Genomic DNA, 102,032 nt, shown 5'->3' on the forward strand with positions numbered 1-102,032 from the left:
TAAATCGTCTGTATTTGTATCTTCAAGTAAAAAGCTAAATGTTGGCACATCAAGAGCTTTAGCAAGCACTTTTAATGTTTGGATAGAAGGGTTAGCGGACCCGCGCTCAATTTGACTTAACATTGATGGTGTAATATCGGCCATCTTTGCTAGTTCTTTACTAGTTAAACCTTTTTCTTTTCTTTGTTTTTCAATTTTTTTACCAATATCTATATTTTCCATAATGAAAATCTCCTTAATGATTATTAAATTATATTTAAATAAATTAAATTTAAATTAACTTAATTGGATTATTTGTGTTAAACTATATTAAAATTAATTATAATTTATTGTATGGTGAGCTACAAGGATATAAGGAGGAAACAAAATGAAAGAAATAGGGGCATTACAAGCAGAATACCCGTTAGTGAATAAACTTATTGCAACAGAAGAAGTATTTTGGATAAATCCAAACATAGAAAAGTATGAAACAGCAATAAAAGATACACGATTGAATGAAGAGAATGTAAAAGATGCAGAAGAGAGATTAAAGCGTTTTGCACCATATATTGCGAAAGTTTTTCCTGAAACGAAAGGGACGAACGGCATAATCGAATCACCTTTAGTGAAAATACCTTCTATGAAAGAAGCTTTAGAGAGAAAATATGAGCAACCTATTTTAGGAGAATTATTATTAAAATGTGATAGTCATCTTCCAATCTCAGGATCAATTAAAGCTAGGGGCGGCATTTATGAAGTGTTGAAACATGCTGAGCAACTAGCATTGCAGCATGGAATGGTAACAGAAGAAGATAATTATTCCGTTTTAGATAGTGATACATGTAGAGAGTTTTTCTCAAAATATTCAATTGCAGTAGGTTCTACAGGGAATTTAGGACTTAGCATAGGGATTATGAGTGCGAATCTAGGTTTTAATGTAACTGTTCATATGTCAGCAGACGCAAAAGAATGGAAGAAAGGTTTATTAAGAAGTAAAGGTGTAAACGTTATTGAATATGAAGATGATTATAGTAAAGCAGTAGAAGAAGGAAGAAGACAAGCGGATGCGGATCCTAGCTGTTATTTTGTAGATGATGAAAACTCGCATGATTTATTTTTAGGATACGCAGTAGCAGCATCAAGATTACAAAAGCAATTAGAAGAGTTAGAGGTTGTAGTAGATGAAAATCATCCTTTATTTGTTTATCTTCCGTGCGGAGTAGGAGGAGGACCTGGCGGAGTAGCATTCGGTTTAAAGTTATTGTATAAAGACAATGTTCATTGTTTCTTTGCAGAGCCAACACATTCTCCTTGTATGTTACTCGGCTTAATGACAGGCCTTCATGACAAAATTTCCGTTCAAGATATCGGAATTGATAATGTAACAGATGCGGATGGACTTGCGGTAGGAAGGCCATCTGGATTTGTCGGTAAAACGATGGAACCATTTTTGAGTGGGAATTACACAGTAAGCGATGAAGAGTTATATAGATTGTTAAAAGAACTAGCTGATACGGAGAATATTTATTTAGAGCCTTCTGCACTAGCAGGTATGATAGGGCCAGTGAAAGTATGTAAAGAAGATGAGTATTTACAAAAGCAACAGTTAACAGAGAAGGTGAAAAAAGGTACTCATATTGTGTGGGGAACGGGTGGAAGTATGGTTCCAAAAGATATAATGAATGAATACTATAGGAAAGGTTTGGAATTAACGGTATAAGAAAAATGAGGCTAGTTGTAGCCTCATTTTTTCGTGTACATAAAAATCTTTGTTATTTTCACAATAGTTCTTTATAGTATATATAAAGGATGACTAATATTGAATAAATACAACAAAAAAGCTTTATTTTACATAATAAGAGGATGTGTATACGATGTCATTACAGACTAAATATATAGCGGGTATTTCGCTTGGGGTTATGGGTGTCGGCTTTGCGGCTTCTATCCCTTTTCAAGGAACGGTAGCAGGAGAGATTATACAAGGGGGATTTGAAGCTGGATTGGTTGGTGGACTTGCGGATTGGTTTGCGGTTACTGCTTTATTCCGTCATCCGATGGGAATACCAATTCCGCATACAGCTTTGTTACCTAAAAACCGTAAACGGGTAACGAAAGGGCTCATTCATACGTTAGAAAATGAATGGCTGACGAAAGAAAGTATTACGAATAAAGTAAAAGAGATGCAGTTAGCACAAATGATACTGCAAATTGCTGAGAGAGAAATGCAGTCTGATGCTGTGAAAAAGGGGATTGTAACGATTGCAGAGAAAGCAATTGTTACAATAGATACAGAAAAGTTAGCTGTTATTATTGAAAAAGAATTAAAAACATATTTGCATACAATTAATACAAGTAACATTTTACAAGTGCTTGTTGATCAATTAGTTGTGCAAGAATATGATGAAAAGACACTTGATTACATATTAGTGAAGGTAAAAGATTGGACAGCGCAAGATGAAGCTCGTTACCAGCTCGGTAGCTTAGGTATGAAGGCGATGGAAAATATAAAAGTAGATGGATTCTTGCAGTTTACTTTGAAATCATTTATGAATATTGTAGATGAAGATAAGATTGGCGGCATTTTGCAGAAGTTTATCATTAGTAATATTAACAGCTTACAAGAGGCTGATAATAGCACAAGACAACTTATATTAGCGAAGATTCGTCAAGAAATTATCAATGTAAAAGAAAATGAAGCCTTATTACAGGAATTGGAAAATTGGAAAGAAAAGTGGATTGCGAATTGGAATGCTACTGACAAAATAAAAGAGATGCTAGAGCAAGTACAACAAAGAGCAGTTGCTTTTGTAAATAATGAAGAATTTGCTGATAAATATGTTATTCCGTTTTTACAAAAACAAATGAACAAAATAAAAGAAGATGAACAAACTGTTCAAAAAATAGAGGAGTGGTTACAAAAGCAAGTTGTCACACTTGTGGAAAAGAACCATTCGAAAATCGGTAAGCTTGTACAAGAAAATCTTGATAAGTTAGATGATAAAACGTTAATCGAAATGATTGAAAATAATGTCGGTAAAGATTTACAGTGGATCCGAGTGAACGGGGCGGTTTGCGGATTTATGATTGGATTAGTGTTAGAAGGAATTAAAGCGATTATATGAGAAAAACCTTCCGCAATTGCGGAAGGTTTTTCTTATTTTTCAATAACGCTCATATTTAAATTATAAGCTTTCTCAATATTTAACTTGTACGTGCCATTTCCAGTTTTAATCGAATTTTTATACCAATGTTCTTGGTTGTTTAATTCTGGATGCCCTTCTGAAGAAGTATTTTCTTTTTTCGTTAAATCTTCTACTTGTTCCCAAGGTGTGCTTGCGTGTGTTTCTTTTTGATTCGTTACTGCTGTTAAAGATACATCACTCTCTTTTGCAAGATGGACAGACACTCTTGAGCTTTCTTGTACAAACCAATTATTTTGTAATTGACCTGGATAAAGAGATAGTTCGTTATTTGAAGCACGGATTTCCACATTTTTATTTTGCGGAAGAACAAGCGTTGGTTTCACCTGTGGTGCTGAATTAAATAACGTATGCTGAACAGGTAATGATTTTAAAGTGATGTACATCGTTTCTCCAGCCGTTTGAACTGAAAGGAAATCATCTCGTTTTAAATTGAGTTTTTCAGTTGCTTTCGTCGTCATTTCATAAGTTCCCAAAAGATGAATTTGATTTGTATTATTTCCCTCTATCGTTAGAGGCTGATGTCCTGCATCTACTACGATTTTTTTGATAGATTCAGGTATATCAAATTGTCCGTCTGGAATATTACTCGTTTGCCTCGTTGTGTTAATAGAGTGACGAACTTCTTCTAGTAATCCAGTTGATAATAAACAGTAAAAAGCAATTCCGACGCTTCCTAAAACGCCGATAAAGAAAATACTAAAAATATCATATTTAATAAATGATTGTTCCTTCTTAGAAAATAGAAGGTATAGTAAAACTTCGGCTCCAAGTATGATAAGTAAAACTGGCCACCATGCAGTTAGTGTATCTAATACTTGAATTCCTTTTACGACTGAAAATAGTAAAAAGCATCCTAACGATATAATAGAAAGCCCCATTGAGAATGTTCCAACACGCCAAGTCCTCATTCGTTTGTCCCACCTTTGTTTTCTTTATTTCCAAGTAACAATTTAAAGCCGCCGCCAATTAAAAGGAGCGCAACGATAGATGTTTGGAAATAGCGATAATATAGTTCACTAAGATGAATATTAAATATAGTTACAAAATAATCATTCAAAATAGGAAGGACTGTTTGATTTAATAAATAATAACCACCGAGTGTAATTAATCCGATACCGATCCATCTTTGATGATTTATAAAATAATCGATAATGGGTTCGTCTTGAACTCGTTCTTTTCCGTATTTTGCTGTTTGCTGTAACGCATCAAAAAAGCTATAGAACCAAATGATTGGTACTAAAAATAAAAATGCAGAAAGTCGTAATAAATCGAGTAAATAAATAGATAGTAAAAAGGCTGCCATAAGCTGAAGACCACGGCGTTGTAAGCCTAAATACATATGACCTGCTCCAGGGAACATTGCTAAAATAGAAGCAAATGTTTTACTTTTCTTTCCTTGCTCTCGATGTTCTTCAAAATCTTCGAAAATAGTACGGTCAATTAATTGCTCGTCGCGTTCTTTTTTCTGTAGTTGCTGAACAACGTCAAAGAAATTATAAATCCATAAAACAGGTAACGTAATAAGAAAGATAAGGAAACTTCCTTGAGATGTTAATAATGTTACAAATATAATCATGCTGCCTAAGCCAGCGCAAGCGACTAAAAACGTAAGACCGCGTTGCATAAGTCCTAATTGGAAATGGCCAAGTCCAGGGATGATGGATAGGAGAATGATATAAAATCGTTCGCTCTCTTTAGAGGAATTTATCAATTCTCCAGCTTCTTGTTTTTTCGTTTGTTTTATAATGGTGATAACTAAATCTAGTAAGTTAATTACCCATAGAACAGCTAGTAAAAATAGAGAAAGAAAAGCAATATCACGTCCTCTTACTACTATGGTACAAAATACTGCAAAGGAGAATAGAAATAAAGATCCTCCGCTATATAGAATAAACCGTCCTAGCTTTTTTAAGTATAAATGTCCAAGCCCAGGAATTAGCCCTAATACAAGTGCTAAAAAGGGGTTTTTATTCATGCTTTAAACCTCCGTCCTTTTTTGATGTATCTACCGATTTGTTTACAATTTGTTGTGAGATAGAAGACTCGTTATGTTTTGAAGATTTCTCGAAATTTGATGTCGCTGTAAAAATATATTGGAATAAACCACTTACCATAAAAATAATTGTAGCTGCAGTCGCAATTATGTAGTGAATAATTGTGCGTTTTAGTGAGTTTGTTTTTATATTTTCATTAGGTTGTAGCGTTTCAAAATTAATTTGCGTCATAACTTCGTTCGTAAATGAATCATCATTTATCATTGGAAGGTTTTCATGTTGTTCATCAATACTTTCCATATAAACTGCTAAACAATGATCACATTCATAAAGGTGTTCTTCCATAGATTCACGTTCATTGTTTTCTATAAAATCTAATGTATAATTGCGCCAATCTTCTTTTGAATAATGCATCATAGAAACTCTTCCTCCTTCCAATGTTTTTTTATCCATTTTCTTGCCCGATACAGTTTCATTTCTACTGTTTTCACTTCGATGTTTTCTTGGAAAGCAATTTCTTGATAGCTTTTTTCCTCTAAGTAATGCGCGAGAACAACGTCACGGTAATTTTCCGGAAGTTCTCTCAGTTTTTGAGCAATAAGTAATTTTTGCTCTTTCGTCAATAGTAAAGCTTCAATGTTATGAGAGGATTTTATATTTTCCTCTGTTTCTTTACATAAGGAGAGTTCTTCGTGTTCTCTAGCTTTCTTTCTCTTATAATCAATAGCGTGATTGGTGGCAATACGTGCCATCCACGTTTTTAATCCGCGAAATTGATAATTTGGGAGAGAGGTATGAATTTTTACGAATACTTCTTGTGTAACATCTTTAGCATCTTCTTCATGTCTTAAAATAGAAAAGATAACTTGAAAAATATAATGACGATATGTTTGTACAAGGATACGAAAAGCATGCTCGCTTCCTTGCTGTGCTTTTTCAATTAATTGTTTTTCCTCAATCGGTCTCTCCCTCCTTTTTGACGCATTCTATTATATAGACGTAAAGAATGATAAGTCACCCTACACATTTTATAAAAAAAGAATAATATATTTTTTTCAGGAGAGCTAGATGAAAAAAGGTGTGAAAAAATGGTAAAGAGAAGTATATAATGAGCAAGTAGGAAATGTTACGGGAAGAAAGGATGTGAATGTTAGTAGGGGATGGTCCATACTAACAAACATGAAAATTAAAATATTAATAGCAGATGATAACTCTTTTATTAGAGAAGGCATGAAAATTATTTTAAATACATATGAAGAGTTTGAAGTTGTAGATACAGTAAATGATGGAAAAGAAGCAGTGGAGTATTGCAAAAAGAACGATGTTGATATCGCTCTATTAGATGTTCGCATGCCAAATATGAACGGGGTAGAGGCGACGAAATTCATTTGTGAAGAGACGAAAACAAAACCGCTTATTTTAACGACGTTTGATGATGATGAATATATTTTGGATGCAGTAAAAAACGGAGCGAAAGGTTATTTATTAAAAAATAACGATCCGGAGCGGATTCGTGATGCGATAAAAGGAGTATATAACGGTCAAACTGTTATGCAAGATGTTGTCCTCGATAAAATTAAGTCTAATTTAATGGAAAGTAAAGAGGAAGAATGTAAAATTGATAAGAGCCTTTTCACAGAAAGGGAGCTTAGTATTATCGCATTAATTGCAAAAGGTTTCTCAAATAAAGAAATTTCGAAGCAGCTTTTTATATCTGAAGGAACAATCGCAAATTATATTACATCAGTTTTAGGGAAAACTGGACTTGAACATCGCACACAAATTGCGATTTATTACTTAACAGGGAAAGTAGATTAATGATATGGAATTTTGGTTAACTGTAAGTAAATTAATTGTCTTTTTATATATTGTGTTTAGTTATATTTACGCAAATGTAGCAAATTTATCGTGGGTTATATTTACTTTACTTATTTACCTCTCTGTAAACGTAATGATTTCTATATTTAAAAAAGATACGTATAAAAAAATATTAATCTGTATGTCAATTGGTGTAGTTATGTTATTTACATGGAGGGTTCATCCATTTTTTATTTTGTTTTTACCTTTGAATTTATACGAAATTACATTCTATTACATAGAAAAGAATTGGCTACGCTTTGTCATTATGATGCTCCCAATTACGATTGCAGATGAAAGTATTCGAATGACTTATGGATTAATTGTTGCATTTACTTTTCTCGTTTTAACTATGGCAGATCGATATATATCACGTGTAGTAAAGCTTGAATCGCAAAATGATAAGATGCGAAAAGATATGCAACGACTTACGAAAAGCTTACATGAAAATAAAGAGTACATAAGACAATCAGAATACACGTTTAAGTTAGAAGAAAGAAATCGGTTATCACAAGAAATTCATGATAAAATTGGCCACTCGATGACGGGTGCATTAATTCAAATGGAAGCAGCAAAAAGGTTAATGGAAATAGATAAAGAAAAATCTGCGGAGTTATTACAAAATGCAATTCACATTTCAAAAGATGGAATTGAAAGTATTCGCATTACATTAAAAAATATGAAGCCACCAACTGAGCAAATTGGCATTCATCGTATGAAATTATTCATAGAGGAATTTGCCGGTAAGAATGATGTGAATATTCCTTTCGTGTACAAAGGGAATTTAGATATGATTTCTCCCATTCAGTGGAAAATTATCGGTGAGAATGTTACAGAAGCACTAACAAATGCAATGAAATATGCTGATGCGACAGTCATTTCTATAGATATTCATGTACTTAACAAGATGGTAAAGGTACAAGTGAAGGATAACGGAAAAGGGGTAGCTCTTGTTAAAAAAGGTCTCGGTATTATGGGGATGGAGGAGCGAACGGCGTCTGTAAACGGAAAAATTATTGTAGATGGGACAAGTGGTTTTTCAGTAACGATGTTATTGCCAATATAAAGAGAATGGTACGAGGATGAACCATCTCATATGAAAAAAGTGAATATTCTCATGTGAAAAGAATGAACTTCTGCACTGAGCAGGTTCATTCTTTTTGTTTATACTAAAAGCAGAGAAACCGAAATAGGGGTGAAAATGATGAATACATTAGAAATTAAAAATTTAACGAAAAAATTTGGTGATTTCATCGCAGTTGATAATATGTCTTTATCTATTAAAGAAGGAGAAATATTTGGCTTTTTAGGATCAAATGGTGCTGGTAAGAGTACAACGATAAATATGATTGCTGGTTTGTTAAGAAGTAATGAAGGTGAAATTAGCATACTAGGAAAAAATATAAAGAAACATAATCGATTTGCGAAAATGAACATCGGCATTGTTCCGCAAGATATTGCGATTTATGAAGAGTTAACTGCCTATGAAAATGTGAAATTCTTTGCTGGATTGTACGGATTACGAGGAGCCGAATTAAAAGCTAGGGTAGAGGAAGCTCTTCAATTTGTAGGACTTAGTGATAAACAGAAAAGCTATCCGAAGTACTTTTCTGGTGGGATGAAGCGAAGACTGAATATCGCTTGTGCAATTGCTCATAGACCGAAGTTAATTATTATGGATGAGCCGACAGTTGGAATTGATCCGCAGTCAAGAAACTACATTTTGCAGTCAGTACGTAAATTGAATGAAATGGGAAGTACAATTATTTATACGAGTCACTACATGGAAGAGGTAGAAGAGATTTGTACGAAAATAGCAATAGTAGATCACGGTAAAGTAATTGCAGAAGGAACGAAAGAACAGTTAAAAGCGATTATTACTGATACGAAAGATATTTGGATTGAAGTGAAGTCAGTAGAAAATTTAGATGTAGAAAAGTTAAAAGAGATCAACGGTGTGAAAGCAGTTCAAATTGAAGAAAACGTAATTAAAGTGAATTCTGATGCGGGATTAAATAATTTAAATAAAATCATTCAACACTGTATCAATCATGATATTGAAATTCGTTCATTAGAGGAGCAGGCTCCCAACTTAGAAACAGTATTCCTTACATTGACGGGAAGAAACTTACGAGATAAATAAAAAGTAAATGAAGAAAAGGTAAAGGGAGGTTCATTAATTGAACATCTTCAATATTGCAATTATGCATATTAAAAGAGATTTCAGAGACGTAAGAACTTTAGTTTTTATGTTAGCATTTCCGATTGTGCTTATGCTTGTGTTAGGAACAGCGTTAACCAACGCATTTAATAGTGATAGTCATTCGATTAAAGATATACAAGTGCTATATAAAGATGAAGCGAGTAGCACGTTTTCTCAATCATTTGAAGCATTTACGAAAGAAGTGGATAAATCAGGTATTCATTTTAAAAAAGCTTCCGGCAGTATAGATGGGAAAGAAGAAGTGAAGCAAAATAAATATGCCGCTTATGTAGAGTTAAATAAAGATGGTGCAAAATTTTATGGAAGTGACAAAAGTAGTATTGAGGGAAGTATTGTGGAAGGAATGCTTACAACATTTGTTGATAAGTACAATGTAGCGGTCGAAGTTGCAAAAGTAGATCCTACTAAGGTTAGTACGGTTATTTCAAACGGAAATCATAATGATTATATAAAAGAAACATCTTTACAAGCTGCGAAAAAACCAGGTTCTATGGATTACTATGCGGTTGTAATGACAACGATGATTGCACTATATGCTGCGATGGGAGCGAGTTCTTTAATTCGAGGAGAACGAATACGTAAAACAGGAGATCGTCTCATTGCTGCACCTATAAGTAAAGCTGAAATATTCATTGGAAAAGTACTTGGTAGCATAGTAGCGAATGCCCTGTGCATATTACTCGTCATGTTATTTAGTAAATTTGTTTTTCAAGCGAATTGGGGCGACCATCTTGGAATCATATTTCTTATTTTATTAACACAAGTCTTTCTAGCAATTAGCTTCGGTTTAGGAATCGGATATATTACGAAAACAGCTGAAGCGTCTAGGGCAATTATTATGGTTGTTGTGCAATTAGCTTCTATTTTTGGAGGTGCATATTTCGTAGTAGAAGAAAATTTCGTTACGAACTTATCGCCATTAACTTGGGCAAATACAGCTGTTATGAAAATTATTTATGCAAATGATGTAGGGGCAGCACTACCAGTCATTTCTTTAAATATTGGAATTTCAGCACTCTTTTTATTAATTGCAATTATTGCATTACGTAGACGGGAGGGGCTATAGTATGAAGGATATTTTATGGCTCATACAAAAAACGTTATCTGTGCTTTTGAAAAATAAAAAAAGTTTACTCATTATAATTAGCTTGCCGATAATAGGGACGCTCATTTCCTTCTCGATATACGGAAATGCAGGGCAAGGAACGTTAAATATCGGGATTGTAAATAAAGAAAATGAGCCGATAGCAAATGATACGATAAAGTTTTTAGAAGGATTAAATCATGTGAATGTGAGTAAGGTTGAGGAGTCTGAAGTAGAAGATAAACTCACTTCCAAAAAACTTGATGGAGTTATTACGTTAGATTCTGGTTTTTCAAAAAGTGTTCGAGAAGGGAAACCAGAGCATATTGAAATTTCATCGATTAAAGGTGATCAAGTAACAGGATTTATAAAATCATATTTATATAATTATATTGATAATATAGCAGCTATTAGTAAAGTAGCAGGAACAGATCAAAGTACATTCGACAATATGTACGCAGGGTATCAAAAAAGTTCATTTAAAATGAAAACTGAGACGCTAGAAGATACTTCGAAAAATAAAGATATGACAAATCAAACGATGGGTTACCTTATTATGTTTATGCTGTTTTCAGCAGCGAACTTATCAGGTCATATTTTAAAAGAAAAAGAGAATAGAACGTACTTTAGACTATTATCAACGCCGATAGATGGGAAGAAGTTCATATTATCTAATGTCGGGGTAAATATGATAATACTAACAGTACAAATTTTGATTACAATCCTATTCCTAACGAATGTTTTTCATACGAATATCAATATGCCTTTTATAGTGATGATGGGCGTACTAATGCTATTTGCATTAATCGCAATTGGAATATCATTAGTCCTTGTAGCTTTTTCGAAAAACTCAGCATCGGCAAATGCGATGCAAAACATGGTCATTGTACCAACATGCTTACTAGCGGGTTGTTATTTCCCATATGACATTATGCCAAGTGCAGTACAAAAAGTAGCTAATTTTCTTCCGCAGCGCTGGTTGTTAGACACAGTATCGAAACTACAACAAGGAATACCATTCTCGGAGTTATATTTAAACATTTTAATTTTATTCGCTTTCGCAATTGCATTCTTCTTAATTGCTATTTATAAGTTTGGAAGAAATAATGATGCGAGAAATTTTGTTTAATGTGAAAAGGTGTGGCTTAATGCCATACCTTTTTTTGGAATTTAGAGTATCTTTTGTAGTATAGGAATGCTTTTGTAGAGCACTTCGTTATGTGAAGCATGCACAACATATTTATTTCCCTCTAGAAGAAAAACGCTATGTAGAACAGCGTTACCGTCACCATGTTTTGTAAGTAAATCACCGACGACTTTGCCGTCTGTCCATTTCAGTTTGGAATGTGAAGGGACGACTTGTAAATATTGAATTGTTTCCTCTCCATCTCCGGCAATGAGTGTCGTTTCAATATTTCTTTTTTGTATAATAAATCTATTCTCATTTAATGTATCGAGGAAAGGGTTTTTCGTTTTCATCTTACTATAAGGAAGAAATGTAATAGAAGAGCCAGATCTTATAAATAAATAATTTCCGTAATCTTTACAAGGAATAACATCTTGTAATCCTGGAAAGTAAATGTGTATCGCCTCAACTTTATTCATTTTATGTAAGATGCTTAAGTAACAAATATATTGTTCCATATAAAAATGAACGATATTTATTTTAGAAGAGGCATGGATAGGGAGACTACCTCCAGTCCAATAACTATAATTTGGTGGAGATCCAGCGTTTGGTGTGCAGAGTATTATAAGTTGATTCACATCATTTTTATATGTTGCACTTTGAACGTAAGAACGTCCAAGAAGACCGCCCATACTATGACAAATTAGATTTAGTTTATCGCAACCTGTAATCTTTTTAGCATAAGCAATCGTTTGTAATAAATATTTTTGTGTAGAAAAAACAATACGTTGCCGCCAGTCATAAAAACAGATGAACAAGTCTTTATTTCGTTCGTACCCCATACTTTCTAGCATCATGATGAATGGTTCGTAAACAAATGCAGATAGTCCAAAACTCCAATTACCAGTGCCGGGAATAATAATAGTGCTCATTGAACCGAAAAGACCTGGGATAAAAACAATAGGAGTTTTTCCTCTTCTCATATTTCTCTCTCCTTTAATCGTTTAGCATCAACAAAAATGAGAAATACATGTCGTATGAAAACATAATTAAATGAAACACTACGGAGTAGAAAGTAATTTGATCGGAAGGAAATCAAAATGATTAAAAAAATATTGCGAGTTACTTCTATTGTTGTTGCTATTTTCGTTTTTATTTTAATTTGGATGCATATTGACGTTACACTCGGAAGAAAAATGGAAGCTGGGAAAAACATGCCGACAGAGTATGCGCCTCATTATAGTGACTTTCAATTATATGTAGAAGGAAAATCATTATATGAGCAGCTATTTGAAGATGTTAAAAAAGCGAAAAGCTCCATCTACACTTATTTTTTCATTTTGTCGGATGATAAAAGTAGCCATACTTTTTTAAACTTATTAAAAGAGAAGGCAAAAGAAGGGGTAAACGTCTATTTATCAGTTGATCGCATTAATGATTTATCATTTGAAAGAAAGGTGATAAATGAATTGCGGGAAAGTGGTGTACATTTTACATATAGTAGAAAACCTACATTACCATTCGGATTTTATTCACTTCACCATCGTAATCATCGCCGTATTACGACGATTGATGGAGAAATTGGCTATACAGGCGGATTTAATATAGGAGATGAGTACTTAGGGAAAGATAAGCGATTTGGATATTGGCGTGATTATCATGTGCGGCTTAAAGGAGAAGGAGCAAAAGATTTAGAACAGCAATTCGCTTTAGATTGGAAACGAGATACGAAAGAAGAGATAAAGAGGAGTACGAATAAAGCTAGTAAAGGGAATACATTACATACTATGACTAGTTACAATGGGCATTACGTCGCTGAAACATATATACAGTTAATAAAGCAAGCGAAGCATTCAATCGTCATTACAACACCTTATTTTATAGCGAAAAATAAAAAATTAATGAATGCTTTAATTGAAGCGCAAAAACGTGGTGTTACAGTAAAAATACTTTGGTCATATAAACCAGATCTACCTCTTATAAAAGAAGCGGCGTATCCGTATATACGTCAAGCTGTTAATAATGGGATTACTGTATATGGGTATAAAAAAGGAATGTTCCATGGCAAATTAATGCTGATTGATAATGAGTTAACTGTTATAGGTACAACAAACTTTACTGCCCGTAGCTTCTATATAAATGATGAAATGAATTTTTATATTTATGGTGGTCCTATTGTAGGACAAGTTAATAAGGTGTTAACAGAGGATTTTCATGATTCGAAAGAAATGAAGAAAGAGTTTTTTGAGAAGTTATCTTTTTGGGAGCGTTGTAAGGAGAAAGTGGCGGGATTGGTTGACTTTTATTTGTGATGATGAATTAGGAAAGGGTGCCTACAAAAGGCACCCTTTTTGGTGGGAAATTATTATTTTTCATGCACCAGCATCGTAACATCATCATTGATCAACGTCCCCACATGTTCGCCTAAACATATTTTCTTCATGACACCAGGCTCATCAAAGTTAAAGACGTGTGCTGGTAAATTGTAGTCCCGGGCAAGCAGTAATGCCGCTTGATCCATGACTTGTATATTTTGTCTAACGACATCATTATAGTTTAGTTTGCTGTACATTTTTGCTGATTTATTATGCTTTGGATCACTTGTAAAGACGCCATCGACCCCTTGTTTTGCGACTAATATGGCATCACTATTCATCTCGATGGCTCTTTGTACACTTGGATAATCTGTTGTCACGAACGGTTGGCCGTTTCCGCCTCCAAAGATAACGATATAACCGTTATCTAAATGGTGGACTGCACGCAAGCGAATGTATGGTTCAGCTACTGCATTAAATGGAATGGAAGTCATAACGCGTACTTCTCTATTTGTTTTACTTGTTAAAACACCGCGAAGCATTAAGCTGTTAATGATTGTACCTAGTGTACCGATATTATCAGCTTCTACGCGATCGATTCCCCATTCTTCAGCTAGATGCCCCCTAAAAATGTTACCGCCACCGATGACGATGGATACTTCGATACCTAAATCAACAATGGATAAAATTTCGTTTGCGATATGTTCTAATCGTTTGGAGTTAAAGCTATTTCCAGTTTGATCGGCAAGTGCACCGCCGCTTAATTTAATTAAGACGCGTTTATATGGTCTCATAACAATTCCCCCTATATAGATCGCAATAAAAAAGGAACAAAGGCGAATGCCTTTGTTCCTTTTTAAGAAAATGAAAAAGAAAAGAAGAAGATAGAACGAATTGCTTTGTATAGTTTTTCATAACATCCACTCCTTTTCATTTTGATTTGTTTTAAGTGTATATCTTTTTGATTATACTAAACAATCTGATTACTTATCAAGTTTATTTTATCGTTTTTTAACAAAATGGTGTCAATGAAAAAAAGAAGAAAAATATTTGAATTTTTTGTGACGAACTTGTAGGTTTTTGTATGATTTTGTAGGTTCGCTTATAAGATGTGTGAGTAGCTTTTATAAATTCAAATTGAAAGCGTTCGCATGAAGGGGATGAACATAAATGAAAAAATTCGGATTGGCAACACAAATTTTTGTCGCGCTTGTTTTAGGGATTGTAGTAGGGGCAGTCTTTTATGGCAATAAAACGGCGATTTCTTATATCACACCAATTGGGGATATATTTATTCACTTAATTAAGATGATTGTAGTACCAATTGTTATTTCAGCATTAATTGTTGCAGTAGCTGGTGTAGGAGATATGAAAAAGCTTGGGAAACTGGGCGGTAAGACAATTCTTTATTTCGAAATTATTACGACGATTGCTATTTTAATGGGATTACTTGCAGCGAATATATTCCAACCAGGTACTGGTGTTGATATGAGTAATTTACAGCAAAGTGATATTTCTTCTTATAAACAAACTGCAGATGCAACAGAGAAGAAAGGTTTTGCTGAGACAATTGTTCACATTGTACCGAAAAACGTATTTGAATCGATTGCACAAGGTGACCTATTACCGATTATATTCTTCTCAGTATTATTCGGCTTAGGAGTTGCGGCAATTGGAGAAAAAGGAAAGCCTGTTTTTAACTTTTTTGAAGGCGTACTCGAAGCCATGTTTTGGGTTACAAATCAAGTTATGAAATTTGCACCATTTGGTGTATTCGCATTAATTGCCGTTACGGTTGCAAAATTTGGTGTAGCGACATTACTTCCGCTAGGAAAACTAGTGCTAGCTGTATACGTAACTGTTATACTATTCGTTGTGATTGTATTAGGTATTAATGCACGAATGGTTGGAGTAAACATTTTTACATTAATGAAAATTTTAAAAGAAGAATTGATTCTTTCGTTTACGACAGCAAGTTCAGAAGCTGTTTTACCTAATATAATGAGAAAAATGGAAGAGTTCGGTTGTCCAAAGGCAGTTGCCTCTTTCGTAATTCCGACAGGTTATACATTTAACTTGACTGGATCGGCTATTTATCAAGCGTTAGCGGCATTGTTTGTTGCACAAATGTACGGTGTGCACATGTCACTAACGGAGCAAATAACGTTATTATTCGTTCTCATGTTAACATCCAAAGGTATGGCGGGAGTTCCAGGTGCATCGTTCGTTGTTGTATTAGCAACGTTAGGTTCGATGGGGCTACCACTAGAAGGTATCGCGTTAATTGCGGGAATTGACCGCATTTTAGATATGATTCGCTCATCTGTCAATGTATTAGGAAATGCATTAGCGGCCATTGTTATGTCGAAGTGGGAAGGCGAATTCGATAATGAGAAAGCAAAACAATATGTAGAAACAGTCAAAGAAACAAAAGCAGCATAAGAAATCGTTAAGGAGTGAATAATCATGGCAACATTAACTGAAGTTAAAAATGGTGTTCGAATTGAAAAAGATTTTTTAGGTGAAAAAGAAGTACCAAACTATGCATACTACGGCGTACAAACAATGCGTGCAGTTGAAAACTTCCCAATTACAGGATACAAAATCCATGAAGGCTTAATTAGAGCGTTCGCAATTGTAAAAAAAGCAGCAGCGCTTGCTAATACAGATGTAGGAAGATTGGAATTGAACAAGGGTGGCGCGATCGCAGAAGCTGCTCAAGAAATTCTTGATGGAAAATGGCACGATCATTTCATCGTAGATCCAATTCAGGGCGGAGCAGGTACTTCAATGAACATGAATGCAAATGAAGTGATTGCCAATCGTGCTCTTGAATTATTAGGAATGGAAAAGGGAGACTATCACTATATTAGTCCAAATAGTCATGTAAATATGGCGCAATCAACAAATGATGCATTCCCAACGGCGATTCATATCGCAACGTTAAATGCATTAGAAGGCTTATTACAAACGATGGGTTATATGCATGATGTATTTGAATTAAAAGCAGAACAGTTTGACCATGTTATTAAAATGGGTCGTACACATTTACAAGATGCGGTGCCAATCCGTCTTGGACAAGAGTTTAAAGCATACTCTCGCGTACTTGAACGTGATATGAAACGAATTCAACAATCGCGTCAACATTTATATGAAGTAAATATGGGGGCAACTGCAGTTGGTACAGGCTTAAATGCAGATCCAGAATACATTGAAGCAGTTGTAAAACATTTAGCTGCAATCAGTGAATTACCGCTTGTTGGTGCAGAAGATTTAGTAGATGCGACGCAAAATACGGATGCTTATACTGAAGTATCTGCAGCACTTAAAGTATGTATGATGAATATGTCTAAAATTGCGAATGACCTTCGCTTAATGGCATCAGGTCCACGTGTTGGTTTAGCGGAAATTATGTTACCAGCTCGTCAACCAGGTTCTTCTATTATGCCAGGGAAAGTAAACCCTGTTATGCCAGAAGTTATTAATCAAATTGCGTTCCAAGTAATTGGTAATGACCATACAATTTGCCTTGCTTCAGAAGCAGGACAATTAGAATTAAACGTTATGGAACCAGTACTTGTTTTCAACTTACTGCAATCAATTAGCATTATGAATAACGGTTTCCGTGCCTTTACAGATAATTGCTTAAAAGGAATTGAAGCGAATGAAGATCGCTTAAAAGAGTATGTTGAGAAAAGTGTAGGAATTATTACAGCCGTGAACCCTCATATCGGTTATGAAGCTGCAGCTCGCGTTGCGAAAGAAGCAATCGCGACAGGGCAATCCGTTCGAGAACTTTGTGTGAAAAATGGTGTACTGTCACAAGAAGACTTAGAGTTAATTCTAGATCCATTCGAAATGACACATCCAGGGATTGCAGGAGCAACTCTTTTAAAGAAAAATTAAAAGAAGAGGGGGGACAAGCCCCTCTTTTTTGTTTACAATATAGAAATGCTATATATGAATAGAGGTAGGGATGTTATGAGCAAGTTTACAGTAGCTTCTAATGGTGCATTAGAAACAACATTAAGAGGAGCAGAAGTATTATCAACACCACTTTTAAATAAAGGGGTAGCTTTCACACAAAACGAAAGAGAAGAGTTAGGTTTAAAAGGGTTATTACCGCCAGCGGTTTTAACGTTAGAAGAACAGGCACGCCGAGCATACGAACAATTTAGTTCTCAGCCGGATGATTTATTAAAGAATGTATACTTAACTGCGTTACATGATCGAAATGAAGTATTATTTTATCGTATATTAACAGATCATTTACGTGAAATGTTACCGATTGTATATACACCAACTGTCGGTGTAGCAATTCAAAGATATAGTCATGAATATCGTAAACCACGTGGTGTTTATTTATCGATTAACGATCCATCAGGTATTGAAGAAGCATTCACCAATATTGGTGCAACAGCTGAGAACATTGATTTAGTCGTTGTAACAGATGGAGAAGGCATATTAGGAATTGGTGACTGGGGCGTTGGTGGTATTAACATTGCAATCGGAAAATTAGCTGTTTATACGGCCGCAGTTGGAATCGATCCTAGCCGCGTATTACCGGTAATTTTAGATGTAGGTACAAACCGTGAGGAACTATTAAACAATCCATTTTATATTGGAAATCGTCACCCTCGTATAACAGGTGAAGCTTACGATGAATTTATTGATACGTTTGTACAAGCGGTAAATAAACAATTCCCGAAAGCACTTTTACATTGGGAAGACTTTAGCTCTCGTAACGCACGAAAAATTTTAGATAAATACCGTCATGACGTTTGTACGTTTAATGATGATATTCAAGGTACAGGTGCAGTTTCACTTGCGGCAGTATTATCGGCAGTGAAAGCTTCTGGTGTACCATTAAGTGAACACCGCGTTGTTGTATTTGGTGCTGGTACGGCTGGAATCGGTATCGCAGATCAAGTTAGAGATGCGATGGTCCGCGTAGGTGTATCTGAAGAAGAATCATATAAGCGTTTCTGGTGTATTGATCGTAACGGGTTAGTTACAGATAATATGGGAGATCTTCTTGATTTCCAAATTCCGTACGCAAGAAAAGAAGCAGAAGTAAGTGAGTGGAAGCAAAATGATGTGATCGGACTTGCAGAAGTTGTGAAACATGTAAAACCGACAATTTTAATTGGTACATCTACTGTTGCAGGTGCATTTAAAGAAGAGATTATTAAAGAAATGGCTTCTCACGTAGAAAGACCAATCATTTTACCAATGTCGAATCCAACACCGCTTGCTGAAGCAAAACCAGCAGATTTAATCGAGTGGACAGAAGGAAGAGCGTTAGTTGCAACAGGAAGTCCATTTGAACCAGTTACATATAACGGTGTAACGTATGTGATTGGACAATCAAATAATGCACTTATTTTCCCAGGGCTTGGTCTTGGAACAATTGTAGTACGAGCAAGCGTCATGACGGATGGAATGTTCGCAGCGGCTGCTGAAGCAGTTGCAAGTATGGTAGATACAAGTCAGCCAGGAGCACCTATTTTACCAGAGGTCGAAGAATTACGTAATATCTCAGAAATGGTTGCAATTGAAGTAGCGAAAGTTGCAGTTGCAGAAGGTGTTGCAAGAGTGAACTTAAGTGATAACGATATCAAGATGGCAGTGCAAGAAGCAATGTGGAAGCCAGAGTATCGCCAAATAAAAGCGGTAGAAAAGGTTAGAATATAGAAAAAAAGCCCGTTTATAACAATAAGCGGGCTTTCACTTTTACTACTGAAAAAAGTATAGGAAGTGTCACCTTTGAATTGGAATCAATTATGGAAGAAAGATATGTCCCTTTTAATTATATTAATGGTCGTTGTTCCGATTGCTGGGGAGCTGAACTTTCATCCCTTTAATGATACGTTTCGAGTTAGCTTCGGTACACCGCTATTCTTCTTTTTATTATTATTTTTAAGAAGAGTACCAGCAGGAGTTGCAGGTATTCTTGTTGGTATATCTGTAGTCTTATTCCGAGTATGTCTTGACTGGATCATGCAAGGTTCATTTCATATGACAGAATCATTTTATTTGCGTTATCCTGTGTTCTTCTATTATTTTATTTATGGCAGTTTTTTTTCTCTTTGTAGGGTAAATAAGTTCCATCAGAAACCAATCATTATTGGATGCCTTGGAATTTCAATTGAAATTGTTGCAAGTATGTCAGAACTTGCGTTTTATCACATGTTAGTACTAGGTACAACAATAACGATTTCTGAAGTAAATAAACTCATCATTATTGCTATTTTTCGTAGTTTCTTTGCACTTGGTTTTTTAAATATGATGAATTTATATGAAACGAAATTAAAAGAATCGCAAGTTCGAAAAGAAAATGAAAATATGTTAATGCATCTTTCTAATTTATATGTGGAATCTGTTCATTTGAAAAAGACGTTACAAAATGCGGAGTTAATTACACAAGAAGCATATCAACTATATCGAAATTTACAAGTAAGCGCTGATTCAAGTAGTAAAACAGCATTGAAAATAGCGGGGGAAGTGCATGAAATAAAAAAGGATAATCAAAGGATATTTGCAGGATTATCTAAACTGTTATTAGATAAAAATGTGGCTGAATATGTAGAAGGACATGAGTTAGCAGAAATGATTGTTAGAATAAACGAGAAGTATGCTGAAATGCTAGAAAAGGATATACGTTTTTCTAAACATATAGAAGGTGAGCATGCTGCATACCACGTGTATACAGTTCTATCAATTTTTAATAACCTCGCTGCAAATGCAGTTGAAGCAATTGAAGATAAAGGTGTCGTTATTATTAAGCTATATAAAAGAGATCAACATATATTTTTTGAAGTAATTGACGATGGACCTGGTATTGCACAAAAGTATAAGAAATTAGTATTTAAGCCAGGATTTACTTCCAAGTATGATCAAACGGGAACACCGTCAACTGGTATTGGGCTTTCTTACATAAATGAAATGGTAACAGAGCTAGGCGGAGAAGTGAGATTAGAAGGCCGAGAAAATAAAAGAGGATGTAAGTTTATCGTTTGTTTACCAGAGGGTAGTTTAAAGCGGGAAGGGGAATAGATTTGTTTTATTATATCGTAGACGATGATGAAGTTTTCCGTTCGATGCTTTCGCAAATTATTGAAGATGGAGATCTTGGAGAAGTAATTGGTGAGGCGGATGACGGAGCTTTTATTGAAGCGGATCAACTAAATTTTAAAAAAGTAGATATTTTATTTATTGATTTGTTGATGCCGATGAGGGACGGAATTGAAACAGTTCGTCACATTGCGTCAACTTTCACGGGGAAAATCATTATGATTTCTCAAGTGGAATCGAAGCAGCTTATAGGTGAGGCATATACACTTGGTGTAGAATATTATATTACAAAACCATTAAATAAAATCGAAGTTGTATCTGTTGTACGCAAAGTGATGGAGCGTATTAGATTAGAGCGTTCTATACATGATATTCAAAAATCATTGAATAACGTGTTTCAGTGGGAAAAACCGCAATTGCGTACTGAACCAGTGCAAGAAGGAAAAAAGATAGGGGATTTAGGACGCTTTTTACTATCAGAACTCGGTATTGCGGGAGAGAATGGAAGTAAAGATTTACTTAGTATGCTGGAATATTTATATGGTCAAGAAAAGGCACAGACATTTGAGTTTGGCTTTCCTGCGTTAAAAGAAATTTTTCATCATATTACGATAAGGAAATTAGGGGATCTAGCTTTAGGTGCGGATATTGATAAAGAGAAAAAAGCGTCTGAACAAAGAGTACGTCGAGCTATTTATCAGTCGTTAAATCATTTGGCTTCTTTAGGACTAACAGACTTTTCAAATCCAAAATTTGAAAGCTATGCTCCAAAATTTTTCGATTTCACCGTAGTCAGAAAACGGATGACAGAAATGACGAAAGATGAACTCGCATCTTCTGGTCATACGCGAATTAATACGAAGAAGTTTATTCAAGTGTTGTATTTTGAGGCGAAGAGGTTGATGGAGATAGAGTGAAGAAGATGCTTATAAATAAGCATCTTTTTTTGTTAAATCAACATTTTATATTTTCTCGTGGAGCATGTAAAATGTTAAGTAAGAGAAAATGGTTTTATATTAAGGAAGTGTCAAAGCGATGAGTTTCACATTGAATAAATCGATTATTAAAGAAGTGTGCGGAGAGACCTCATATAAAAGAGGTGAAGCCTATTATAAATCAAATAAAGTGATAATAAATCATTATGATGAAAATAAAGAAATTTGCGAGGCGACAGTAAAAGGGAACGAGGATTTCCATGTTACAGTAGAAAAAGCTAAAAAGGGTGATGTTGTTGCAAAATGTAGTTGTCCTTCATTAGTGTCTTTTCAAACGTACTGTCAACATGTTGCAGCAGTATTAATACAAATAAACTATAATCAACAAACAGGTGGAATGAGCTCCACTAGTAACAGAAATGATCAAGTGACAAGTGGTATGTTTCAGCTGTTTGCAGACAAACCACTGAGGCCAAAAAGTAAACAACACCGTTTTGATACACGTGAAATATTAGATGTTGAGTTTATATGTACACCAGTAGCTACGAGAAGTGGTGGTGCTCTTCTTGGAATTCAATTGAAACTTGCCAAGATGTATTTCATAAATCATATTAGAGAATTTCTTTCTAAGGTGGAGAAAAGAGAGTCTTTTCATTGTTCAAATGAATTTACATATACACCAGATGTACATAGTTTTAAACAAGAAACGGATGCAATTATTCAGCAGCTCATTAAAATGTATCATAACGAAAAAATGTATGAGGATGCGCTAGAAGTACATGCGAAACAAGATGAAAGTATGATATTTATACCACCAGCTTCATGGAAAGATATGTTCTCTTCACTTTCTAAAGTTGAATATGTACAGCTGAAACAAAATAAACAACTGTTTCAGGGATTACAAGTTTCAAAAGGTTTGTTGCCGTTACACTTTGAATTTACGAAGGGAAATAATGGCGGATTTACACTTCATATAGATGGTCTAAATCGTGTACAAGTTATGGATATGTATAACAATGCACTTTATGACGGGAAATTATATCACTTACACATTGAAGATTGTATGCGACTTATTGAATTACAAAAGATGATGAGTCGCTCAAATAGTAATCAGTTTTATATTCCAGAAAGTAAGATGGAACATTTCGTCGCGAAAGTTGTACCAGGATTAATGAAGCTCGGAACGGTACACATTGATGAAGTAATATCGGATCGTGTTGAAACACCTTCGCTAAAAGCGAAATTGTATTTAGACCGCGTGAAAAATCGCTTATTAGCAGGTCTTGAATTTCACTATGGGAACGTCATGATTAATCCGCTAGAAGAGGATGGACAGCCGTCTGTTTTTAATCGTGATGAGAAAAAAGAAAAAGAGATTTTAGACATTATGAGTGAAAGTGCCTTTGCAAAAACAGAAGGCGGTTACTTTATGCATAATGAAGAAGCTGAGTATAACTTTTTATATCACGTCGTGCCAACATTAAAAGGTTTAGTTGATATTTATGCGACGACAGCAATCAAATTGCGAATTAGTAAAGGGGATGCAGTTCCTCTTATTAGAGTGAGAAGAAAAGAAAGAATTGATTGGTTGTCATTTCGTTTTGATATAAAAGGAATACCAGAAGCAGAAATTAAAGGTGTATTAGCGGCCCTTGAAGAAAAACGTAAATATTATCGATTGGCGAACGGTTCGTTTTTGTCGCTAGAGAGTAAAGAGTTTAATGAAATTAATCAGTTTATAAAAGAATCAGGTATTCGGAAAGAATTTTTACATGGAGAAGAGGTAAATGTTCCGCTTATTCGGAGTGTAAAATGGATGAACGGACTTCATGAAGGCAATGTTTTAAGTTTGGATGATTCAGTTCAAGAGTTAGTAGAAAACATTCAAAACCCGAAAAAATTAAAGTTTGCTGTGCCAAATACTTTAAATGCAGAAATGAGAAAGTATCAAGTATATGGGTTCGAATGGATGAAAACACTTGCTCATTACCGTTTTGGCGGTATTTTAGCAGATGATATGGGACTTGGAAAAACGTTGCAAAGCATTGCTTTTATAGATTCTGTTTTGACTGAGATTCGAGAAAAGAAACTGCCAATATTAGTCGTTTCACCATCATCTCTTGTTTATAATTGGTTTAGTGAATTGAAAAAATTCGCCCCGCATATTAGAGCAGTTATTGCAGATGGAAACCAAGCAGAGCGCCGGAAAATTTTGAAAGATATAACGGAATTTGATGTCGTAATTACATCATATCCATTACTGAGAAGAGATATAAGATTGTATGCAAGACCATTTCATACACTATTCCTTGATGAAGCGCAGGCGTTTAAAAACCCTACAACGCAAACGGCAAGAGCTGTGAAAACAATTCAAGCTGAATACCGTTTCGGACTAACGGGTACACCTGTAGAAAATTCATTAGAAGAGCTATGGTCTATCTTCCATGTCGTCTTCCCCGAATTATTACCAGGAAGAAAAGAGTTCGGTGATTTAAGGCGTGAAGATATAGCGAAGCGAGTGAAACCATTCGTATTAAGACGATTAAAAGGGGACGTATTAAATGAGTTGCCAGAGAAAATAGAGCACTTACAATCATCGGAGTTATTACCCGATCAAAAGAGTCTCTATGCTGCTTATTTAGCGAAGTTAAGGGAAGAAACGTTAAAGCATTTAGACAAAGACACGTTACGTAAAAATAAAATTAGAATTTTAGCTGGTTTAACGAGATTGCGACAAATTTGTTGTCATCCCGCTTTATTTGTTGATGATTACAAAGGAAGTTCAGCTAAATTTGAACAACTGTTAGAGATTTTAGAGGAATGTAGAAGTACAGGAAAGAGAATATTAATTTTTTCTCAATTTACGAAGATGCTTTCCATTATTGGTCGTGAGTTAAATCGACAAGCAATTCCATACTTTTATTTAGACGGGAGTACACCAGCGCAGGAACGTGTAGAGCTGTGCGAGCGGTTTAACGAAGGAGAAGGAGATCTATTTCTCATTTCTTTAAAAGCTGGTGGTACCGGACTTAATTTAACTGGTGCAGATACAGTAATATTATACGATTTATGGTGGAATCCAGCTGTTGAACAACAAGCGGCCGATAGAGCGTATCGAATGGGACAAAAAAATACAGTGCAAGTTATAAAGCTAGTAGCCCAGGGAACAATTGAGGAGAAAATGCATGAACTGCAAGAAAGTAAGAAAAATTTAATCGCTGAAGTGATTGAGCCGGGAGAAGAGAAATTGTCCTCAATCACAGAGGAAGAAATTCGAGATATTTTAATGATTTAATATAAAAAAGCTATGCCTTCGAATTTATGAGGGCATAGCTTTTTTGATGTAATAATTATATTTTGTTTTGTACAAAGTAAAGAAATCAAATGTTATTTAAATTACTTCTTTGTACCTTTACTTTTGTATGGTTTGGCAGCTGCCTTTTTCTTTGCACTTGATTGCCAGCGGTTCCATCCTTTACTTCCTGTACCTTGTCCTACACCTTTTTTCGGTTTTGCTTTCGTTTTACTCATATGATCACTCCGTTATATAAAAATCTTATTTGATAATAGTCAATGATTTAGAAAATACTCTTTATAAATGACTATGATTGCTTTAAGTAAAAATAAACTGCTTGAATGCTATAGTATAACATGAATTTGCAAGTAAACTGAAAGGAATTATAAAGAAAATGAAAATAATAAGAAATACTGCGGATTCTATATTCCGAACGATCACATTAATTGTTGTGTATACGTTAGTTTCGGTCAGTGAAACATTTTTTGGATTGACGAGGCAGAAAAAGTAAAGATGTTAAATTAACAACAATCAATAAAGCCGTAAAATAAAGAATTGAAAAACATTTTAAAACTTTTTGTTGACTTTCCTTATTTTTTGTATAGAATAATCATTAATAAAATGTTTCAGAGATGTGACAACAAAACGACTATGAAAGGACGAGTAGTAGTAGGACGTAGTTTAAGCGAGTCAGGGGTGGTGTGAGCCTGATACGAAGCCTATTATGAAGAACCTCCTGGAGTTGCTAACCGAAATCCTTTATAGGAAAGTAGACTTAGCCGGGAACTTCGCCGTTACAAGAAGAACAGTATCGAGATATTTCATCTCCGTATTGTATAAGTGAGCAACCTCTGTTGCTAATTTGGGTGGTACCGCGGAACCAAAGCCTTTCGTCCCAGTTTTTTGGGAAAGAAGGGCTTTTTTTGTTGGCTTCTTTTCACAACATCCAAACATTTTAGGAGGAAACCACCATGTATCAATCATTAATGACAGTAAGAGAGACTCAAATCGCAATTAAGGAAGTTAAAACATTTTTCGAGGACCAATTAGCAAAACGCCTTGAACTATTCCGCGTATCTGCACCATTATTCGTAACGAAAAAATCAGGATTAAACGATCACCTAAACGGTGTAGAACGCCCAATTGAATTTGATATGTTACATTCAGGAGAAGAATTAGAAATTGTTCATTCACTAGCGAAATGGAAACGGTTTGCATTACATGAATACGGATACGAAGCTGGTGAAGGTTTATATACAAACATGAACGCGATCCGTCGTGATGAAGAACTTGATGCAACGCATTCCATTTACGTTGACCAATGGGATTGGGAAAAAATCGTTCAAAAAGAATGGCGTACTGTCGATTACTTACAAAAAACAGTACAAACAATTTATGGAATATTCAAAGATTTAGAAGATCATTTATTTGAAAAATATCCGTTCCTTGGAAAGTATTTACCAGAAGAGATTGTTTTCATTACTTCCCAAGAACTAGAAGATAAATATCCAGAATTAACACCGAAAGATCGTGAACATGCAATTGCGAAAGAACACGGTGCAGTCTTTATTATTGGAATTGGTGATGCACTTCGTTCAGGTGAAAAGCATGACGGACGCGCAGCTGATTATGACGATTGGAAATTAAACGGGGACATTTTATTTTGGCACCCAGTACTACAATCTTCATTTGAATTATCATCAATGGGAATTCGTGTTGATAGTAAATCGCTTGATGAGCAGTTAACGAAAACTGGTGAAGACTTCAAACGTGAGTATAATTTCCATAAAGGTATATTAGAAGACGTACTACCATTAACAATCGGCGGTGGCATTGGACAATCAAGAATGTGCATGTACTTCTTACGTAAAGCACATATCGGTGAAGTTCAATCTTCTGTATGGCCTGACGATTTACGTGAAGCTTGCAAGAAAGAAAACATTCATCTGTTTTAAATAGAAGTGAGAGAATAGCTCAAATATAGAGCTATTCTCTCTTTTTTTATTGTGTAAATGAATAGTTTACAGTGAGTTTTACTAATGGTTTCTTTCATTTATATCTCCTTTTATGTAATAATTTGTTAAAGGAGGGGACGTTATGAGCATAGGAGAACAGCTAAAAAAACTACGAGAATCAAAGGGGTTTTCGCAAGAGGATGTTGCTAAAAAGATTGGTGTGACGAGGCAAGCAGTGTATAAGTGGGAAAATGATAAAAGCTTTCCGGATATTGAAAATTTGATTTTATTGAGCGAAATGTATAATGTTACGTTGGATGAATTAATAAAAGGTAATCAAAATTTAAAAGAAAAAATACATATTGATGAAGAAGATGAGGATTTTGAGAAAGAGAATGAGTTTGGTTTTTATATTGGATTTGGTTTGTTAATTATGAGTGCGTTCATTGATTATGAAAAAATACAGGTGGTTTTATTAGGGGTTGCGCTATTCATGATGGTTTTTTACTCTGATGTTAAGAAAGTTATTTTGAATGAATATAGATCGTTTTTTCAAGGGAAAGAGCGAAAAGATATATGTGATAAAAAGTGAGAAGAGTTAGTTATATTTCCTAGGAAAGGGTATAATGAATTTTTTAATTGTTTTATAATGATTTATGGATATTAGTAATGTGTTAAAAAGTTGTTTATATAGAATCTTGAAATCTATGTGTAAAATGATAATAAATGTATTTAACTTTAATAGCTAATACAAGCATAACCCCGTTCTAAAGTTAGGACGGGGTTAAAAATATAATAATAAAGTAGCTTAAGAGTCTACGTTTTATTCAATGATAGTGCCTTTTTATAAAACGTCACTTGCTTATTTATTACCGAGTTCTTCCGCTAAACCGATTAAAATTCCTTCCACTCCACGAATGTAGCAGAGACGATACGAGTTCTCGTACTGACCTACTTCGCCAACGAGCTCTGCACCATGCTTAGTGAGTCTCGATACCATTTCGTCAATATCTTCAACGGTGAACATGACGCGTAGATAACCGAGGGCGTTTACAGGAGCTTTTCGGTGATCTGCTATAGTAGGAGGGGTGAGAAATCGCGAAAGTTCAATTCGGCTGTGGCCATCTGGAGTGACCATCATAGCAATCTCTACGCACTGAGAACCGAGTCCAGTTACGCGACCAGCCCATTCACCTTCGACATTGGCTCGACCTTCGAGATTTAAGCCAATCTCCTCAAAGAAAGAGATTGCGTCATCAAGGGATTCTACAACGATGCTGACATTGTCCATTCGTAGTAATTTGTTTTTTGCCATAGTCTTATCTCCTTATGTATAAAAATTTATTATTTAATCATCCTCATAATTATACTACTAAGTAGTTACAAATTCCTTTCAGTCAAAAACACCTTGTCATAGTATAGGAAAATGTGACAAGGTGTTTTTTTATATGTCATATAGCATCTTGTTAACGAATAGCTTTTTATTTAATAGGAAGGAAGTAGATTAATATGATTTTTTTATAAGCGTTACTAAACATATCAAATTAGCTCATTTGCACGAAAGGCTCAATTTTCGCCATAAATGATTGATGCAGCGCCTCAACCCCTGTTACTAAATGAAGGCGGTCAATAACGACAGACACTTTAATTTCTGATGTACTTACCATTTTAATATGAATATCTTCTTCTTTTAAAGTAGTAAACATATTTGCAGCGACACCAGGGTTAGATACCATGCCAGATCCTACGATGGATACTTTTGCTAAGTAATTTTCATGTTCTACAGATTCGTAGTGAAGAGTTTCTTGATTTTGTTCCAAAACTTTTAAAGTTTCTCTTAAATCATTCGAGTGAATGGAGAAGGAGAGATGTACAGTTCCTTCATTTGTAATACTTTGAATGATGATATCTACATTAATGTGTGCTGCTGCTAATGTAGAGAAAACTGTTGAAAGCGAGCCTTGTTCTAGTCCTTTAATTGTGACACGTGTAATGTTATCCTCAAATGCAATACCTTTAACGATTGATTGTTGTTCCATGTTACATTCTCCTTTTACAATTGTTCCGTTTTCTTGTTCCATACTTGAGCGAACTTCTAAAACTACGTTATGATTTTTAGCAAACTCAACAGCGCGCGGGTGTAATACGCCAGCACCGAGATTAGCAAGCTCTAACATTTCGTCATAAGAAATTTTGTCTAATTTGTAAGCGTCTTTTACAACTCGTGGGTCCGTTGTATATACGCCTGTCACATCCGTATAAATATCACATTTTTTTGCTTTAAGTGCAGCGGCTAGTGCGACAGCAGTCGTATCAGAACCACCACGGCCAAGCGTTGTAATTTCATTTTCTACACTTATACCTTGGAAACCAGCTACGATAACAATCGTGCCTTCAGCAAGATAAGATTGAATACGATCTGTATGAATGTCAGTAATCCGTGCACTACTATGTACAGATTCTGTCGTAATACCAGCTTGCCATCCTGTTAATGAAATTGCATGATAGCCTTTTGCTTGCAGTGCCATTGTTAATAATGAAATAGTTACTTGTTCTCCTGTAGATAGAAGCATATCCATTTCACGTTTACTTGGATTTTCTGTAATAGCGTTAGCGAGTGCGACAAGTTCATCCGTGCTTTTTCCCATTGCTGAAACGACAGAGACAACGCTATGACCTCGTTCATATTCTTCAATAATTAAATTTGCTACATGTTGAATGCGCTCGACGCTTCCGACAGAAGTGCCACCAAATTTTTGAACAATTGTTTCCATTACAAATTCCTTCTTTCGTCTATTTTTAAGAATAGATTAGGAAATATATAAATCCCAATACTCCTGTAGTTACCAGAAAGACAAACAAAAAACACCATCTCAAATAAGTGAGGATGGTGCTGTTACAGGAAAAGGGAAACAGAAAACGGAGCTAATAAAAAAACCGCCAAAAAAGGGATATCATAAAAAATGATATCTCTTTTTTGTAGATAGCTCTTCATACGTACACGTCTGTACATATGACAGTTCTGTTTCTATTCGAAAACAGCCCCAATTGATAAATGCAGAGAAACTTATCAATTTCGGCAATACTTCCTTTCATCTAAGTTCATAGACATCTCTGTGTCTCCATTAGAATACTCATAAGTATCGCAACCTCTATCTCACGTTTTAGGCGAGAGTGTTTGATTTATGAAGTTGTTGGTAACATTTGTTTTATAATAATTTAAATTTTTCGGGGAATCAAGTGTTTTATATATATTTTAAAAATTCTTTCTTTTTTCAAAAGAACGTTTGTGAAAAATGTAGCAAAATAAATTCATTGCATGTACATTAAACTTATAGTGCATAGGAGGTGGGGAGAATGAAAAGGAAACAGCCTATTTATGTTGCGACAAAAATGAACACGACGATGGAAAAATTATGGGAATATACGCAAGAACCAGATATACATACAGAGTGGGATGCTCGCTTTACTGAAATTTCGTATTTAGAGAAAAAAGAAGGGGAACCACAGAAGTTTTTGTATAAAACAAAGATTGGATTTGGGCTTGAAATAGCTGGAGAAGGGGAATCAATAGGTGAAATAAGAAAAGAAACTGGTGAAAGAATTTCTTCTTTAAAATTTTGGACGGATAATACATTATCTCTTATTCAAATAGGACGTGGTTATTGGAAGTATACGCCCAATAAAGAATACATCCATTTTGAGACACAATATGATTATGATACAAGATTTGGTCGTATAGGAAATGTGATAGATTCCTATATTTTTCGTCCGTTATTAGGTTGGGCGACTGCTTGGAGTTTTGATGCCTTAAAATTATGGTTAGAAAAGGGGCTTCATCCTAGGTTACTAATTAGAAGAACAATGACGTATTGGCTCGTATGTTCTTTATTTGCTTTTGTATGGATATATCAAGGGATAGTGCCAAAACTATTGTTTACTCATTCAGAAGAAGTAAAGATGCTTTCTTTATTAATCGGTTCAAATGAAAGTAGTGTATATATACTTAAAATAATTGGGGTGTTAGAAATAATTTTCGGTGTCGTATGGCTGTTGCCAATAACAAAACGAAAATTATTTATACTGCATATTATTGTATTACTAGTTTTAACATTAGCGGCAGGATTTACGAATATTACAAGCTTTACAGGGCCGTTTAATCCGATTACATTAAATGTTCTTCTAATGGGGTTATCAATTGTCGGTTATATAAATAGTTTCGATTTACCAAGAGCGAAAAATTGCAATAGGGCGAGAAAGGGATAAGTGTATGGCTAATATATATGAACGATTATTAGGGGATACCTATAAAAATCTTCATCCTGAATTGCAGAAGCGTTATGCGATTACAGAAGAGAATAGTTTTACAGGTGAAGGAAAGATGGATGAAATTTACGGTGGCTCTTTTTTCGTAAAATTCATATTAAAAATTGCATCGAAGTTTCGAATGTTTTTCTCGGAACGAGGAGAGGAAATTCCATTTACGATACAAAACATAGCTGAGCGAGATGAATATGGACAAGAATTAGTAAGGTGGAACCGTACTTTTTATTTTCATAATAAGAAAAGATATTTTAACGCAGTTATGCAATTGGATGAAAACGAAAATGAAATTGTAGATTATTTTGGCGAACCATATTTACTCGTTTCTACACTGCATTTTCATATCGATGAGTTAGGGGCAATGCATATTTCTTCAAAGAAACAATGGTTTTATATGTTTGGAAGAAGAATGCCGTTACCAAAATTTTTGTATGGTGAGGCAAAAATTGTTGAAAGTTATGATGAAACACTTCAGTGTTTTCGAATTCATGTACAAGTACGAAACCAGTTAATTGGTTCACTTTTTTCATACAAGGGAACATTTGTGGAAAGGGAATAAACGATATGAAAAATATAATATTTGGGCTTGCTTGTTATGTTGTTTTTCTATTATGTGAGCGGTCGAATACAAATCCTGTTGAAGCAATTATATTATTATCTGTTTTATTATTTATACCAATGTCGTTTTGTATTATTGATAAAAGAAAAAGAGATGGATCGTATTTATTATTTTATAAATTCGTATCGTTTTTATATCCAATCGCAGCAATTTGTGCAATGCTAGCTTTCGTCACAAATCACTATGTATTTGCGCTAGTTTAGTTTGTATATACAGGAATCGTTGCGTTATTTGGTGTAAGTAGATTGCTAGAAAGAGGATGGAAGCCGTTAGAAGAGACCACCATAGATAGTGCGTTTATTTATTTGTTTTTAGGTGGTTTTTGGTTTTTTGCTTCAGTAGCAAAACTGTCAATTATGCATTTTAGCTCTGACATTGTTTTACTCACAGCTGCACATTTTCATTATTCGGCGTTTCTATTGCCATTATCAGCTGGTTTAATAGGGAGAAAAAGAGAAAAGAGAAGTAAAGTATATGATGCTATTATGTTTATCATCATGATTTCACCTATGACAGTTGCAATAGGAATTACATACTCGAGAATATTTGAATTTTTTGCAGTGTTTCTATATTTATGTGCGATTTATGGATATGGATTTTACGTTTGGAGAGCAAAATTTAATACTATCAGTGCAAAGATTCTTTTAATCATTTCGTCTAGTACGCTCATGGTTACAATTATGTTCTCACTCATATACTCATACGGGAATTTGAAGCATGTAATGACGATTACAATTACCCAAATGGTTTGGATTCACGGTGTTGTCAATGGAATTGGAGTAGCGTTACCAGCATTTGTTGGCTGGATGATCGAAAAGAGTGTTCCGAATTATAAATACTACGGAAAACCAATGAGTAAGTTAAGAGGAAATGTGGCAATTGGTGAAGCGTTTTTATATAGCAGCAATTTAGTAGACAGTAAGGAATACAACGGTTTAGTTGATAAAGTAAATGACTTTCATAGTGAGGCATTTGATGTGACGAAGGTTCCTTTAAGTATTATTCATTTTTATGAAAATACAGCAGAGTATGAATTGCAATCGAATATTAAATGGGCTCGTTGGTTCCGCCCGTTTGCATTTTGTTATGAGAAAATGAGCAAGCGTGTAGGACAAATACATTTAGGAATGGGCGGCAAGTGGGAAACGATGCATGGCTCTATCATTGGTGTAATGGGTGAGGAAGATGGAAGAGAGAATGTAAGGGCTTGGCTAAGGAAAAATGAAGCAGGTGAATCTATTTTTGTAGCTCTTTATTCAAAGCATACAAATAAGGATGAGACATATATGAATATCGCCTTGCCTTTACCTTATTCGAATATGACTGGTATTTTAAGGCTATGTAATGATAATCATGATTTAATCATTACTAGTAAGTTAAGAGAAAATGGCCAGGGAGATGAGGGGATTTATTTACATACTCGGTTCTTGACAATCCGTTTACCGTTAGCAGAGACTTTCATCATTACAGAGGATAAGGATAAAATGTTAACAGCTCATCATAGCATGTGGCTATTTGGACTTGAATTTTTACATATTCATTATAAGATTGAAAAAATTGCACAGAGGTAAGAAAGGCTTGGATAGGTTTCCAAGCTTTTCTTATTTATATTCATCACGTAATATTCCATAGTATGTAAGATTCATAGATTCACCAGATTTTACAACATGTTGTTTAAATGTTCCTTCATGTTTCATCCCGATTTTCTCCATAATTCGCCATGAACCAGGGTTATTTGTAAATGCTGCTGCGAATATTTTATTTAAATGTAGCTCGTTGAATCCATAGTGTAGCAGTGCTTTTGCCGCTTCAGTACCAAATCCATTTCCCCAATAAGGTTTTCCGATCCAATAGGCAAGTTCTCCGCGCTTATGGATATAATTTATATTAAAATTAATAACGCCTATTAATTCTTTATTATTTTTGTTTAATATAGAAAAAATCACAACCTTTTTATCAGTTTCCGCTTTTAACATATGTGTAATAAAATCTTTTGCAGAGCCGTTGGGATAGGGGTGTGGGATAGATAAGGTTGTTTTAGCAACATCATAATCGCCAGCTAATTTTTCGATTGCTGGGGCGTCCTCTAACTGTAATGAGCGTAGTATGAGTCTTTCTGTTTCAATCCTTTTCATAGATAGTCCCCTTTATGTTTTTTTTTTTTTTTTGATAATATTACCATAATTTTAATGATTTCATATATAATTAAATGGAAAATTATTAAAATTAAAATATTTTTTTAAAATGATTTAGTCATTCGAAAAGAGGGGAGAGACATGCAAGGAGAAATACAAAAGGAGAAAAGTTTAGGTTATGTTGGTAAATTATTATTACCGGTTAAAGTATCACCACACTTTAAATTTTTATGGATTGGACAATTACTCTCGGTCTTAGGTAGTTCGATAACTATGGTCATACTCCCAGTTGTTGTGTATTCATTAACTGGTTCAACAGTTGTAATGGGGATGACGATGGCAATGTACATGCTACCTAATATTCTTGCCTTACCGTTTGCGGGTTTAGTTGTAGACCGAATTGATCGGGTTAAATTAATGTTATTTACGGATATAATCCGCTGTATATTAATGCTATTACTTGCATCGCTTATATTTATGGATTTATTAACAATTACAATTTTATATATTCTCGTTGCCTTATACGGACTTATGGAAGGGATATTCCAACCAGCATATGCTGCTGTAAGAGCGAAAGTATTTGTTCCTGAAATTCGTAATGCAGCTAACGCACTCACTCAAATGAGTAATCAAGGTATACGATTAATTGGACCAGCACTTGGTGGGTTAATCGTATCGGTTGCGTCTGCAGGGATAGGCTTCGGACTAGATGCAGTAACGTACTTATTATCATTTTTATGTTTATTATTTTTAAAAGAAATTAAGTTTAAAAAAGTAAAGTCTATTGAAAAGAGTAACATTGATTACAAACAAGAGTTTATGGCAGGTGTTTTCGTTTTAAAAAGTCATCCTTGGCTATGGATTACAATTTTAGTCTTTTCTTTTATAAATATTTGTTATGCCGGCATTATCGTCGTATTAATACCATGGTTATTTAATGTTCATCATCATTTTGAAGCTTACGTGTATGGACTTGGCATGGCCTTTTCTGGTGGTGGAGCTGTAATTGCTGCATTGATATTTGGTGGGAAAGAGCGGTGGCAGAAGAGAGGACTACTGGCTTATGGAGGTGTTTTAATTAGTGGGGTTGCTTTATTAATTATGCCATTCATTTCTTGGGCACCTGCTTTAATATTCTTAATGGCAATTGAAGGATTCGGCATGATGATATTTGGACTCATTTGGGAAACGAGTTTACAGGAGCTTGTACCAGAAGAAGCGTTCGGAAGAGTGGCAAGCCTTGATATGTTGGGTTCTTTTGCTTTATTGCCATTAGGGTACGTAGTTGTAGGCTGGTTAGCTACTGTCATAGGTGGCGAGATAACTATTATAACACTAGCTAGTTTAGTAATTTTAACAATTGGAATCGCATTGTCTGTACCGAGTATTCGTCGATTTAATTGATTATATGGGAAAAGAGGGCGATATGCATGACTATAGAAAACTTGAAAGATATAGTAACAAGGCAATTAGAGAGTAAATACATTTTGGAAGAAAAGGTCTTTGAAGCAAAAAATTTTACAGTCTATATCGCTACCCAAATAGAAAATAACTTAGCATATAAGCAATTAGTATTAATAAAACATCTTTGTAATGAAAAACCGTCCGTACATATTTGGCACAAAAAAATTAGTATGGAAGCAACAAAATTAGAAATCACAAAAGAAGTGACGGAAGCGATACAAGCAGGTTTCAAAAAAGAAGAATAAGCCCTAAAGAAATTAGGACTTATTCTTCATTAAATACAAATGTTTGTTTCATTTTTTTACCTTCATTTACCGGATGGCCGTTATAAGAGAAATTCTTTTCTTCCCAAGTGATCACAACTTTAAAATTATGACTATTAAAGTCTAATGGGAATACCATGTAGTCAAAGCTTGTATGACTTTTAGAAATATTTTCATTAGGTGTAGTAGGTTTAAAGGTAGCCTTAGAGGTAGGATTGTTATCAAGTATTTCCACAGATACGTTTGATACATCATGACCGATGTTTTTTACGAGTAAACTATACGTATCAAATACACCTTGTTTTGGCTGGATTGCTTGCTTGTTTGAGTTATGAGATTTATCAATTTCGACATACCATTGTTTAGACTTTGACGCAATCGGCAGTGACTGAAATGTGTAAGCATTAGCTTGCATTGGTAGTGCTAAACATATAAGCGTAAAGAGAGTTAATATTTTTCGTTTCATTTTTTAGAGCTCCCATTCTTTAATGGATTTACTTGTTATTATCTTCTTTTTACGAGTGAATATACCATATAATGTAAGGGAGGTGTTGTGAGTGGTGAATCAATATCTTATTCACTACTCTTATAGCTAGCATCATTACGTATGTAGTAAGAAAGAATAAATTTGTTTTTTCTATACTTAGATTGCTGCCCTTTTTAAAAGGGCTATTTTTACGTTTTAATAAAAAAAATACTAAGAGTTCCGTATAAATTATTTATTTTAATGTAGTTAAATGTGCTTGTATATGTGAAATTAGAGAAGGAAGCTGTGTAGAGATGTTTCTACACAGCTATTTAGGATATGAAAAAATTACCAAAAATATGTTAAAATAACATTGTCATACAACAAGGGGGATTTGTTTTATGGAAAATGGACATCTTGCTAAAGTAGATTTAACGAAAAAAATTGAATCAAAATCTAAGTACAACAAGAAACTCGAAAAATATCAAAGGCGCTTATTAGCATTACAGCAAATTTTGAAAGAAGAAAAAATCGCGGTTATGCTTGTTATGGAAGGATGGGATGCGGCTGGTAAAGGTGGGGCAATTAAGCGGGTGACGGAACATCTTGACCCGCGTGGGTTCCAAGTAGATCCAATTGGAGCGCCTGCACCTCATGAAAAACGTTACCATTATTTGCAACGTTTCTGGCGCAAAATTCCACAGTACGGGCAAATTACCATTTTTGATCGCTCATGGTACGGTCGTGTGTTAGTTGAGCGTGTTGAAGGTTTTGCTACAAAAGAAGAGTGGATGAGAGCATATGATGAGATTAATGATTTTGAAAAACTACTAACAGATGACCATTACATAATAGGGAAGTTCTTCTACCATATAAGTAAAGAGGAACAGTTAAAGCGATTTAAAGATAGAGAGAAAAATCCTTTGAAAAGATGGAAAATTACAGATGAAGATTGGCGTAATCGTGAAAAATGGGATGAGTATGTTGAAGCGATGGAAGACATGTTTGAAAGAACAAGTAAGCCAAATGCGAAGTGGCATATTATTGAAAGTAACGATAAATTGTATGCCCGTGTGAAAACGTTAAAAATCATTATTTCATTCATAGAGGATTATTTCTTAGAACATGGTATAGAATTGCCTTCTTATTATTATGAAATGAAAGAGGATATTGAAGTTTTGCAAGATATAGGTGTTAAAGAGTAAATAAGAAAATGGCCCTGTGAATTGGTGAAACCAAATTATGGGGCTTTTTTATTTAGAAACATTTTACAATTAACAGAATAAGGTATATAATCAATAATCATATTAACATTGTTAATATGATTATTGATTATATAATATGTGGGGGTTTTACTTTGAAGGGAAGAGATGTTGTTTTAGGTTTATTAATGGAAAAGGAATTGTCTGGTTACGATATTAAAATTGTGTTTGAAGACGTATTTACTCATTTTTTTGATGGAAGTTTTGGAATGATTTATCCAACGTTACGACAATTGGAGAATGAGGGGAAAATAAAAAAAGAGGTTGTCATGCAAGAGGGAAAACCGAATAAGAAAATGTACTTTATTACAGATAAGGGGCGTGAAGAATTTTATCAATACATGCAGACGCCTGTAGAGAAGGATGTTTTACGTTCGGATTTTTTAATGAGAATGTATTTTGGCAACTATAGTGATGATGTGACAATAAAAAAATGGATTAAAGATGAAATTGAAAGAAAAGAAGCGTACATTGCAGATCTTCGATTGAAATATGAAAAGTGGAGAGTAGGTATTACTTTCGTCGAAGAAATTTCACTAGATGTAGGTATTGCATCGTATAGTGCACAAGTGGAGACTTTGAAGAGAAAATTAGAAGAGTTAGAGGCGAAAGAAAACAATAAAACAGAAGAATGAAAAACGCATTCACAATAAATAAAGGGGTATATAAAGATGGAGCAATCAAAGGGTATTAAGATTGTCTTTTTAATGTGTCTAGGTATCTTTCTTTGTATGATTGATACGACAATTATGAATATAGCTTTACCAGCAATACAATCGAGTGTAAATACTTCATTAGAAAAGATGTCCTGGGTATTAAATGTTTATACAATGACGATTGCAGTACTTGCCATTCCGTTAGGGCGGATAGCTGATATCTTTGGAAAAGCAAAGATGTATATTTTTGGTCTGGTGATTTTTGGTGGTGGATCGGTACTTTGCGCTTTTGCTAATACAGGTGATTTTCTTATTTTTTCTCGTTTTATACAAAGTATTGGGGCAGCAATTTTATTTCCAACAAGTATGGTAATTGGTGTATCAGCTATGCCGTTAGCTAAAAGGCATGTTGCGCTTGCAATTTTAGGAGTAACACAAGGATTGTCAGCTGCTATGGGGCCAGTAATAGGTGGAATTATTACGCAAAATTTAGGATGGAGATGGGTGTTCTTCGTTAATGTTCCGGTTTGTATAATAGGAATCGTGTTATGTTGCATCATGCTACAAATAAAAAATGAAGAACGTATTATCTCAAAAATAGATTGGATAGGACTACTATTAAGTAGCACAGCAATTTTTTCATTTACTCTCATATTAGTAAAAGGTAATACATGGGGATGGCAAAGTAATATTGCTTTGTCTTGTTATGCAATTAGCACTATTTCTCTTATTCTATTTATTTTAGTAGAACGAAAGATTCATAACCCAATGGTGAATTTAAAGTTATTTCAAGATCGAATGTTTGTCGGAGCGTCGATCGTTGTTATATTAAGTAATTTATTTTTAATTGGAGTTACTGTATTGCTTCCAACGTTCTTGACGAAACTACAAGGTCGAACGGAAATTGAAGCGGCTTTTTTAGTGACACCTATTTCAGCAATGATATTTTTTGTCTCACCAGTTGCAGCAACTTTAATTAAAAAACTCGGAAAAGTAACTATTATTTTGTCAGGATTTCTTGTTATGGGGCTTTCTTACTATTGGTTGCAAATGATTGATGTTCATTCAACAAATATAGAAATTATTATTCCATGTATGATATTAGGTGTCGGATATGGTTTAGTAGTGGGGCCAATTACAGTTTTAAGTGCGTCTTCGTTTGAAGGAGAATTGTTAACTGCTTCTCAAAGTGTTGTATCAATGTTACGACAAGTCGGAATTGTATTGGCGGTCGCAATATTTGTCTCTAACTTAACTCATAATTTAACTGTAAATAAAGAAAAAGTATATCGTTATGCAGAAGAAAAGGTGCGGAATATTCATGTGAATAGTACTGAGCAAACTGAAATTTTACAAATGACTAAAGAAAAAATAGAGAATCAAAGTTTAGAGTCAAATATAAATAAGAAACAAAATGCAATGACAATAGGATTAAGTGAAGAGAAGAAGGAAGAATTGATTCGCGACAAGACGGATGAAATATTAAGAAAAGTTCCAGTAGAATATAGGGATGTAAAAAGAGAAGAAGTTATGAAGCAAGTGACAAAAGAAGTTGAAAAACAAGAGGAAAGTATAAAGAAAGAGGTACTCACATTTTCGAATGATGTGAATCATTATGCCAAGAATCAGATGGCTATGAGTTTTACAGATTTATATAAGGCAAGTGTGCCAATTATTTTAATTTGTGCTTTCGTAAGTTTGTTGTTTTGGGAAGGGAAAGCTTTGAATAAAAAGAGAAGGGGAAGATTAGTAGAAGAAGCGTAAAGAAAAACAGGCTATAGCAGCCTGTTTTTTTCATTGTTTCCTCCTTGCCTATTGTGAATAGTAGTATTTTTAATATAGCATGGGATAAGTCGAGTATGATTAGAAAGTTTTTTAGAATGAAAGGGATGAATGGAAAATGCCATTGAATATGTAACGTTATACATAGTACATTAACAAGAGGGCTTAATTTTAAAAGGAGGATGGGGAATTGCTAGATAAGGCAGGGGCTTTAATAGATAATCATGTGTACACAGAAGAAGAGCAACAAAAACTATACAAACGAACGTTAATAATCGTCAGCATTTCACAAATGTTTGGCGGTGCAGGACTAGCTGCTGGTATTACAGTGGGAGCACTTCTTGCGCAGCAAATGCTTGGAACAGATGCATTTGCAGGATTACCAACTGCTATGTTTACATTAGGATCGGCATTAGCAGCTTTCATAGTAGGGAAGCTTTCGCAACGATATGGACGCCGGATAGGTCTTGCAACAGGGTTTATAGTAGGTGGATTTGGAGCAATTGGTGTTGTAATGGCAGCTTTAACAAATAGTATTATTCTTTTACTTATTTCTTTACTTATATATGGTGCCGGTACAGCCACGAATCTACAAGCTCGTTATGCAGGTACAGATTTAGCAGATAAGAAGCAGAGAGCAACGGCTGTTAGTATTACGATGGTAATGACGACTTTCGGTGCAGTTGCAGGACCAAATTTAGTAGGGGTAATGGGAAGTTTTGCTCATTCAATTGGAGTTCCTAAACTTGCAGGTCCGTTCATACTATCGGCAGCAGCATTTATACTGGCGGGTCTAGTTCTTTTTGTTATGCTTCGTCCAGATCCTTTGATTATTGCTAACATAATAGAAAGATATAAACAGGAACATACATATAAAGGACAACCAATAACAGAAGAAGCGAAAGAAAATAAACGAGGTATTACAGTTGGAGCAATCGTAATGATACTTACGCAAATAGTGATGGTTGCGATTATGACGATGACGCCAGTTCATATGGGACACCACGGTCACGGTTTAAGTGCAGTAGGACTTGTGATAGGTTTTCATGTAGGTGCAATGTATCTTCCATCTCTCGTTACAGGAATGTTAATTGATAAAATTGGCCGAACTACAATGAGCATAGCTGGTGGAGTGATTTTACTTGCAGCGGGTGTCATAGCTGCGATAGCGCCAAGTGATTCTTTATTATTATTAATCGTTGCTCTATCTTTACTTGGGCTAGGATGGAACCTCGGATTGATAAGTGGTACAGCACAAATCGTTGATTCCACAACACCGTCTACACGTGCTAAAACACAAGGGAAAATAGATGTTTTTATTGCGCTAGCTGGAGCTTCTGGTGGAGCGATGTCAGGTATGGTAGTAGCGAATTCAAGTTATGCGGCATTGTCATTGGCTGGAGGCGTGTTAGCGTTATTACTTATTCCTGTTGTGATATGGTCTCGAAAAGCGGCAAGAAATTAAATGAAAAAGAGGTTCTAGTTACTGACTAGAGCCTCTTTTTATACACTTAAATTAAATTCCACTCTACAATAAGCCCTAAATGCGTAAGTCCGCCACCAAATCCGTATAGTAAAAGTGTGTCTCCGTTATTTAACCTTCCTTCTTTTATAGCTAAATTTAAAGCGAGTGGAATGGTGACTGAAGAGGTATTCCCCATATATTCCACGCTCGTTAATGTTTTTTGTATTGGAATTTGAGATTTTTCGCAAATAGATTCGATCATTCGTAAGTTAGCGCTGTGGGGTATGAACTAGTCTATATCATCTACTTGCATATTTGCGTTATGTAATAAATTTTTTATGCCTTTTGGCACTGTTCGTGTTGCCCATTTATATACTTCTCTTCCATTTTGAACGATTTTTTCATTTGTTTGCAGTGGTGTTCCATTCATAGTAGTAGATAAGTTTGTTCTATATAGATGAATGCCGCCATCACCATTTGTTCCCATGTGAGCAGCGATAAAGCTTTGGGTGTCTTCATCTCTTTCTAATAAATAGCTCCAGCACCATCACCGAATAAAATACAGGTCGTTCTATCGGTATAATCAGTAACTTTAGATAATGTCTCTGTCGCTACGACAAGTACTTTTTCATGTGATCCAGAAGTGATTAAGCTATTACCGACGTGTAGTCCATATGTAAAACCAGTACAAGTTGCATTTAAATCAAAAGCTAGTGTATGAGGTATGTTGAAGTATTGTTGTATTTGGCAAGCAACACTAGGGAAAACGTAATCAGCAGTAGTAGTAGCGACAATGATACAGTCGACATCTTCTAAGTTTTTCTTATATGTTGTACATAAATTTTCAATTGCTTTAATGGCTAAGTTTGAGGAGTATTCTTCGTCGCTAGCGATTCTTCTTTCCTTCATTCCTGTTCTTTGTACAATCCATTCATCATTCGTATGGACCATCTTTTCTAAATCGTTATTAGATAATATTTGAACTGGAACATAAGTACCAATTGCAGTAATACGAGATTTAGAATGCATAGGAACATCTCCTAACTTTTATTTTTTATAACCTGATACTAATATTAGGATATAAAAATGTCAATAAAGATTTTTGTTGTGAGAAAAACTCGCAAAAAATGACGATTAAAGTAAAAATATAAAGATTTTCTTTAGTGTGATATAGGTTGTTAAACCTTGTGAAAGCGAATTATTTATGCTACACTTTATGTAACTTAAAATGAACGGAGGGGCTTCCTTTGATCTTAATCAGATTACGTCTCAATACTTTGTGCCAATAATTGAATAGCGCTCAAAGGCTCTGTCTGTGTACAGAGTGAACGGGATTGGTCTGCCTATTTTAAAGGAACCCTTTATTAAGCTTATATGTGAAAAAGAGGGAGGGACGAATACGCCCTCTTTTTGTTTTGCCTTTATAAATAGAATGGGATTGTATAAGTGAACACTTACTGTGGATACGTATACAATCTTGGGACTTTTTGACTATAAAATAGGATGAAAGCATAGCTTTCTTCTATTTCTTTGGTGAACCCTTATCCGTTTACGAAAACACAGGCAGCGACCTGTGTTTTTTATTTTACGTAATCGAAATGGAGGAATAAATATATGGAAGAAGTATTACAAAGAGCAGTTTTAGTTGGAGTAAATGTAGGTAATGAAGATGATTTTGCATATTCGATGGAAGAGTTAACAAATCTTGCGGAAGCTTGTAATGTAGAGGTAATTGGGCAAGTAACGCAAAATTTACAACGAGTAAATCCATCGCATTATATCGGAAAAGGAAAGATTGAAGAAGTTGCAGCGTATGTACAAGAAATAGATGCGAATATGGTTATCTTTAATGATGAATTATCTCCTTCACAAATTCGAAATTTAGAAGAGGATTTAGATTGTAAGGTAATTGATCGTACCATTTTAATTTTAGATATTTTTGCGCAGCGTGCGAAAACGAAAGAAGCACAGCTACAAGTAGAAGTAGCCCATCTTCAGTATATGATGCCTCGTTTAATCGGTCTTCGTGAATCGTTAGGAAGACAGAGCGGCGGCGTTGGTACGAAAAATAAAGGTGTCGGTGAAAAGAAGTTAGAGTTAGACCGTCGTAAAATTGAAGAACAAATTTCAGTTTTAAATAAAGATTTAGAAGCGCTCGTTGCCCAGCGTCAAACGCAGCGAAAGCAGCGTAAGAAAAATGAAATACCTGTTGTAGCATTAGTAGGTTATACGAATGCAGGAAAGTCAACGACGATGAATGCAATGCTTGAAATTTATAATGGTACAGAAGAAAAACAAGTATTTGAAAAAGATATGTTATTCGCGACGTTAGAAACATCTGTACGAAATATTGATTTGCCAGATAATAAATCATTTTTATTAACAGATACAGTTGGATTTGTAAGTAAATTACCACATCATCTTGTGAAGGCGTTCCGTTCAACGTTAGAAGAAGTAGCGGAAGCAGACCTACTTATTCACGTCGTAGATTACGCAAATCCAAATTATGAACAATTAATTGATATTACAAATGAAACGTTAAAGAAAATTGGAGTAGAAAATATTCCAACAATCTATGCTTATAATAAATCAGATATGGTAGATGTTGAAATTCCGAAAGTGCAAGAAGATCGCGTTTATTTATCAGCGAAGAAACATGTTGGAATTGAAGAACTTGTAGAAATGATTCGCTCACACATCTATAAAGAGTATACGAAGTGTGAAATGTTAATTCCATATGATCAAGGACAGGTAGTTTCGTATTTCAATAATCATGCACACGTTTTATCTACGAGTTACGAAAACGAAGGTACCAAATTAGAAATAGAATGTAAGACGAGTGATTACGAGAAGTATAAGCATTTTGCAATTTAATGTAAGAGGCAACCCAGTATGTGATTGGGTTGTCTTTTTTTGTACTGTTTTACCGCTGAAAGTTACAAGGATGCAAGCCAATGACGGGAGTTAAGTTATATTTCTGGAAAAAGAAATGAAAGCAGTATAGAATAGAAATGTTTCAAAAGTCAGAATTTATTACACCTACTGTAATAAATATATATTTTGTACAGAAAGGGGAGATTCACATATGCAGGCAGTTTCACACAAAAAAACTGTAGAAACACCGACAATATATCGAATTTTATTTGCGATTAGCTTTGGGCATTTTTTAAATGATTCGATGCAAGCAGTTGTGCCGGCGTTGTTTCCTATTTTGGAAAAAACGATGAATTTATCCTATATGCAAGTAGGGTGGATTGCGTTTGCATTAAATATGACGTCATCGATTATGCAACCGGTGTTTGGTATGTATTCAGATAAGAAGCCGTCACCATTTTTATTACCACTCGGCATGTTTTCAAGTATGCTTGGAATGATTGGACTCGCGTTTGCACCAAACTTTATTATTGTTATTATTTCTGTTTTATTTATTGGTTTAGGTTCCGCGGTCTTTCATCCAGAAGGCGCTCGTGTTGCGTATATGGCGGCAGGTGCAAAACGAGGGTTAGCGCAAGCAATTTATCAAGTTGGGGGAAACACGGGGAATTCTTTAGCTCCTATTTTTACAGCGCTAATTTTCGTTCCACTCGGTCAAATTGGTTCATTAGGTTTTACAGCATTTGCAGCAGTAGGAATTGTATTATTAATTTTCGTATCGAATTGGTACAAAAATGAATTAGCAACCGGTGCTGTAAGAAGGAAGAAGAGGGCTGCACTTGAGGCGGAAAATGCAATTGTAAGTACACACATTAAATTCGTTATTATACTTCTTGTTTTTCTTACTTTTGTACGCTCTTGGTACGGTGCTGGTATCGGGAATTTCTATCAATTTTACTTAATAGAGCATTACGGTTTATCTATAAAAAATGCCCAGTATTTCGTATTCGCATTTATGATTGCTGGTGTGTTAGGAACTTTCTTCGGAGGACCGTTAGCAGATCGATTTGGTAAGAAAAATATCATCGTATTTTCAATGTTAGGTTCAGCGCCACTTGCACTGTTATTACCACATGTCTCACTTGTGTGGGTCGTACCGTTATTTTTATGTATCGGTTTTATTAGTTCAAGTAGTTTTAGTGTAATTGTTGTATATGCACAAGAGCTTGTACCTGGAAAAGTGGGAATGGTGTCAGGATTAATTGTAGGTCTTGCGTTTGGACTTGGAGCATTAGGTGCTGTAGTTCTTGGGAAATTAGCAGATATATATAGCCTGCAATTTATTATGCTATTATGTAGTTGTCTACCATTAATTGGACTCACTTCATGGTTACTGCCAAATGATAAGAAAACGATAGAATAGGGGATGCGCTATGAAATTGTGTGAAAACGTTACGGAATTAATAGGAGATACACCTGTCGTCCGATTATCTAAATTTATTCCGGAAGACGCAGCGGACGTGTATGTGAAACTAGAAATGTTTAATCCATCGCGCAGTGTGAAAGACCGTGCTGCTTATAATTTACTGCACGTTGCAGAAGAAAATGGTCTCATCAAACCAGGAGATACAATTATTGAACCGACAAGCGGGAATACAGGGATTGGTTTAGCGATGAATGCAGCAGCTAAAGGGTATAAAGCGATTTTAATTATGCCAGATAATATGTCAAAAGAGCGTATTAATTTATTGAAAGCATACGGAGCAGAAGTAGTTTTAACACCAGCAGAACAAAGAATGCCAGGAGCAATTGCGAAGGCGTTAGAATTGCAAAAGCAAATACCGAATAGTTTTATTCCGCAACAATTTGAAAACCCAGCTAATCCGAATATTCACCGTTATACGACTGCGCTTGAAATTTACGAACAAATGGATGGAGAGCTGGACGCTTTTGTTGCAACGGCAGGAACAGGCGGAACGATTACAGGGACTGGTGAAACGTTAAAAGAGAAATTACCAAACTTATATATTGCAGTAGTGGAACCGAAAGGATCTCCCGTTTTATCAGGTGGTGTGCCAGGTCCTCATAAACTAGTAGGAACAAGCCCAGGGTTTATCCCGAAAAACTTAAATACAGAAGTGTATAACGAAATTATTCAAATTGCAGACGAAGAGGCTTTAACGACAATGAGAAACTTAGCTAGACAAGAGGGATTATTAGTTGGACCGTCTTCTGGAGCATCTGTTTACGCTGCAATCATGATAGCGAAACGTCTAGGCGTTGGTAAAAAAGTTTTATGTATTGCGCCTGATACAGGTGAACGTTATTTGAGCATGGGGTTATTTGAATAAAAAGGATAGAAACACCTTAATAGTGAATAGCTGCTATTAAGGTGTTTGTTTTATGGAATGAAGAGGGGGAGAAGAACAATGAAACTATTAAAACCAATCCATGAATATAGTGAGCATATTACAGCGTATAGACACGCGTTTTTACACTCAGGGGAACAACCACATGGAAGTAGTTCTTTACAAAACTTTGATTCTCTTGATGAATGGTTTGAAAAAGTGAGTAAACAAGAACTAGGAGAAAATTTACTAGCTAATCGAGTGCCATCTAGTCAGTTTTTAAGTTTTGAAAAAGGGGAACTTATAGGTTTTGTGAATATTAGACATAGATTAAATCCAGAATTATTACGGGAAAGCGGTCATATTGGATATAGTGTCCATCCAAATAAACGTCGCCACGGTTACGCTACGAAACAACTACAACTTGCATTAGCTGAAGCGCAAAAATTAGGATTGCAGAAAGTATTAATAACTTGCGATAAATCCAATATCGGTTCTGCTAAAACGATTCAAAAGGTTGGCGGTGTGTTAGAAAATGAAGTAGTTTCTTCTCGTACTGGTGAAGTTATTCAGCGCTATTGGATAGAAATATGATTAAGTAGGAATTTGAAAAGGTAATGCAAGCTGTAATATCGAAATAGATAAATGAAATATAGGGGATTACTGCAATTTTAGGGGGAAATGAAATGGGATTAAAAGAGAAAGCGATAGAGATGTCAGAGATTTATAGGCAAAATCCGAAAGTAGAAGCTATTATTTTAGCGGGTTCAGTAGCTAGAAAGCTTGAAGATGAACATTCAGATATAGAATTACATATTTTATGGTCAACACCGCCGGAAGATGAGGATCGTAGGGCCCCTATTTATCATATTGATGGGAAAATATTATCGTATCATCCGTATGAGGAAGAAGAATGGTCGGAAACGTATTTAACGAATGAGGGAATTAAATTAGAGATTAGTAACTTTTTAACAGAGACAGTAGAGAAAGTGATTTCGGATGTGGTGGATCAATATGATATAAGTTATGAAAAACAATGTATTGTATCATCCATTCATGATGGTGTTAGTTTGTATGGAGAAGGGAAAGTGAATGAATTAAAAGAAAAAGTAGCGGCATATCCAGATGAACTAGCAAAACTGATGATTTCAGAAAATCTATGGTTAAGTAATCGTTGGCACAATCGAAAGGCGCTTTTAAAACGGAAAGATTGGCTTATGCTTTATGACGTTATTTGCGAAGTACAAAGGAACGTATTCGGTGTTTTATTTGGTTTGAATAAAATGTACGTACATCATCCAGCGTTTAAATGGATGCCTAATAATGTGGAACGAATGACTATTAAACCTGAAAAATTATATGAACGTATGGCAGACACATTAATAGGGAATCCAGAAAAAAGTGTACAGGAGTTAGAGTTGCTAATAGAAGAAGTGTTGCAACAAGTTCATACATACGCGCCAGGAGTAAATGTGGATGAGCAAGAAAAATCTATTTTTTATTTTGTGAAATAGAAAACAGTAATAAGGGGGAAGTTATGGGTTTTTTTAATAGGTTTTTTAAAAAAGTTGAAAAAGTAAATGAGCAAGAAGCCACTCTTCATGAATTAAGTGAAGAATTGTATGTTGAATCACCGGTAGAGGAAGCGACTAGTTACTGGGTATCAATGGCACAAAATATAATTGTTAATGCTGTAAAGGCGGCTGACAATGATGTGGAACGTGCCTTCGTATTATTGAATTTGAAGAAAGGTGAGGCTTCATTTGATATTTTCTATCAAATAAATGGGCAATTGTATTTCTGGGATCAGCTAGAAAATGAGACGATAAGAAATAGAATTCAGAACGAGTTGTTACCGCAAGCTCCAGAAGTTTCAAATGCAGTAAATGAGCAATTTCATGAAGCTGATCACCCTATAATTTCGTTTGCGCAATTGCAGTTTGAATGGGAAACGAAAGCCTGGTTTTCACATATAATTTGGGAAGATAACCTTGCTGCTCAATTGCCCAAAACTCAAATTCTAAATGAATGGTTTCGTGTAATTAAAGAAGAAACGAAAAATAGACAACTGGATAGTGATGCGAAATTTTCTTGGTATCCATCAAACTCTTAAAAAATTAATACAGAGAGACAGGTTATGTTTCTAGATGATTTGTATTATTGAATAAGTATCAATAATACGTAATTCTTTTTCTATTGCCTGTTAGAATTTGTTATGTACTAATCCACTTGTTTTCTAAACTAAAAACTTATATTTCGAATTTTGGAATAGATTGTAATACATAAAAATTCAAAATATAAGTTGACACTATTTTTAATGTGTGATAAAAATGATAGTAATCAATTCGGAAAATAATATTTGGGCAATGAAAGGGTATAGTAGTGAATATCTCCCTATTTCAGAGAGCTGATGGTTGGTGTGAATCAGTATATAGATTATTCATGAAGTTCGTCCTGGAGCATCTTTCATAAATCTCGCATTATGAGGAAATGAAAGACGGTAGTTTATACCGTTATCAAATAAAGTGGTGAAGATTTTTTCACAACTAGGGTGGTACCGCGATATTTATCGTCCCTACGTATTTACGTAGGGACGTTTTTTATTTAGGTCCTAACTTTGGTGTGTCTTCATAACTAGGGTGGTACCGCGATATTTTATCGTCCCTACGTTTTTGCGTAGGGGCGTTTTTATTTAGGTGGTTTCTTAGTGTTCTTCACAACTAGGGTGGTACCGCGATATTTTTGTCGTCCCTACGTATTTACGTAGGGACGTTTTTTTATTAGGGAGGAAGTGAACGTATTAGAAAAGAGTATTGATAGAACAATATAAATACCGAATTGTAACAAAGAAAAAGAGATAGAGAGGAGATTAACAAATGAATTCACAGCAATGGACATCGAAATTAGGTTTCGTATTAGCTGCAGCAGGTTCGGCAATTGGTCTTGGGGCGATTTGGAAATTCCCATATATGGCCGGCATTGGAGGAGGCGGAGCGTTCTTCCTAATTTTCATCGGTTTCACATTATTAATTGGTTTACCGCTATTATTAGCTGAATTTGTTATTGGAAGAAGTACACAAAAAGAGGCTGTCGATGCATATAGAGAGATTGCTCCTAAAACGTTATGGCCTTGGTTAGGTAAATTAGGAATTGTAACATGTTTCATATTACTTTCTTTCTACAGTGTTGTAGGAGGCTGGATTTTATTATATTTATGGAATGCAATTACAGGTAGACTATGGGAAGGAAATGGAGCATACGAAGCTACGTTTGGTGAAATCATTTCCAATCCATATTTAGCAGTTGGATCACAGCTATTATTCATCCTTATTACTATTTTCATCGTAAGTAAAGGTGTACAAAATGGTGTTGAAAAAGTAAATAAATATTTCATGCCAGCATTATTCGTTTTATTCTTTGTATTAATCGTTCGTGCACTTACATTAGATGGTGCTGGAGAAGGCGTTCGTTTCTTCTTACAACCTGATTTCTCACATGTAACATCAGAAGTTATATTATACGCAATGGGGCAATCGTTCTTCTCATTATCTGTCGGGGTAGCCGTTATGGTAACGTATAGCTCATACTTACCGAAAGAAGAAAGCTTACCACGTTCAGCATTTTCTATCGTAGCCTTAACTCTTGTTATTACATTACTTGCAGGACTTGCAATTTTCCCAGTTGTGTTCGCATTTGGAATGGAACCATCTCAAGGGCCGGGACTATTATTTATCGTGTTGCCAGCTATTTTCAGTAAAATGGCGTTCGGAAAATTATTCTTCATTGTTTTCTTATTACTATTCTTCTTCGCTACGATTACATCAGCAATTTCGATGTTAGAAATTAGTGTTGCATCGTTAACATCAAAAGGTAAAGGGAAACGTGAAAAAATGGCCTTAATCGTAGGGTTATTAATCTTCGTTGTTGGGGTACCATCAGCATTATCATTCGGTATATTAAGTGATCTGAAGATTTTCGGAAAGACAGTCTTTGATTTAGCGGACTATGCAGTAAGTAACGTTTTAATGCCACTTGGTGTATTATTAGTTTCTATCTTTGTTCCTTTAAAAATGAAGAAAGATGTATTAATGAAAGAGCTAGGTGTAAGTAAAAATAAAGGTTATAAACTATTCGTATTATGGTTATTCTTACTTCGTTATATCGCACCAATTGCGATTATTATCGTATTCTTAAATGTACTTGGCATTATATAAAAAGAAAGGTAGCGTATCATACATAGATACGCTACCTTTTTATTTTGCTCTTTTTTGCAATTCATTTACTGTTACGGACTGATAGCCCTTCTTAGATAAAGAATCTAAAATACCTTCAATCGTTTTAAAATTTTCATTAGACTCATCATACATAGAATGCAGTAAAATGATAGAACCTGGTTTTACATTTTTATTAATATATTCAATTTTATCAGCCACAGATTTATAAAAAGTATCGGGCTCAAGATCCCATATAATCGTTTCGATATTATTTTTATTTAAATAATAGGGTAGTCCAATTAATTTTTTTCCGTTAGGGGGCCTAAAATCAATTTCGTCTGTAAATCCTGTTTGGCGGATTAATGAATTCGTTTTTTCTATTTCATCTTTAATAAAAGAAGGTGTTTTGAAAACCATTCTATTATGAGAATATGTATGGTTTCCAAGTTGGTGCCCAGATTGCGCGATAGCTTCTCCTAACGATAAATTTTGCTCTAATTCATTTCCAATTAAAAAGAAAGTAGCTTTAGCGTTGTATTTATCTAGTAGCGGTAATATTTGTTTTACATTGTTAGTAGGGCCATCATCAAAAGTTAAAGCAATCACTTTTTCATTTGTTTCTACGCGTTGTGTTAAATCTCCAAATAATTGAAAGCTTCTTGCGTTCATCAATTTGTATGTTCCGAATAATGCCGTGATAATAAAGAATAGTGTAACGATTGTAATGATAATTTTTTTCTTCATAATGTAACCTCACAATGATTTTTAATTCAGTTAAAAAGTATTATATCAAACTAAGTAATTTCGTGCTTTAAGAAGGGTGTGGATGCAAGGAGAAGGAATTTATCATATAATAAAATGCAAAAGGTATATTAGGAGGTGTTTATATGGCGATTATAATTCAATTGCCAGACACTGCAACGTCTCATGCAAAGCCAAGTATGGAAATGGCGATACTTTGCGTGAGGTAGACAAGTAATATACAATCGCCTATATGAGCTCGTATCATTTTTTATATTTGGCTTTGCACCTTATTGAAATGAACCATAAAAAATAAGGGGCGAGCAGAAATGAAATACGTAAAAGCTAATGCTGTTTTACCAGAGAGTTTAATTACTGAAATTCAAAAGTATATACAAGGTGAAACAATTTACATTCCGAAACAAGAAACGAAACATTATAAATGGGGTACACGATCTGGCGGAAGAAAACAACTAGATGAAAGAAATAAAGCAATTAAAGAAGCGTTTAAAAGTGGGATTGCTATTCATCAACTTGCAGAAGAATATTTTCTTTCTGGGGAAACGATTAAAAAGATTGTGTATTCTAAATAAGAGGAAAAGAGTCTGATTCATATATTACTTTGAATCAGACTCTTTTTGTTTTATGTGTATTGGATATATGAGGTGTGAACGGGCATGATAATAGAAAAAATGTGCCGTTTTTTTATTAAATGGTATACAGAGCACTTGAAAAGTAGAAAGGTGAACATATATGAATCATATTGGACAAATAACGATAGAGCTTTTAGTTGGTTTTTTTGTTCTATTAATTGCTACAAAAATATTAGGGAAAACACAAATATCTCAGCTAACGCCCTTTGATTTTATTTCTGCAATCGTCCTAGGTGAGCTCGTTGGAAATTCAATATATGATCCTAAAATTAAAGTATGGTCTATTTTATATTCAGTATTTGTTTGGGTAATTTTAATTTATACTATAGAAGTGATAACACAAAAAGTAAGAGGAACAAGAAGGTTTTTTGAAGGATATCCTTCAATTATTATTCGTAACGGAAAGATTGATCGTGAACAATTAAGCGTAAATCATTTGGATATAAACCAATTACAACAAATGCTTAGGCAACAAAAAGATATATTTTCAATCCGAGAAGTTGAATATATGATATTGGAACCGAACGGAAACATAAGCGTTCTGAAAAAAAGTAAATACGAATCTCCTACTATAAATGATTTAAGTTTAAAACATAAGCCTGTATACTTACCAATTTCATTAATTAGTGATGGAAAAGTAGTTAAGGATAATTTGAGGGAAGCGGGATTTGATGAAGGATGGCTTTATAAACAAATAAAGCAAAAAGGAATTACTAAATTTGAAGACGTATTATATGCGGAATGGAAAACAGATGATGGCTTCTTTTGTCAGGAAATGCAGCGGTAGAGAATAAGTGATATATGTAATGTTTGTTTCTAAGTTATCTTTTACATATCAAAAAACGTAATCATTGTATACAATAAAACTAGATCAACAATTTGTATGGAGTGATAAAGATGGAAGCGTTTATTAGAAGTGATCAATATAATTTTATAAAATCACAAGCTTATATTTTAGCAAACGGGCATGCAACGGCAAATGATAGAGGTGTAATTCAAGCGTTAAAATCGCTTGCGATTGAAAAGATAATACATGTATTTGAGAATTTAACGGATGAACAGAAGGAGTTAATTGATACGGTATTAACAGTTCAAAATAGAGAAGATGCAGAATCATTTTTAATGAAAATAAATCCGTATGTAATTCCGTTTCAAGAAGTTACAGCACAAACATTAAAAAAGTTATTTCCTAAGGCGAAAAAGTTAAAACTTCCTGATATGGAAGAAATGGATATGAAAGAAATATCTTATTTAAGCTGGATTGATAAGGGATCAAGCAGGAAATTTATTATAGCGAAAAATGATAAAAATAAATTTGTTGGTCTGCAAGGAACGTTCCAAAGTTTAAATAAAAAAAGCATTTGTTCGTTATGTCATGGACATGAAGAAGTAGGAATGTTTTTAGTTGAAATTAAAGGCGATGTACCAGGAACTTTCGTTAAAAAGGGAAACTACATTTGCAAAGATGGTGTAGCTTGCAATCAGAATATGAAATCGCTAGATAAATTGAACGATTTTATTGAACGCTTGAAGAAATAACGAGAAAACCTCTAGTATTTAAACTGGAGGTTTTTATTTTTTGAAGAAGTAAAATAAGCTTTCTTTGTAAATGTAGATTTATAATGAAATTTGATAAAAATATCTATTATGATACAGTTGCTTATATGCAAGGAGGTAAAACATGGATTACCTTTTATCGAAAGAAAAAGTGAAACGATGGCCAAAAGATACGATAGCGGCGGGGCGTGGTCATACTGTTGGTCTTAAACGAGACGGTACGGTGACAGCAGTGGGTTGGAATGAGTATGGTCAATGTAACGTAAGTGATTGGCGAGATATTGTAGCGATAGCGGCTGGTTGTGCACATACAGTCGGACTAAAATCAGACGGCACGGTGATCGCGGTAGGTAATAATGAATTTGGCCAATGCGATGTAGGTAGCTGGCGCGACATTCGGTTGCCTGGCAAATAGTCAATTTACAATAAATCATTAGTAATATTATTCTATTTTAGGAGTAATTATGGAATAGGATATGTAGAAAATAATTAAACTTAAATCTGCTGAATAAGAATCTCTTTTGAAAAGGGATTCTTATTATTTTTCATAAAATGAGGGTATAAATGGAATTTTCGAACAAATTTTATTTCAAAATTACAGTAGAAGATATAAATAAAGTATAGAGGAGATAAAGGAATGCTTAAAAGGTTTTTACTTTCTTTACCGGATGTTTTACTTATATGTATCGTTCTCTACATAATGTACACAAATTCTTTTAGTTTTGGACAGATGCTAGTAATTTCCATTGCAATCGGAATTATTGGTGGTCTTGCTATTAGAATTTGTAAGGATGTATTCACGTATATAAGATGGACAATTAAACAAAGAAAAAATTGAATATGTTTAATAGTTATTAGGAGGGAATGAAATGACTAAGAAAAAGAATAGAGTGAAAAACGAGATAGTACTTTGGTCACTAACAGCAATTGTTCTATTAATTGTATGGTACTTTTATCAAAAATAAAAACGCATCGTACTAAAAAAGCACGATGCGTTTTTATTATTTTTTTTGCCAATTTTCTTTTATAAAGTCTTCACGACCAGATTCCTTTTGCTCAGTAGCATATTTCTCTGGATTCTTTTTATAGAAATGTTGGTGGTATTCCTCTGCTTCGTAAAAAGGTGCAGCAGGACGAATTTCAGTCACGATTGGATCTTTAAACATACCGCTTTCTGCAAGAGCTTGTTTTGAGTTTTCAGCAAGTTCTTTTTGTGTTTCGTTATGATAAAAAATAGCGGTACGATAAGATGGACCACGGTCAAAAAATTGTCCGCCATCATCAGTTGGATCGATTTGTGGCCAATATAAGTCTAGTAATTTCTGATAAGGGAAAATAGAAGGAGCGAATGTGATTTGAACGACTTCTAAATGTCCAGATGTTCCAGCCTTTACTTGTTCGTATGTTGGATTTTCTATATGACCACCTGCATAGCCGGAAAGCACTTTATGAATACCAGGAAGTTCATCAAATGGCTTTACCATGCACCAAAAGCAACCACCGGCGAAAGTTGCTAGTTCGTATGTTTTTTCGGACATTGCTGTAATCCTCCTAAATGTATATGTTTTATATAGTATTATATAAATTGTTTTATTACGCAATAAAAAAGATTTGAAAATATATGTTTTTTATAAACAAGATCCTCCGCTAACATCAATTAATTGTCCAGTAACCCAGCGGCTGTCTGGAGAAGCAAGGAATGCAGCAGTATCGGCGATGTCTTCTACTTCACCTAAGCGATTGAAAGCGGAAATAGTAGTAGCATACTGCTTCATCATTGGTTCGCTCAAGAGTTCTGCATTCATATCTGTTTTAATAAACCCTGGAAGTATTGCATTCACCGTTATTCCTCGTGCTCCGAGCTGTTTTGCAAGAGTAAAAGTCATTGTATTAATGGCGCCTTTCGTCATACTGTATGCAACAAAATCAGGTAAAGAAATGCGGGTGGCAGCTGATGAAATATTAATAATTCGGCTATTGTCACGTAAACGTGGTAGTGCTTGTTGAATGATAAAGAATGGTGCCTTCGCATTTATTGAAAAAATTCTATCAAAAAATTGTTCAGTCGTTTCTTCAATAAAAGCACCAGGACCAATGCCGGCGTTGTTTATTAAAATATCAAATTGTGTTTCACCAGTGCGCTTTTGTAATTCAGTATCTAAAGTGTTATAAAGGTTTTCTACACCGTGTAATGATTCTAGATTTGCACCGATAGAAAAAGCTTGGCCACCATTTGATCGAATTTCATGAACAGCTTCTTCAGCGTCTTCTTTTCGATTACCATAATGAACAGCAACTAATGCACCGTCGTTTGCTAAACGTTTTGCGATAGCACGTCCAATTCCTCGGCTTGCTCCTGTAACTAACGCTATTTTCCCTTTTAACATAGTTTTCTCATCTCCTCATAAACTGTATAAGTTTTTCTTTATGTAGTAATGCAAACATACTTAAGCAATATATGAGTGTATGTAAGTAATTCATTCCAATTTTGATTTGAGAAAAAATAAATAGAATGAATTTTGATTTTTTTGAAAAAACATGTTGACAACGAAAAGAACAACGTCCTATAATACGTGTAACAAATAAAAGTCAATTAAGAATTTTCTAACTTTATATGTTGTATATGCAAAGAAGAGGAAAGTAGATGATTATGATCGTTTCAGAGAGCTACTCCAAGGCTGTGAGGGTAGTAACAATCGAATCATTGAAGATCACCTCGGAGCATCGCTTGCGAAAGGGAAACTGAGTAGAGGGCGGCGGCATCGTCTCCGGTAAAAGGACGGAGGTCTGATTGGACCTACAAAGCTTATATTTCGTGAGAAGTATAAGGAAGCTGAGTGGTAACGCGAAACTCTCGCCTCAGCAATCAAAGCTACTAAATTGTAGTAGTTGATTGCTGGGGCGAGAGTTTTTATTTTAAAAAATAGAAGAAGAGAATGCGTAGAAGAGGAGAGTAAATGATAAAGATTGTTTCAGAGAGCTGCCCCGAGGCTGTGAGGGTGGTAACAATTCACTCATTGAAAATCACCTTGGAGCACTACTTTTGAAAACTAGTAAAAAGTAGCGGGGTTGTTCCCGATAGAAAAACAAAAGTCTAATTGGACTTGCAGAGCTTATATTTCGTGAGAAGTATAAGGAAGCTGAGTGGTACCACGATTCCCTCGTCTCAGCAATGGATTGCTACAAGTATGTAAGTAATCGATTGTTGAGACGAGTATATTTTTAAGGTTTATATACAGAATATTCTGTTAAAAATACTCATCTCAGCAATCGATGTAGAAATAGATTGCAAAAATGGAGAAAAAAAGAGGAGCGATGTGAGATGGGAAACCAGTACATTTACATGAATGGGGAATTTGTAGAAAAAGAAAAGGCAGTTGTTTCAGTATATGATCACGGTTTTTTATACGGAGACGGTGTATTTGAAGGGATTCGTAGTTACGGCGGAAATGTATTTTGTTTAAAAGAACATGTGAAACGATTATATGAATCAGCGAAATCTATTTTACTAACAATTCCAATGACGGTAGAAGAAATGGAAGAAGCAGTTTTACATACACTCCAAAAAAATGAATACGCTGATGCTTACATTCGCTTAATTGTCTCAAGAGGAAAAGGTGACTTAGGGCTCGATCCGAGAAGTTGCGTGAAGCCGAGCGTAATTATTATTGCAGAACAATTAAAGTTATTCCCACAAGAATTTTATGATAATGGGCTAAGTGTTGTATCTGTTGCATCAAGACGTAATACGCCAGACGCGTTAGATCCACGTATTAAGTCAATGAATTATTTAAATAACGTACTTGTAAAAATTGAAGCAGCACAAGCAGGAGTGTTAGAGGCTCTTATGTTAAATCAACAAGGATATGTTTGTGAAGGTTCTGGTGATAATGTTTTCGTTGTGAAAGATGGAAAAGTATTAACCCCGCCATCCTATTTAGGAGCATTAGAAGGTATTACGAGAAATAGTGTTATCGAGCTATGTGAGCGACTGAGTATTCCGTGTGAGGAAAGACCGTTCACTCGCCATGATGTATATGTAGCGGATGAAGTATTTTTAACAGGAACAGCAGCGGAGTTAATTCCAGTTGTAAAAGTTGATTCGAGAGAAATTGGAGATGGGAAACCAGGAAGTGTAACGAAACAATTGACCGAAGAATTTAAAAAATTAACGAGAGAAAGAGGAGTACGTGTCCCAGGGCTGGCGGAAAGCTTAGCGTAAATAAGGAGAGGAGTTAATTGAAATGAAGCAGCAGTATACAGCGTATGAGAAGTTACAGTGTGAAGAAGTGATGGGCGCTGGGCACGTGATTCAATGTTTAAAGAAGTTAGGTGTAACGACCGTTTTCGGCTATCCGGGCGGAGCGATTTTGCCAGTATACGATGCGTTATACGAAAGTGGTTTGAAACATGTTTTAACTCGTCATGAACAAGCTGCCATTCATGCGGCTGAAGGATATGCGAGAGCTTCTGGAAAGGTCGGGGTAGTCTTTGCTACCTCTGGCCCAGGGGCGACAAATTTAGTTACGGGCTTAGCAGACGCTTATATGGATTCGATTCCTTTAGTTGTCATTACAGGGCAAGTCGCAACGCCTTTAATCGGTAAAGATGGATTTCAAGAAGCGGATGTTGTCGGAATTACAGTACCTGTTACGAAGCATAATTACCAAGTTCGTGATGTAAATCATGTATCACGAATTGTGCAAGAAGCTTTTTACATCGCCGAAAGCGGGCGACCAGGACCAGTATTAATCGATATTCCAAAAGATGTTCAAAATGCAAAAGTAACAAGTTTCTTTAATGAAGAAGTTGATATTCCAGGGTACAAACCAGAACTTGTACCAGACAGTGTGAAACTTAGAGAGGTAGCAAAAGCAATTGCAAAAGCGAAACGGCCACTTCTTTATATTGGAGGAGGTGTCATTCATTCAGGTGGATCCGATGAACTCTTCGAATTCGCCAGGGAGAACCGTATTCCAGTCGTTTCAACTTTAATGGGACTTGGTGCATATCCACCGGGAGATCCACTGTTTTTAGGGATGCTCGGAATGCATGGAACTTATGCTGCTAATATGGCCGTAACAGAATGTGATTTATTACTTGCATTAGGTGTTCGCTTTGATGATCGTGTAACAGGAAAATTAGAACTTTTTTCTCCACACTCGAAAAAAGTACATATTGATATTGATCCTTCTGAGTTTCATAAAAATGTAACTGTGGAGCATCCAATTGTTGGTGATGTGAAAAAAGCGTTACACATGCTGTTACATATGTCTATTTACACACAAACAGATGAATGGCTTCAGAAAGTAAAGACATGGAAAGAAGAATATCCACTTTCTTATAAGCAAAAAGAATCCGAGCTAAAACCACAGCATGTGATCAACTTAGTAAGTGAATTAACGAATGGTAAAGCGATTGTCACAACAGAAGTAGGACAGCATCAAATGTGGGCTGCTCACTTCTATAAAGCAAGAAAACCTCGGACGTTCCTTACCTCTGGAGGATTAGGAACGATGGGGTTTGGTTTTCCAGCAGCAATTGGTGCTCAGCTTGCTAAAGAAGAAGAACTTGTCATTTGTATTGCGGGCGATGCTTCTTTTCAAATGAACATTCAAGAATTGCAAACAATTGCTGAAAATAATATCCCTGTAAAAGTATTTATCATAAATAACAAATTTTTAGGTATGGTAAGGCAGTGGCAAGAGATGTTTTATGAGAATCGTCTATCAGAATCAAAAATTGGATCGCCTGACTTTGTAAAAGTAGCAGAAGCGTATGGAGTGAAGGGGTTAAGAGCAAAAAGTGCATCCGAGGCGAAAAAAGTGATGTTAGAAGCTTTCGCTCATGAAGGCCCTGTAGTAGTTGACTTTTGTGTAGAAGAGGGTGAGAACGTCTTTCCGATGGTCCCGCCAAACAAAGGGAATAACGAAATGATTATGAAGAGGTGGGAAGAATGAGTCATACTTTTTCATTAGTTATCCATAACGATCCAAATGTCTTATTGCGCATAAGTGGAATTTTTGCTCGGCGTGGTTATTATATTTCTTCATTACATTTAAACGAAAGAGATACGAGTGGTGTTTCTGAAATGAAACTCACAGCAGTTTGTACTGAAAATGAAGCGACATTACTTGTTAGTCAGTTGAAAAAATTAATTGATGTCCTACAAGTAAATAAATTATAAGGAGTGCATGGAATATGAAAACGTATTATGAGAAAGATGCAAATGTAGAGTTATTACAAGGGAAAACTGTTGCAGTAGTTGGTTATGGATCACAAGGTCATGCGCAAGCACAAAATTTACGTGATTCTGGTGTAGAAGTAGTAGTTGGTGTTCGTCCTGGTAAGTCGTATGAAGTAGCGAAAGCGGATGGGTTTGAAGTAATGTCTGTTTCAGAAGCGGTTCGAACCGCACAAGTTGTACAAATGTTATTGCCAGATGAACAGCAAGCTTATGTGTATAAAGCAGAGGTAGAAGAGAATCTTCGTGAAGGACAAATGTTACTTTTCTCACATGGATTTAACATTCACTTCGGCCAAATTAATCCGCCAAGTTATGTAGATGTAGCGATGGTTGCGCCAAAAAGTCCAGGTCATCTCGTTCGCCGTGTATATCAAGAAGGAAATGGTGTTCCGGCATTAGTCGCAGTGCATCAAGATGCGACGGGAACAGCGCTACATGTAGCATTAGCGTATGCAAAAGGTATAGGTTGTACACGGGCGGGTGTAATTGAAACGACATTCCAAGAAGAAACCGAAACGGATTTATTCGGTGAGCAAGCTGTACTTTGCGGCGGGGTAACTGCACTTGTGAAGGCCGGTTTCGAAACGTTAACGGAAGGTGGATATCGTCCTGAAATTGCATACTTTGAATGTTTGCATGAATTAAAGCTAATTGTTGACTTAATGTACGAAGGTGGATTAACGAATATGCGCCATTCTATTTCAGATACGGCAGAGTTTGGAGATTATGTAACAGGATCGAGAATTGTTACAGATGAAACGAAGAAGGAAATGAAGCGTGTTTTGGCAGAAATCCAGCAAGGAGAATTTGCTAAGAAATGGATTTTAGAAAATCAAGCGGGACGTCCAACGTATAACGCAATGAAAAAAGCAGAGCAAAATCATCAGTTGGAAAAAGTAGGAGAAGATCTTCGTGAAATGATGAGTTGGATTCATGCACCGAAAGAATTAGTAAAGAAATAGAGTAATAGATTGTAAGTGAAAAATACGTAAGAGGGGATTTGACAAGATGAGAAGTGACATGATTAAAAAAGGATTTGATAAAGCACCGCACCGTAGTTTATTAAAAGCAACTGGTTTGAAAGATGAAGATTTTGATAAACCTTTCATAGCGATTTGTAATTCTTTTATTGAAATTATTCCAGGGCATAAACACTTGAACGAGTTTGGGAAACTTGTAAAAGAGGCAGTTCGTGCGGCAGGTATGGTACCATTCGAATTCAATACAATTGGAGTTGACGATGGTATTGCGATGGGGCATATTGGTATGCGTTATTCTCTTCCGAGTCGTGAAATAATTGCAGATTCAGTAGAAACGGTTGTAAATGCACACTGGTTTGACGGCATGATTTGTATCCCAAACTGTGACAAAATTACACCAGGTATGATGATGGCTGCACTACGTATTAATATTCCGACTGTGTTTGTTTCAGGCGGACCGATGGCAGCAGGAAAAACATCTAAAGGAGAAGTTGTTGATCTGAGTTCCGTTTTTGAAGGAGTAGGAGCTTATCAATCTGGGAAAATTTCAGAAGAAGAATTAAAAGATATTGAAGATCATGGCTGTCCATCTTGTGGCTCTTGTTCGGGTATGTTTACCGCGAACTCTATGAATTGTTTATGTGAAGTGTTAGGTTTAGCTCTTCCTGGTAACGGGAGTATTTTAGCAATTGATCCAAGACGTGAAGAGTTAATTAAACAAGCAGCAGAGAAATTGAAAATTTTAATTGAAAGAGATATTAAACCAAGAGACATTGTAACGGAAGAAGCAATTGATGATGCGTTTGCGCTTGATATGGCGATGGGCGGTTCAACAAATACAGTGTTGCATACATTGGCGCTCGCGCAAGAGGCTGGATTAGATTACGATATGAACCGTATTGATGCCGTTTCAAGACGTGTACCACATTTATGTAAAGTAAGCCCTGCTTCCAATTGGCATATGGAAGATATTGATCGTGCGGGCGGGATTAGTGCAATTTTGAAAGAGATGAGCCGGAAAGAAGGAGTACTTCATCTTGATCGAATAACTGCTACTGGGCAAACATTAAGAGAAAATATTGCTGAGGCAGAGATTAAAGATAAGGAAGTTATTCACTCTCTCGAAAACCCTCATAGTGAGGAAGGAGGATTGCGTATATTAAAAGGCAACCTTGCGAAAGATGGAGCAGTTATTAAAAGCGGAGCAACTGAAGTAAAGCGTTTTGAAGGACCTTGCGTTATTTTTAATTCACAAGATGAGGCACTTGCTGGCATTATGCTTGGGAAAGTGAAAAAAGGAGATGTAGTTGTCATTCGTTATGAAGGACCAAGAGGTGGCCCTGGTATGCCAGAAATGTTAGCACCAACATCAGCAATTGCTGGAATGGGATTAGGTGCTGAGGTTGCATTATTAACGGATGGACGTTTTTCTGGAGCTTCACGTGGAATTTCAGTAGGACATATTTCACCAGAAGCAGCAGCTGGTGGAACGATTGCACTTCTTGAACAAGGGGATATTGTATGTATTGATGTTGAAGAACGCTTACTAGAAGTAAGAGTGAGTGATGAAGAATTAGATAAGCGTAAAAAAGAATGGAAACGACCAGAACCGAAAGTAAAAACTGGCTGGCTCGGACGTTATGCACAAATGGTAACATCGGCGAATACAGGGGCTGTCCTGAAAATCCCACATTTTGATTGAGCCAATTTAAAAGAGATAAGGATGATATATAATGGTGCAAAAGGTAAAGGAGAGAGTGAAAATTGAAGATATCTTAATGGCTCATAATTGCATGAAAGATATCGTTATTAAAACACCGTTACAACGTGATACAGTTTTATCTGAGAAATATGATTGTGACGTTTATGTAAAACGAGAAGACTTACAATTAATTCGCTCTTTCAAAATTCGTGGTGCGTACAATTTAATTCAAAGCTTACCGAAAGAAAAATTACAAAACGGTGTTGTTTGCGCAAGTGCTGGTAATCATGCGCAAGGAGTTGCTTATACGTGTAATTTATTGAAGATTACGTCAAAAATATTTATGCCCACAACAACACCGAAACAAAAAGTATCACAAGTACAATTTTTCGGTGGTGATTTCGCAGAGATTGTATTAGTTGGTGATACATTCGATAGCTCTTTCCAAGAAGCACAGCGCTATTGTGAAGAAAATAAGATGACATTTGTTCATCCGTTTGATGATCCGTATGTCGTTGCAGGTCAAGGGACAGTGGCAGTTGAAATTATGCATGATATGGAGAAATCGGTTGATTATATCTTTACAGCAATCGGCGGTGGTGGATTAGCATCAGGTGTTGGTACATATGTAAAAGGTGTTAGTCCTACTACAAAGGTTATTGGTGTAGAACCGATGGGAGCTGCATCTATGAAAGAGGCTTTTCTTCAAAATGATAATGTCGCATTAGAGAAAATAGATAGTTTTGTTGATGGGGCAGCGGTTAAAAAGGTAGGAAAGTTAACTTTTGAAACTTGTAGAGATGTAATTGATGACATTGTTTTAGTACCAGAGGGGAAAGTTTGTACGACGATTTTAGAACTGTATAAGAAAAATGCGATTGTAGCTGAACCGGCTGGTGCACTCTCTATTGCAGCCCTTGATCTATACAGGGATGAAATAAAAGGTAAAACAGTTGTATGTACGCTAAGTGGTGGAAATAATGATATTGATAGAATGCAAGAAATGAAAGAACGTTCTCTCATTTACGAAGGGTTAAAGCATTATTTCATCATTGAATTTCCACAGCGTTCAGGTGCGCTAAGAGAATTTCTTGATAAAGGATTAGGACCAGAAGATGACATTACGCGCTTTGAGTATATTAAGAAACATAATAAAGAAAATGGTCCAGCATTAGTCGGCGTAGAATTAAAACATAAAGAAGATTATGAGCAATTAATTACTCGCTTTAAAGAAAATAATATTCAATTTATGGAGCTTAATAAAAACCCTGTTTTGTTTGATTTACTTATTTAATAGAAGGAAAGAGTTAGCATCCGATTGTAATTAAAATAAAAAAGATAGATACAAGCGAGGAAATATAGTGCTTGTTCTATCTTTTTTATAGTTAAACTAGGTACTCATTAAATTCAAGAAGAATAAAGCTAGCTAACCAAAAAAATATCGCAATGCGAATAATTACATACATTGTAAATTCAAAGGGAGTAAGATTTCTCTCTCGCTTTATTTTTTTAAATAGTCTCACAGAATAAAAGGAACATAAAAGTAGGATTGCTATAGACATTTTATAAACGTTCTCTAACAAACTTACATTTTCTAATAAGTCTTTCAGCATGTTTATCACCTATTCTGTAAAGTATATTACAGAGAAATAGATCTTGAGCTGTCTAGTTTCGTTTGTTTTTTATTTTCCCTGTATCATCAATTTCTACATCAGTTGAAATTGTTTGTAAATATTGAAGAGCTTTTTTCTTTTCTCCCTCATTTACAGGGGAAACTTGGTTGTTGCGAATGATATAAGGATTGAATGACATTTGGACATCCTTTCCTTTAAAAGTTAAAGTTAATACGCCAGTTTCAGCGCTTTTCCCATTCACATAACTCGGGAATAAAAAGTTACCTAATGAGTAAGCGATAGGAACTTTATTATAATACTCAAACCCTTGTAACCAATGTGGATGGCTTCCGACAATTGCGTTAGCTCCTGCTTCAACCATTTTAGGTACATATTGCTTTTGGTATTCTACCGGACGATTTGATTTTTCAACGCCCCAATGCATATAGACGATTAAATAGTCTGCATCTTTCTTTTGTTCTTTAATTGTTTTTGTTACAAGATTTAAATCATAGCCATTCGCAACGCCAGGTTTATTCTTACCAGCTACCCAATTAGAATCAGGCATAAATCGAACGAAGGAAAGAAATTTGAACTTTTTCCCTTTTACGGTCATTTCTCGTGCTGTATATGCATCTTTCGCATTTTTTCCGGCTCCAATGTAAGGGAACTTTAATTTTTCTACGTGAGAAATCGTATCTAATAATCCATCTTGCCCATAATCAAGTGTGTGGTTATTCCCAATATTTACGATGTCATATCCAGTGTTTTTAATAGCTTGTAGTGTAGATGGATCACTTTTAATCCAAAACAGTTGCCCAGGTGCTTTCTTTTCTTTCGTTGTAAATGCCGACTCTAAATTCACAAAAGAAATATCAGCTTTTTTTATTTCTTCTTTTACATGTTGGAATGGGTAATCAGCCCCGTTTTTTTCGATTATAGGACGCAATTGCCAATCAAACATTGTATCACCAGAGAAGGTGAGTGTGATTTCTTGGTCTTCTATTTTCTTTTCGCTTTTTGAAGCGGTTTTACTAGATTTGTTTTGTAAGTCGGGTTTGTCTTTTGCTTTTGAAATAAAAGAGTAATTGATTAATAAAACAATCGGTGTAATGAAAAAGGCTATTAACAAAAATCGTTTTAGTAAAGTTTTCATATATACCTTCCCTTTTAATATTATCCCGCAATTAAATTAACACTGAATCTATTAAAGGTAATTAAAGTTACAAAAAATAGCGGGTTATGTAGTGGAAAACATTTGTTAATATTCTCAATATTAAGTTAACATATAGATAACCTGTAAATCAATGTATAAACCAAAATATAGAAATAAAGAATTCGAAGGGTGAAGAATGAGAAATGGTTATATTAGGAGCAGTTGTAAATGGGATTTGTATTATATTTGGTACTTTACTTGGTAAATTATTTAGTAGGATTCCAGAAAGTATGAAAGGGACGATAATGCACGCAATCGGTTTAGCGGTTACTGTGCTTGGGCTTCAAATGGCATTAAAAAGTGAAAACTTTCTTGTTGTCATACTGAGTTTAGTGATTGGTACGGTAATTGGAGAATGGTTACAATTAGAAGAAAAGTTAAAACATTTAGGGGATTGGCTAGAAAATAAAGTTGGATCGAAAGGGAAAGGCAGCATATCAGAAGGTTTTGTAACAGCTACTTTAATTTTTGCAATTGGCGCGATGGGGATACTTGGTGCACTTGACAGTGGGATTCGCGGAAATCATGATATTTTATTTACAAAGGCGATTATCGATGGATTTATTTCTATTATATTAACGACAACTCTAGGAATTGGCGTAGTATTTTCGGCGATTCCAGTTGTTTTATATGAAGGTGGTATTGCAGTTTTTGCAACACAAATTAATAGTTTTGTCCCGAAAGAATTAATGAACCAATTTATAGTGGAGATGACGGCTACGGGCGGCATTATGATATCTGCTATTGGATTGAACTTGCTTAGTATTATTAAAATCAAGGTGGCAAATTTACTTCCAGGTATATTGGTAGTGGGTGTAATTGTTTCAATTATTTATGGTTACGGTTTGTTAGTAAATTAGTAGAGGATGGAAATACATATGAAGGAATTTCAATTTACAAAACGTGTGCATAAAATATTGGAGATTGCAACAAAAGAGAGTGAGTATAACATAATTCACCCGGTCCATCTGTTTATAGGCATGTGTAAAGAAGGTACAGGAGTTTGCGCTGAGTTATTTATGTATTTGTTTCATAAAGTGGGTCCAGATTTTTTAGAAAAACTTTCGTTACGAAAACGATTCAATTTACATAATCAAGAATATAAAAAAATAGGGCAATATAAACTATCTTATAAAACGATAGAAATTTTACAAATAGCGAAGAAACGCATGGAACGCTTTCAGCAAGTAGTGATCAATGAAGGACATATTATGTATGCGTTATTTCGTATAGATACAGATATTGGTGAATTTATACATACACAAATGCAAGAAGATATATTACGTATTACAGCTGTACCGAGAGACTTAGTGGTAGAATTAAATCGTTTTAAAACTATTTATAATACATTATTTTGTCATATAAGAAGAGCTAGTCCTTCTGACTTTGATAAGTTATCACGATTTGTAGCGGATGAATTTGGTGAACGGTGGTTACAGTCGGTTGATTATGGATTTCGGACATATAACGAAAAGTTACCTATCTATATTGCACAGCAGGAGGAAGTAATAATTGGTTTTGCCTGTTACGATGTAGTGAGAGGAAAGAAAGGATTGTTTGGTCCGATGGGCATAGCGAAACAAAATCGTGTGAAAGGTGTAGGAAAAGAATTATTGCATCATTGTTTATATAATATGAAGCAAGATGGATATGAATATGCGATTATTGGACAAGCGGGTCCAGTTGAGTTTTATGAGCGATGTTGTAATGCACGTTTAATACCGATAATGGATCATTAACCAACTTCATCTAGGGGAGTTGGTTTTATTATGAAAATGATGTAGAGATATAGTGGTTTTTACTAGAAAATAGCGGGTTTTGTAGTAAATCTTGCATATAAAGCAAATTACTAAACTTTTTACAAGAAAGGGTGTAGAATGGGTATCTAAAGAAAGAAGGTGTGAAAATGGCCAGCTGGAAACGGAATTTAATGATTTGTTGGCTAGGTTGTTTTACCACTGCAGCCGGTATGAGTTTAGTAATTCCTTTCTTATCTTTTTATATTGAGGAATTAGGAGTAACTGGCACTTCAAGCATTGCACAGTGGTCGGGACTTGCATTTGGTGTAACATTTTTAATGGGTGCGATCGTATCGCCAATATGGGGGAAGCTTGGTGATATACATGGACGGAAATTGATGCTTATTCGTGCTAGCCTTGGTATGGCGATTATTATGACGCTTATGGGGTTTGTAACGGATGTGTATCAACTAGTCGCACTAAGATTTTTAATGGGAGCAGTATCTGGTTTCCTTTCAACAGCGATGACATTTATTGCAGCAGAAACTCCGAAAGAACATTCAGGTTGGGCGATTTCCACAATTTCAACTGGTGGTGTGAGCGGTTCGTTACTTGGCCCGTTACTTGGAGGTTATTTGTCTGAGTTAATTGGAATGCGTCATGTCTTTCTTGTTACAGGAGCTTTTTTATTCCTTTCCTTTCTCATCGTTTTTTTCTTCCTGCATGAAGAAAATCACTCTGCTCAAGCAAAAAAAACACAGCCGAAAAAAGTATGGACGATGGTCCCAGCGAAGCATTTAATTATTAGTTTATTTGTAACAACATTTATTATTCAACTTGCTAATATGTCAGTTCAACCAATTGTTACATTGTACGTGAAAAATTTAGTAGGTCCTCATACTGCACATATTGAAACAATTGCGGGTGCAGTTATGTCAGCGACAGGATTAGCAGTTATTTTGGCAGCACCAAGACTAGGAAAATTATCAGATCATATCGGTCCTCAAAAAACGTTAGTTGTAGCGTTGTTTGCAGCTGGAATTATTTTTATCCCGCAAGCATTTGTAACCTCAGCTTGGCAACTATTAATTCTTCGATTTTTATTAGGTATCGCACAAGCAGGATTATTGCCTTCCGTACAAACTCTACTAAAACAACATACACCAACCCATGTTACGGGACGAATATTTGGATATAATCAGTCGTTTCAGTTTTTAGGAAATATGATTGGTCCAGTGCTCGGGGGACAAATTGCAGCGCATGCAGGCTTCCAATATGTTTTCCTCTCTACATCATCACTATTATTTATTGCGTGTATTTGGGTTTATTTTCATAATAAGAACGAAGAAGTATCAGAGAAACAACGTTTGGAAGTTAGTTAACTAAGTGAATGAAAAAGAAAAAGGATGAAGCAACATGTGCTTCATCCTTTTTCTTTAAAATCGAAGACAGAGATAACTTAATGTACCAAGCTCATAACTACGGTGAATGACTTCACCGCTATTCTCGCCACTTCCCATTGCAATAAACAAAGGAACAAAATGCTCTGCTCTTGGTACGGCTAATTGTGCATGAGGAGCATTATTCTCCCAATTAAACAATGCATCTTTATCGTTATTCTGCATATGTTTAATAATCCAATCATCAAATTCAATTGCCCATTTTTCAGGTGTAGTTTGATTCCATTTCAGTGCTCGTAAATTATGAACGGTAACGCCACTACCGATTACTAAAATATCTTCTTGTCCGAGTCCTTTAAGTGCTTCTCCAATTTCAAATTGTTCTTTTGCAGAAAGGAATGGATTTACTGATATTTGCACGACAGGAATATTTGCTTCTGGATACATGCGGTGCAGGAGTGTCCATGAACCATGATCTAAACCTCTCGTCATATTATAATGGACTGGAATACCTTTGTTTCTAAATTTTGTTTCTAACATAGATGCAATGCTAGAAGAGCCTTTCGCACGATATTTGATTTCGTATAACTCAGGGGGAAAACCTCCAAAATCATAAATTGTTTCATATTCATTATCTGATGAGGAAATCGTTAATACTTTACTTTCCCAGTGAGCAGTGAAAATAACAATTGCTTTCGGTTTATATGTTTCTCCAAGTGTTTTTAAAAATCGTGTATAGTCTGTATCTTGAATAGCGAGCATAGGCGAACCATGTGCTAAAAATAGTGATGGCATCATAATAGTAGAAACCTCCTAAAAATTATATAATTACTTTATGTAAGTAACTATATAATTTTATTTTTAATTCGTCAAGAGATTAGTTTGAAAGCAAGTCTGAAAAATACATCATTTGTCATAATGAAAGCAATTACATATAATATAAAATAAGAAAAGTGAATGGATATTCATTTTTCTTAAAGGTATACATAATAAATTTGGGGGCTGACGAAATGAATGTACAGGAAAGTTTCGTTACGGCATTGGATGGATCGGAAATTTATTTGCGTAAATGGTTACCAGAAGGAGATCCGAGAGGAATTATTCAGATTGCACATGGCATGACAGAGCATGCAGGGGTGTATACAGAATTTGTAGATGCTTTATTGGAAGCAGGTTATGGTGTTTATGCGCATGATCATAAAGGACATGGGAAAACAGTAAAAAAAGAAGAAGATTATGGTCATTTTGAACCGAATATAGGGTGGAATCAAGTTGTATCGGATGTTATCTTTGTTTCAGAAAGGATAAAAGAAGAGCAGTCAAGTCCTTTGTTTTTACTTGGACATAGTATGGGTTCTTTTTTATCAAGACGTGCTGTACAACTTAGAGGCGAATTATATGATGGATTTCTGATTTCAGGAACAGGTGGAGATCCAGGGCTTTTAGGAGCCGTTGGTCATAAAGTAGCAACAATCGAAATGAAATTGCGCGGGGCAAAAACGAAAAGTCCAATGTTAAACTTTTTATCTTTCGGAAACTTCAATTCGAACTTTAAGCCAAATCGTACAAAATTTGATTGGTTATCTTCAGATAATAATCAAGTTGATAAATATATTGCGGATCCGTTATGTGGTTTCATTTGTACGACGAGTTTTTACCGAGAATTATTTTCTGGTGTATTAGAAGTAAATAAACTAGAAGAATACAAGAAGACGCCAAAGAATCTTCCAATATATATATTCTCTGGTGATCGTGATCCTGTTGGCGATATGGGGAAAGGTGTAAAAGAAGTATATGAAAACTATAAAAAATGTGGTGTGAAAGACGTGACACTACGTTTATATGAAAATGGTAGACATGAAATGTTTCATGAAGTAAATAAGGATGAAGTATTTAAAGATTTAATTTCGTGGTTAGATGCGCATAATAAATGAGAAAGATAATCCCAAACTGTTTGTAGTTTGGGATTATCTATTATACAGAAATAGGGGCAATAAATTCTTAAATTCACTTTACTTAATAAAAAATAAATCTTATTCTATATAATTAAACAGATAGCAAGCTCTGTGTAAGTAAGGAGATGAATGTATGAGATTTGGAATTATCGGTCCATCAGAAGATGAAATTACGCCTTTTATTGAAGAAATGTCTAATAAGGAAATAACGAATCTTGCGATGTTAACATTTCACAGTGGGAAATATGAGAATGTAGAAGTTGTTGCCTTATATTGTGGTGTATGTAAAGTTAATGCAGCTATTGCAACTCAAATATTAATCGATAAATTCAATGTAACGCATATTATTGTCACAGGTGTTGCAGGAGCAATCGACAAAGTATTGAAAATTGGAGATACAGTAATTTCAACAGAAATAGCATATCATGATGTTGATGAAGGGATATTAACTGAATATCATCCTTGGATGGAAAGTGTATATTTTAGAACAGATAGAAACCTGCTTGAATTAAGCAGAGAAGTGGTTGAGAACAATCAATTCGCTCAAAATGTTTATTTTGGAAAAGTTGTTACTGGAGAAGCGTTTATTAGTGAGAGTGGTCGTACAGAAATAATCTCTAAATACAATCCACTTTGTGTAGATATGGAAACTGCAAGTATAGCCCACGTCTGCTATGCAAATACGATTCCGTTTTTAGCAGTGAGATCAATAACAGATACAGAAGAAGCGTCTGGCATAGAAGTGTTCGAAGATAATTGTGTATCTGCTTCGCATAATTCAATTTATTTTGTTAAAAAGTTACTAGAGTCGTTAAAAAAATAAAGAAATATTGTATGAGAGGAAACCTCACTTTTCTGAAGTGAGGTTTTTTGTAGTAACGAAGTAATAGTGAATACAACTAATTTTAAAAGTAACTTAAAATCAAATTTTTTATAAAGCAACAGATGCCTGTTCATAATAGTAGTATAATAGCGAATGAGGTGTTAATAGAATGGAAGATAGAACGTTAGGTTTATTACTGGATGTTGTTGGGGAATTATTTTCAGATGAAATTTCAATTGCTGTTTCGAATACGAAAGAATATATTTATTATCGGCCAAGTAAACGAATTGATTTAAAGATTAGTGTCGGGGATCCTATAAAGGAAGGAACGATTGCTCACAAAGCGATGGTGATGAATCAAAAAACATCTGAGTTTATTAATCGGGATGTTTTTGGTATTCCTTATCATGGAATGGCTGTACCATTTTCAAACAATGGAAAGCTTGAAGGGTGCGTAATGGCAATTTATCCAGCTTTAACGGATGGAAAGTCAGTCGTTACTTTAAAAACAACAGACGGCTGGATTCCGGTTCCTTTTTCAAAGGTTATGTATTTAGAGGCTAAAGATAAAAAGACGTATGTGAATTCAGAAGAGTTATCAGGAACACATAAATACTCTCTACAAGAATTCGAATACTTGCTTCCGAAAGATTCATTTATTAGATGTCACCGTTCATTTATTGTAAATGTTAATCATATTAAAGCGATTTATCCTGATACCCATTCTACTTTTGTACTTTCGATGGATAATGGTGAGAGGGTACCAGTTAGTCAATCATACGCTAGTTATTTTCGTAAGCTTCTAGGATTCTAAATTTTTCTGCTTTAGAACCTAGATTTGCTGTTCTGTCTGAATTTTCGGCATTGTATACTAAAATCCCTATTTTGATAGTGTTAATGTGTAAAATAATTATGAATATTCAATGAGAGAGGGATTACATATGGAGAACAATTTAGATAGAATCAGAGATCAACGTCTAAAAGATCGAGTAGTTACACCTGAAGAAGCAGCTTCCTGGATTCAAAGTGGAATGACTTTAGGCTTAAGTGGGTTTACACGTGCAGGTGATGTAAAAGCAGTCCCATTTGCGCTTGTAAACCGAGTTAAGAATGATGAATCTTTTAAAGTAAATGTTTATACTGGGGCTTCTTTAGGCTCGGATGTAGACAAATTATTTGCTGAGGCAGGAATTTTAGGGAAAAGATTACCTTTCCAAGCTGACGCGACTATGCGAAAAGGAATTAATAACGGAGACTTTTTATTTGTGGATCAACACTTGTCTCATACAGCAGAGTTACTCCGTGCTGACGTTCTGGATATAGATTTCGCTATTTTGGAAGCGGTTGCGATTACAGAGGACGGAATGATTATTCCAACCACTTCAATTGGAAATTCCTTAGCGTTTTCCTTAAATGCTAAGTCTATTATTATTGAAATGAATATGGCTCAATCCGCGCAATTAGAGGGGCTACATGATCTATATGAACCAGGTAAACAAGGGGAGAGGCTTCCAATTCCGCTTGTGAAAACAGATGACCGAATTGGAACAATCGGTATTCCAATTGATTCTGAAAAAGTAAAGGGAATTGTGTTTACGAATCAATTGGATTCGCCATCGACAATTGTTCCTCCGGATGAAGAAACTGTTATTATGGCACAGCATTTAATAGAATTCCTTCGAGAAGAAGTCAAAGTAGGCCGATTAACAAATCGTTTAGCGCCGTTACAATCAGGAATTGGTTCAGTGGCTAACGCCGTATTGCATGGAATGTTAGATTCAGAATTTGAAGATTTAGAAGTATATTCCGAGGTTTTACAAGATGCAGTTTTTGATCTTATGGATGCTGGAAAAGTCAATTTTGCTTCTTGTTGTTCTATCACGCTTTCTGAAGAGAAAATGCAACAAGTATTTTCTAACTTTGAAAAATATCGTGACAAATTAATGATGCGTCCACAAGAGATTTCCAATCATCCTGAAATTATTCGTCGCCTTGGATTAATCTCAATTAATACTGCATTAGAATTAGATATATACGGAAATGTTAACTCTACTCACGTTTTAGGTACAAAAATGATGAATGGTATTGGTGGGTCTGGCGATTTTGCAAGAAATGCCCGCCTAGCTATCTTTGTTACTAAATCGATTGCGAAAGGTGGTAACATTTCAAGTATCGTTCCTTTCGTTTCTCATGTAGACCATACTGAACATGATGTAGATGTTATCGTCACTGAACAGGGATATGCCGACTTAAGGGGACTTGCGCCAAGAGAAAGAGTGGAACTTATTATTGAGAATTGCGCACATCCAATGTATCGTGAACAGCTACGAGCTTATTACGAAGAAGCAAAAATAAGAGGTGGACAAACTCCTCATATTTTAGAAAAAGCTTTTTCTTGGCATACGAACTATGCTAAAAATGGAACAATGCTTGAAGCGGTAGTAGAAACTGTATAGGTTTGTATCGTACGAAATAGTAAAACGAATGAGTGAGCTTGAAGATTAAATTTTAGAAAAAGAGAACGCCAACTTTTAGGGATGGCGTTCTTTTTCTTTAAAAAAATTGTTGGAAATCGTACTGATTATAATAAAGATTTATAAAAATAATTTCTAATTTATGGAAATTAAAGGGTTTTTTGAAGTGCTTCCCGAATCAATTTAGTAGTGTACATATTGAAAGTGAGGAAAAAGAATCATGAAGATAAGAGAAGCATTATTAAGTGAAGCAAATGAATTAAGTGAACTCGCACTACATTCAAAAGCAACGTGGAATTATAGTGAAGAATTCATACTTGCTTGTAAGGAAGATTTAACAATTACGGAAGAGTACATAAAAAATAATTTTGTATATGTTTTAGAAAACGATAATGCGAAGATTGGTTTTTTCTCATTTTTACGTAATGATAAAGCTCTCGATTTCTTGTACATTCATCCTCATTACAAAGGAAAAGGTTACGGGAAAATACTTTGGGAGTATGTAATAGAAAAAGCCAATGAATTAGAATTAAAAAGTTTTACAATTGATAGTGATCCGAATGCAAAAGGATATTACTTGAAAATGGGAGCACAGTTAATAGGAGAGACACCATCAACTGTCTTTAAGGGTCGTGTACTGCCTCTTTTGAAATATGATGTGTAAAACTATTAATAGTAGGGGAAGATTAGAATGGATGATGTAAAGGAAAAAAGAATATATGAAGCACTAATAAAATCGTGGTCGATTGAAACGAGTTCAAAGTGGACAATTGAAAACCCAGCAAAGGGACAATGTGGTGTTACAGCTCTTGTCGTTCAAGACATATACGGAGGAGAAATTAAAAAGACAAAAGTAAGAGAGGTATGGCACTTTTATAACTTTATAGATGGGCAGAGATTTGATTTTACAGAGACTCAATTCAATGGGAAATTGAATTATATGGATGGAAAGTCAAATCGGGAAGAAGCATTTGCAGATACAAATGAAAAACAATATAGCATTTTGAAGGAAAAAATAACAAAAGAATTAAAATTATCTTTTGACTCTTAATCTTCAATAAGTTACTATAATGGTGGTAACTCATTAAAGGGAACTTCATAGAGTTGAAAGGGGAAATACTTTTGAAAACAACTTATGTAAACGCTACAATTGTAACGATGAATGAACAAAACGAAGTGATAGAAAATGGATATATCATTGTAGAAAATGATCAAATTATAGATGTAAAGAGCGGAGAATTCGCTAATGATTTTGAAGTAGATGAAGTAATTGACATGAAAGGAAAGTGGGTTTTACCAGGGCTTGTAAATACACATACACACGTTGTAATGAGTCTCCTAAGAGGTATTGGAGATGATATGTTATTACAGCCATGGCTTGAGACGAGAATTTGGCCACTGGAAAGTCAATTTACTCCAGAGCTTGCGGTAGCTAGTACGGAATTAGGATTGCTCGAGATGGTAAAAAGTGGTACGACATCATTCTCTGACATGTTTAATCCAATTGGAGTAGATCAAGACGCAATTATGGAAACGGTATCAAGGAGCGGGATGCGAGCTGCTGTTTCAAGGACTTTATTTAGCTTTGGAACGAAAGACGATGAAAAGAAAGCGATTGAAGAAGCTGAGAAATATGTGAAGCGTTATTATAAAGAAAGTGGCATGTTAACTACGATGGTTGCACCACATAGTCCATATACATGTAGTACAGAATTGTTAGAAGAGTGCGCACGGATTGCAGTAGAGAATCAAACGATGGTTCATATCCACCTTTCTGAAACAGAGCGTGAAGTACGTGATATTGAAGCACAGTACGGAAAACGTCCAGTAGAATATGCAGCGAGCTGCGGATTGTTTAAACGCCCAACAGTTATTGCACACGGTGTAGTATTAAATGATGATGAGCGTGCATTTTTAGCAGAACATGACGTTCGAGTAGCTCATAATCCGAATAGTAATTTAAAACTAGGTTCTGGTATAGCGAATGTAAAAGCGATGCTAGAAGCCGGAATAAAAGTAGGGATTGCAACAGATAGTGTTGCGTCTAACAATAATTTAGACATGTTTGAAGAACTGCGTATAGCAACTTTATTGCAAAAAGGTATACACCAAGATGCAACAGCATTACCAGTTGAAACAGCTCTTTCTCTTGCGACAAAAGGAGCTGCGGAAGTAATTGGCATAAAACAAACGGGATCACTTGAAGTTGGTAAGTGTGCCGATTTTATTACGATTGACCCGTCTAATAAGCCGCATCTACAACCAGCAGATGAAGTGTTATCACACCTTGTATATGCTGCGAGTGGTAAAGATATAAGCGATGTAATTATTAACGGAAAACGTGTCGTTTGGAATGGTGAATGTAAAACGTTAGATGAAGAGCGTATTATATTTGAAGCAAGTCGTTATAAACGAGGTTTACAAAGATAGGTATTTTCAGGATGTGGAGAAAGTCTTCTCCACATCCTGTTTTTGTGTCTGAACCTTTTTTGTGCCAACATTGATAAAAAGAGGGAACGGATATTTTTAAATGATAACCATTCATGAAATCATGATATGTTATAATTTTTATAATATATATGCAAAGAAGGGATGGAGTGAGCACACAAATTAAGGTAACACCGGAACAATTAGAAGAAGTTGCTAAAACAGTAAGAAATACGAGATCATCATTAGAATATATACATAAAGACTTATACTCTCAAACTGAATATATAGCTTCTCAGTGGAGCGGAGCAAGCAGTGATCGTTTCTATCAGATGTTTAATTTTAATGAAGCAAAGCCAATGATGTTTAACATTTTGCAAGAATTAGATAAAATCGCAGTAGAATTAGAACGTGCAGCTGTTAAATTCCGAGAAGCGGATGAATTGTATGGCGGAAATTTAGTTGATTCTAATATTCAAGAAGGAGCCATGTGTGGAAAACTCCCTCCAAAATCAGAAGAGTCATTTTTGAATAAAAAGGATTTAAATGCTGCGTGGACTGGTATTTCTACTGGTTTTATAGATGGTGCTGTAGATGCATGGGAAGGATTTGTAGCTTTAGGAGATAAAGAAACCTGGTTAAATATGCGAGATGCGATTGTAAACTATAGGGAGACTCTTCCTGCTGCATGGAACACTGTATCAGATACATTTATGAATAATTTTTGGAATGGAGATCTTGAAAGCAGAGAACATTATGCAGCTTACGCAGTCACTACACTACTAACAGGCTTTGCTGGTAGCAAAGGTCTAGATAAAGTAGGACAAGCAGGTAAGGTAGCTGCTATTACAGGTTTTACTAAAGGAAAATCACTTGTAATTAATTCCCCGGCATATAGAAATGCATTACATATATTAAATAACTATGAATTTAAGGGGGGTAATCATCTTTCATATGCGGGAGTCGGAAGTATTCAACAGTACTTGCAGAAAGCAGCCCCATATACTTATGAGGGTCCAAATGGTCCGAAAACAATAAGGTTAAGATTGGGTGAGTTAGCGGGAAATAAACATCCAGTTACAGGAATTCCGTATGATTTAGATGGTTTCCCTATTTTTAAACCTGTTTCTGAAGTTAAATTAAAAGAAGCAGATTTTAAAAAATCTAGACCAACACATGATAGAATATGTAGTAAAGCATTATACGAACAAATAATGAAAGACCCTAAGTTAGCTGCAAAATTCACAGAAGAAGAAATAGAGTTATTTAAGCTAGGCGAGGTACCAGAGAATTATACATGGCATCATCATCAAGAAGCAGGACGAATGCAACTTGTTGATTATGAAACACATAGGAAAACAGGTCACACTGGTGGATATAAAATTTGGGGAAAAGACAGCGATAAGTAAGGAGGAGTATATATGAGCAACGTTACTTGGATTGGAGTAAATAAAAAAGAAATTACAGATGAAAACATTCAGAAAGTAGAACAATATTTCAATATTAAATTCCCTATGGATTTTATAGAATGTGTAAAAAAATATGATAGTGGCTATCCAAGACCCAAAATATTTGATGTACCCGGACAGGATGAGAATGTATTTAGCAAGCTTTTAACTTTTGATTTAGAAAGTAGAAATTCAATCATCCAAGTTTATGATGATATAAAAGATAGATTAGCAAATAAAGTATATCCCTTTGGTAAGGATTCATTTGGGAATCATCTGTGTTTTGATTACCGTAGCAATCCCGAATCACCAACAGTAGTATTTTGGGATCATGAAGAAGAAAACATAGAGGAAGCAATATATCCTGTTTGCTCAACATTTACAGAATTGCTTGCTAGTCTACGTGATTTCGAAGAAGAAGATTGAGGAAACTAAAAAACGGCCTAGAATTCTAGACCGTTTTTTTATGATTTACTAATTTTCCAACCATCATCCGTTTTCTCTAGTTCAATTACGATTACTTTTTTAGGATTACCTTTATATACAGCATTAACAGTTACTGTAGCAATTTCATTTTTCTCTTCACTTTTTTGGATTTTATAGTTTTTAAGATCTTTGCTAACTGATTTCATTAGATCTGTATTTCCCCCCACAAAAGCAACGGTTTTCTTCGCTTCAGGAGTGAATAGCTCTCTGAAATCTTTTGCGTTTCCTTCGTTTTCATCTTCTTCAGGATCATGATTATTTTCACATGCTGTAAATACGCTGTGAGAAGATACACGAGTAATTAAAATTAAAGATGAACGGCCAGTTGGATATTTGGGGATTATAACCAAAAAATTCACCTTATTATTTTATATGTGTTTTTTGTTGAAAATCAAAAAGATTCCAAGATAGTCCGTACCCTTTTTTAAAAAAACTTTTTTCTTGAACGAATAAATATTCAAAAGAATGTCGCATCTTTCTGTTAGTATTTCTGCTATAATATATTACGCTTTATAATATTTTATATTTAAGGAGAACAACTCATGAAGCGAAAAAAGAGCCATTTAATGGTAATGGCACTTGTTACATCTTTATTATTAACAGCTTGTAATAATAAAGCGGATAAAAGTGACATAGAGGTTAAAAAACAAGTGTTAAATGTAACAGTATCAGAAGAAATTCCTTCTCTGGACACTGTGAAAACAACAGATGGTACATCAGCACACATTATGCAGAATATATTTGAAGGGTTATATGTATTAAACGATCAAGATCAGCCTACTCCAGCCATAGCAAAATCGTTTAAAAGAAGTGAAGATGGTAAGAAATATACATTTGACTTGCGTAAAGATGCAAAATGGTCAAATGGGGATAATGTAACAGCAAATGATTTTATATTTGCTTGGAAACGTGCAATTAACCCTGAAACAGCCTCTCAATATGCGTCCATGCTTTTTTATGTAAAAAATGCGAAAGAGATCAATAAGGGAACAATGCCTCTTGATGCACTTGGGGTTAAAGCGATAAATAATTATAGGTTAGAAGTTGAACTCGAACAGTCAATTCCGTATTTTTTACAGTTGTTAGCACTACCTATATACTTACCACAGCATGAATCATTTTTGAAAGAACAAGGAAACAATTATGCATTGGAACCTAGTAATCTCATATATAACGGTCCATTTGTATTAGAAAAATGGAAGCATGAACAAGAGTTTCAATTAAAGAAAAATACTGCATATTGGGATCGAAAGAAAGTGAAATTAGATGAAATAAACTTTCATATCCTAAAGGATACAATGACAGCTGTAAATTTATATGAAGCCGGAGATTTGGATCGAGTACCTATTAATTCGCAAGTTGTAGACAAGTATAAAGGGAATAAGGAATTACATATGTCGAGTGATCCTGGAATTGCTATGCTTCGTTTTAATGAAAAAAATAACGCGTTAGCAAATAAAAAGGTGCGTCAATCTATTTCATTAGCGTTAAATAAAGATGATTTCGTTGCTCACTTTATTAATAACGGAGCAAAACCTGCAAGTGGACTTGTACCAGTTGGTCATGTAAATGAAGTGACCGGTAAAGATTTTAGAAAAGAAAACGGAGATCTTTCTTCATATGATTTGCAAAATGCGCAAAAGATTTGGGAAGAAGCGAAAAAAGAGCTTGAAGTAGAGCAAGTAAACCTCGAGTTTTTAACGTTTGAACAAGATAATGCAAAACGGATGGCAGAATATATAAAAGGTGATTTAGAAAAGAATTTGCATGGATTAACGATACAAATTAAACAACAGCCATTTAAGCAAAAATTACAGTTAGAACAAACAGGTGATTACGATATAACTATGGCAAATTGGGGACCTGACTATAAAGACCCAATTAGTTATTTAGAGTTATTTACGACAGGGAATCCGAATAATAAAATGAATTATTCTAATGTTCATTACGATGAATTAATAAAGAAAGCGAAAACGGATTTTGTACTAGATACGGAAAACCGATGGGAAGCGTTGCGAGAAGCCGAGCAGGTATTATTAGAAGATGCTGCGGTGGCGCCGCTTTATCATATTGGCTCAGCATATGTACAAAAGGATTATGTAAAAGGAATTGAAAAGCATCAATTTGGTGGTATTTATACTTATAAGAATGCTTATATTGCTAATGAATAAATACAAAAAACCTTACTTTTTAAAAGTAAGGTTTTTTACACATGAATTCTATTAAACCGATTTTAATAAAGCGTAAAAATTCGTATCATATGGGATATCATCTTGATACATATAATTTTTTAGAACGCCTTCTTTTTCAAAGCCTAATTTTAATAGTACTTTATTGGAAGCTTCATTTTCAAGAAAGACAATTGCACCGATACGTTTTAAATGAATTGTGTGGAAACCATATGATATAACTTCAGAAATTGCTTCAGTGGCATATCCTTTTCCCCAGTGTTCAGGCAAAAAGGCATAACTTATATTGGCTCGTTTATGCTCAGAAGACCAATCGTGAAAACCAATGGTACCGATGAGTTCTTTCTTGTCTTTTAATTCGATTCCCCATTTTATACCGCTTCTTGCATTGTAACTCAACTTAAAGTTATGAATGATTTGTTTCACTTGATCAACATCTTGTAACGGTTTTTGGCCATAATAGCGCAGTACATTAGTATTAGAAAAGCATTGTAGTATACGTGGTGCATCTTTTTCGGTAAGTTCTCTTAAAATGAGTCTTTCAGTTTTTAATAAAGGAAACATATTTTCGCTCCTTTTCACATGAAAATAGAATGTATTTGTTATTATATAATTTAATCTGAAAATAAAGATTATTCAAGGTGTAAGGGTAGATTTGATTTATGATAAACTTAGATGTGGAATATATTTCAAAAAAGAGGTTTGGAAATGGAAAAAAATTCGATATTAATTGTAGATGACGATAAAGATATTATTCAATTTATTAATGTGAATTTAAAACAAGAAGGTTTTAAAGTTTTTAGCGCTCATAACGGAGAAGAGGCTTTAGAAATAATAAATAATAACAGTATTCAACTTGCTATTTTGGATATTATGATGCCTCAAATGGATGGTATAGAACTTTGTAGAAGGATTAGAGAGAAACATAGTTTACCAATTATGTTTTTAAGCGCGAAATCATCGGATGTAGATAAGGTAATTGGATTTAGTACTGGGGCAGATGATTATATTGTGAAGCCGTTCAGTACAATTGAATTTATAGCAAGAGTGAAAGCCCAATTAAGAAGGTATACATATTTCAATCAAAATGCTCCCCAAGTAATGGAAAAGAAAATAAACATTAGAGGTTTAGAAATAGATGAAGTGTCGAGAACAGTAATGTTATATGGAGAAACAATGAATCTTACGAAAACTGAATATGATATTTTACACTTAATGGCAGCTGCAAGGAATCGTGTGTTCACAATTGAAGAAATATATGAGAGCGTTTGGAACGAAAGAGCCTATGAAAGTAATAATACAGTAATGGTTCATATTGCAAGATTGAGAAATAAAATTGAAGAGAATCCAAAAGAACCGAAGTTTATTCAAAATGTTTGGGGAGTCGGATATAAAATTGAAGATTAGATTTTTACAGGGTATTAGGGCGAAATTTTTTATAGCTTTCATATGTAGCATCTTGTTAGCGACTGTAAGTATAATAGTGTTTCAAATGTTGGTTGGAAATATATATAGTCAGGTTAATGTTTTAGAGGAAAAATATTCATTTTTATATTTTATAGTTTTTTTGATTTTTACTACAACATACTTTGCATTAATGACAAAAACGCTGATGAAAAGGTTGTCTCAAATTAACAAGAACGTGAAGGAAATAAGTGACGGTAATTTTGAAATACATATACCTATTTCGAAAAGCGATGAGATTGGTGAACTAGCGGCAAATGTTAATAGAATGGCGAAAAGCTTAAAAGAGTCTATTGAGAATGAAAAAAAATCACAGGAAATGAAAAATGAAATGATTAGTAATATTTCTCATGACTTACGAACGCCAGTAACATCTTTAATCGGTTATGTGGACCTGTTAGGAAATAAACTCCATTCGAATGGAGAAGAATGTGAACAGTATGTAAGTATATTAAAGCGAAAAAGTTATGAATTAAAACATCAAGTAGATGATTTATTAGAATACTGTCAAATAAAATATAGAGAGATTGAATTATATAAAGATAAAGTAGATATGAAAGCATTAATTGAACAAATTATGATTGACTTTGTACCACAATTAGATGATGCCAATATGAACTTTTATATTAAAAATGATGAAGTGCTACATGTAGAAGTTGATGTGACACTTATAGTGAGACTATTTGAAAATGTAATAGGCAATAGTATTATGTACGGGAGAGATGGAAAGGAAATTGCAATTGAAATTTTCAATAAAACAATGAATGTTGAAGTAGAAATTAAAAATTTTGGACAATGCATTCCGAAAGAGGACCTTCCTTACATTTTTGAGAAGTTGTATCGTAGTGAAAAATCACGTAGTTCTCATACGGGCGGGAAAGGAATAGGACTTGCAATTTCAAAAAGTATAGCCGAGCTCCATCAAGGGGATATCACTGTACGTAGTAACGATAAAGAAACAGTTTTTACTGTGAAATTACCGCAGTATAAAAAAGTAAGAAAGTCGTAAGTATTTCTTTTATATGTCGTAATTTTTACTTTGTATCATTGAGAAAAAGGATATGAGAGTAGGGATGCGACATGTGGAAGAAATTTTTATTAGTAATTATAGTTTCTTTTTTAATTATAAGTTGGATCTTAGTTTATGCAGCTAATGGTGTTACATCAGTTTTTGTTTGGTGGAGTATTCAGGCTTTTAGTTTTATTTCAGTTTTCCTCTTGATAGGATCAGTAATAATATTTTTTTGGAAAGGCATTTTTAGAAAGCGGATAGATAGAACGCTATTTTTAATCATTCTGTTTTCTATGATTGGAGCTTGGCCTGTCGGTTGGTTTGCTAATATAGGTAGAATTCCTTATCCAGCAGATATACAATCTATGAGTCCTAAAGCAGTAGTTCGTTTTCCTTTGAATGAGCCAGCATTAATAGGTTGGGGTGGTGATCGGTTAGAAATGAACTATCACGTTATAAAACCAAATGAAAGGTGGGCATATGATATTCTCATTCCACCTGCTGAAGTGAAAAGTAGTAAGTTAGAGGATTACGGAATATATGGAGCGAAAGTAATGGCACCAGCTTCTGGGACGGTGGTATCAATTAATAATAATGAACAAGATTTAGTTCCGGGATCGGATAATTTTCAGTCAATGGCTGGGAATCATATTTATTTACGACTAGATGAAACAGGCACATTTTTAATTCTTGCCCATTTAAAGAAAGGGTCAATTAAAGTGAAAGAAGGACAACGTGTAAGAGAGGGAGAAGTTCTTGCTCAAGTCGGTAACTCAGGAAGTTCAAGTGAGCCGCATTTACATATCCATCATCAAAGGCAAGATCCGTCAAAGGTGAGTATGTTTTTTACGGAGGGATTGCCACTTTACTTTCGAACTGAAAATGGTGTCATGATGCCGGAAAGAGGAGAATATATAAAAGGGAATTAGGGGGGAAGCGCTAATGTGGGAGAAGTATTATGTTGAAACTGATAGAGGGAGATTTGAGTATTTTCAAAAGGGTGAAGGAAAACCACTGTGTGTAACGCATTTATACAGTGAGTTTAATGGCAAGGGTAACTTATTTGCTTCGGCATTTACGAATCATTACACAGTGTATCTTATAAACTTAAGAGGGTGCGGAAACTCTACACATGACACCACTAAATATAATCTAGGAATGGTAGATGCAGTACGTGATTTAGAGGCGATACGTAAAGCATTAAATATTGAAGATTGGACGTATGCAGGTCATTCGACTGGTGGAATGCTTGCTTTACAGTATGCGATAATGTGTCCGGAGAAGCTTGTGAAAATTATAGCTGGCGGATTATGTGCATCAGCTGAGTATATAAATCACAAAAATAGTATTTATTGTAGAGATAATAATCAAAATGCTCGTTTAAGAGAAATATTTGCAGTACTTAGGGACACGGCTTCTACAATTGATGAGAGGCGTGCCGTAAACAAAGAATGGACAATGATGTCTTTATATAATGAATCAGCTTATGATGAAATGATTACTAGACCGAACAGCGGTAAAACAGTTTCAAAACGTCTTGATTATTTTTCTTATAAGGAGTTACCTACATTTGATGTGCGTTTACAATTAGAGAATGTAAATATACAAGCCCGTATTTACGCTGGAATTTATGATGCACAGTGTCCTCATGAATTTGCAGTAGAAGTAGCCGAACTTATGCCAAATGCAATAATGTCGACATTTGAATACAGTAATCATTTTCCATTTATTGAGGAGGAAGAAGAGTTTGAAAAATTTGTTGAAAGCACGGTGTGAAATGTGAATAGATGATGAAAATTTATAATTCAAAAGAGAAGGCTGTCTCCAAATAATCTTGGGACAGCCTTCTTTTTTCATTACCCTACAAATGTTTGATACAGTAAGAAGATATTTAAAACGATAACGAGTGCTGCAATTATCCAAGCGATAAATGTTGTTATGCGGTGGTTAACGAGTGCACCCATAATCTTTTTATTACTTGTAAACATAATAAGTGGCACTAATGCAAATGCAATACCGAATGATAAGACGACTTGGCTCATGACTAGAGCGTAAGTTGGATTTACACCTAAAGCGATAATAACTAGTGGTGGAATCATTGTAATAAATCGGCGTAAATATAACGGAATATGCATGCGAATGAAACCTTGCATAATAATATCACCCGACATTGTACCGACAGAAGAGCTAGATAGTCCTGCTGATAAAAGTCCAATCCCAAATAATGCAGCCGATACAGGACCTACTAAATTGGTAAATTGAGTGTAAGCAACATCTAAATCTTCAACGTGCAAGCCATTTTTAAAGAATAGTGCAGCTGCTACAATTAACATACTTGCATTAATTGCTCCAGCAATAACCATTGCAATAATAATGTCGATAAATTCGAAACGAAAAATCTTTTTCTTTTGTTCGTCATTTGTTCCGACCACGCGGCGTTGTGTTAATGCAGAATGCAAGTATATTGCATGCGGCATAACTGTCGCACCTAAAATCCCTGCTGCAAGTAATATACTGTCTACACCTTGGAATTTTGGAATAAATAGTCCTGAAAGAAGGGGACTTAATTCTGGTTTTGCATAAAAAACTTGAATCCCAAAAGCAATTACTACAATGAAAATCATTCCTGTAATAATAGCTTCTAGTGGACGAAATCCTCTACGTTGAAATTCAAGGATAATAAATGATCCGGCTGCTGTAATTAAAGCGGCAGGTAGCATCGGGATTCCAAATAGTAAGTAAAGCCCCAATGCAGCTCCAATAAATTCCGCTAAATCTGTAGCCATAATAACTAGTTCACCTTGTATCCATAAGCCGATAGACACAGGCTTTGGAAAGTTTTCACGAGCTATTTCGGGTAAATTGTTTCCTGTAGCAATTCCTAATTTAGCCGATAAAGTTTGGATTAATACAGCCATTAAGTTAGAAGCGAGTATAACCCATAATAGTAAATATCCATATTGTGAACCAGCTGCGATATTTGTAGCAAAGTTGCCAGGATCAATATAAGCAACGGACGCGATAAAAGCGGGTCCTAAAAATGGTAACAGTCTTTTCCAGCCTTTTGTTTCTCCACTTAAAGCTAAGTGAGCTGATTGTACAGTTGTACTTTCAGAAGGGAGATGTTTATCTTTTGTTATATCTTTATTCATAGTAGTTTTCCCCTTTAAAATGTTAACTTGATGAAATTATTGTATTTATTCTTACTCATTATTTCAATACATTTAAATATGTTATGTGATAATTTTATTTGAACACGAAAGTTTCCTTAATGCAAATTATATGCCTTTATGCAATGCATGGTGTGATAATGTAAAATGAATCGGGAGTTTATGGTGTGATGACATGGGGAAACATAGTGAATTAAAGGGCTGTTTTTGAAATTTATGTGAACATAAAGCCGATAATACAGCATATTAATTGATGGAATTGCAATTGTATGATATATAATATATTGGGATTACAACATAACCATAGTGTTATGATGTGTAATCTTGTTTTTTATTTTTGTTAACTGATAGAAAATAGTATAAAGAAAAGAAAATGGGATTCATTTTCTTATTATATATGTTTTGATATGAACGTTAACTTATACATGATTTTAAAAATTAGATAGGTGGTAGAAATACATTGGCAACTACAAAACCATACAGAGTATTACTATATTACATGTACACAACAATTGAAAACCCAGAAGAATTTGCTGCAGAGCATTTAGAATTTTGTAATTCACTTGAATTAAAAGGAAGAATTCTTGTAGCAAAAGAAGGTATTAACGGAACTTGTTCTGGAACTGTAGAGCAAACAGAGAAATACATGGAAGCAATGAATAATGATCCACGTTTTGATGGTATCGTATTTAAAATAGATGAAGAAGAAGGGCATGCATTCAAGAAAATGCACGTACGTCCTCGTCCAGAATTAGTTACACTTCGTCTAGAAGATGACATTAACCCACACGAAATAACTGGGAAATATTTAGAGCCAAAAGATTTTTATGAGGCAATGAAACAAGAAGATACAGTTATCATTGATGCACGAAATGATTATGAGTTTGATTTAGGACACTTCAAAGGTGCGATTAAACCTGATATCGAATCATTCCGTGAATTACCAGATTGGATTAGAGAAAACAAAGAAACACTTGAAGGTAAAAAGATTTTAACTTACTGTACAGGTGGAATTCGTTGTGAGAAATTCTCTGGTTGGTTAGTTCGTGAAGGTTATGAAGATGTAAGTCAGCTTCACGGCGGAATTGTAACGTACGGAAAAGATCCAGAAGTACAAGGTGAGCTTTGGGATGGACAATGTTACGTGTTTGATGAGCGTATCGCTGTTCCAGTAAACCAAAAAGAACATGTTATCGTTGGTAAAGATCACTTTACAGGTGAACCATGTGAGCGCTATGTAAACTGTTCAAATCCAGAATGTAATAAGAAAATTTTATGTTCTGAAGAAAACGAAGCGAAATATTTACGTGCATGTTCTCATGAATGTCGTGTAAGTCCACGTAACCGCTACGTAATACAACATGAATTAACGGAAGAGCAAGTAGCTGCTGCATTAGAGCAAATCGAAGCAGGGAAGTAAGCTGAATTCGTATAATAAAAAGGGGTACTCCAAGTTTAATTTTGGAGCACCCTTTTTTTATTATACGGTCCTGTTATTTGTCGTTTTTTGTCGGTAAGTCGATATATTAAAAAAATCGCTGATATATTTCGAGTTGTGCTGATATAATCGGAAAATAGCTGATAAAAATTTCACTTACTGTAGCACACCAAGAATTTGAAAATAACCTTCTTTAATTTTTATCCTCTTTCTCTTTAACGGCAGAAAGTACCGTTTGTTTTACCCAAGCTTTTCTTTGTTTATGCTGTAGACCCCATTGATATAAACTTTGGGCTCCTAAAATAAGTGAAATGACAATGCCGCTAATCGCAATTAATAGAGCGAAAAATTCAAGAGGTGACGATATTTTGTTTGAATCGGTGTTTCTTAAAAGGTCGATCATAGTAAACCCTAACATTTGGCCCACTACAGAGTAGAGCGTTAAAATTAATAATAAAAGGCTATCTTTTTTAGAGGCGACATTTTCTTGATATTTAAACAAACTATCAAGATTTTGTTTCGCGTTCGAGTATAAAACCTCAATATTAAAAAGTTTTCTTAAACGGAAGAAAATATCTTCACTTTGTGATTGGGATACTAATTCTAAAGAAAAATAATTAGCAGTGAACGAATTGATCGAATAAATTAACTTCTCTATTTCATTAGTATCTTGTTCAATGTTTAGCTCAGCATAGGCGTTTGCCATTTTTAATAAAACAATTTTATGGAATAGGTTTAATAATAAAGCGTAATAAAATTCCCCGTACATTTGACTAGCAAGTTTAGCGATTTCGCGTTCTCCTTCATTTGTTACACATGTAAAAATATGTTCTTCCATTATGAAATAACGATTTGGAGCCCATCTCTGGTAAGCGTGTTTTTTTAAATAGTCATGAATGTAAGGAAGGTTATTTGCACTTACATATGGTTTACCATCACTTGTTAATCCGGAAAGACTGGAAGTACGATAAACATCCACTTCATTAAGTTCCATACCTTCTTTTAGTGACAATAAAGTTTGAACGTACATTCTTTGGTCTTCAAAGAAAGGGAAGGTTTGAAAGTATGAACTTCTTAATCTCTTCTTTTCAAAGAAATCAGTTACGCCATGAAATAAATAACCAAAAATGAATTTTTCAACTTGGGAATACTTTTTTCCGTTACATTCAATACAAATAGACTCATTTGTATCAGTTTTAGTTTCAAGTACACGGAAGCGAGCAGCGAATTCGATTGCTTCAGATAAAGTCATATTTGGAGCAGTGTTTACTTTTGTTCGGATTGTTAAGAACCCAAGTTCATAAGGACAAAGTGTTACATCAATAGAGTGTATCTTGAATGGAATTGAAATAAGGTTTGTTGTTAAATGTCCAGTTAAGTTAAGGTCCTTTGAATAACGTTGCAAGCCCTTTTGATGCTCTGAGTGAGGAAAGAGAATTTTATTTGTAAATGAAAGATAGTATGCTTCCATATTTTGATGTGAAACTTTAAACTCCCCATAATATGTATTTTCATCATTGAGATGATCGAGCCGAAAAGGACGAAAATCGTTTTTTTGTAAGAAAGGGAACATATTTTGTTCATATCCAGTTTTAAACGAAAACGGGAATATAAATTGGAATATAGCTGTTGCTACACCTTTTTCCTCAATTGTTTGTATTGCCTCCATCTACATTGTTTCCTTTCCATATATGCTATAGAAACAACATGCCCAAATTTATTTGAAAATAACCACTGTTTTATACTCATTTGAGAGTGAAAATTCAGCTTATTTAGCAGAGGACATGTATAATGTTATGTATACTAAAAGTTATAAAATTGTATTTTAAAAAGGGGGATGCTGTATGCGGATTTTAGTATTAGGCGCTGGTGGAGTCGGAGGATTTTTTGGTGGCAGATTAGTCGAGAAAGGAGAAGATGTTACGTTTCTTGTTCGTAGTAAACGGAAAAAACAATTAGAGGAAAGAGGACTTGTAATCCGAAGTGTTAACGGGGATTTTTCCTTCCAACCGAAATTAATAACGAAAGAAGAGAGAACTTCTCAATTTGATGTTATTTTATTTTCAACAAAAGCGTACCACTTAAACGAGGCTATTCAAGATTTGAAGCCGTTTGTTGGCGAAAATACTGTAATCATTCCATTATTAAATGGTATCGCTCATTTATCACTACTACAAAAAGAATTCGGCGAAGAAAAAGTAATTGGCGGTTTATGCTTTATCGAGACGACGTTAAACGATCAAGGAGAAATTGTACAAACTAGCGCTGCCAACAGACTTGTGTTTGGAGAAATTAAGTCTCAAAATTCAGAGAGAGTAAAGCATATTTCTAAAGCATTTTCAGGTACGAAATCTAGTTTTGTTTTAAGTGAAAATATTACACAAGATATGTGGCATAAATATTTATTTATTACTGTAATGTCCGGTGTGACAACGTTAATGCGTGCACCAATTGGACCAATCCGTGAAAGTGAAGGCGGCCGTGATTTTATCCGTAATGTGTTTGAGGAATCTGTACAAATCATGAGAGTATTAGGAGCTCCCGTAAAGGAAAATATTGCCCAGGAACATATGAAAACGATTGATAAAATTTCGTATGATATGAAGTCATCAATGCAACGTGATATGGAAAAGGGTTCGTTTATTGAAGGGAAGCACTTGCAAGGATATTTACTGGATGTAGCAGAGCAATTTTCTATAGCGGCACCATTATTAGGCACTATATATCAAAATTTAAAGGTGTATGAAGAGATGACCTTTAACAAATCTGTAATAGAATTAGATGTATGAAAAAATAAAAAAGATAGCAATATATAAGTGTATTGCTATCTCTTTTATTTTTTTGTATGACAAATTATTTATTTCTTTTCGTTCTATCTGTCAAATTTATTTCCTGTTCACGTTTACCATATAACTGATTAATCTCATTTGCTACTGCATCTAAATATGAATCGGAAAAAATAGGCTTCTTTTCTTTAGACATATGGGTCTCCTTTGCGGATTTTTTAGTATTCATTATGTATATTTCTCAGCGGATTATGCGCAATCATTTTAATTTTTTTCTTATTAAAAATTTTTGTTTACTTTTTGAAAATAAAGGAGTATTATAATCCACAGTTTCAATTTTCTAAATCGCTGAAACCGCATGGTACGGGGGACCCGTTTTTACGGATTAGTACATAATCCGATGGGGTGAATCCTTGAAAAAGGTAGGGCTACTCATAGGCCCGAATCCGACAGCTAACCTCGTAAGCGTTATATTGAGAAGGAAGGTGGAGCTTGTGCGACAAAAAAAATAATGTCTACAAGTCTATTTCGTTATGGCTTGTAGACATTTTTTGTTTTCTGAAGAAATCGTTTACTTGCTGTAACTAGCAGAAAAGTTCGTACAAAATTATTGGAGAGTGGACAGCATTGGTTTCATCTATTAAAAGATTTTTAATTGGAAGACCGTTAAAATCAACAGAGCTTGGAGAACAAAAGCTTAATAAAACGAAAGCTTTAGCTATTTTATCTTCTGATGCATTGTCATCAGTTGCTTACGGTCCAGAGCAAATTTTAATTGCTTTAGCAGGTGTGGGAGCGATCGCTTATTGGTATTCCATTCCGATCGCTGTTGGGGTATTAGTATTATTGACAGCCCTTATTTTATCTTATCGTCAAATTATTTTTGCTTATCCGCATGGCGGGGGAGCGTATGTTGTATCAAAAGAAAATTTAGGGATGAATCCAGGCTTAATTGCTGGAGGATCTTTATTAGTCGACTATATTTTAACTGTTGCGGTAAGTGTATCTGCAGGTACAGATGCGCTAACATCTGCTTTTCCTAGTTTACATGCACATAATGTAATCATTGCGATTATATTTGTTATATTTATTACCATCTTAAATTTAAGAGGAGTAACGGAATCAGCTTCCGTTTTAGCATATCCTGTTTATTTATTTGTTTTAGCACTATTTATATTAATTGGTGTAGGCATATATAATATTTTGACTGGTCACGTTTCACCAACTTTACACACACCGATCGGAACGCCGGTTGCGGGCATTAGTTTGTTTTTACTGTTAAGAGCATTTGCATCAGGTAGTTCTGCTTTAACAGGTGTTGAAGCAATTTCAAATGCAATTCCGAACTTTAAAGATCCTGCGCCAAACAATGCTGCAAAAACATTGCTTGCAATGGGGGCATTACTTGCTGTGTTATTTTCAGGAATTGTATTTTTAGCTTATTATTACGGAGTGACTCCGAGTAAAGAAGTAACAGTTGTTTCTCAAATTGCTGAACAAACATTTGGACGTAATTTCATGTACTATTTCATACAAGGTACAACAGCTTTAATATTAATTCTCGCTGCTAATACAGGCTATTCTGCATTTCCTTTATTAGCGGTTAACCTTGCAAAAGATAAATTCATACCGAGAATGTTTACGATTAGAGGAGACCGTCTAGGTTACTCAAACGGTATTATTATACTTGGAGTTGCTTCAATTATTTTAATTGTAGCTTTCCAAGGACAAACAGAACATTTAATTCCACTATATGCAGTAGGTGTATTTATTCCATTTACACTTTCTCAAACAGGGATGGTATTAAAGTGGCTTCGCGAAAAACCTGAAGGATGGGCATTAAGATTAACGGTTAATTTAATTGGTGCAGTTATTAGTTTTATCGTAATGAGCATGTTCTTTTTAACTAAATTTGCACAAGTTTGGTCGATTCTTATTTTCTTACCTGTTATTATCTTCGTGTTTCATCGAATTAAGAAGCATTATGATGCAGTGGGTGATCAATTAAGTTTAAAAACTTGCGAACCTCTTATTCCAATTGAGGGGAATGTAATTGTCGTTCCTGTAGCAGGCATGACACATGTAGTAGAAAATTCATTGAACTATGCGAAGTCTCTTTCTGCAGATCAAGTTATCGCTGTATATGTTGCTTTTGACAGAGAAGAGGAAAAGAAATTTGAAGAGAAATGGAAGAAGTGGCAACCTGAAGTAAGGCTTGTTACATTACATTCTCATTATAGAAGTATTATTCAGCCGCTAACGAAGTTCATTGATACAGTGCAATATAAGGCAAGTGAATCGAATTACCGCGTTACGGTCGTTATACCACAGTTCATTCCGAAAAAAGGTTGGCATAACATTCTTCATAATCAATCCAGTTTACTCATACGTGCGTATTTACTTTATAAAAGAAATGTTGTTATTACGACAGTTCCATATCATTTGAAAAAATAAGAAGATTTTTGAAGGATAGCTTCGTGAAAATGAAGCTATCCTTTTTGTGTATATGCTATGCATAATTGCATATGGATTTAAAAGTTATATCAATATAATTTTATCGGTTATTTGCAAGTAGTGTTTTCTGTTGTGATATGTAGATATTTCAATCGATAAAGTGAATCGGATTATATTTTGAAATAAGGACATGAAAGCTTGAAAATAAAGGGAATGAAAATACTTCTTTACGTTATATAAACAGCTGTGTTTAAATGACCTTACAGTACAAAACATATATGAAAACAAAACGAAATTTCATATTTACACATGTTGTTTAGTTTAAAATGAATAATATTTTTACGTAATATATTCACTATGTGAATGTGGGAATTGCGATGAAATAGAAAATTTATACAATATTATTCATACTAAACACATATGAAAAATAATAAAATGTTTTGTGACGATAAGTAAGTACTGTAGCAATACGAGAGAGGTGGTTCATACATGGATCGCGGTGAGAACGTTCTCTATTTTAACCATCTCAAATTATGGGCAAGAAAATAGAATAATAAAATGTGATAGTAATAGTTGTTAATACATAGGAGGAGTTAAAGTGAAAAAGACTTTAATTACAGGGTTATTGGTTACAGCAGTATCTACGAGTTGCTTCATTCCTGTAAGCGCTTACGCTAAGGAGGGGCAAACAGAAGTGAAAACAGTATATGCACAAAATGTAATTGCTCCAAATACATTATCCAATTCAATTAGAATGTTAGGATCACAATCACCACTTATTCAAGCATATGGATTAGTTATTTTACAACAGCCAGACATTAAGGTAAATGCGATGAGTAGCTTAACGAATCATCAAAAGTTTGCAAAGGCAAATGTACGAGAGTGGATTGATGAATATAATCCGAAACTAATCGATTTAAATCAAGAGATGATGAGATACAGCACTAGATTTAATAGCTATTATAGTAAGCTCTATGAATTAGCAGGAAACGTAAATGAAGATCAGCAAGCAAAAACAGATTTTATGAGTGCATATGGAAAATTACAATTGCAAGTACAAAGCATCCAAGAGAGTATGGAACAGGATTTACTAGAGTTAAATCGATTTAAAACAGTTTTAGACAAAGATAGTAACAACTTATCAATTAAAGCTGATGAAGCAATAAAAACAATGCAAGGATCAAGTGGAGATATTGTGAAATTAAGAGAAGATATTAAAAGAATTCAAGGGGAAATTCAAGCTGAACTAACTACTATTTTGAATAGACCTCAAGAAATCATTAAAGGTTCTATTAATATCGGTAAACAAGTATTTACAATCACAAATCAAACTGCACAAACGAAAACGATCGATTTTGTTTCTATCGGTACTTTAAGTAATGAAATTGTAAATGCTGCAGATAGTCAAACGAGGGAAGCAGCTCTTCGCATTCAACAAAAGCAAAAAGAGTTATTGCCACTTATTCAAAAGTTATCACAAACTGAAGCAGAGGCGACTCAAATTACATTCGTTGAAGATCAAGTAAATAGCTTTACAGAATTAATTGATCGTCAAATTACAACTTTAGAAACGTTATTAACGGATTGGAAAGTTTTAAATAATAATATGATTCAAATTCAAAAGAATGTTGAAGAAGGCACGTATACAGACAGTAGTTTACTTCAAAAACATTTCAATCAAATTAAAAAAGTAAGTGATGAAATGAATAAGCAAACAAATCAATTTGAAGATTACGTTACAAACGTTGAAGTACATTAAACAGAAAAATAATTAGCGATATAGGGAGAGAAGAAAAATGACAAAAAAACCTTATAAAGTAATGGCTCTATCAGCACTTATGGCAGTATTTGCAGCAGGAAATATTATGCCAGCTCATACGTATGCAGCTGAAAGTACAGTGAAACAAGCTCCAGTTCATGCGGTAGCAAAAGCTTATAATGACTATGAAGAATACTCATTAGGACCAGAAGGCTTGAAAGGTGCAATGGAAAGAACAGGTTCAAATGCTTTAGTAATGGATCTGTACGCTTTAACAATTATTAAACAAGGTAATGTTAACTTTGGAAATGTATCGTCTGTTGATGCGGCTTTAAAAGGGAAAGTAATTCAGCACCAAGATACAGCTAGAGGAAATGCGAAGCAATGGTTAGATGTATTAAAACCACAGCTTATTTCAACGAATCAAAATATCATTAACTACAATACGAAATTCCAAAACTATTATGATACTTTAGTTGCTGCAGTTGATGCAAAGGATAAAGCGACTCTTACGAAAGGCTTAACTAGATTATCAAGTAGTATTAATGAAAATAAAGCACAAGTGGATCAGTTAGTAGAAGACTTGAAGAAATTCCGAAATAAAATGACTTCGGATACGCAAAACTTCAAGGGTGATGCAAATCAAATTACATCTATATTAGCTAGTCAAGATGCAGGAATTCCGCTTCTGCAAAATCAAATTACAACGTACAATGAAGCGATTAGTAAATATAATGCAATTATTATCGGTTCATCTGTTGCGACAGCTCTAGGACCAATTGCAATTATCGGTGGTGCAGTAGTTATTGCTACGGGCGCAGGAACACCGCTAGGAGTAGCATTAATTGCAGGTGGTGCAGCAGCTGTAGGCGGTGGTACAGCTGGAATCGTATTAGCGAAGAAAGAGCTTGATAATGCACAAGCAGAAATTCAAAAGATAACAGGACAAGTTACAACTGCGCAATTAGAAGTAGCAGGATTAACGAACATTAAAACACAAACAGAGTATTTAACAAATACAATTGATACTGCAATTACAGCGTTACAAAATATTTCAAACCAATGGTACACAATGGGATCAAAATACAATTCTTTACTTCAAAATGTAGATTCTATTAGTCCAAACGACCTAGTTTTCATTAAAGAAGATTTAAACATTGCGAAAGATAGCTGGAAAAACATTAAAGACTATGCAGAAAAGATTTATGCTGAAGATATTAAAGTAGTAGATACGAAAAAAGCATAATTGAATACGAATCGTTAGAGCGTTAAGTGTTGATGAATGATTTGAAGCTCCTGTTCAGTTGTGAGCAGGAGCTTTTGATATCCTTATAAAGAGAATAGGTGAAAAATATGCAGAAACGATTTTATAAAAAATGTCTTTTAGCGGTAATGATTGCTGGGGTGGCAACAAGTAACGCATTTCCTTTACATCCTTTTGCAGCAGAACAAAATGTAAAGGTGCTACAAGAAAATGTGAAAAACTATTCTCTTGGACCAGCTGGATTCCAAGATGTAATGGCACAAACGACATCAAGTATATTTGCAATGGATTCATATGCAAAATTAATTCAAAATCAACAAGAGACGGATTTAAGTAAAATAAGTTCGATTAATAGTGAATTTAAAGGGAATATGATTCAGCATCAAAGAGATGCAAAAATTAATGCAGCATATTGGTTAAATAATATGAAGCCTCAAATTATGAAAACGGATCAAAATATTATAAATTACAATAATACTTTTCAATCGTATTATAATGACATGTTAATAGCGATTGATCAAAAGGATAGCGGAAAATTAAAAGCGGATTTAGAAAAGTTGTATGCGGATATTGTAAAGAATCAAAATGAGGTAGATGGATTGTTAGGAAATTTGAAAAGTTTTCGCGATAGAATGGCGAAAGATACAAATAGTTTCAAAGAGGATACAAATCAGTTAACAGCGATATTGGCAAGTACGAATGCTGGTATTCCAGCTCTAGAGCAACAAATAAATACATATAACGATTCGATTAAAAAGAGTAATGATATGGTCATTGCTGGTGGCGTACTTTGCGTAGCTCTAATAACATGTCTTGCTGGTGGGCCGATGATTGCGGTTGCGAAAAAAGATATCGCAAATGCAGAAAGAGAAATCGCCAATTTAAAAGATAGAATTTCAGGAGCACAAGCAGAAGTCGTAATTTTGACTGATGTAAAAAATAAAACAACAAACATGACAGAAACAATTGATGCAGCAATTACAGCACTGCAAAATATATCAAATCAATGGTATACAGTAGGTGCAAAATATAATAATTTACTACAAAACGTAAAAGGAATTAGTCCGGAAGAGTTTACGTTTATAAAAGAAGATTTACATACAGCGAAAGATAGCTGGAAGGATGTAAAGGATTATACAGAAAAATTACATGAAGGTGTGGCAAAGTAAACAGTGGACTAGTTCTGCTGTTTATTTTTTATCCTGTTTTTTATGAGAGTTGAACTTGTAATTATATATAAGTTTGTCATGTGTTTTATCCATGTGGTTTTTGGATAATATTTAGTCAAATTGATACTAATTTTATTGTGAATAACATAGGTACCCATCAAGCTAAGATTTTTAATTCCATCCATAACGAAAATTTTATGCATCTTTGACTGCTGATAATGAGACGTTATGTCAACCTTACATGAATACAATATACATCCAAAAATCTGAACAAATAGGTTCACTCAAATGGTATAATATAGAAGAAACTTATTCTAAATGGAAAAGTGGAGAAATAACAGCTATTATGTTTATGCAAATGTTGGAGCTAAAGAAAAACACGTTTTATAAAATAATGAAGGAATATGAGGAAATAAAGTAGCATCTCTCCTATGAGAAAGCCTACTTTCCCTCTAGTTATAAGAATCTTGAATTGTTTGCATCAAAATAGTATTATGTATATTGAAAAAAATAAAAGACAACTCCAATTAAGAGTTGTCTTTTATTTTATTTCGAGGGGCTCCTTATAAACCTTAGCTATATATTTTACAAAATCAATAACGGGATAGTGTATGAGTGAACGATGCTGAGTAAAGCAAACCCCTTCTTTTTCTATTTCTGAAATAATTTGTTCAATTCCTAACTCTTTTTGTTGTATTCTATTATAATTTTGATATACAATGTTTTTCCATTTATAAGAAGAACCGTGAAAATAACCCTCTCCTTTTACCGTGTGACTGAATATTATTTCTATTTTTTCTCTACGCTGTTTTTCCTTCATATGCGCTTCTGTTGACTGCATGTTTATCGCCTCTTCCCTTTGTGTTGTAAAATTCAATCTAAATTATCATAGTCAATGTACATTGTTCTTGTTGGGAATTTTCGTTTAAGGCTATCTCATCAACTGTATTTGTTTTTCAAATGCTTAATCTAATGTATTGGATCTTACGTCTAAATAGGTTGATAGTTTGTATAAAATACTATCAATACTTATTATAAAACGATTCTTTATAGGCATGCACTTTTTTACACTCAACAAGATTTACAACATGACGAGTATCATCATCCATGAATGTTATCCTCAGTATCCCTTTTTATATGAAAACATAGTGCTCTTAAAAAAATCTTGTTACAAATTTATTATGTTTAAATTAAAAAAAGGAAAGTAATATTTATTTGTAGAAAATTTTTAAGGATAAAAATAGGATGAATATCCATGGTAAGAAAAGGGGGCACTCATATGCTAACGAATGATTTAGATTTTCGATTAGAACCACGTTTAAAAGAACTGTATGAACAACATAAAATAAGAGCGCAGAAGATAGACTGGGGTTATCATGAGTTTTTGCCATGGGATAAGGGAATGGACTTTAAAAGAGTTCCTTGGGATGAAAGTCAAGTTACTCTTCCTTCTGGTGTAATTACGGCCATTGAAACAGCTTTATTAACAGAAGTGAATTTGCCATGGTTTACAACGTATTTATCTGCGACTTTTAAAGGATCCATTTCTGTTATTACAGACTTCATTCATACTTGGACCTCAGAAGAGGATCAACATTCGAATTTATTGGAGACATATTTACTACTCACTCGAAGTGTGAATCCTAAGCGAATTCATGAATTAAGAAAGTCAGTCGTTGAGGTTGGATTTGAGCCTGATTTTCATACACCAATCGAAGCCATGACGTATACGACGCTACAAGAACTTGCAACGATGGTGTTTTACAATAATGTTGCTAAGGTTGCAAGTAAGCATGATCCAGATCTTGCTACATTATTACGTCGTCTTGCCAAAGATGAGACTCTTCATTATGCTTTTTATCGAGATGTCATTCGAACACATTTGGAATTAGAACCTAATTATTGCTATCATATTGCCAATGTGATTAAGAATTTTAAAATGCCAGGTACCGTCATGCCTGATTTTGAAAATAGAATGGCTGTGATTGCAAAAGAATCGAATTATGGACCACTACAATATTTTGATCAAGTACTTGATGTAGTGGTTGATTATTGGGGGTTAAAAGACTTACGACCAATTGCACCTTTAGCTGAAAAAGCAAGAATTGAGATTTTGGAATACCACACAAGATTGAAAAAAATACGGGATCGATTTGGTCGTTTTCAAGGGAAAACTAATCTACGTTAATGAGTAGAGATTTCAGAATATAAGCGGGGAAATTCCCTTTCCCTTTATGGGGAATCTGACACACTCCCTATTGTTTGGGGGTGTTTTTTTACTTGATTTAATTTTTGTTAAAAAAATGGTTGACGATAAAAATGATTTTATGATATTATAAAATATTTGTTAAAAAACCACATATGTGTTAAGGTTAAGAAGGTTACCATATATGGAGGTGGATTATATGTTTCAAATTGGCGATAACATTGTTTATCCAATGCACGGAGCAGGTATAATTGAAGCCATAGAAGAAAAAGAATTCTCAGGAAAAAAACAACAGTATTTTGTCATAAAAATGTCGATCAGTAATATGCAAGTCATGATTCCTACGGGTAAAATATTGAATTCGAATATACGCCCAGTTACTGATATACTTGCATTAAAGCACATTATACACATTTTTCACCATGAAGAATCCTGTAAATTACTGCCGTGGAAACAAAGGCATAAAGTGAACACGGACAAAATAAAAACGGGTGAAATACAAGAAGGTGCTGAAGTTGTACGGGATTTAATGCGTATGAAGAAAGAAAAAGCACTCAATACAAGCGAAAAAAAATTGTTGGATGATGCATATAGATTTTTGGTCAGTGAGCTAGAATTAATTAAAGGAATCACTGAAAATCAAATAAAAAGTTTCTGTTAAGGTTCATTATAAATAATGTATTATATCCTCTGAAAACATTCTAAATCTTTCGGGAATATGATGAGTATTAAAAGCAAATCATTTTAAAGACATTCAATTTCTTCAACTCACTTTTAGAGTAGGAACCTCTTTTGTTATTACTTCAATTTAATCCATTTTTATTTTTAAATTTCTTTTACGAACGTTCGAAGTTTCATCAAATAACTCGATTAAATAGTCACTTGATTTTTGCAATCCTGATTCACACTGGCACGGACAAGGAGCCGTAAGGATGAAAGAGAGGTAGGGCTTTCATTGTTTTAGGTAATATACTATCTAAGTCATTATTTCTAGAAGAAAAAACAATTAATCTCACCGCTATCTTTAAGGGTTTCTTACATCTACTGAGACAGTGAATAATAATTGTTTCTCTTCTTTACGTAAAATTGATAAACGAACTGGTAACACCATATGGTCAACTACAAAAAATGGTTTTCTGGCCAGGAAACCATTTTAAATTCCATTTACATTACAATAGTAAATTAAGCAATAAGAAGGAGCGTACACATGAAAAAAATGTTAACAAAAGAATTAAGTAATGAATTAAAGAAGCGGGATGGAATCATTTCCATTACTGTTGAGCCTTACGAAAAAATCGAAGTTGGTGGAATTCGTGTAGATGGACCAGCTATTATTCTAATTAATCAAGAATAGGTAAAAATAGTTGTATGCAAGAAGAAAAGGATCAGCCTTTACGAGAAGGGGGATCCTTTTTATTTACTGCAGCTAATATGGGATATACATAACTTTTATCTGATTTGTTGGGGTTAAAAGGAAGGAGAGGGTCGGGATTATCATGGTAGAAAGCTTAATATTGGTAGGATTTCTTTTTACGTTATATAAACTAGTTGATAAAAAAACAAACTAATTATTTAAAACGATATATTGTTTCCTTTTTAAGGGCAAGATTTATTTGAGAGTGAAATGGATAATTTAAAGGAGGAATTTAGATGGATGCAAGGAAAGAACGCATAAAATATGAGAAGATGTCAAAGAATTATGATCGTATTTATTTAGTTTCGTTTATCTTATTAATTGTACTTGTTTGTAGTAGTGTGATTATCATAGGGGCTACAGGAGGAAAATATGGAGTATTTTTATTGTTAGCGATTTTACTTAACGCACGTATTACGAAAGAATCTCAAAAAAAGTATGAGCACTATTCTAATAAAGGGCGTATTTAAAATCATACATATTCTAAAAGGAACAACCGAAATGTACATTCAAATTATCCATATATCATCACCTATTAATTAGTAAAAGTAACTTTATATAAATAATTTTTAGCAATTTAGAAATAGAAACCGTACGTTATTAAAATGTTATTTCCGTTCCTATAATGAATTATCCTTCTAGCATATTTATAAGATTTATATCATATATTAAGAGAAAGAATGCAAATTAGAAAGGAGTCTTATAGAATGAGTTATTCGGAAGGAAATGACTTGAGTGAACAACATATGGTAAGTACCCCCAATTCCTACGTATATCAGACATTACAATCCATAATTGGTAAACATGTGGTTATTGAAACTGTAAGAGGTAATGTAAGAGGAGAGTTAAAGGATGTGAAACCAGATCATTTGCTCATTGAAGATACGGTACCGTATATTGTACGAATTCAACAAATTGTATGGATTATGCCAAAACAATGATCAAATTACATGTAATTTGATTTATAAAAAATTGGTTTCATAGACGTCCAAAGAAAAACACAGGGTTTTATCTCTGTGTTTCTTCAAATTTTCTTTTTTGAATATATGCTTGAGCATGGATAATTTCTTTCTGAAGTTCTTTTAATTCTTCCGTAGATCCTGATTCAATCTTCATATAAGTAGTAACTAGACTAATCATCATATCCATCTTTTCTACTATATTTTGAATGACCTGTTCAGATTGCTCTTTTTTAGGGTGCTGTATTGCTATTAATGCATTTTCTATATAATTGTTCTTTCTTTGCTGGATATCATAAATAAACTGTTTTGTGTTTGAGTTCATTTGCTATTCCTCCATTTTGGATATACTTCTATTCTATCATATTCGAATGG

General features: G+C 34.6%; 94 protein-coding genes, 4 pseudogenes, 2 riboswitches and 3 other annotated features (1 of these 103 cut by a window edge). Of the genes and pseudogenes, 72 read left to right on the forward strand and 26 right to left on the reverse strand.

Going from position 1 to position 102,032, the window contains the following annotated elements; all coding sequences use genetic code 11:
• Window positions 1–222: the 5' portion of a helix-turn-helix domain-containing protein gene (locus ACTJJY_RS02720; RefSeq protein WP_000427637.1), read on the reverse strand. It extends 324 nt beyond the left edge of the window; only the first 222 of its 546 coding nucleotides appear in the window; its start codon is at window positions 220–222; the stop codon falls past the left edge of the window.
• 145 nt (window positions 223–367) lie between these two features.
• Between ACTJJY_RS02720 and ACTJJY_RS02725 the strand changes: the two genes are divergently transcribed.
• The gene (locus tag ACTJJY_RS02725; RefSeq protein WP_440604935.1) at window positions 368–1,699 is read left to right on the forward strand and encodes a D-serine ammonia-lyase; all 1,332 of its coding nucleotides are present in this window, start codon (window positions 368–370) and stop codon (window positions 1,697–1,699) included.
• Window positions 1,700–1,853: 154 nt separating this feature from the next.
• A complete protein-coding gene (locus ACTJJY_RS02730) occupies window positions 1,854–3,101 on the forward strand; it encodes a DUF445 domain-containing protein (RefSeq protein WP_440604936.1) in 1,248 nt (415 codons plus the stop codon).
• Between the two features lie 32 nt (window positions 3,102–3,133).
• On the opposite strand, the gene exsE is transcribed toward ACTJJY_RS02730, so the two are convergent.
• From exsE to ACTJJY_RS02750, 4 genes are read right to left on the reverse strand one after another with little or no spacing between them, the layout of a single operon-like run.
• Window positions 3,134–4,090, reverse strand: a complete 957-nt coding sequence (exsE, locus tag ACTJJY_RS02735; RefSeq protein ID WP_440604937.1) for an exosporium protein ExsE — start codon at window positions 4,088–4,090, stop codon at window positions 3,134–3,136.
• Entirely contained in the window at window positions 4,087–5,157 is a 1,071-nt protein-coding gene (locus tag ACTJJY_RS02740) for a hypothetical protein (protein WP_440604938.1), read from the reverse strand. Before ACTJJY_RS02740 ends, exsE begins: the two co-directional genes overlap by 4 nt.
• Complete coding sequence (locus ACTJJY_RS02745) at window positions 5,150–5,593, reverse strand: hypothetical protein (protein WP_440604939.1); 444 nt, start codon at window positions 5,591–5,593, stop codon at window positions 5,150–5,152. The genes ACTJJY_RS02740 and ACTJJY_RS02745 overlap by 8 nt, the downstream gene beginning before the upstream one ends.
• Window positions 5,590–6,135, reverse strand: a complete 546-nt coding sequence (locus tag ACTJJY_RS02750) for an RNA polymerase sigma factor (RefSeq protein ID WP_306236426.1) — start codon at window positions 6,133–6,135, stop codon at window positions 5,590–5,592. The genes ACTJJY_RS02745 and ACTJJY_RS02750 overlap by 4 nt, the downstream gene beginning before the upstream one ends.
• Before the next feature lie 220 nt (window positions 6,136–6,355).
• Between ACTJJY_RS02750 and ACTJJY_RS02755 the strand changes: the two genes are divergently transcribed.
• From ACTJJY_RS02755 to ACTJJY_RS02775, 5 genes are all read left to right on the forward strand, one after another.
• A complete protein-coding gene (locus tag ACTJJY_RS02755) occupies window positions 6,356–6,994 on the forward strand; it encodes a response regulator transcription factor (RefSeq protein WP_000694106.1) in 639 nt (212 codons plus the stop codon).
• 4 nt (window positions 6,995–6,998) lie between these two features.
• On the forward strand, window positions 6,999–8,099 hold the full coding sequence (locus ACTJJY_RS02760) for a sensor histidine kinase (protein ID WP_440604940.1): 1,101 nt from the start codon (window positions 6,999–7,001) through the stop codon (window positions 8,097–8,099).
• A 138-nt stretch (window positions 8,100–8,237) separates the two neighbouring features.
• On the forward strand, window positions 8,238–9,176 hold the full coding sequence (locus ACTJJY_RS02765; protein WP_440604941.1) for an ATP-binding cassette domain-containing protein: 939 nt from the start codon (window positions 8,238–8,240) through the stop codon (window positions 9,174–9,176).
• A 37-nt stretch (window positions 9,177–9,213) separates the two neighbouring features.
• Window positions 9,214–10,323: an ABC transporter permease gene (locus ACTJJY_RS02770; protein ID WP_440604942.1), complete on the forward strand. Its 1,110-nt coding sequence runs from the start codon at window positions 9,214–9,216 to the stop codon at window positions 10,321–10,323.
• 1 nt (window position 10,324) lies between these two features.
• Window positions 10,325–11,470, forward strand: coding sequence for an ABC transporter permease (locus ACTJJY_RS02775; RefSeq protein ID WP_440604943.1), 1,146 nt, complete (start codon window positions 10,325–10,327; stop codon window positions 11,468–11,470).
• A gap of 41 nt (window positions 11,471–11,511) precedes the next feature.
• Here the strand turns inward: ACTJJY_RS02775 and ACTJJY_RS02780 are convergent, their stop codons facing one another.
• Window positions 11,512–12,450 carry an esterase/lipase family protein gene (locus ACTJJY_RS02780; RefSeq protein WP_440604944.1) on the reverse strand — a complete coding sequence of 313 codons (939 nt, stop codon included), beginning with the start codon at window positions 12,448–12,450 and terminating at the stop codon, window positions 11,512–11,514.
• Between the two features lie 117 nt (window positions 12,451–12,567).
• Here ACTJJY_RS02780 and cls point away from each other — a divergent pair, with 117 nt between their 5' ends.
• Entirely contained in the window at window positions 12,568–13,779 is a 1,212-nt protein-coding gene (cls, locus tag ACTJJY_RS02785) for a cardiolipin synthase (protein ID WP_440604945.1), read from the forward strand.
• A gap of 53 nt (window positions 13,780–13,832) precedes the next feature.
• Here cls and pyrH read toward each other — a convergent pair whose 3' ends face one another.
• Entirely contained in the window at window positions 13,833–14,576 is a 744-nt protein-coding gene (gene pyrH, locus ACTJJY_RS02790; RefSeq protein ID WP_001248059.1) for a UMP kinase, read from the reverse strand.
• A gap of 376 nt (window positions 14,577–14,952) precedes the next feature.
• Here pyrH and ACTJJY_RS02795 point away from each other — a divergent pair, with 376 nt between their 5' ends.
• The 6 genes from ACTJJY_RS02795 (at window position 14,953) to ACTJJY_RS02820 (ending at window position 25,086) form a co-directional block, all read left to right on the forward strand.
• Window positions 14,953–16,224, forward strand: coding sequence for a cation:dicarboxylate symporter family transporter (locus ACTJJY_RS02795; RefSeq protein ID WP_000713293.1), 1,272 nt, complete (start codon window positions 14,953–14,955; stop codon window positions 16,222–16,224).
• Between the two features lie 24 nt (window positions 16,225–16,248).
• Window positions 16,249–17,688, forward strand: coding sequence for an aspartate ammonia-lyase (gene aspA, locus ACTJJY_RS02800; protein WP_000224194.1), 1,440 nt, complete (start codon window positions 16,249–16,251; stop codon window positions 17,686–17,688).
• A gap of 75 nt (window positions 17,689–17,763) precedes the next feature.
• Window positions 17,764–19,476 carry an oxaloacetate-decarboxylating malate dehydrogenase gene (gene malS, locus ACTJJY_RS02805; protein WP_440604946.1) on the forward strand — a complete coding sequence of 571 codons (1,713 nt, stop codon included), beginning with the start codon at window positions 17,764–17,766 and terminating at the stop codon, window positions 19,474–19,476.
• A 63-nt stretch (window positions 19,477–19,539) separates the two neighbouring features.
• Window positions 19,540–20,838: a sensor histidine kinase gene (locus ACTJJY_RS02810; RefSeq protein WP_002195356.1), complete on the forward strand. Its 1,299-nt coding sequence runs from the start codon at window positions 19,540–19,542 to the stop codon at window positions 20,836–20,838.
• A gap of 2 nt (window positions 20,839–20,840) precedes the next feature.
• The gene (locus ACTJJY_RS02815; RefSeq protein WP_006918521.1) at window positions 20,841–21,773 is read left to right on the forward strand and encodes a response regulator; all 933 of its coding nucleotides are present in this window, start codon (window positions 20,841–20,843) and stop codon (window positions 21,771–21,773) included.
• A gap of 118 nt (window positions 21,774–21,891) precedes the next feature.
• Entirely contained in the window at window positions 21,892–25,086 is a 3,195-nt protein-coding gene (locus tag ACTJJY_RS02820) for an SNF2 helicase associated domain-containing protein (protein WP_440604947.1), read from the forward strand.
• A gap of 101 nt (window positions 25,087–25,187) precedes the next feature.
• Here the strand turns inward: ACTJJY_RS02820 and ACTJJY_RS02825 are convergent, their stop codons facing one another.
• Window positions 25,188–25,322 carry a DUF3934 domain-containing protein gene (locus tag ACTJJY_RS02825; RefSeq protein WP_000047588.1) on the reverse strand — a complete coding sequence of 45 codons (135 nt, stop codon included), beginning with the start codon at window positions 25,320–25,322 and terminating at the stop codon, window positions 25,188–25,190.
• Between the two features lie 406 nt (window positions 25,323–25,728).
• Window positions 25,729–25,987: a binding site (T-box leader), on the forward strand.
• Window positions 25,988–26,057: 70 nt separating this feature from the next.
• Between ACTJJY_RS02825 and asnA the strand changes: the two genes are divergently transcribed.
• Window positions 26,058–27,041, forward strand: coding sequence for an aspartate--ammonia ligase (asnA, locus tag ACTJJY_RS02830; protein ID WP_440604948.1), 984 nt, complete (start codon window positions 26,058–26,060; stop codon window positions 27,039–27,041).
• A gap of 142 nt (window positions 27,042–27,183) precedes the next feature.
• Window positions 27,184–27,633 (forward strand): helix-turn-helix domain-containing protein, encoded by a 450-nt coding sequence (locus ACTJJY_RS02835; protein ID WP_440604949.1) that lies wholly within the window; start codon window positions 27,184–27,186, stop codon window positions 27,631–27,633.
• A gap of 270 nt (window positions 27,634–27,903) precedes the next feature.
• Here ACTJJY_RS02835 and ACTJJY_RS02840 read toward each other — a convergent pair whose 3' ends face one another.
• A complete protein-coding gene (locus ACTJJY_RS02840) occupies window positions 27,904–28,356 on the reverse strand; it encodes a VOC family protein (protein ID WP_440604950.1) in 453 nt (150 codons plus the stop codon).
• Window positions 28,357–28,585: 229 nt separating this feature from the next.
• A complete protein-coding gene (locus ACTJJY_RS02845; protein WP_440604951.1) occupies window positions 28,586–29,815 on the reverse strand; it encodes an aspartate kinase in 1,230 nt (409 codons plus the stop codon).
• A gap of 202 nt (window positions 29,816–30,017) precedes the next feature.
• A riboswitch (Lysine riboswitch) is annotated at window positions 30,018–30,204 on the reverse strand.
• Window positions 30,205–30,398: 194 nt separating this feature from the next.
• Here ACTJJY_RS02845 and ACTJJY_RS02850 point away from each other — a divergent pair.
• The 3 genes and pseudogenes from ACTJJY_RS02850 (at window position 30,399) to ACTJJY_RS02860 (ending at window position 33,554) form a co-directional block, all read left to right on the forward strand.
• On the forward strand, window positions 30,399–31,307 hold the full coding sequence (locus tag ACTJJY_RS02850) for a DoxX-like family protein (protein ID WP_440604952.1): 909 nt from the start codon (window positions 30,399–30,401) through the stop codon (window positions 31,305–31,307).
• Window positions 31,308–31,311: 4 nt separating this feature from the next.
• Window positions 31,312–31,923 carry a DUF4166 domain-containing protein gene (locus ACTJJY_RS02855; protein WP_440604953.1) on the forward strand — a complete coding sequence of 204 codons (612 nt, stop codon included), beginning with the start codon at window positions 31,312–31,314 and terminating at the stop codon, window positions 31,921–31,923.
• A 5-nt stretch (window positions 31,924–31,928) separates the two neighbouring features.
• Window positions 31,929–33,554, forward strand: a pseudogene (locus ACTJJY_RS02860) (YndJ family protein).
• A 30-nt stretch (window positions 33,555–33,584) separates the two neighbouring features.
• Here ACTJJY_RS02860 and ACTJJY_RS02865 read toward each other — a convergent pair.
• Window positions 33,585–34,118 carry a GNAT family N-acetyltransferase gene (locus ACTJJY_RS02865; RefSeq protein ID WP_098873824.1) on the reverse strand — a complete coding sequence of 178 codons (534 nt, stop codon included), beginning with the start codon at window positions 34,116–34,118 and terminating at the stop codon, window positions 33,585–33,587.
• A 141-nt stretch (window positions 34,119–34,259) separates the two neighbouring features.
• Between ACTJJY_RS02865 and ACTJJY_RS02870 the strand changes: the two genes are divergently transcribed.
• Window positions 34,260–35,522 carry an MFS transporter gene (locus ACTJJY_RS02870; protein ID WP_440604954.1) on the forward strand — a complete coding sequence of 421 codons (1,263 nt, stop codon included), beginning with the start codon at window positions 34,260–34,262 and terminating at the stop codon, window positions 35,520–35,522.
• Between the two features lie 26 nt (window positions 35,523–35,548).
• Window positions 35,549–35,827: a hypothetical protein gene (locus tag ACTJJY_RS02875; protein ID WP_097987207.1), complete on the forward strand. Its 279-nt coding sequence runs from the start codon at window positions 35,549–35,551 to the stop codon at window positions 35,825–35,827.
• A 19-nt stretch (window positions 35,828–35,846) separates the two neighbouring features.
• Here ACTJJY_RS02875 and ACTJJY_RS02880 read toward each other — a convergent pair whose 3' ends face one another.
• Window positions 35,847–36,311: a hypothetical protein gene (locus ACTJJY_RS02880; RefSeq protein WP_049107139.1), complete on the reverse strand. Its 465-nt coding sequence runs from the start codon at window positions 36,309–36,311 to the stop codon at window positions 35,847–35,849.
• A 401-nt stretch (window positions 36,312–36,712) separates the two neighbouring features.
• Here ACTJJY_RS02880 and ACTJJY_RS02885 point away from each other — a divergent pair, with 401 nt between their 5' ends.
• From ACTJJY_RS02885 to ACTJJY_RS02900, 4 genes are all read left to right on the forward strand, one after another.
• The gene (locus ACTJJY_RS02885) at window positions 36,713–37,516 is read left to right on the forward strand and encodes a polyphosphate kinase 2 family protein (protein WP_440604955.1); all 804 of its coding nucleotides are present in this window, start codon (window positions 36,713–36,715) and stop codon (window positions 37,514–37,516) included.
• Window positions 37,517–37,668: 152 nt separating this feature from the next.
• Window positions 37,669–38,208, forward strand: a complete 540-nt coding sequence (locus ACTJJY_RS02890) for a PadR family transcriptional regulator (RefSeq protein ID WP_440604956.1) — start codon at window positions 37,669–37,671, stop codon at window positions 38,206–38,208.
• 36 nt (window positions 38,209–38,244) lie between these two features.
• Window positions 38,245–39,993, forward strand: a complete 1,749-nt coding sequence (locus tag ACTJJY_RS02895) for a DHA2 family efflux MFS transporter permease subunit (RefSeq protein ID WP_440604957.1) — start codon at window positions 38,245–38,247, stop codon at window positions 39,991–39,993.
• A 208-nt stretch (window positions 39,994–40,201) separates the two neighbouring features.
• Window positions 40,202–41,476: an MFS transporter gene (locus ACTJJY_RS02900; RefSeq protein ID WP_440604958.1), complete on the forward strand. Its 1,275-nt coding sequence runs from the start codon at window positions 40,202–40,204 to the stop codon at window positions 41,474–41,476.
• 46 nt (window positions 41,477–41,522) lie between these two features.
• On the opposite strand, the pseudogene ACTJJY_RS02905 reads toward ACTJJY_RS02900, so the two are convergent.
• Window positions 41,523–42,505, reverse strand: a pseudogene (locus tag ACTJJY_RS02905) (ketoacyl-ACP synthase III).
• A 585-nt stretch (window positions 42,506–43,090) separates the two neighbouring features.
• Between ACTJJY_RS02905 and hflX the strand changes: the two are divergent.
• The 7 genes from hflX (at window position 43,091) to ACTJJY_RS02940 (ending at window position 50,912) form a co-directional block, all read left to right on the forward strand.
• A complete protein-coding gene (gene hflX / locus ACTJJY_RS02910; RefSeq protein WP_440604959.1) occupies window positions 43,091–44,350 on the forward strand; it encodes a GTPase HflX in 1,260 nt (419 codons plus the stop codon).
• 211 nt (window positions 44,351–44,561) lie between these two features.
• Complete coding sequence (locus ACTJJY_RS02915) at window positions 44,562–45,773, forward strand: MFS transporter (protein ID WP_440604960.1); 1,212 nt, start codon at window positions 44,562–44,564, stop codon at window positions 45,771–45,773.
• A gap of 10 nt (window positions 45,774–45,783) precedes the next feature.
• Window positions 45,784–46,701, forward strand: coding sequence for a cysteine synthase A (gene cysK, locus ACTJJY_RS02920; protein WP_000762273.1), 918 nt, complete (start codon window positions 45,784–45,786; stop codon window positions 46,699–46,701).
• Between the two features lie 78 nt (window positions 46,702–46,779).
• The gene (locus ACTJJY_RS02925; RefSeq protein WP_440604961.1) at window positions 46,780–47,292 is read left to right on the forward strand and encodes a GNAT family N-acetyltransferase; all 513 of its coding nucleotides are present in this window, start codon (window positions 46,780–46,782) and stop codon (window positions 47,290–47,292) included.
• Window positions 47,293–47,384: 92 nt separating this feature from the next.
• Window positions 47,385–48,212 carry a DUF4037 domain-containing protein gene (locus ACTJJY_RS02930; RefSeq protein ID WP_440604962.1) on the forward strand — a complete coding sequence of 276 codons (828 nt, stop codon included), beginning with the start codon at window positions 47,385–47,387 and terminating at the stop codon, window positions 48,210–48,212.
• Between the two features lie 23 nt (window positions 48,213–48,235).
• Entirely contained in the window at window positions 48,236–48,811 is a 576-nt protein-coding gene (locus ACTJJY_RS02935; RefSeq protein ID WP_440604963.1) for a hypothetical protein, read from the forward strand.
• 244 nt (window positions 48,812–49,055) lie between these two features.
• Window positions 49,056–49,278: a binding site (T-box leader), on the forward strand.
• 296 nt (window positions 49,279–49,574) lie between these two features.
• Window positions 49,575–50,912 carry a sodium-dependent transporter gene (locus ACTJJY_RS02940; RefSeq protein ID WP_001088187.1) on the forward strand — a complete coding sequence of 446 codons (1,338 nt, stop codon included), beginning with the start codon at window positions 49,575–49,577 and terminating at the stop codon, window positions 50,910–50,912.
• Window positions 50,913–50,951: 39 nt separating this feature from the next.
• On the opposite strand, the gene ACTJJY_RS02945 is transcribed toward ACTJJY_RS02940, so the two are convergent.
• Window positions 50,952–51,656 (reverse strand): polysaccharide deacetylase family protein, encoded by a 705-nt coding sequence (locus ACTJJY_RS02945; RefSeq protein WP_440604964.1) that lies wholly within the window; start codon window positions 51,654–51,656, stop codon window positions 50,952–50,954.
• Between the two features lie 326 nt (window positions 51,657–51,982).
• Here ACTJJY_RS02945 and ACTJJY_RS02950 point away from each other — a divergent pair, with 326 nt between their 5' ends.
• From ACTJJY_RS02950 to ACTJJY_RS02970, 5 genes and pseudogenes are all read left to right on the forward strand, one after another.
• Window positions 51,983–52,246 carry a CD3324 family protein gene (locus tag ACTJJY_RS02950; RefSeq protein ID WP_000878325.1) on the forward strand — a complete coding sequence of 88 codons (264 nt, stop codon included), beginning with the start codon at window positions 51,983–51,985 and terminating at the stop codon, window positions 52,244–52,246.
• Window positions 52,247–52,406: 160 nt separating this feature from the next.
• Window positions 52,407–53,093, forward strand: coding sequence for a DUF421 domain-containing protein (locus ACTJJY_RS02955; RefSeq protein WP_001015543.1), 687 nt, complete (start codon window positions 52,407–52,409; stop codon window positions 53,091–53,093).
• Window positions 53,094–53,203: 110 nt separating this feature from the next.
• Window positions 53,204–53,845: a FusB/FusC family EF-G-binding protein gene (locus tag ACTJJY_RS02960; protein WP_000387074.1), complete on the forward strand. Its 642-nt coding sequence runs from the start codon at window positions 53,204–53,206 to the stop codon at window positions 53,843–53,845.
• Window positions 53,846–54,038: 193 nt separating this feature from the next.
• A pseudogene (locus ACTJJY_RS02965) lies at window positions 54,039–54,278 on the forward strand (hypothetical protein); the annotation flags it as partial.
• Between the two features lie 222 nt (window positions 54,279–54,500).
• Complete coding sequence (locus ACTJJY_RS02970; RefSeq protein ID WP_000919314.1) at window positions 54,501–54,701, forward strand: hypothetical protein; 201 nt, start codon at window positions 54,501–54,503, stop codon at window positions 54,699–54,701.
• Window positions 54,702–54,864: 163 nt separating this feature from the next.
• Here the strand turns inward: ACTJJY_RS02970 and msrA are convergent, their stop codons facing one another.
• Complete coding sequence (msrA, locus tag ACTJJY_RS02975) at window positions 54,865–55,401, reverse strand: peptide-methionine (S)-S-oxide reductase MsrA (protein ID WP_440604965.1); 537 nt, start codon at window positions 55,399–55,401, stop codon at window positions 54,865–54,867.
• A gap of 90 nt (window positions 55,402–55,491) precedes the next feature.
• The gene (locus ACTJJY_RS02980; RefSeq protein WP_440604966.1) at window positions 55,492–56,250 is read right to left on the reverse strand and encodes an SDR family oxidoreductase; all 759 of its coding nucleotides are present in this window, start codon (window positions 56,248–56,250) and stop codon (window positions 55,492–55,494) included.
• Window positions 56,251–56,795: 545 nt separating this feature from the next.
• Window positions 56,796–57,035 (forward strand) — a binding site (T-box leader).
• A 150-nt stretch (window positions 57,036–57,185) separates the two neighbouring features.
• Here ACTJJY_RS02980 and ilvE point away from each other — a divergent pair.
• The 6 genes from ilvE to ilvA are packed head-to-tail and all read left to right on the forward strand — an operon-like array spanning window position 57,186 to window position 64,086.
• Window positions 57,186–58,085, forward strand: coding sequence for a branched-chain-amino-acid transaminase (gene ilvE, locus ACTJJY_RS02985; protein ID WP_377858864.1), 900 nt, complete (start codon window positions 57,186–57,188; stop codon window positions 58,083–58,085).
• 22 nt (window positions 58,086–58,107) lie between these two features.
• Window positions 58,108–59,823 (forward strand): acetolactate synthase large subunit, encoded by a 1,716-nt coding sequence (gene ilvB / locus ACTJJY_RS02990; protein WP_440604967.1) that lies wholly within the window; start codon window positions 58,108–58,110, stop codon window positions 59,821–59,823.
• On the forward strand, window positions 59,820–60,050 hold the full coding sequence (locus ACTJJY_RS02995; protein ID WP_120460476.1) for an ACT domain-containing protein: 231 nt from the start codon (window positions 59,820–59,822) through the stop codon (window positions 60,048–60,050). Before ilvB ends, ACTJJY_RS02995 begins: the two co-directional genes overlap by 4 nt.
• A gap of 14 nt (window positions 60,051–60,064) precedes the next feature.
• Window positions 60,065–61,072 (forward strand): ketol-acid reductoisomerase, encoded by a 1,008-nt coding sequence (ilvC, locus tag ACTJJY_RS03000; RefSeq protein WP_440604968.1) that lies wholly within the window; start codon window positions 60,065–60,067, stop codon window positions 61,070–61,072.
• 46 nt (window positions 61,073–61,118) lie between these two features.
• Window positions 61,119–62,792, forward strand: coding sequence for a dihydroxy-acid dehydratase (ilvD, locus tag ACTJJY_RS03005; RefSeq protein ID WP_001255817.1), 1,674 nt, complete (start codon window positions 61,119–61,121; stop codon window positions 62,790–62,792).
• Window positions 62,793–62,823: 31 nt separating this feature from the next.
• Window positions 62,824–64,086, forward strand: coding sequence for a threonine ammonia-lyase IlvA (gene ilvA / locus ACTJJY_RS03010; protein ID WP_000250331.1), 1,263 nt, complete (start codon window positions 62,824–62,826; stop codon window positions 64,084–64,086).
• A gap of 91 nt (window positions 64,087–64,177) precedes the next feature.
• Here ilvA and ACTJJY_RS03015 read toward each other — a convergent pair whose 3' ends face one another.
• A complete protein-coding gene (locus ACTJJY_RS03015) occupies window positions 64,178–64,405 on the reverse strand; it encodes a hypothetical protein (protein ID WP_023521660.1) in 228 nt (75 codons plus the stop codon).
• 52 nt (window positions 64,406–64,457) lie between these two features.
• Window positions 64,458–65,561: a CapA family protein gene (locus tag ACTJJY_RS03020; protein ID WP_440604969.1), complete on the reverse strand. Its 1,104-nt coding sequence runs from the start codon at window positions 65,559–65,561 to the stop codon at window positions 64,458–64,460.
• A gap of 203 nt (window positions 65,562–65,764) precedes the next feature.
• Here ACTJJY_RS03020 and ACTJJY_RS03025 point away from each other — a divergent pair, with 203 nt between their 5' ends.
• From ACTJJY_RS03025 to ACTJJY_RS03035, 3 genes are all read left to right on the forward strand, one after another.
• Window positions 65,765–66,481, forward strand: coding sequence for a DUF554 domain-containing protein (locus tag ACTJJY_RS03025; protein WP_000236030.1), 717 nt, complete (start codon window positions 65,765–65,767; stop codon window positions 66,479–66,481).
• Between the two features lie 18 nt (window positions 66,482–66,499).
• The gene (locus ACTJJY_RS03030; RefSeq protein WP_440604970.1) at window positions 66,500–67,360 is read left to right on the forward strand and encodes a GNAT family N-acetyltransferase; all 861 of its coding nucleotides are present in this window, start codon (window positions 66,500–66,502) and stop codon (window positions 67,358–67,360) included.
• Window positions 67,361–67,527: 167 nt separating this feature from the next.
• Window positions 67,528–68,742, forward strand: a complete 1,215-nt coding sequence (locus ACTJJY_RS03035; protein ID WP_440604971.1) for a multidrug efflux MFS transporter — start codon at window positions 67,528–67,530, stop codon at window positions 68,740–68,742.
• A gap of 54 nt (window positions 68,743–68,796) precedes the next feature.
• Here the strand turns inward: ACTJJY_RS03035 and ACTJJY_RS03040 are convergent, their stop codons facing one another.
• Entirely contained in the window at window positions 68,797–69,558 is a 762-nt protein-coding gene (locus tag ACTJJY_RS03040) for a DODA-type extradiol aromatic ring-opening family dioxygenase (RefSeq protein WP_440604972.1), read from the reverse strand.
• Window positions 69,559–69,770: 212 nt separating this feature from the next.
• On the opposite strand from ACTJJY_RS03040, the gene ACTJJY_RS03045 reads away from it, so the two are divergent.
• The 9 genes from ACTJJY_RS03045 (at window position 69,771) to ACTJJY_RS03085 (ending at window position 78,313) form a co-directional block, all read left to right on the forward strand.
• Window positions 69,771–70,694, forward strand: coding sequence for a lysophospholipase (locus ACTJJY_RS03045; RefSeq protein WP_440604973.1), 924 nt, complete (start codon window positions 69,771–69,773; stop codon window positions 70,692–70,694).
• Between the two features lie 154 nt (window positions 70,695–70,848).
• Window positions 70,849–71,538, forward strand: coding sequence for a 5'-methylthioadenosine/adenosylhomocysteine nucleosidase (locus ACTJJY_RS03050; protein WP_016082075.1), 690 nt, complete (start codon window positions 70,849–70,851; stop codon window positions 71,536–71,538).
• A gap of 169 nt (window positions 71,539–71,707) precedes the next feature.
• Entirely contained in the window at window positions 71,708–72,352 is a 645-nt protein-coding gene (locus tag ACTJJY_RS03055) for a LytTR family DNA-binding domain-containing protein (RefSeq protein ID WP_440604974.1), read from the forward strand.
• Window positions 72,353–72,479: 127 nt separating this feature from the next.
• A complete protein-coding gene (locus ACTJJY_RS03060; RefSeq protein ID WP_088054225.1) occupies window positions 72,480–73,994 on the forward strand; it encodes an acetyl-CoA hydrolase/transferase family protein in 1,515 nt (504 codons plus the stop codon).
• 238 nt (window positions 73,995–74,232) lie between these two features.
• On the forward strand, window positions 74,233–74,676 hold the full coding sequence (locus tag ACTJJY_RS03065; protein WP_000701895.1) for a GNAT family N-acetyltransferase: 444 nt from the start codon (window positions 74,233–74,235) through the stop codon (window positions 74,674–74,676).
• Window positions 74,677–74,703: 27 nt separating this feature from the next.
• Window positions 74,704–75,063: a YunG family protein gene (locus ACTJJY_RS03070; RefSeq protein ID WP_327879059.1), complete on the forward strand. Its 360-nt coding sequence runs from the start codon at window positions 74,704–74,706 to the stop codon at window positions 75,061–75,063.
• 53 nt (window positions 75,064–75,116) lie between these two features.
• Entirely contained in the window at window positions 75,117–76,442 is a 1,326-nt protein-coding gene (locus ACTJJY_RS03075; RefSeq protein ID WP_440604975.1) for a bifunctional S-methyl-5'-thioadenosine deaminase/S-adenosylhomocysteine deaminase, read from the forward strand.
• 167 nt (window positions 76,443–76,609) lie between these two features.
• The gene (locus ACTJJY_RS03080; RefSeq protein ID WP_440604976.1) at window positions 76,610–77,848 is read left to right on the forward strand and encodes a WXG100 family type VII secretion target; all 1,239 of its coding nucleotides are present in this window, start codon (window positions 76,610–76,612) and stop codon (window positions 77,846–77,848) included.
• Window positions 77,849–77,860: 12 nt separating this feature from the next.
• On the forward strand, window positions 77,861–78,313 hold the full coding sequence (locus ACTJJY_RS03085; protein ID WP_023521669.1) for an SMI1/KNR4 family protein: 453 nt from the start codon (window positions 77,861–77,863) through the stop codon (window positions 78,311–78,313).
• A gap of 38 nt (window positions 78,314–78,351) precedes the next feature.
• Here the strand turns inward: ACTJJY_RS03085 and ACTJJY_RS03090 are convergent, their stop codons facing one another.
• Window positions 78,352–78,681 carry a DUF4878 domain-containing protein gene (locus tag ACTJJY_RS03090; RefSeq protein ID WP_063549280.1) on the reverse strand — a complete coding sequence of 110 codons (330 nt, stop codon included), beginning with the start codon at window positions 78,679–78,681 and terminating at the stop codon, window positions 78,352–78,354.
• A gap of 234 nt (window positions 78,682–78,915) precedes the next feature.
• Between ACTJJY_RS03090 and ACTJJY_RS03095 the strand changes: the two genes are divergently transcribed.
• Window positions 78,916–80,544: a peptide ABC transporter substrate-binding protein gene (locus ACTJJY_RS03095; RefSeq protein ID WP_440604977.1), complete on the forward strand. Its 1,629-nt coding sequence runs from the start codon at window positions 78,916–78,918 to the stop codon at window positions 80,542–80,544.
• 51 nt (window positions 80,545–80,595) lie between these two features.
• Here ACTJJY_RS03095 and ACTJJY_RS03100 read toward each other — a convergent pair whose 3' ends face one another.
• Window positions 80,596–81,126 (reverse strand): GNAT family N-acetyltransferase, encoded by a 531-nt coding sequence (locus tag ACTJJY_RS03100; RefSeq protein ID WP_440604978.1) that lies wholly within the window; start codon window positions 81,124–81,126, stop codon window positions 80,596–80,598.
• Window positions 81,127–81,270: 144 nt separating this feature from the next.
• On the opposite strand from ACTJJY_RS03100, the gene ACTJJY_RS03105 reads away from it, so the two are divergent.
• The 4 genes from ACTJJY_RS03105 (at window position 81,271) to ACTJJY_RS03120 (ending at window position 84,814) form a co-directional block, all read left to right on the forward strand.
• A complete protein-coding gene (locus ACTJJY_RS03105; RefSeq protein WP_000414518.1) occupies window positions 81,271–81,969 on the forward strand; it encodes a response regulator transcription factor in 699 nt (232 codons plus the stop codon).
• Window positions 81,935–83,035 (forward strand): sensor histidine kinase, encoded by a 1,101-nt coding sequence (locus ACTJJY_RS03110; protein WP_440604979.1) that lies wholly within the window; start codon window positions 81,935–81,937, stop codon window positions 83,033–83,035. Before ACTJJY_RS03105 ends, ACTJJY_RS03110 begins: the two co-directional genes overlap by 35 nt.
• Window positions 83,036–83,106: 71 nt before the next feature.
• Complete coding sequence (locus ACTJJY_RS03115) at window positions 83,107–83,967, forward strand: M23 family metallopeptidase (protein WP_440604980.1); 861 nt, start codon at window positions 83,107–83,109, stop codon at window positions 83,965–83,967.
• Between the two features lie 13 nt (window positions 83,968–83,980).
• Window positions 83,981–84,814 carry an alpha/beta fold hydrolase gene (locus tag ACTJJY_RS03120; RefSeq protein WP_000263707.1) on the forward strand — a complete coding sequence of 278 codons (834 nt, stop codon included), beginning with the start codon at window positions 83,981–83,983 and terminating at the stop codon, window positions 84,812–84,814.
• Between the two features lie 80 nt (window positions 84,815–84,894).
• Here ACTJJY_RS03120 and ACTJJY_RS03125 read toward each other — a convergent pair whose 3' ends face one another.
• Window positions 84,895–86,190 carry an Nramp family divalent metal transporter gene (locus ACTJJY_RS03125; protein ID WP_001030686.1) on the reverse strand — a complete coding sequence of 432 codons (1,296 nt, stop codon included), beginning with the start codon at window positions 86,188–86,190 and terminating at the stop codon, window positions 84,895–84,897.
• Window positions 86,191–86,668: 478 nt separating this feature from the next.
• On the opposite strand from ACTJJY_RS03125, the gene trhO reads away from it, so the two are divergent.
• Complete coding sequence (gene trhO / locus ACTJJY_RS03130) at window positions 86,669–87,628, forward strand: oxygen-dependent tRNA uridine(34) hydroxylase TrhO (protein WP_440604981.1); 960 nt, start codon at window positions 86,669–86,671, stop codon at window positions 87,626–87,628.
• A gap of 211 nt (window positions 87,629–87,839) precedes the next feature.
• Here the strand turns inward: trhO and ACTJJY_RS03135 are convergent, their stop codons facing one another.
• A complete protein-coding gene (locus ACTJJY_RS03135; protein ID WP_440604982.1) occupies window positions 87,840–89,315 on the reverse strand; it encodes a hypothetical protein in 1,476 nt (491 codons plus the stop codon).
• A gap of 175 nt (window positions 89,316–89,490) precedes the next feature.
• Here ACTJJY_RS03135 and panE point away from each other — a divergent pair, with 175 nt between their 5' ends.
• Window positions 89,491–90,435: a 2-dehydropantoate 2-reductase gene (gene panE, locus ACTJJY_RS03140; RefSeq protein ID WP_440604983.1), complete on the forward strand. Its 945-nt coding sequence runs from the start codon at window positions 89,491–89,493 to the stop codon at window positions 90,433–90,435.
• Window positions 90,436–90,499: 64 nt separating this feature from the next.
• Here the strand turns inward: panE and ACTJJY_RS03145 are convergent, their stop codons facing one another.
• Window positions 90,500–90,628, reverse strand: coding sequence for a hypothetical protein (locus tag ACTJJY_RS03145; RefSeq protein WP_000031873.1), 129 nt, complete (start codon window positions 90,626–90,628; stop codon window positions 90,500–90,502).
• A gap of 140 nt (window positions 90,629–90,768) precedes the next feature.
• Window positions 90,769–90,915: riboswitch (cyclic di-AMP (ydaO/yuaA leader) on the forward strand.
• Window positions 90,916–91,059: 144 nt separating this feature from the next.
• Between ACTJJY_RS03145 and ACTJJY_RS03150 the strand changes: the two genes are divergently transcribed.
• The 5 genes and pseudogenes from ACTJJY_RS03150 to ACTJJY_RS03170 all read left to right on the forward strand — a co-directional run.
• The gene (locus tag ACTJJY_RS03150) at window positions 91,060–92,886 is read left to right on the forward strand and encodes an APC family permease (protein ID WP_440604984.1); all 1,827 of its coding nucleotides are present in this window, start codon (window positions 91,060–91,062) and stop codon (window positions 92,884–92,886) included.
• Window positions 92,887–93,484: 598 nt separating this feature from the next.
• Entirely contained in the window at window positions 93,485–94,645 is a 1,161-nt protein-coding gene (nheA, locus tag ACTJJY_RS03155) for a non-hemolytic enterotoxin NHE subunit A (RefSeq protein ID WP_440604985.1), read from the forward strand.
• A gap of 37 nt (window positions 94,646–94,682) precedes the next feature.
• Window positions 94,683–95,891 carry a non-hemolytic enterotoxin NHE subunit B gene (gene nheB, locus ACTJJY_RS03160; RefSeq protein WP_440604986.1) on the forward strand — a complete coding sequence of 403 codons (1,209 nt, stop codon included), beginning with the start codon at window positions 94,683–94,685 and terminating at the stop codon, window positions 95,889–95,891.
• A 107-nt stretch (window positions 95,892–95,998) separates the two neighbouring features.
• Window positions 95,999–97,078: a non-hemolytic enterotoxin NHE subunit C gene (gene nheC, locus ACTJJY_RS03165; protein WP_440604987.1), complete on the forward strand. Its 1,080-nt coding sequence runs from the start codon at window positions 95,999–96,001 to the stop codon at window positions 97,076–97,078.
• 298 nt (window positions 97,079–97,376) lie between these two features.
• Window positions 97,377–97,499: pseudogene (locus tag ACTJJY_RS03170) on the forward strand (recombinase family protein); the annotation flags it as partial.
• Window positions 97,500–97,619: 120 nt separating this feature from the next.
• On the opposite strand, the gene ACTJJY_RS03175 reads toward ACTJJY_RS03170, so the two are convergent.
• Window positions 97,620–97,919: a hypothetical protein gene (locus ACTJJY_RS03175; protein WP_440604988.1), complete on the reverse strand. Its 300-nt coding sequence runs from the start codon at window positions 97,917–97,919 to the stop codon at window positions 97,620–97,622.
• A 438-nt stretch (window positions 97,920–98,357) separates the two neighbouring features.
• Between ACTJJY_RS03175 and ACTJJY_RS03180 the strand changes: the two genes are divergently transcribed.
• From ACTJJY_RS03180 to ACTJJY_RS03200, 5 genes are all read left to right on the forward strand, one after another.
• Entirely contained in the window at window positions 98,358–99,266 is a 909-nt protein-coding gene (locus ACTJJY_RS03180) for an acyl-ACP desaturase (RefSeq protein ID WP_440604989.1), read from the forward strand.
• A 217-nt stretch (window positions 99,267–99,483) separates the two neighbouring features.
• A complete protein-coding gene (locus tag ACTJJY_RS03185; protein ID WP_000486307.1) occupies window positions 99,484–99,945 on the forward strand; it encodes a CarD family transcriptional regulator in 462 nt (153 codons plus the stop codon).
• Between the two features lie 546 nt (window positions 99,946–100,491).
• Entirely contained in the window at window positions 100,492–100,638 is a 147-nt protein-coding gene (locus tag ACTJJY_RS03190; RefSeq protein WP_000738544.1) for a BC1881 family protein, read from the forward strand.
• A gap of 296 nt (window positions 100,639–100,934) precedes the next feature.
• Window positions 100,935–101,168, forward strand: coding sequence for a hypothetical protein (locus ACTJJY_RS03195; RefSeq protein ID WP_000340032.1), 234 nt, complete (start codon window positions 100,935–100,937; stop codon window positions 101,166–101,168).
• A gap of 237 nt (window positions 101,169–101,405) precedes the next feature.
• Window positions 101,406–101,639: a YuzF family protein gene (locus tag ACTJJY_RS03200; protein ID WP_440604990.1), complete on the forward strand. Its 234-nt coding sequence runs from the start codon at window positions 101,406–101,408 to the stop codon at window positions 101,637–101,639.
• Between the two features lie 67 nt (window positions 101,640–101,706).
• Here the strand turns inward: ACTJJY_RS03200 and ACTJJY_RS03205 are convergent, their stop codons facing one another.
• Window positions 101,707–101,982 carry a hypothetical protein gene (locus ACTJJY_RS03205; RefSeq protein WP_001087710.1) on the reverse strand — a complete coding sequence of 92 codons (276 nt, stop codon included), beginning with the start codon at window positions 101,980–101,982 and terminating at the stop codon, window positions 101,707–101,709.
• Window positions 101,983–102,032: the final 50 nt, after the last annotated feature.

Origin of the sequence: Bacillus sp. 22475 (assembly GCF_052044835.1) — a bacterium.
Taxonomy (GTDB): Bacteria; Bacillota; Bacilli; order Bacillales; family Bacillaceae_G; genus Bacillus_A; species Bacillus_A cereus.

Coding starts and splice junctions, on each gene's coding strand:
- ACTJJY_RS02725 (WP_440604935.1), top strand. CDS start 368: ATGAAAGAAATAGGGGCATTACAAGCAGAATACCCGTTAGTGAATAAA.
- ACTJJY_RS02730 (WP_440604936.1), top strand. CDS start 1,854: ATGTCATTACAGACTAAATATATAGCGGGTATTTCGCTTGGGGTTATG.
- exsE (WP_440604937.1), bottom strand. CDS start 4,090: ATGAGGACTTGGCGTGTTGGAACATTCTCAATGGGGCTTTCTATTATA.
- ACTJJY_RS02740 (WP_440604938.1), bottom strand. CDS start 5,157: ATGAATAAAAACCCCTTTTTAGCACTTGTATTAGGGCTAATTCCTGGG.
- ACTJJY_RS02745 (WP_440604939.1), bottom strand. CDS start 5,593: ATGATGCATTATTCAAAAGAAGATTGGCGCAATTATACATTAGATTTT.
- ACTJJY_RS02755 (WP_000694106.1), top strand. CDS start 6,356: ATGAAAATTAAAATATTAATAGCAGATGATAACTCTTTTATTAGAGAA.
- ACTJJY_RS02760 (WP_440604940.1), top strand. CDS start 6,999: ATGGAATTTTGGTTAACTGTAAGTAAATTAATTGTCTTTTTATATATT.
- ACTJJY_RS02765 (WP_440604941.1), top strand. CDS start 8,238: ATGAATACATTAGAAATTAAAAATTTAACGAAAAAATTTGGTGATTTC.
- ACTJJY_RS02775 (WP_440604943.1), top strand. CDS start 10,325: ATGAAGGATATTTTATGGCTCATACAAAAAACGTTATCTGTGCTTTTG.
- ACTJJY_RS02780 (WP_440604944.1), bottom strand. CDS start 12,450: ATGAGAAGAGGAAAAACTCCTATTGTTTTTATCCCAGGTCTTTTCGGT.
- cls (WP_440604945.1), top strand. CDS start 12,568: ATGATTAAAAAAATATTGCGAGTTACTTCTATTGTTGTTGCTATTTTC.
- pyrH (WP_001248059.1), bottom strand. CDS start 14,576: ATGAGACCATATAAACGCGTCTTAATTAAATTAAGCGGCGGTGCACTT.
- ACTJJY_RS02795 (WP_000713293.1), top strand. CDS start 14,953: ATGAAAAAATTCGGATTGGCAACACAAATTTTTGTCGCGCTTGTTTTA.
- aspA (WP_000224194.1), top strand. CDS start 16,249: ATGGCAACATTAACTGAAGTTAAAAATGGTGTTCGAATTGAAAAAGAT.
- malS (WP_440604946.1), top strand. CDS start 17,764: ATGAGCAAGTTTACAGTAGCTTCTAATGGTGCATTAGAAACAACATTA.
- ACTJJY_RS02820 (WP_440604947.1), top strand. CDS start 21,892: ATGAGTTTCACATTGAATAAATCGATTATTAAAGAAGTGTGCGGAGAG.
- ACTJJY_RS02825 (WP_000047588.1), bottom strand. CDS start 25,322: ATGAGTAAAACGAAAGCAAAACCGAAAAAAGGTGTAGGACAAGGTACA.
- asnA (WP_440604948.1), top strand. CDS start 26,058: ATGTATCAATCATTAATGACAGTAAGAGAGACTCAAATCGCAATTAAG.
- ACTJJY_RS02835 (WP_440604949.1), top strand. CDS start 27,184: ATGAGCATAGGAGAACAGCTAAAAAAACTACGAGAATCAAAGGGGTTT.
- ACTJJY_RS02840 (WP_440604950.1), bottom strand. CDS start 28,356: ATGGCAAAAAACAAATTACTACGAATGGACAATGTCAGCATCGTTGTA.
- ACTJJY_RS02845 (WP_440604951.1), bottom strand. CDS start 29,815: ATGGAAACAATTGTTCAAAAATTTGGTGGCACTTCTGTCGGAAGCGTC.
- ACTJJY_RS02850 (WP_440604952.1), top strand. CDS start 30,399: ATGAAAAGGAAACAGCCTATTTATGTTGCGACAAAAATGAACACGACG.
- ACTJJY_RS02855 (WP_440604953.1), top strand. CDS start 31,312: ATGGCTAATATATATGAACGATTATTAGGGGATACCTATAAAAATCTT.
- ACTJJY_RS02865 (WP_098873824.1), bottom strand. CDS start 34,118: ATGAAAAGGATTGAAACAGAAAGACTCATACTACGCTCATTACAGTTA.
- ACTJJY_RS02870 (WP_440604954.1), top strand. CDS start 34,260: ATGCAAGGAGAAATACAAAAGGAGAAAAGTTTAGGTTATGTTGGTAAA.
- ACTJJY_RS02875 (WP_097987207.1), top strand. CDS start 35,549: ATGACTATAGAAAACTTGAAAGATATAGTAACAAGGCAATTAGAGAGT.
- ACTJJY_RS02880 (WP_049107139.1), bottom strand. CDS start 36,311: ATGAAACGAAAAATATTAACTCTCTTTACGCTTATATGTTTAGCACTA.
- ACTJJY_RS02885 (WP_440604955.1), top strand. CDS start 36,713: ATGGAAAATGGACATCTTGCTAAAGTAGATTTAACGAAAAAAATTGAA.
- ACTJJY_RS02895 (WP_440604957.1), top strand. CDS start 38,245: ATGGAGCAATCAAAGGGTATTAAGATTGTCTTTTTAATGTGTCTAGGT.
- hflX (WP_440604959.1), top strand. CDS start 43,091: ATGGAAGAAGTATTACAAAGAGCAGTTTTAGTTGGAGTAAATGTAGGT.
- ACTJJY_RS02915 (WP_440604960.1), top strand. CDS start 44,562: ATGCAGGCAGTTTCACACAAAAAAACTGTAGAAACACCGACAATATAT.
- cysK (WP_000762273.1), top strand. CDS start 45,784: ATGAAATTGTGTGAAAACGTTACGGAATTAATAGGAGATACACCTGTC.
- ACTJJY_RS02925 (WP_440604961.1), top strand. CDS start 46,780: ATGAAACTATTAAAACCAATCCATGAATATAGTGAGCATATTACAGCG.
- ACTJJY_RS02930 (WP_440604962.1), top strand. CDS start 47,385: ATGGGATTAAAAGAGAAAGCGATAGAGATGTCAGAGATTTATAGGCAA.
- ACTJJY_RS02935 (WP_440604963.1), top strand. CDS start 48,236: ATGGGTTTTTTTAATAGGTTTTTTAAAAAAGTTGAAAAAGTAAATGAG.
- ACTJJY_RS02940 (WP_001088187.1), top strand. CDS start 49,575: ATGAATTCACAGCAATGGACATCGAAATTAGGTTTCGTATTAGCTGCA.
- ACTJJY_RS02945 (WP_440604964.1), bottom strand. CDS start 51,656: ATGAAGAAAAAAATTATCATTACAATCGTTACACTATTCTTTATTATC.
- ACTJJY_RS02950 (WP_000878325.1), top strand. CDS start 51,983: ATGAAATACGTAAAAGCTAATGCTGTTTTACCAGAGAGTTTAATTACT.
- ACTJJY_RS02955 (WP_001015543.1), top strand. CDS start 52,407: ATGAATCATATTGGACAAATAACGATAGAGCTTTTAGTTGGTTTTTTT.
- ACTJJY_RS02960 (WP_000387074.1), top strand. CDS start 53,204: ATGGAAGCGTTTATTAGAAGTGATCAATATAATTTTATAAAATCACAA.
- ACTJJY_RS02970 (WP_000919314.1), top strand. CDS start 54,501: ATGCTTAAAAGGTTTTTACTTTCTTTACCGGATGTTTTACTTATATGT.
- msrA (WP_440604965.1), bottom strand. CDS start 55,401: ATGTCCGAAAAAACATACGAACTAGCAACTTTCGCCGGTGGTTGCTTT.
- ACTJJY_RS02980 (WP_440604966.1), bottom strand. CDS start 56,250: ATGTTAAAAGGGAAAATAGCGTTAGTTACAGGAGCAAGCCGAGGAATT.
- ilvE (WP_377858864.1), top strand. CDS start 57,186: ATGGGAAACCAGTACATTTACATGAATGGGGAATTTGTAGAAAAAGAA.
- ilvB (WP_440604967.1), top strand. CDS start 58,108: ATGAAGCAGCAGTATACAGCGTATGAGAAGTTACAGTGTGAAGAAGTG.
- ACTJJY_RS02995 (WP_120460476.1), top strand. CDS start 59,820: ATGAGTCATACTTTTTCATTAGTTATCCATAACGATCCAAATGTCTTA.
- ilvC (WP_440604968.1), top strand. CDS start 60,065: ATGAAAACGTATTATGAGAAAGATGCAAATGTAGAGTTATTACAAGGG.
- ilvD (WP_001255817.1), top strand. CDS start 61,119: ATGAGAAGTGACATGATTAAAAAAGGATTTGATAAAGCACCGCACCGT.
- ilvA (WP_000250331.1), top strand. CDS start 62,824: ATGGTGCAAAAGGTAAAGGAGAGAGTGAAAATTGAAGATATCTTAATG.
- ACTJJY_RS03015 (WP_023521660.1), bottom strand. CDS start 64,405: ATGCTGAAAGACTTATTAGAAAATGTAAGTTTGTTAGAGAACGTTTAT.
- ACTJJY_RS03020 (WP_440604969.1), bottom strand. CDS start 65,561: ATGAAAACTTTACTAAAACGATTTTTGTTAATAGCCTTTTTCATTACA.
- ACTJJY_RS03025 (WP_000236030.1), top strand. CDS start 65,765: ATGGTTATATTAGGAGCAGTTGTAAATGGGATTTGTATTATATTTGGT.
- ACTJJY_RS03030 (WP_440604970.1), top strand. CDS start 66,500: ATGAAGGAATTTCAATTTACAAAACGTGTGCATAAAATATTGGAGATT.
- ACTJJY_RS03035 (WP_440604971.1), top strand. CDS start 67,528: ATGGCCAGCTGGAAACGGAATTTAATGATTTGTTGGCTAGGTTGTTTT.
- ACTJJY_RS03040 (WP_440604972.1), bottom strand. CDS start 69,558: ATGATGCCATCACTATTTTTAGCACATGGTTCGCCTATGCTCGCTATT.
- ACTJJY_RS03045 (WP_440604973.1), top strand. CDS start 69,771: ATGAATGTACAGGAAAGTTTCGTTACGGCATTGGATGGATCGGAAATT.
- ACTJJY_RS03050 (WP_016082075.1), top strand. CDS start 70,849: ATGAGATTTGGAATTATCGGTCCATCAGAAGATGAAATTACGCCTTTT.
- ACTJJY_RS03055 (WP_440604974.1), top strand. CDS start 71,708: ATGGAAGATAGAACGTTAGGTTTATTACTGGATGTTGTTGGGGAATTA.
- ACTJJY_RS03060 (WP_088054225.1), top strand. CDS start 72,480: ATGGAGAACAATTTAGATAGAATCAGAGATCAACGTCTAAAAGATCGA.
- ACTJJY_RS03065 (WP_000701895.1), top strand. CDS start 74,233: ATGAAGATAAGAGAAGCATTATTAAGTGAAGCAAATGAATTAAGTGAA.
- ACTJJY_RS03070 (WP_327879059.1), top strand. CDS start 74,704: ATGGATGATGTAAAGGAAAAAAGAATATATGAAGCACTAATAAAATCG.
- ACTJJY_RS03085 (WP_023521669.1), top strand. CDS start 77,861: ATGAGCAACGTTACTTGGATTGGAGTAAATAAAAAAGAAATTACAGAT.
- ACTJJY_RS03095 (WP_440604977.1), top strand. CDS start 78,916: ATGAAGCGAAAAAAGAGCCATTTAATGGTAATGGCACTTGTTACATCT.
- ACTJJY_RS03100 (WP_440604978.1), bottom strand. CDS start 81,126: ATGTTTCCTTTATTAAAAACTGAAAGACTCATTTTAAGAGAACTTACC.
- ACTJJY_RS03105 (WP_000414518.1), top strand. CDS start 81,271: ATGGAAAAAAATTCGATATTAATTGTAGATGACGATAAAGATATTATT.
- ACTJJY_RS03110 (WP_440604979.1), top strand. CDS start 81,935: ATGTTTGGGGAGTCGGATATAAAATTGAAGATTAGATTTTTACAGGGT.
- ACTJJY_RS03115 (WP_440604980.1), top strand. CDS start 83,107: ATGTGGAAGAAATTTTTATTAGTAATTATAGTTTCTTTTTTAATTATA.
- ACTJJY_RS03120 (WP_000263707.1), top strand. CDS start 83,981: ATGTGGGAGAAGTATTATGTTGAAACTGATAGAGGGAGATTTGAGTAT.
- ACTJJY_RS03125 (WP_001030686.1), bottom strand. CDS start 86,190: ATGAATAAAGATATAACAAAAGATAAACATCTCCCTTCTGAAAGTACA.
- ACTJJY_RS03135 (WP_440604982.1), bottom strand. CDS start 89,315: ATGGAGGCAATACAAACAATTGAGGAAAAAGGTGTAGCAACAGCTATA.
- panE (WP_440604983.1), top strand. CDS start 89,491: ATGCGGATTTTAGTATTAGGCGCTGGTGGAGTCGGAGGATTTTTTGGT.
- ACTJJY_RS03145 (WP_000031873.1), bottom strand. CDS start 90,628: ATGTCTAAAGAAAAGAAGCCTATTTTTTCCGATTCATATTTAGATGCA.
- nheB (WP_440604986.1), top strand. CDS start 94,683: ATGACAAAAAAACCTTATAAAGTAATGGCTCTATCAGCACTTATGGCA.
- nheC (WP_440604987.1), top strand. CDS start 95,999: ATGCAGAAACGATTTTATAAAAAATGTCTTTTAGCGGTAATGATTGCT.
- ACTJJY_RS03175 (WP_440604988.1), bottom strand. CDS start 97,919: ATGCAGTCAACAGAAGCGCATATGAAGGAAAAACAGCGTAGAGAAAAA.
- ACTJJY_RS03180 (WP_440604989.1), top strand. CDS start 98,358: ATGCTAACGAATGATTTAGATTTTCGATTAGAACCACGTTTAAAAGAA.
- ACTJJY_RS03185 (WP_000486307.1), top strand. CDS start 99,484: ATGTTTCAAATTGGCGATAACATTGTTTATCCAATGCACGGAGCAGGT.
- ACTJJY_RS03190 (WP_000738544.1), top strand. CDS start 100,492: ATGAAAAAAATGTTAACAAAAGAATTAAGTAATGAATTAAAGAAGCGG.
- ACTJJY_RS03195 (WP_000340032.1), top strand. CDS start 100,935: ATGGATGCAAGGAAAGAACGCATAAAATATGAGAAGATGTCAAAGAAT.
- ACTJJY_RS03200 (WP_440604990.1), top strand. CDS start 101,406: ATGAGTTATTCGGAAGGAAATGACTTGAGTGAACAACATATGGTAAGT.
- ACTJJY_RS03205 (WP_001087710.1), bottom strand. CDS start 101,982: ATGAACTCAAACACAAAACAGTTTATTTATGATATCCAGCAAAGAAAG.